The sequence below is a fragment of the Streptomyces sp. NPDC048461 genome (assembly GCF_055587105.1).
On sequence record NZ_JBVJGW010000013.1, the window covers coordinates 1 to 115,343 of the forward strand.

The window sequence follows — 115,343 nt, forward strand, 5'->3', positions numbered from 1 at the left end:
CCAACGACGCCGTCTTCATGCCCAAATTCGGCGACCGCACCGCCGACGACCGAGCCCGCGCCATCCTCCGCGAACACTTCCCCACACGAGACATCGTCCCCGTCCCCATCGATACCATCGCCTCCGGCGGAGGCGGCATCCACTGCTCCACCCACGACCAACCCGGCACACCCGCCCCCTGACCCCCACCCCCCAACACCCGCGCACCACCGGAGACACCGTGTCCCAGCCCAGGCGCTCCTCCCCCACGCGTCGCGTTCCGCTGCTGCCCGGCCTGATCCTGCTCGCCATCGTGGCGGCGGTCGCCGCGGGGGCCTGGCTCCAGTTCGGCGAGCGCCAGGCCCTGGACACGGTGTACACCGCGGGGCGCGCCGATCCCGACCGGGTCGACGTCGAGGCGACCGTCCAGCGCGTCGACGCGGCCGGGCGGGAGATGGTGCTGCGCGTGCTGGTCACGCCCCGGGGCGCCCTGGCCGAGGCCGGCGGTGTCTCCCCCGTGGAGGACCTCACCCTGCAGACCTCGACGGCGACCCGGGGCGACCTGACCTTCAAGGCCCACCAGCGCATCTCCACCCTGGACGTACCGGTGGCGATGACGGGCGGTTCCATCACCGACTACCCGTTCGACTCGTACGAGGCGGCCGTCGAGTTCGGGGCGGTGCTCGGCGGGGAGAAGGTGCCGGTCCGGGTCCTGTTCTCCAACAACGACGTGCTCTTCTCCGCCGCGGTGGACGCCTCGACGGCGGACGGCGCCGCCGTCCTCGACATCGGGCTGGCCCGGTCCAACAGCGTGCTCGTCTTCGCGGTGTTCATGATGATCGCGATGTGGGCGCTCGCCGTGTCCGTCCTGATCGGCGGGTGGTTCCTCGTCACCCGCCGCAAGGGGCTCACCTGGCCCGCCCTCGGCTGGATGGCCGCCACGCTGTTCGCCCTCGCGGCCTTCCGCAACACGGCCCCGGGCACCCCGCCCATCGGCTGTCTGCTCGACTACCTCGCGTTCCTGTGGGCGGAGACGGTCATCGCGTTCTGCCTGATCACCGTGGTCGTCGCGGGCATCCGCGCCGAACCCCGCCGCACCACGGACCCGCCGGTGGGCGCGGAGCCCTGACGCGGCCGGCGACGGAACCCCGACGGCGCCGTCAGTGCTCCCACGACCGCGGGCGGTCCAGCGCCTCCCGCTCCGCGCGGAGCAGGGGCCCGTCGGGCAGCAGCACGGTGAAGTCGTCCCGCTCGTGATCGTCCCTGTCCCGCTCCATGCGCTCGCGCAGGGAGGACAGGGAGCGCGGCCAGAAGCCGACCTCGTACGCGGCCACCGGATCGGACCGCCAGGCGTGCATCAGCTCGGCGTCGTCGGCGTCGGCGTCGAGCGGTGCGAGGCACACCGTCCTGCCGCGCCGGCACGGCACTCGCCCGGTCTCCGCGGCATCGTTCGGCTCGTCATCGATCACGGCGGGATGCTACGGCCCTGACCGTCGGAGCCGCCAACGCTTTCCGCCGCCGCCCGGCGGGAGCGGGAAAACTGCTCCGCAATTGACAGTTGGGGCCTGCGGGTACCGGGGTGCGGTGAATGATGACCCCGACATGACCGGAGTCCGCGCAGCGACGCTCGCGTGTCCGCGGCCCTCACGGCGGAGCGGACCGTGGCTGCGGGCTGTCGTCTTCACCGTGTTCAGCTCGGTGTTGGCCGTCGTGGCCCACCGACTGGCCTCGGGGGAAGCGGTGTTCTGGCAGGGATCGGCGCTCGGAGCGACCGGCGTCTTCGCCTGCGCGTGGCCCGCGGCCCGCACCTCCCGGTCCTGGTGGCAGGTGCTCGCGGCCACCGGGGCCGCCCAACTCCTGCTGCACCGCGCCGTGTCCGTACGGCATCCCGTACGGCACGGGCACCACGACGGGTACAGCGGGGTGCCGGAGACCGCGCACGCGGTGCACCACGGCCCGTGGGCCATTACGGTGGCCCACTGCGCGGCCGCGTGCCTGATGGCACTCCTCATGTACCGCGCGGACCGGGTGCTCAGCCGGCTCCCGGAGACGGTCGGCCGCTGGGCCGGCACGGCGGCCGCCACGGCCCGCGCGGCCTTCGGGGTCGGCTGCCGGTCCCGCGTCCGGCCCCGCCCGCGGGCGGTGTGCGTACCGCCGGACGGCCACGCCCCGCGGCTGTCGGTGACGACGGTGCTCCGGCACGCGGTGGTGCGTCGGGGACCTCCCGTCCGATGGGCGGGAGACGTTCCCCTGATCCCGGCGGGCCGTGCGCCGACACGGCGAGGCCCGCCCCACGCACCGAGAGGGTTCCGCCATCATGACCGGATCAGATACCGGCGCATACACCAGCCCAGACATCGGTTCAGACACCGGAGCGAACACCGGCGCAGAGACCCGTACGCGCCTGCGCAGGCTCGGCGCCGCCGGCCTCGGCGCCCTGGTGGTCCTGGGCCTGGCCGCCGGACCGGCCGCAGCGCACGCCGGGGTGAGCGCCTCCGACCCGCGTGCGCTCGCCGAGAACGTCACGCTGTCCTTCACGTCCGAGGCGGAGTCGGACACCGCCGGCATCGCGGAGCTCCGGGTCGTCCTGCCGAAGGGCATCGCCCCGGACACCGTGACGCTGAAGGACGCTCCCGAAGGATGGAAGCTCGCCGCGACCCCGGACGGGTACGCGATCGGCGGCGCCGCGCTCGCCACCGGCACGGACGCCGAGTACAGCATCACGGTCCGACAGCTGCCGGACGAGAAGTCCCTGGCGTTCAAGACGCTGGAGACCTACGGCGACGGGAAGGTCTCCCGCTGGATCGAGGTGCCCACCGACGGCGAGAAGGTCGACAATCCGGCCCCGGTCCTGCAGCTGAAGGCAGCGGCCCTCGGGGCCAGGGCGATCGCCCCGAGCCCCTCGCCGTCCCCGACCCCGCCCCCGAGCGCCGAGCCGTCCGGCCGGCCGTCCGCGGCGGCCCCCTCTGCCCCCGTCGCCTCGGCGAACCCGCCGGCGGCGGGCGAGGAGGCGGGCAGCAGTACCGGAGCCGTCGTCGGCGTCGTCGCGGCGGTCGTCCTGCTCGCCGCCGCCGGCGCGTTCTGGTGGCTCCGGCGCAGCCGGGCCCGGGCCTGACACCCGGCCCGTACGGCCGTGGGGGGGGGCGGGCGCGGGCCGGGGGGGCGCGCCCGGCGGCGGGGCCGGGGGGGGCGCGCGGGGCGGGGCGGGGGCGAGGGGCGGGCGGCGGGGGGGGGGGGCGCGCGGGGGGGCCCGGCGCCGCCCCCCCCCCGCGCCGGCGGGGGGGGGGGCGCCCCCCGGGCCCGGCCCCCCCCCCCCCCCCCCCCCACGGCCGCGGGGCCGTCACCCGGAGGCCGTCAGCCGAAGACCGTCACCCGGAGGCCGTCATCGCTGCGGGGAGGTGATGCGCACGCTCTCGCGCACGGTGACCTGGTCGATGTCGGTGGTGCGGACCGTCAGGTTCAGGGTCCACTCGCCGGGCATGGGCAGGCGCAGGTCGTAGGCGGCCCAGAACCCCTTCTGGTTCTTCAGCCTGGCGTCGAGCGGGCCGATCTTCAGGTCCTCCTGGGTGAGCGTGAGGCGGAGTTCGGGGACGGTGGCCAGGCCCCCGTCCGCGGTGAACACCACGACCTCCACCGTGTTCTCGCCCACGCGTCCGGGCGCGAGCGTGACCTGCGCCGTACCGCTGCGGCCGGCCGTCCCCATGTCGAACGGGAACGTGACCACCTTCGCCTGCGGCTCCTGCGCCGTGGCCGCCTGGGCGCTCTCGCCGGCCGCGCGGCTGGGCTGGGTCCCGGTGAGCAGGGTGGTGAGCGCGAGGACCACCACGCCGAGCACGGCTTCGGCGGTCACCGTACGGCGCAGGCCGCGCCGGTACCGGTCGTCCGCGGGGGTGCCCGCAGGGTCGGCCTCCGGAACGTCCGCCGGTGGCGGCCCGGCCCCGTCGCCCGACGGGTCGGGGGCGGCGGAGGCGGACCCGGGTGCGGCGGCGGGTGACCCGGCGCCGGTCGGCGCCCCGACCGTCTGCACGACCCTCACCCGCTCCGGCTCGGGCACCTCCCGGGTCCCCGCGACCGGCAGCTCCCCGGGGAGGAGACGGGCGGTCCACCGGCGGGCGAAGGCCGCCGCGCACAGGACCAGCAGCACGGCGGCGATCTTGACGAGCAGGATCCGGCCGTACGACGTGGTGGTCAGCGCCTCCCAGGAGCCGACCTGCCGCCAGGACTGGTAGACCCCGGTGGCGACCAGGACGGCGACGGCGGTGAAGGCCAGGGCCGAGAAGCGGCCGATCGCGGACGCCGGAACGACATCGGCGCTGCCGGGCCCGGCCCCCCGGTGGCGGAGGAGGGCCACCAGCGTGATCAGCCCGCCCAGCCAGACCCCCATGGCCAGCAGGTGCAGGACGGCGACGGGGACGGCCAGCGGCACCTGGATGCCGGCGGAGGCGTGTTCGGCGGCGGCCCAGGTGAGCGCCAGCGCCAGGGCGAGCACCGCAGCGGCCGCGCGGACCCGGGTCCCGGGGAGCGGTGGCGGCGCTCCAGCGCCCTGCCGGTCGAGCCGTGCGGCGGGCCACCGCAGCGCGGCCGCGGCGGCCGCGAGCAGCACGAGTCGTAGGAGCAGCGCGATCCCGGGCCTCCCGGTGAGGGTCCGGGCCAGGTCGGACGGATCGAGCACCGACGTGAGCGGGGCGCCGGTCTCGTACGGGCCGCGCAGCAGCAACAGGGCGGCGGTGGACGCCACCAGCGCGGCCCATCCCGCGACGATCAGCCGGCGCACCGGGCGGGCCGCCCCCGCCTCGGGCCGGCAGCGCAGCACGAACGCCGCGGCGCCGACGAGGAGCGCGAGACCGCTGTACGCGACGTACCGGAAGAAGCCGTACAGGCGGCTGGCCGCGGTGTCGTCCGGCGAACCGGTGGCCACCACGGCGGCGGTCTCCGACAGCCGCCCGACGGAGAAGACGAACGCGCCGGAGATCGGGTGGCCGTCGGCGGAGACGACCCGCCAGGCCACGGTGTACGTGCCCTGCGGGATCCCGTCGGACAGCTCCACCCGGGCGGTGTGCTCCTGGCCGTCCGCGTGGTGCGCCGGGCGCGGGTTCACGCGCTCGTTGTCCGGCGACAGCACGCGCAGGGAGTCGTCCGAGAAGCTGACCGACTCGGTGAAGGTGAGCGTGACCTGACGCGGAGCCGTCTTGAGGACGGTGCCGTCGGCGGGATCGGACCCGCTGAGGGCGGTGTGCGCGGAGGCCGGCCCCGCCGCGCTCAGGACGAGGGCGATCACGGTGAGCAGGGCGGCGAACAGGGTCAGGAGGGTCCGCGGCGTCGTGGAGGTCGGCGATCCAGTGTGCATGGGCGAGGCAGTCTCCGGGGGCGGTCGCCGGAGGCGGCACCGCCGCCCGGGTGCGGTCGTGCACGGCGGGAGTCGGACGGCGGGGCTCCCCCGGGAGCGACGGGTCGGACGCGGGCGGGTCGGGAACTCAGGGCGAGATGTGGACCCTAGTCCCGCCGGCCCGGGGGCGGAGGGGCTTGCGCATCTTCGGCTAAAGCCTGCCCGCGGGACCCGGCCGGGGGCGCTCTCCCTGTACGGTGCGCCCGCTCCGCGCCGGCCCGTCCGCCCGGGATTCCGCCGCGGGCCGCGACCGCTCGCGAGGTTCCTTGAATCAGGCAGGTTTGAAAGCTCCCGCAGAGAACAGACGGTGTTCTGACACAGGCTTTATACGACGAGGTAGGAGACGCATCGTGGGCATCATCGCTTGGATCCTCATCGGTCTGATTGCAGGCTTCATCGCGAAGGCGCTGATGCCGGGCAAGGACCCGGGCGGCATCATCATCACCATCCTCATCGGCGTCGCCGGCGGTCTGCTCGGCGGCTGGCTCGGCAAGGTCATATTCGGCGTCGACTCCATCGACGGCTTCTTCGACCTCTCCACCTGGATCGCCGCCATCATCGGCTCGGTGATCCTCCTGGTCATCTACCGCGTCGTCACCGGCGGCCGTCGCAGCCACGCCTGACACCGCGCCCGCGCGGCGTCACACGTACAGGGGTTCGCCCGTTCACGGGCGAACCCCTGACGCGTTCCCGGCCCGGGGCAACGGCGAACGGCGCGCTCCCCCACCGCTTGTCATCGGTACGGGGGAACGGCGGAACGGCCTCCGCTACGCGAGGGAGGAGCTGGACCTGCCGCTCGGCCCGAAGCGCTCGCAGCATCCCGTACCGGCACGGCGCGACGCGCGGCGCACTCGCGAACTGCCGGTCGCCACCGCCCGGCAGCCCTTCCCCGCCCAGGGCCTGGACGCCCCGCTGGACGAGATCACCCACCGACCCGGAGTCGCCAACGCCGCCCTGCACCGGCACGGTGACCTGGGAGGCGGCGCGGGAGGCGGACGATGCATGGAGCGCCTTGGCCGCGTATCTCGCGACCGTCTTCGCCGTGCTCACCTCCGACCGCTGCCACCTCACCTTCCTCCTGGACAGCCGGCGTACCGCCGCCACTGCCCTCACGCCGGAGCAACTCGCCGACGTCCTAACCGACCTGGGTCCGTACGGCACCCGCGTGGGCTAGCTCGTCCATTGTGGATCACTCTGGGGAGCGGGACGATGGCGACATGGTCGCTGAAGGAATGCCTGCTAGTCCTGCAAATGACACCGAGAACGGCCTCATCGCGTGCCCGTGCTGCTTCCAGCGAACGTTGGAGGAGCGAGCGAATTTTGAGATCTGCCCAGAGTGCGGCTGGCATGGCAGGACGGCGCGGATGCTCACATCGTCCGGGGCGGTCCCAACGGGCGGCTGAGCTTGGCGCAGGCCCGGTTGGACTACCAGGAGGAAGAGAGACGTGATGAGTCGATGACACGTGGCGGTGAGGGGCTGTGGTTGTCGGAAGCACGGCGCCAGATTTCGGACGTCACTGACCTCCAGCATCGCTGGTTCTCTTTGTCCACCCATGCCGTTGACTGATGCGCAGTGGGTGCGGATCGAACCGCTACTTCCGGACCGGACACCGACACGGGGCGTACGGTGGTGAGGTCGCAAGGTGATCCATGAGATCGCCTACACGTTCCAGACAGTCGGTCCGCCTACCGGAAAAGTACGGCAACTGGCGAGGCGTCTATAACCGGCTACGGATGGATGCGGGCACTCGACGGCACCTGGTAGCGGGTATTCATCGCGCTGATGGCGCAAGCCGATGCCGGCAGGGACCCTACCTGGGCCGTATCGGGGGACTCCACGATCGTGCGGGCACACCAGCATGCGGCTGGGGCCCGTAGAAGGGAACGTAGGCCCACGAACCAGCAGACCACGGCATTGGCCGCTGCCGCGGCGGACTAACCATCATGACTCTTCTCGCTGCCCACGGCCCTTTGCCTTCCCCGCCTTCACGGACGTCATGGCGCATCTGCGCGTGCACCGACGGCGCAGACGACCGCGTACTCGACCGGCCGTGGTCCTGGCCGACAACGCCTATTCGTCACGGGCCATCCGCGCGCTCATGCGCATGCGCGAAATCCGTGTGGTGATCCCCGTCTCGGCGGACCAGCAGGGCCACCGGCTCCACCGAGGCAGCCAGGACGGCAGACCACCCGCCTTCGACCGTGAGACCTGCAAGCAGCGCAACACCGTCGAGCGGTGCATCCACCGCCCCAAGTAATGGCGCGGCATCGCCACCCATTACGAGGAGACGTCCACCATCTACCTCGCCGGGCTCCACCTCGAAGGCACCTTCAGTCCGGTGACCCACAGGAGACCGCCTACGCGCCTTCGCCCGCCGATCGCGATGTCGAATGACACATCAGCCCACCCCCCTCTCCCGAGGGAGACAGAGCCCCGGCCAGTCGGCCGGGGCTCTACTCAGAAGGGAATTACGGGCGTGGGCCGATATCTAACGGACGAACGACTCTACCGGCTCGATCACGAATTCCCCGAGAGATAGCATCCGGGCTGCTTCCTGATATCGACCCCACCATGACCGGTCCACCGGGATACCGCTACCCATATGAATTCTCAAAAGAAAGCGAAAAGCAAATTCGGCAGAGATTGATCTAGCACATTCATCCAATGCAATTCGACTTTCTCCGACGGCGGGCTGGCGTTCCGCCCGGAATCCCGCGGGAAAGATCAACGGCGTCCCGGCGATCAGACTCAGCACGCATTCCAGAACCTCGGGAGAGGTTAGATTCGCCTCCGAATTCAGCGAAACTGCTCCGTGGAGTTCCTGCCACTGCACGCAGACGGCATGCACAGCGTTCAGGAAATCTCGCCCCGACTCGTCTGAGCGGAACCCGTAACAACCATCTGTAGCAAGTGTCCACAGCAGCTCGATCTGCCGATCTTCCAGCGGCGACGCCAACATTGCCGCGACATCGAGCCTGAGGGCCTCAGCGGCCTGGCGGCACCGGAGGCCGATCTGGAACCCCTGTCCCGGCGTCAAAAAGTGCAGGACGACCTGCTCTTTCACTCCTCCGTAGCCCCAGTCCTCATTAAGAAACGTCCCCGACAGTTCAGTTAAGCCGAAGTCGGACTCGGTGAACTTCTCCACGCCGCCCCCCATTTGATGTAGATAGCCATGATGAAGAATCCTAGAGAGCCCAGGATCCACCGTAACCGAGCGAAGCAGAACCGCGAAGGAAGAACCCTTGGTGGCCGCCAATCACCTACTGATGGCCGCTTGCCCATCTCGCACGGCCGCATCCGCGACGCGCTGAGATGTCGCATGACCTTCCAGACGCCATTCCGATGACGGGCCTTGGTGGCAGCTATGTCACAGGCCCGCCCATCCGACGGTCTAACGTGATCCTTCGAGGTATGGACCGGCGTCAACCCCGCGTCCCAGCGACCAACTGGCTTGCCTCCCTCCAACCATGTCCGGAGGGGGACCAGAAGGGGTGCCCATGGGTTGCCGAGATCTCCTCCACCCGTTCTCCGTGACCAGGGACAGCTTGTTGACGTGCGAGTCGTGCTCCGCGATGAAAAGCTCGCCACCGGACGCTCGGCGGTTTCTCCAGCGGATCCGTCGCAAGAACCTCGTCGCCCAATCGCGGCGTTCTACCCTCCCAGGCCGTCATCAGCCCGCTTATACCGTACTGAACCCGCGCGGCATGCTTGTTTCTCTGCAACGCCTCCGGCAAGGGTCTGTGGCCCAGCAGGACGCAGAGCCGTCCCGACTGCAACGGCGACGGCTACACCGACGCCGTCGCCATCGACCCCGTCTCAAGATGTGGGTGTACCCCGCACCGCCGGCACGGGCACGAACACCCTCGGGAACCGCTACGGAGCCCGTCGGCATCGCCCGCGAAGGGAACCTCTTCGACTTCGTGTCCAACGAGGCCGTCCTGGTCGGAAACGGCTGGCACTACTACAACGTCATCCTCTGACCTGAAGGCTCTTCGAGGGGCGGGGGGGGGGGGGGGGGGGGGGGGGGGGCCCCCCCCCCCGCCCCCCCCCCCCCCCCGCCCCTTTCGCATGGCCCGGCCCCCCGGTCGTGACTTCTACCGCACCGCGCCGGCCTGCGGGCCCTGGTCCGCCGGGCGGGCGCGGCGGGGCGGGAAGGCGAGGCCGGTGGGGGTGTTGAGGCCGGAGGAGTCCAGAGTGGTCTGGGCGCCGTCGGAGGGGCGGACGCGGACGACGCGGTTGTTGAAGGCGTCGGCCACGAAGAGCATGCCCTGGGCGTCGAGCGCGAGGCCGAGCGGGCTGCTCAGGCCGCTGGTGGGCACGGTGTTCTGGGCGCCGGTGCCACCGGCGATCCGCACCACGCGGTTGTTGCCGCTGTCCGACACGTAGAGGTCCCCGGTCGAGCTCAGCGCGAGGCCGGTGGGCTGGGAGAGGCCGGTGGTGGGGACGGTGGACTGCCCGCCCCCGGCCGCGGCGACCTTCACGATGCGGTCGTTGACGAAATCGGAGATGTACAGGTCCCCGTCGGGCTCCAGGGCCAGGCCCCAGGGGTGCAGCAGTCCCGTGGTGGGAACGGTGGTCTGGCCGCTGCCGTCCGCGGGCACCTTCACCACGCGGTCGTTGAAGCTGTCGGCGATGTAGAGCGTGCCGGCGGTGTCGACGGCGAGGCCCAGGGGGCGCGAGAGGCCCTCGGTGGGAACGGTGACCTGCCCGCTCCCGTCCGGGGAGGACCGCACCACGCGGTTGTTGCCGGTGTCGGCGACGAAGAGGCCGCCCGTACGGTCCCAGGCCAGGCCCGTCGGTCGTACCAGGCCGTCCAGCGGGAGCGTGGTCTGACCGCCGCCGTCGGCGGGCAGGGTGACGACGCGGTTGTTGCCGTAGTCGGAGACGTACAGCGGGGGGTTGAGGGGCGACCGTACGTCGTCCGGCTGGGCGGCGCCCACCGGTCCCGCGGGCAGCGCGCACAGGAGCAGCAGTCCGGCGAGGGCGACCAGGCGGCGGGCCGTCCGGTGCCGGGTCCGGCCCGCGGGTGTCCGGCCCGCGCGGGCCTGGACCGTGTGCGCCCGGGGCTCGGGGGTCCGGGGCTCGGGGGTCCGGGGCTCGTGTGCGTGCGACTCGGCCGTGGTGCGTTCCACGATTCCACCCACCTGTTCCGGAGCGGTCGGCCGTGTGCCGTGCCGGCCTGGTCCCGCCGACCCTAGGCAGCGGCCGGGGGCCGGGCGGGAGCCACGCCCTCCCGCCCGGCGCGGGCCACTCCAATGCGCGCGAGCCGGCGGGACCGTGCCCGGGGTCCGTACCGGGAGCCACGGATGTACACCGAGCCGGGCCGTCGTACGTGGCGCCGGTCCCTCGTACCGTGGGGTGGGCAGGCCGCCCCGTGCCCGGCCGGCGCCGCTCGGACCGCGGGACGGCCCGTTCGCCCCGTCCCCACCCCTCCGCCCGCCGCGGCGGCGCCGGTCGGTCAGCCCGCCGGGTCCGTGCCGACGGACTGCCGGTACGCCACGTGTCCGCCGAGCGCGCCCGTCAGGGCCACCGCGGCCAGGCCGCCCAGCGACCACAGCCGGCCCTTCGCCTGGCGGCCGCCCAGCCGGGCCCCCAGGGACACCGCGTAGCACGTGACGGCGGCCGCGTTCGCGAGCGCGTGGGCCAGGCCGACCCGGGCCTGCTCGGGCGGCAGGTCCGCCCAGTCGACCCAGCCGGCGACCGCGGCCGGCCCCACCCCCGCGAGCCCGACCGCCGTCAGGGTCGCCGCCGCGTTCCGGGACCCCGGTACGGCCGCGTCGAGGACGGAGGCCGAGAGCCAGCAGCCGATCGGCACCTGCACCAGTACGGGGTGGAGGGGGTGGCCCATGGGCCGTACACGCAGCAGGTCCCGGGCCCCGCCGAGGGGAAGGGCGCGGATCCCCCGCTGGAGGGCGCGGACGGCCGGGTCCGCCGCGGTCGTCCGCTCGATGCGGCCCAGCGCGGTGAGCCACCGGACGGATCCCGTGCGGAGCACCGCGCCCGTCCGGCCCGTCCGGGGGGTGTCGGCGGCATGTGTGGGGTTCATGCCCGACGCCTACCCGGCACGGCGGCCCCGGTCGCGTACACGAGGCCGACTGCCTCCGAACGGGTCGGGCGCCCGGCTCACGTTCGGGCGCCCGGCTCACCGCCGGGATGGCGCGGCTCACCGCCGGTCGCCCGGAGGCCCGTCCGAAGGCGCCGATCGCGGGGCCGCCCGGCCCCTGCGCCCGTCCCGGCCCGCGCCCCACGTGGCCCGCACGGCCCCCGGCGTCCGCGCCGTTCGTTGGTTAGGCTGGATGCCGGACATCCGCCTCCGTCGCGACGACTGGAGCGTCCCGTGTCGAACCGCAAGCCGCACCTGCTGCGCACGGCCGCCGCGGCCGCGACCGTGATCACCTTGGCCGGCGTGCCCGCCGGTCCCGCCCTCGCGTTCACCGGCGGCAACCACGAGACCGTCACGCGCGCCGCCCTGTCCTGGGAACCGGTCACCCTGTCCGCCATGGCCGACGCCCGCAAGGGAGCCGTCAACGCCGACGACCACGGCGGGTACTTCCTCATCGGCCCCCTGCACTGCGACAACGCCGACTACCTCGCCCCGCGCCACGTCGAGGACTATCCCCGCAGCCGGGACGAGGCCACCACCGAGCTCCTCGCCTGCGTCCGGACCTCCGTCGCCCACTTCCGCAACGCGGTCCGGGCCGCGGACGGCCTCGTCGACGCCCGCGGCGCGGTCCGGGCCGACCAGAGCGACCTGTCGTCCCCCTGTACCTGGCAGGAGACGCCCGGTCCCGCCAAGTGCGACGTACTGGAGGAGCTCGGCCGCAGCTGGCACCCGGTCCAGGACTTCTACGCCCATTCGAACTGGTCCGACCGCGCCGCGCCGGGTGCGGTCGGCGTCGGGAATCCCCCCGGACTCGCCCGTGACGGGGTCGCCCCCTTCTTCGACGTCCGCCGCTACAGCGGCATGGAGGACGCCGACTGGACCCGCGAGGCCCGGGCGCTCATCCCCGAGGACCTGGCGACCGGTTGCTACTCCGACTTCGATTCCAGCGGCGTCAAGGACGGCGACTGCGCGGGCCGCGTCACCCACAACCGCGACCTGAACAAGGACACCGCCGCGTCCCAGCGTTCGAGGACCGGCGACAACTTCGACCGTGCCGTCGCCGGGGCCACCGCCGAGACGACCCGCCAGTGGAACGACTTCCGGGCCGAGCTCCGGGCCGCCTATCCCGATCACCGGCGCGGCGAGCAGATGATCTGCGTCCTCACGCACGACGACCCCGCCGCGAGCTGCCCCTGACGCGGCGAATGCCCGCCCCGTGTACCCCGTCACGCCGAAACGGCGCCCCGCCCGGGTGATCAGGCCGGCTCCGGGGTACCCACCCGGCATGATCACTGTGGGCGTCGAAGAGGAATACCTGCTGGTCGATCCGCACACGCTCCTGCCCGTTCCGCTCGTGCGGCAGGTACGGGCCACGGCCAGCCTGGCGCCGATCGCGGACGAGCAGGAGGTCCAGGACGAACTGCTCCAGGCGCAGATCGAAGTCGCCACCCCCGTGTGCACGGCCCTGGAGGAGGTCGGGGGTCACCTCCTGCGGCTGCGCCACGCGGTCGCCACCTCGGCCCAGGCGAACGGCTGCCGCATCGCGATCTCCGCGACCGCGCCGGTCAGGGACGTCCTGCCGGTACCCGTCACCGACACGGCGAGGTACCTGGAGATGCGCTCCGAAGCACGGCTGCTGGTCGACGAGCAGCTGATCTGCGGCATGCACGTGCACGTGGGGGTCCCCGACCGGGAGACCGGGGTGGCGGTCCTGAACCGGCTGCGCGTCTGGCTCCCGACCCTCCTGGCGATGTCGGCGAACGGGCCCCTGTGGGACGGCCGGGACACCGGGTTCGCCAGCTGGCGCACGATCGTCTTCGGCCGCTGGCCGGTGAGCGGACCCGCACCGTACTTCGCGGGGCTCGCGGACTACGAGGCGCGGGCCGACGGGCTGGTGGAGTCGGGGCTGGTCCCCGACCGGGGCCAGATGTACTGGCAGGCGCGGCTCTCCGAGCGGTACCCGACCGTCGAGGTGCGCTGCTGTGACGTGCAGCTGGAGGCGGACGACGCGGTGATGCTCGCCGGAATCGTCCGCGGCCTCGTCGCCACCGCCATCGCCGAGGAGAAGGCCGGAGCCGCTCCCCCGCTGTGCCCGCCGGAGGTCCTGCAGGCGGCGACGTGGCACGCGGCCCGGCACGGGGTGACCGGCACCCTCCTGGATCCGGCAGGCGGCCGGCTGCGGCGCGGCGCGGACGTGCTGGGCGCGCTCCTCCAGCACGTCCGGCCCGCCCTGGAGGAGAACGGTGACTACCGCGAGGTGAGGTCCCTCGTCCACCGGCTCCTCCGGCAGGGCACGGCGGCCGACCGGCAGCGGCGGGCACTGGCCGACACCGGTCTGCCGGCCGTGGCGGCCCTGATCACCGCGGGTGCGACCACCGGCTGAGCGGCCCCCGGAGCGGGGCCCGTTCACCCGGGCGGCGCTCCGCCGGCGACGGGATCCGCGTACGGTTCCACCGGGCCGCGAGCCGCCTGGTCCCGGGCCGGACGGCGGAGGCGCGGCGGAGCGTCGGGGGAGCCGGACGGCGGGTGTGCGGGTGCGGGCGGTGCGCGCTCGTGTGTATGTGGTGATGGGTTCCGTGTGGATCCGACCGGCCCCATCCCCTTCGAGGAGTCTCCATGAAGCGTCTTCCCGTGATCGGTCTGCTCTGCGCCACCGCGCTCTTCGGCCTGGCCGCCTGCTCCGACGACAGCAGCTCGCCCTCGGAGGAGGCCACCAAGGCCGCGAGCGAGCTGTGCACCGACCTGAACGCGCTCAAGGCGGACAACGCCAAGCTCAAGGCGCTCGACCCGGCGAACGCGACCAAGGACCAGGTCAAGGACGCCCAGCAGGCCGTCCAGGACGACTGGAACAGCGTCAAGGAGAACACGAGTCAGCTCAAGGAGGCCGAGCGGTCGGCCGTCCAGAGCGCGGCCGAGGGGCTGAAGAAGGCGTACGACGACCTGCCGGGCGACACGACGGGCCAGCAGGCGCTGACCCAGCTCCAGCCGCAGATCCAGCAGCTGGAGCAGGCGACGACCGCCGCGTCCACCGGGCTCAAGTGCTGACGACGGCTGCCGCCTGACGGCCGCGCACGGAGCGCTCGGCGCCCGCCGGGCGGCCTGACTGCCGGCCGGGTGACGGGGCGACCCGGCCGGCGGGCCCGTCCCCGGGCCGGCGGGGCGGAGCCGTGGCGCGGCGGGCCCCGCACGCAGGTGCGATGCTGGGAAGCGGTAGGGGGCCGACGGCCGGCCCGTCGTGCCGGCCCCGTCAGCAAGGGAGAACGACATGCCAGGTCTTCTTCGGGGCGTCGCCCGCACCGCGGTGGTCGCCGGTACGGCGACGGCGGTGTCCAACCGTGTTTCCCGGCGCCAGGCGGGCAGGTGGGCCGGGCAGGAAAGCCAGGCCCAGCAGCAGCCGCAGCAGTACGCCGCACCGGCACCCGCTGCCGCGCCGCCGTCGATGGCGGACGACGTGGGCAACAGGATCGATCAGCTCAAGGAACTCGGAGCGCTGAAGGAGCAGGGCATCCTGACCGAGGCGGAGTTCGCCCAGCAGAAGAGCGTGATCCTCGGCACCTGACCACCCCGCACCGCGTTCGCCGCACCGCGTTCGCCGCCGGCCGGCCACGCGGGGAATCCCGCAGTCGGAGACGCCGTCCCCGACTGCGGGATTCGCCGTGCAAGGGCCGGCCCGGCCGGGTCACTGCGGCGGCAGGGCGCCTTCGTCGGCGTCGAGGGAGGCGAGGAGCGCCTGGACGGGGATGCGGCCGCCCGCCACCATCTGCGCGCCGCTGCGGCGCAGGGCCCGGGCGAAGGGAGCGGCCCACCGGTTCTCGTACACCAGGATCGCGGCCGCGTTGCCCGGCTGGAGGGCGTTGCCGGCTTCGTCGAGGTCGTCCTGGCCCAGCAGTTCGGAGGACGCGCCTTCGAAGACGGACAGGGCGAAGGAGTTCGTGTCGTCGTCGAGGCCCGTGAGTTCCAGGGCCGTGACGGTTCCGTCCGTGTCCTTCCGCACGAAGCGGAGATCGAGGATGTGGATGATGCCCTTCTCCACCAGGTCGATCAGCAGGGGGAACGCCTCGCCCGTCATGCGGTTTCCGGGGAACTCGACGACCAGGTAGTCGACGGGGCCCATGTCTTCGATGTCGTCGCTCATGAGCACTCCTTGCGCGTGGCTCGGCCCGGCGGTCGCTCCGCCGGCGCCCGGCCCGAGCGGGCCGGTGGCCGGTCGGGGGAGCTTCGATGGCCGGGCACGGTTCTGTTCTCATTGCAGCACCCGCCGTGGGGCCCCGCACCTTCGCCCGGCGCCCGCGCCGTCGCCGTCCCCGGCGGGCTGCGGGACGGGCGCCGGGTTCAGCCGGTGAGCTGGTAGAGGCTCCGGCCGACGAGCCACAGCCCCAGCAGGAGGCAGATGACGACGATCGCCGGGTCCTTGTGGTGTTCCAGCCATCCCCGCAGGCCCAGCAGGACGCGTTGGGCCCGCTCGGGCGAGAACACGATGTACAGCTCCATGGCCAGCAGGGTGGAGGTGGCCAGGAGGCAGAAGCCCATGAGGGCCAGGAAGGACTCGGTGTGGGAGAGGTCGGCCTGCACGACGGTGGCAGCGGCCGCGCCGACCAGCCCCCAGGGCTGGAGGAGCACGGCGAGGGCCGCCGCGGACCACCCGGTGGCGTCGTCCATGCGGGAGGTCACGGACGTACCGGCCGGGTCGGTCGGGTCTGCCGGATCTGCCGGGCTCGTCGGCTCCGTCGGGCTCGCCGGGGCCGTCGGCTCGGCCGGGGCCGTCGGCTCGGGCGCGGGGGGACCCTGGGCCGTCTTCGCCCGCCTGCCGCGGCGGCGGCGCCGCTCGCTGTACACCACGAGGCCGATCCCGATGACGAGCGTGGCCGCCAGGGCCGCGATCGACGGGGGCGAGCGGGGCGGAGGCGGTTGACCGCCGGTGAGCAGCAGGACGACCGCCATCACGGCGACCAGGCACGCCAGCCACGCGAGGATGAAGGCCAGGCCGTTGCGCACCCCGCGCGATCCGGACACGACCAGGACGAAGGCCATGACGGGGAGCGGGAACAGCGTCACGGCCAGGCCGATGAGGAGCAGGTCGAGCACCATGGCGGCGGCCACCGCTAGGCGGCGTCCGCGGCGCGGTCGAGCTCAGCGTCGAGGGCGAGTGCCGCGGTGATGAGGGCGAGGTGGGTGAAGGCCTGCGGGAAGTTGCCGAGTTGTTCGCCGGTGAGGCCGATCTCCTCGGCGTAGAGCCCGACGTGGTTGGAGTAGGTGAGCATCTTGTCGAAGGAGTAGCGGGCCTGGTGGAGGCGGCCGGCCCGGGCGAGGGCGTGGACGTGGAGGAAGCTGCACAGGGAGAACGTGCCCTCCGCCCCCTGGAGGCCGTCGGGCGAGGCGGCCGGGTCGTAGCGGTAGACGAGGCTGTCGGAGACGAGTTCGCCGTCCATGGCGTCGAGGGTGGACAGCCAGCGCGGATCCGCGGGGGTGATGAAGCCGACGAGGGGCATGAGTAGCAGCGAGGCGTCCAGGACGGTGCTCTCGTACTCCTGGACGAAGGCGCCGCGTTCCTCGCTCCAGCCGAGGGCCATGATCTGTTCCAGGATCGCGTCCCGCGCCGCGGTCCAGCGGACGAGGTCGGCGGGGCGGGCGGTGGCCGTGGCCTGGCGGATGCCGCGGTCGAGGGCGACCCAGCACATGAGGCGGCTGTAGGTGAAGTCCTTCTGGCCGCCGCGGGTCTCCCAGATGCCCTCGTCGCGGCGGTCCCAGTTCTCGCACAGCCAGTCCAGCAGCGCGGCGCAGCGCTGCCAGTCGTCGAAGCCCACGATGTCGCCGGTCCGGCCGGACTGGGCGAGGGCGTAGACGGCCTCCCCGTAGATGTCCATCTGCAGCTGGTCCGCGGCGCCGTTGCCCGAGCGCACCGGAATCGAACCCCGCCAGCCGTGCAGGTGGTCGAGGACCTCCTCGGTCAGGTACGGGTCGCCGTCCACGCGGTACATGATCTGCAGGGGCTCGCCGTTGGGCGCGCCCCCGTCCGCCAGCCGCCGGAGGAGCCAGCCGCGGAAGGCGTCGGCTTCGGCCGTGAAGCCGAGAGCGCGCATGGCGCGGACCGACAGGGAGGCGTCGCGGACCCAGGTGTAGCGGTAGTCCCAGTTGCGTTCGCCGCCCTCCTGCTCGGGAAGTCCCATGGTGGCGGCGGCGATCGGCGCGCCGGTCGGCGCGTACGTCATCAGCTTGAGGGTGATGGCGGAGCGGTTGACCATCTGCTGCCACCGCCCGCGGTACGTGCAGCGTCCGATCCAGCCGTGCCAGAAGTCGCGCACGGCGTCGAACTCGGCCACCAGGTCGTCCGCGTCCACCGGGGGCGGAGGCGCGCCGTCCGGGTCGCAGACCGTGAGCACGGTGGCCGCGCGCTCGCCCTCGGCGAGGGTCACGGTGGCCCGTACGTCGGTCCCGTCGGCCTCCAGGACCACCCGGTCCGAGGCCTGGAGGTACGCGGTGATGCCCGGTCCGTCGAAGCGGGCGCCCTCGGCGTCGAGCGACAGCTCGTGCGGGCTCCGGCCGTAGTCGAAGCGCGGACGGCATTGAACGGCGAACCGTACGGTTCCCCGGACACCGCGCACCACCCGCACGATCCGGTGCCGGTCGGTGACGGTGTGCGGGTCGCGGACCGGCATGAAGTCGATGACCTCGCCCACGCCTTCGGTGGTGAGGAAGCGGGTGATGAGGACGGCGGTGTCGGCCAGGTAGAGCTGCCGGGTGACGATGTCGGGGGCGGTCGGCGGTTCGCCGTCGGGGCCCGGGGGCTCCTCGGCGGTGACGGCGAAGTAGCCGCCGCGGGTGTCGTCGAGGAGGGAGGCGAAGACGCTGGGCGAGTCGAAGCGGGGGGCGCAGTACCAGTCGAGCACGCCCTCGGACGAGACGAGGGCGCAGGTCTGCAGGTCCCCGATCAGACCGTGTTCGGCGATCGGCGGGTAGGAACGCATCGGCTCTCCACGAGGAGCGGGGCTGCCGGGGCAGCGCGGGTTCTCGGGACCGGGGTCCGGCACGGGGCGTCCCGGACCGCTGCCGGAGCACGGCTTTCCCGCAAGGCCTGCGGGCGCGCCGTCGGACGCCCGGTGCCGTGCCGGAGCCCGGCACCGGTCCCGCCGTTCAGGAAGCGAGGACCTTGGCCTTGGCCTGTTCGTACTCGGCCGCCGTGAGGTCGCCGCGGTTCTTGAGCTCGGCGAGCCGCGCCAGGTCCTCGGCGTGGCTGGTGGTCCCGGCGTTGTCGCGCACGTAGGAGCGGAAGGCCTGCTCCTGCTGCTGGGCCCTTCTGATCTCGCGTTCGCCCATGCCGCGGCCCCGGGCGATGAGATAGACGAACACGCCCAGGTAGGGCACCAGGATGACGAAGACGGTCCAGCCGGCCTTCGCCAGGCCGCTCAGCCCGTCATCGCGGAAGATGTCGCCGATGACGCGGAAGAGCAGCATGAACCACAGCACCCAGAGGAAGCACAGCATCATGGTCCAGAAGGCGTTCAGCAGGGGGTAGTCGAAGTCCTCTGCCAGGTTGAGCAGCGAGTTCTGCATGGCCCGGTCTCCTGTAGGTGGGGCGGGTCCTGACGGACCCGCACAACGGCGCGCGGCCTCGGGGGCTGTCGCGTCACGCGGGTGTCGGGACGAAGTCGTGCAGTTCGTCGCCTCCGGGCTGTACGACGCCGTAGGTGCTCTCCGGTACCTCGTTCCAGGCTCCGGGCAGGTCGCCGAGGGGCTCGGACACGATGAGGCGGGTCTCTTCGGAGACGTCCCGCAGGAACGCGACGTCGGGGTGCAGCCGACGCAGCGCGTCCACCCTGCTGCTGTAGAACAGCGAGCGCGAGGTGTGCCCGGTCGAGTAGCGGAACGCCCAGACGCGTTCGCCGTCGGTGATGGCGAGCGTCATCTGCAGGGGGAACTCCACCCCGTGGTCACGGCCCGCGCGCTCCACGACGCCCGCCATCCTGGCCACGGCGGCGGGCGGGTCCTGGTCGAGGCCGAAGGTCAGGGCGAGGTAGAACATCACCTCGGAGTCCGTGGTCCCCCCGATGTCCGCGTACAGCGCGGGGTCGACGAGCAGGGTGAGGTCCCGGCGCATCAGGTGGAAGCCCGTGATGGCGCCGTTGTGCATGAACATCCAGCGGCCGTGCCGGAACGGGTGGCAGTTCGACTGCTGCACCGCCGTGCCGGTCGACGCCCGGATGTGCGCGAAGAACAGCGGCGAGCGGACGTGGTCCGCGAGCTCCCTGAGGTTGCGGTTGTTCCAGGCGGGACCGATGTCGCGCAGGAGCGCCGGAGTGGTGCTGTCCTCCGCGTACTCCGAGTACCAGCCGACGCCGAAACCGTCGCCGTTCGTGGTCTCCACGCCGAGCTTGGAGTGCAGGCTCTGGTCGATCAGAGAGTGGGCCGGTTTGTACAGGATGGTGTCGAGCAGCATGGGCGTTCCCGAGTACGCGAGCCATCGGCACATGGGTCATCACCTGAGTCCTCTTGCGTGGCGGGACCGAACGGCCTTCCCACGCCCCGGAGCCGGACGGGCGCGTCGAGCGCGCCCGTGGTCTCGTCGCCGGGCGCGCCGCTCGCGGTACGGCGGCGGTCCCTGTCCGGCCCTCCCATTCTCAGCTCACTCCCTGGGGAGCGCCACGTGGGGCGTACGGGGCGGGAGCGCGCGGGCGGCGGCGCGCCGAGTGGCCGACGTGCCGGACCCGCGGTGTTCCGCCATGGTTCTGGGAGGCGGTCGCCGCCGTCGCAGTCCGTCCCCGAGGAGCCCGCCGTGCCCGAACCGGATGCCGGTCCGGGCACGGCTCGCCGTACCCGGCTGGATGCGCAGGCACACCCCACTGCTGGGCCGGCTCCTGGAGCAGCTCGCCGCCGTGCGGATCCTCGACTGCGCGACCCGGCTGGCCGCGCAGGCCTTCCTCGGTGCGCTGCCGGCCGTCTTCGTCATCGCCGCCGTCGCGCCCGACTGGCTCCAGGACCAGCTGGTGTCGTCCATCCGCGCGACGCTGGGGCTCCAGAACGCCGCGCTCGACCAGGTACGGGCCGTGTACGCCTCCACCGATGCCACGGCCGTGGCCGGCACCAGCGGGGTGGGGATCGTGGTGACCCTGCTCTCGGCGACCGCGTGCAGCCGCGCCCTCCAGACGACGTGCGAACGTTCCTGGCACCTGCCCAAGGCGAAGGCCCGGCTGGCCGCGTGGCGGTGGCTGGCCTGGCTCGTCGTCTGGCTGGTCGCGCTGCTGTTCCAGGGGCCGGTTCAGGACGCCTTCGGCGCCGGCCGCGCGGTGGGCTTCCTCGTCGCCGTGGTCACCGGCACCCTGCTGTGGTGGTGGACCCAGCACCTGCTGCTCGGCGGCCGGGTCCCCTGGCTGCCGTTGCTGCCCGGCGCGGTCCTGGCCGGAGTCGGGGGGCAGGTCCTGTCGGTGGGTTCGAAGGTCTACATGCCGCACGCCGTGGAGCGCAGCATGCGGGAGTTCGGCGGCCTCGGCTCGATCTTCGTCCTGCTGTCCTGGCTGATCATGTTCTTCGTCGTCATCACGCTCTCCGTCGCCGTCGGGTACGTGGTGGCCCACGAGCCCCTGCCGGCCCGGCGCCTGCGGACGCCGCCCGCGCCGCCGGCCGCCCCGTCCCCCTGACCGGGGGCCGCACGAGGGGCATCGCGGTCGGCTGCCGGCGCGCGGTGGTGTCGACCTCCGCCCACCCGGTCCCGGCGGCCGGCATGACGGAAGCCTTACGGGTGTGCGTGGGAGACCTCCCGGACGGTGCACCCTGCGTACCGTCCCCGGCATGCGCGTACTCGTCACCGGCGGAGCCGGATTCATCGGCTCCCACATCGTCAACGCCCTGAAGGACCGCGGCCACGAGCCCGTCGTCCTCGACGCCCTGCTGCCCGCGGCGCACCCCGGCACCCCGCCCCTGCCCGACCCCGGGTTCCTCCACGCCGACGTGCGGGACGCCGTCGCGGTGCGGGCGGCCCTGCGCGGAGTGGACGCGGTCTGTCACCAGGCGGCCATGGTCGGCCTCGGACAGGACTTCGCCGACGCCCCCGACTACGTGGGCTGCAACGACCTCGGGACGGCGGTCCTGTTGGCCGCGATGGCCGACACCGGCGTGCGGCGCCTCGTCCTCGCCGGATCGATGGTGGTCTACGGGGAGGGCAGGTACGCGTGCCCGCGCCACGGGGTGGTGCGGCCCGGCCCCCGGCAGCGGGCGGACCTGACGGCCGGCCGGTTCGAACCCCGCTGCCCCGCCTGCGGGGCCGACCTCGCGCCGGGCCTGGTCGGCGAGGACGCGCCGACCGATCCGCGCAACGTGTACGCCACGACCAAGCTGACCCAGGAACACCTGGCCGCGGCGTGGGCGCGGTGCGTCGACGGCCGGGCCGTGTCCCTGCGGTACCACAACGTGTACGGACCGGGCATGCCGCGGGACACGCCGTACGCGGGCGTCGCGTCCTTCTTCCGCTCCTCGCTCGCCCGGGGCGAGGCGCCGCGCGTCTTCGAGGACGGGGCGCAGCGCCGGGACTTCGTGCACGTCGGGGACGTGGCCGCCGCCAACGTCGTGGCACTGGAAGCGGTCGGCGCCCGGCCGGCGGGCGCTCTGACCGCGTACAACACCGGCAGCGGGGAACCGCACACCGTCGGGGAGATGGCGGCGGAGCTCGCCTCGGCACACGGCGGGCCGGCGCCGGTGGTGACGGGCGAGTTCCGGCTCGGTGACGTCCGGCACGTGACCGCCGACTCCGCCCGGCTGCGGGAGGAGCTGGGCTGGCGCCCGGCCGTCGGCTTCGCGGCGGGGATGGCCGAGTTCGCGCGGGCCGGTCAGCGCGCGGCGAGCGGCGCCGCCGGCTGAGCGACCGGGCGGGAACGGGCGGACGGGCGGACGGGCGGACGGGCGGACGGGCGGAACGAGCGGAACGAGCGGAACCTACGGGCGGAACGGGCGGGCGGGGGGACGAGCCGGCGGACGGGCACCGGCTCCGGACCCCGTCCGGGGTACGGGTGCGCCCGGGGCCCCGGGGCGGCCCGGGTACGGCGTCCGCGTTTCGTAAGGTCTACCGGCCCGTTTCTTTGCCGTCGGGTTCCTACGGTGTGGAGGGTGACTTCCTCTGCTTGTCGTCCGCCCCGCGCGGACCTCGTACTGCCGTGCCTCGACGAGGCCGAGGCCCTCCCCTGGGTGCTGGCGCGCGTCCCGGCCGGCTGGCGGCCCATCGTCGTCGACAACGGCTCCACCGACGGCTCGGCGGACATCGCACGCGCGCTCGGCGCCACCGTCGTGCACGAGTCCCGGCGCGGTTTCGGCGCCGCCTGCCACGCCGGACTGCTCGCCGCCCGCGCCGACCTGGTCTGCTTCTGCGACTGCGACGCCTCCATGGACCCCGGCCTGCTCGCGCCGATGGCCGAGCGCGTCGCGGCCGGCGAGGCGGACCTGCTGCTGGGCCGGCGCCGCCCGCGGGAGCGCGGCGCGTGGCCCGCGCACGCCCGCGCCGGGAACCTCGCCCTGGCCCGGATGCTGCGCCGCCGCACCGGACTGCGCCTGCACGACCTCGGACCGATGCGGGTGGCGCGCCGCGAGGCGCTGCTCGGCCTGGAGCTGAGCGACCGGCGCAGCGGCTACCCGCTGCAGATGGTCGTACGGGCCGCCGACGCGGGCTGGCGGGTGGCCGAGACGGACGTCCCGTACCTGGCCCGCTCCGGGAAGTCGAAGGTCACCGGGACCTGGCGCGGCACCTGGCACGCGGTGCGGGACATGCGCCGCGTCCTGGCCGAGCCGCCGGTCGTCTTCGGCGCACCGGCCGAGGGGGCTTCCGCGTGAGTACCCTCCTCGTCATCGCCAAGGCCCCCGTGGCGGGGCGCGTCAAGACCCGGCTGACCGCGCGGTTCACACCTCAGCAGGCCGCCGACCTGGCCCGCGCCGCCCTGCGGGACACCCTGGCTGCGGTCCTGGCCACGCCTGCCCGGCGCCGCGTCCTGGTGCTCGACGGGCAGCCCGGACCGTGGCTCCCGGACGGCATCGAGGTCGTCCCGCAGTGCGGCGGCGGGCTGGACGCCCGGCTGGCCGCCGCCTTCGCACTGGCCGACGGACCGGCCCTGCTCATCGGCATGGACACCCCGCAGGTCACCCCCGGCCTGCTCGCGCCCGGGCTCGACTTCACCGACGCGGACGCCTGGTTCGGCCCGGCCGACGACGGCGGGTTCTGGGCACTGGGTCTGGCCGCCCCCGATCCGGCGCTGCTGCTCGGCGTACCGATGTCCGTGCCCGAGACCGGCGCGGTGCAGCGGCACAGGCTGACCGGTGCGGGGCTGGCCGTACGGGACCTGCCCGAGCTGTGCGACGTGGACACCCCGGCCGACGCGGACCGGGTCGCCCGGGAGGCTCCGCACACCCGTTTCGCCGCCCTGCACTGCGGCCTGTGCGCGGTGCCCCGATGACCGCGCAGCTGACCGGCCCGGCCCCGCGTACCTGGCAGGCCGACCCGTACGCCGACGCGCTGCGGGCCGGGCGTGGCCCGCTCTACCTCCGGCGGCACGACGGGTGGCTGCTCCCGCTGGAGGTGGAGCGCTGGTGCGCCGAACCCGACGCCGCGGACGGCACGGTCCTGAGCCGCTGCGCCGGCCCGGTCCTGGACATCGGCTGCGGGCCGGGCCGCCTGGTCGCGGCCCTGGCCCGGCTCGGGCACGAGGCCCTGGGCGTGGACGTCACCCCCGAGGCGGTGGCCCGTACGGTGCGGGCGGGCGGCAGCGCCCTGTGCGGGTCCGTCTTCGATCCGCTGCCCCGTGAGGGCCGTTGGGGGACGGTCCTGCTCATCGACGGCAACATCGGCATCGGCGGGGACCCCGCCGCCCTGCTGCGGCGTGCCGCCGAGCTGACCTCCCCCGGGGGCTCCCTGCTCGTCGAGGTGGTGGCGGCCGACGTCGACGAACGCGTCGAGGTGTTCGTCGAGGACGGGAACGGCGGCCGGGGAGCATCGTTCCGGTGGGCCCGGCTCGGGTCGCGCGCCCTCGCCGCCGCGGCGGGGGACGCCGGCTGGACGGGGTCCGGCACCTGGCAGGCGGCGGGCCGGCACTTCGTGCGCCTGCGGCGCTGACGGGCGCCGGCCGGGGCTCGCGGGGGCCCGGCCGGCACCGGCCGGCACCGGCCGGCACCAGTCAGGAGCGGCCTGCTCCGGTCAGGAGCGGCGACCGGCGCGGCGCCGTACGGCCCGCGCACCCGTGTACGCGAGCGTGAGGACGGCGATGCCCGCCATCGTCAGCAGCCAGTTGCGGAGGTAGTCCAGCGGCACCACGGTGGGGTTGGCGGCGGCGCCGGGGCGCAGCAGGCCGGGCAGGGCGATCGCCGTCAGGGAGCCCGCGACGACGAGCGCCGCGCGCGGGACCCCGCGCAGGCGCACGCCCATCGCCGCGGTCAGGGCGGCGACCGCGAGCACGAGGGGGGCGACGAGCGCGTCGTGCACCACGACCGCTCCCCCGAGCCACAGGGCGATCCGCCAGGGTTCGGGCTGCCGGACGAGCAGCCATCCGCCCCAGGCCGCGACGAGCACCCCGCACCCGCCCAGTACCCGTCGGAACGTCATCACGCGACCTCCAGTCGGCCGACCCACTTGGTCTGGAGCACGCCGGGCCGGTTCGGGGCGATGATCCGTGCCGGATAGCCGTGGTCCAGGGACAGTTCCTCGCCGTTCAGCCGCAGGGCCAGCAGCGTGAGCGGGTCCTGCGCGTACAGCCGGCCCATGTCCATCACCCGGTAGGCGCCCGCCGCTTCCAGGGACACCACCCGGGCCCGTGCGTCCGGTCCGCCGCCCGCCCGCTCCAGGAGGTCCCGCACGCGGACGCCCGTCCACCGGGCGGACTTGCTCCAGCCCTCGACGCACGCGATGGGCAGGGTGACCTCGTGCTGCGGCAGGGCGCGCAGGTCCTCCAGCGTCAGGCTGTACGGGCGCGGTCCCGCCACGGTCAGCCGCCAGCCGGCCAGCGACGCCGGGGTGACGCGCGCGGCGGCCGCCGTGCGGTTCACGGGCAGGCCCTGGACGCCGTGGGCGGGGCTGCGCGGGGCGAACAGGTCCAGCCGGCCGAGGGCGGTCACCGACTGCCCGACGGTCGTCAGCGTCACCGCCCCCACCGCGGCCGCGACGCCGAGGAGGAGCTGGCGCCGGTTCGGGCCGTCGGCCTCGGGCAGCGCCAGGGTTCCGGGGGACCCCAGGGTGAAGTGGTCCCGGATCTTCGGCCACTGCACGGCGACGTGCAGCAGCAGGGCGCCCGTCACGACCCAGGCGACCGCGTAGTGCACGGGGACGAAGCCGAACGGCCACGGGTACCACTGGAAGGTGTTCAACAACCCCGTGAACAGCTGGAACAGCGCGGCCGCGACCAGCACCGCCACCGACAGCCGCTCCAGCGCGTGCAGCGCCGAGCGCACCGGGGGCCGGACGAACAGCCGCGGGTAGACCGCCCACAGCTTCGCGAGCAGCAGCGGGATCGCCGCGATCCCGGAGGCCACGTGCAGGCCCTGGGTCAGCCGGTAGCCCCAGTACGGGCGGCTCGGCAGCCAGTCGGCCAGCCATCCCGGGGGGTGCTGGAGGAAGTGGCTCAGCACACCGGTCGCGAAGCAGACGGCGAAGGAGAGCCCGAGCCAGCGGCCGATCGCGGTCGCGGTGCGGGCGTCGTGCAGCCGCGCCGTGAAGGTGACCGGCGGGCCGGGGGGCAGTGTGAAGCGCATGCCTCCATCACACCCCCGGCAGGGCTCCCGCGGGTGGGCGCGACACCTTACGAAACACGGACGGCCAGGGCGTCGCGCCCCTCGGGGGCCGCCCCTGCTGGAACGCTTCCGCAGGTGAACCCGCGCAGCGTCCTCGCCCCCACCGTCCTCGCCTCCGCCGCCCTCGCCGCTCTCACGGCCGCCCTCGTCGCCACCGTCCGGTACGACGGCCTCTTCACCGACCCCGGCGGCCTCTTCCGGTGGTACGCCGTGTGCTGGGCCCTGTTCGCGGCGGCATTGGCGGCGCTGCGCGGGGTTCCGGCGCGGTACGTCACGCCGTTGGTGGTGGCCGGCGCCGTCGCCGTCACGGTCACGGGGCTGGTGGCGCCGCCGCGGACGAGCACCGATTCCTACCGCTACGCCTGGGACGGCCGGGTGCAGTCCGCGGGCATCTCCCCGTACGACCACGCCCCGCAGGACCCGGCGCTCGTTCCCCTCCGCGACCCCTGGCTCTTCCCGACGGGCGCCGCCTGCGGCGGCCCGGACCTGGCTCCCGTCCCCCACCCGGGCGGCGCGCCGCACTGCACGCGCATCAACCGGCCCGGCGTCCACACCATCTATCCGCCCGTCGCCGAGGCGTACTTCCTGGCGGTCGACCGTCTCTCCCCCGCAGGCGCCCGGCACAAGCCGCTGCAGACCGGCGCCGCCCTGGTCTCGCTCGGCGTGACCGGCGCGCTCCTGCTGATCCTGCGGCGACGGGGCTCCGATCCGCGCCGGGCGGCGTACTGGGCCTGGTGCCCGGCGGTTCCCGTCGAGGCCGTGAACAACGCCCACGTGGACGTCCTGGGCGTGCTCCTGGCGGTCGCCGGGCTCGGGCTCGTCGCCTCCCGGGCCCTGAGCCGCCGGGCCTCGGGAGGGCTCCTGATCGGCGCCGCCGTCGCCACGAAGCTGATGCCCGCCGTCGTCCTCCCGGGCGCCCTGTCCGGAGTGCGCCGCGTCCGCGACGCCGCCGTCGTGCTGGTGCCCGCCGCGCTCTTCACGGCCCTTGCCTACCTGCCGTACGTCCTCCTCTCCCAGGGGTCGGTCTTCGGCTACCTCGGCGGCTACGTGCAGGAGGAGGGATACGACGACCCCTCGGCCGGGTCCCGTTACGCGCTCCTTCGGCTGCTCCTGCCCGACGCATGGGCGGTCCCGGTGCTGCTCGCCGCCGTCGCGGCCGTGTCCCTGTACGTGATGCGGTGCGGCGACCCGCGGCGGCCCTGGAGCGGCGCCCTGCTGGTCACCGGCTCGGCCTTCCTCCTGCTGACTCCGGGCTACTCCTGGTACGCCCTGCTGCTGGTCGCCCTCGTCGCCCTGGACGGGCGCTGGGAGTGGCTGGGCACCGCCTTCGCGGGCGCGGCCGTCTACGTCCTGGGGGCCGCGGTCCCCCACCGGGCCACGCTGAGCGCCGCCGCGTACGGGGCCGCGGCCGCCCTCGTCCTCGCGGCGTCCCTCGTCCGGCGCCGTACCGGACGCGGCGGGACGGGCCCGGGCGTCACCGCAGGCGCAGCGCCCACGGCGCCGGCGTCGGTGCCGCGCCGTCCGTAGGCACCGTCCCGGGGCGTCCGCGCGGACGGCGAACCCACCCACTTGAGCACTCGCTCACACTGCACTACCTTGCGGTTTGAGCGAACGCTCAAACACGAGAGGGGGGCACGGTGCCGGCCAAGGGGCTGTACGTGGAGACCGTGATCGACGCCGACCTGGACGTCCTCTGGGAGCGGACCCAGGACCCGGCGCAACACCAGTCCTGGGACCTGCGGTTCACCTCGATCTCCTACCTGCCCCGCACGGAGGGACAGCCGCAGCACTTCCGCTACGCGACCCGGCTGCTGCCCTTCCTGTGGATCGCCGGCACCGGCGTCAGCGCGGGCGAGCGCCGGCGGTCCGACGGCACGCGCGTGTCGGCGCTGCGCTTCGCCTCGGGCCACCCGCTCTCCCTGCTCGCCGAGGGCAGCGGCTACTGGCGCTACGTTCCCGGACCCACCGGGATCCGGTTCCTGACGGGCTACGACTACCGTCCGCGCTGGGGCCGTTGCGGGGCCCTCGCCGACCGGCTGGTCTTCCGGCCGCTCATGGGCTGGGCCACCGCCTGGTCCTTCGACCGGCTGCGGCTCTGGTGCGAACGCGGCACCCGCCCGCGCGCCGCCCTGGCCCGCGCCCTCGGGGAGTGCGCACTGCGCCTGGCGCTGGTCCTCACCGCCCTGCTCGCCTCCCCCGTCGCCCCGTTCGCCGTCGCCGCCGGTACCGGCGTCCTGGCCCTGCTGCTGCCCCCGCTGCCCGGCACCCCCGCCGCTCGCCGCTGCCGCCGCACCCCTGCCGGGCGCGCCCGCGCCCCCCGTCTGCTCGCCACCCTGGAGTCCGCGTGACCTCGATCTTCCAGACCCACATGGGCGCCGGCTTCGGCCGCCTGCACCCCGAGATCCGGCGGCGCTTCTCCGTCGGGCTCGACAGCGGCGAGGCCTGCGTCGGGCGCGGGACGATGGACCGGATCCGCCACGGGGCCCCGTTCGTCAAGCCGTTCCTCCGGCTCGGCGGGACGCGCAACATCCTCGTACCGCGCGAGGGGCGGGACGTGCCGTTCGTCATCGAGAACTTCCCGTACGCGGACTCCTTCGGCCGCGAGACCGTCACCTTCGTACGGACCTTCCAGCTGCCCGACGGGCCGCACCGCTTCGACGCCACGATGGTCTTCAGCCCCGAGCGCGACTGCGTCCTGGACTACCTCGGCACCCACCAGCACCTCGCCAGCGACCTGCACATGAGCGCCGAACCCGACGGTTCGCTCCTCATCCGCTCCGGCGAGCACCGCTTCCGCGAGGGTCCCGTCGACGTCCGCGTCCCGTCACTGATCGGCGGCGACGCCGAGGTCCGCGAATCGTTCGACGAGGACACCGGCCGCTTCCGGATCCGGGTACGGGTGACCAACCGGCACTTCGGCTTCCTCTTCGGCTACGAGGGCTCCTTCACCGCCGAGTACGTCGACGCGGACGGGCACGGCCTGCGCGCCGGCCTGCGGCCCGTCCGCGAGGAGGCCCGCGCGTGAGCGGGTCCGGCGGGGCCACCCGCCTCAAGCTCCTCGAAGGGGCCCTGCGCACCGTGGTCGAGCAGGGCATCGCCAAGACGTCGGCGCGTTCGATCGCGGCGACGGCCGGGGTCAACCAGGCGCTGGTCTTCTACCACTTCGGCTCGGTCGACGAGCTCCTCGCCGCCGCCTGCGTGCACGGCGCCGAACAGCGCGTGTCCCGTTACCGGGAGCGGCTCGCCGCCCTGGACTCCCTCACGGAGCTCCTGGCCTTCGCCCGCGCGATGCACGCCGAGGAACGGGCCGCCGGACACGTCGCCCTCCTCGGGCAGCTGCTGGCCGCCGGCCAGACCGCGCCGGCCCTCGCGGCCGCGACCTCCGCCGGGCTCGCGCTGTGGATCGAGGAGCTGGAGGCCGTCCTGACCCGTCTGCTCGCCGCGACCCCCCTGGCCGCCTTCGCCGACCCGGCCGGGCTGGCCCGGGCGGCGGCCGCCTCGTTCGTCGGCATCGAACTGTACGAGGGCGTCGATCCCGGGGGCGCCGCCCGCGCCCTGGACTCGCTGGAACAGCTCGCCGTCCTCGCCCAGGCCCTGGAAGGACTCGGCCCCCTGTCCCAGCGTGCCGTCTCCCACCAGCTGCGGCGCCGCACCCGGAGCTGACCCACCGCGCGGGCCGCCCGGGGGGCCCCGCTACGTGAGGCGGTTCAGGATCTCGGGCGTCCTCTCGACCGCGGTCAGCAGCTCCGAAGCCTCGGCCTCGTGGAACAGGCCTTCCCAGTACGTGCCGCCGATGATCGTGCGGTTGATGACGACGGTGGGGGTCCCCGGCCCGTCCGGCTCGTCCGTGCTCTGCTCGTACGCCTTCTGCGACGCGCTGACGAAGCCGCCGTACCGCAGGGTGGTCACCGCCGCGTCGAAGTCCTCGCTCCGGAGCCCCGGCACCAGGTCGGCCAGGGCCAGCAGGCGCTCGGTGGTGTAACCGCCGGACGCCTCCACCTCCCCCTGCCGCTCCATCAGCACGTCGTGGTACTCGGCGAACTTCTGCGCTTCGAGGGCGGCACGCAGCGCGTTGACCGCCCGCTTGGACCCGTCTCCGCCGAGCGAACCGTCCTTGAACGAGGCGAAGGTGTAGGCCGTCACCGTCCTGCGCTGGAGCGTGTGCGCGCGGACCGCCTTGCCGCCGCTCGCCTCGAAGTCGGCGACGACCGGGCACCTCGGGTCTTCGAAGAGCCTGACGACCGTGGCGGCCTGCGGGTCCCCCACCAGGATCGTCGTACCGTCCTCCATCAGCGACTCGGGCATGGCCCCGGCCCCCGCGTACGCCTCCGGCAACGGCGCCCGCTCGGGCTCCCAGTCCGGGAGCAGCCTGGGCGCGACGACGACCGCCGCCGCGACCACCGCCCCCCACATCAGCGTGTATTTGACCGCATTGCGGCGTCTGACCTGCACGGAGTCCCCCCTAGGAATGCGCACACTCTAGTGGGATGCCGGACCGGACCGGACCGCGCCGCCGTGTCCGGCCCCGGGACCGATCCGAGCGGCGGTGTTCATCGGCGGAGTTCGTCCGGTACGGGTGCCGGGGTGGCGCCGGGTGATCCGGCGGGCGGTGCGGTGAGCTGCCCGCCGACGATCGAGGCGAGGGCGAGGGCGAAGCCGCCGAGCTGGACCGGGCCGAGGGTCTGGCCGAGTACGACGGCCCCCAGGGCGGCGGCGACCAGCGGGGAGCACAGGCCGAGGAGCGCGACCGAGGTGACCGGCAGCGCGGCGACGCCCTGGAACCACAGCACGAAGGTGAGCAGGCCGCCGACCAGGCCCAGCCAGAGATAGCCGAGGGCGGCGTCCACCCCGATCGCGGGAGGCGCTCCTTCGACGAGGAAGGTGAGGGGCGCCAGGAACAGTCCGCCGGCCGTGAGTTGCCAGCCGGTGAAGGCGAGCGGGCCCACACCGGCGGGCCTGCCCCAGCGTTTGGTGAGGGTCACGCCGAGCGCCATCGTGGCCGCCCCGGCGAGACCCGCGACGATCCCGACGGCGTCGGCCGCGGCGGCCGGCCCGATCACCACCAGGCCGACCCCGGCGACGCCCGTCACGCCCCACGCCAGGCGCCGGGGCGAGAGCCGCTCCCGGAGCAGCGTCACGGCCAGCACGGCGACGACGAGCGGCTGGGCGGCCGCCAGGGTGGCGGCGACGCCGCCCGGCAGACGTTCGGCCGAGAGGAACAGCAGCGGGAGGAAGAGGCCGATGTTCAGCACGCCGAGTGCCGCGGCCCTCCCCCACCAGACCCCGCGGGGCAGCTTCCGGGTCAGCGCCAGCGCGATCAGGCCCGCGGGCAGGGCGCGCAGGAAGCCCGCGAACAGCGGGTGTCCCGGCGGCAGCAGCTCGGTGGTGACGATGTAGGTCGTGCCCCAGACGGAGGGGGCGAGTGCGGTCAGGGCGGTCCGGCGGAGCGTCCCGCGACCGGTCGACCCGACACCGCCGGGAGCCCCTCGCAGGGCGCGACTTGTCATGTCCCGAAGTCTCACGGGGCTCGATCGATGAGTCCAACACATGCTTGTCACTCCATCGATCTCGATCCACGATGGATCGATGGAGCTCCAGCAGATGCGGTACGTGGTCGCCGTGGCCGAGACGAACAGCTTCACCCGCGCCGCCGAACGGTGCCTGGTCGTCCAGTCCGCCCTCAGCCACCAGGTCGCCCGCCTGGAACGGGAGCTCGGTGCGCGACTCTTCGAGCGCACCAGCCGCCGGGTGCGGCTCACCCCGGCGGGCGAGGCGTTCCTCCCCGCCGCCCGCCAGTGCCTGGACGCCGCCGAACGCGCGGCCGCGGAGGTCGCCGCGGCGGTCGGGGAGGTGCGCGGGCGGCTCGCGGTGGGCCTGATCCCCACGGTCACCGCGGTCGACATCCCCGGCGCGCTGCGCGACGTCCGGAACCGGTACCCGCACGTGCGCATCAGCCTGCGCGTGGGCGCGAGCGACGACCTCGTCGAGCGGGTGGTGCGGGGGACGCTGGACGTGGCCTTCCTCGGGCTGCCGACCACGGCGCGTCCCCGGGGCGTCGCCGCCCACGAACTCGCCCGCGAGCGGCTCGTCGCGGTGGTCGCGCCGGACCATCCCCTGGCGGGCGAACCGGCCGTCGACCTCCGCCGGCTGTCCGGCGAGGTGTTCGTGGACCTGCCGGCCGGGACGGCCGGCCGCGCCCAGTCCGACCAGGCCTTCTCGGCCGCCGGCCTCGTCCGTGACGTCGCCTTCGAGGTGACCACCGCCGATTACGTCGCCCGGCTGGTCGGGCCGGGCCTCGCGGTGGCCATGCTCCCTTCCGCGTACGCGGCGCAGCTCGCCGGTGTCGTCAGGATCGGCGTGCGCGACGCTCCGGTCCGCGTGGAGTACGCGGTCTGGAGCCGGTCCGGCCGCACGCCGGCGGCGACCGCGTTCCTCGGCATGCTCGGCATCACGCCGGAAGACCGGGCCGGTGCGCGACGCGGCGACCCGGCGACCCCGAATGACAGGTGCAGCTGTCACTGATCCATGCCGACAGTTTTTCTTGTCATTGATGGACTCGACAGGTAGATTTGTCGCATGGAAGAAACAGCGGCAATTCCCACCCCCGACAAGGGCGACGAGGACTTCTGGGCCGCCGTCACGACCCAGGTGCAGCCGGCGTACGAGGAGCCCGCCGAGGACGACGCGTTCACCATGGACGACCAGGTCCTCGACGCCGTACGCGCCCTCGCCGTACGCATCTCGACCCGCGCGCACGCCTACCGGAGCGCCGGCAAGCCCTTCGACACCGCGCTCATGGCCTCGCCGGATGTGCAACTGGCGCTGCTCCGGTCCCTGTACGAGGCCAAGCGGTCCGTCGACCGGCTGGCGGAGAGCGCCGCCACCGTCGCCGGCCGCGGCGGGGCGAGCTACACGCAGCTGGGCGCCGCGTGGGGCGGCATCAAGCGCCAGTCCGCCCGCCTCAAGTGGCCGCACGCCGTGCCCAAGAGGGCTGCCGACGAATCCATCCCGCTGACCTACGCGGGCGGATCCGCCGTCATCCACCACGACCCGGACGCCGGCGCCTGGTGGTACGCGGCGACCGCCGCGAGCCTGCGGGAGGAGGAGTCCGAGGCCCTCTACGCGACCTCCGCCGAGGCCATCGCGCGGGCGACGGAGTTCCTCCTGACGCACACCCAGCCCGGCCGCCCGTGACGACCCGGCGTTCGTGACCCGCCACCCCGTCCGGTCCGGGCTCAGGCACCGGCAGCGTCCGCGCCGGGGTCCCGGGGCTTCGCGTCGCCCCGGCCCGGGGCCGGGGGCTGCGTGGTGACCAGCCGGTAGACGAAGGCGCGCTTGCTGCGGGGAAGCCGGGGGTGTTCGCGCGAGTGGGCCACGGCCGCCTCGACGAGGAGGTGGATCGAGGGGTTCCGCCGGCGGAGCCGGTTCAGCTGGTCCCGCCTGAGCCCGGCAGCCTCCGCGGCGGCGCCGAGGGCGACGCCCCGGGCGAGGGCCTGGAGGAGGATGCGCAGGCCCACTCCGTTGAGCCGGCCCTTCGGAGCCACACCGGCGGTCCGGGCCATCGCGGCCGCGGCGTCCATCGCCCGGTCGAACTCCGCGTCGCGCTGCCGCCAATGGGCGAGCATGACCTCCGTGATGCCCGCCTCCGCCGCGCATCCGGCGGGCCCGAGGCCCATCGCGGCCGCATAGACCGCCCGTCCCCGGCGGAGGTGGGTCTCGGGGGCGAGGCCCTCGGCCCCGTGGGCCACGGAGGTGAGGGTGCGGTCCACGTCGTCGGATGCCTGGAGGTCGGCGAGGACGCCCTCCACCCACTCCTGCGTACGGCTCGGTTCTCCGGGCTGCTCGTCCTTCACCGGCGCACGCCTCCCGCCTGCGTAACTCTGGCCTTCCCGTCATTGTGGGGGCGGATCCGGCCACCCGGCAGGCGCACACCCGGACGGGGAGCGCGTTCCGGGGAGCGGGCGGGCGCGCCGGCCGCCCCGCACCGCCGCGCACGGGCGGGCGAAACGCGGGAGCCCCTGCGCCCAATAGGGTGACGGGACGTCTCGCGGCACCCACCGGGAGCGGGCCCCGGGACCGGAAAGCCGGTCGGGCCGGGCGGGCCGATCGGTCCGGCGGTGAGCGTCCGAATCGTCCCGGTAGGTGACCGGCCCCCTTCATCGCACCGGTCAGCTTAGGTTAGCCTGACCTAAGCAGAACGCGGCCGAAGGGACGTCGTCACGCCCGACCGCCGTTGCTCTACCCCTGACCGGCCGGGCAACCGTCCTTCCGGTCCGGAACCACACGCATGACGCCCCATCAGGATTCCGCCCGGGCGAAGGCCCGGCATCGAGCGAGCGCGAAGAGGGACCAGGGAACATGACGGTACGGGTCGCGGTGGCCGGAGCCAGCGGGTACGCCGGAGGGGAGATCCTGCGTCTCCTCTCCGCGCACCCCGGTGTGGAGATCGGCGCGCTGGCCGCACACAGCAGTGCGGGCCGCCCGCTCGGGGAGGTGCAACCGCACCTGGCCGCGCTCGCCGACCGGGTCCTCGTGGAGACCTCGGCCGAGTCGCTCCGCGGGCACGACGTGGTGTTCCTGGCGCTGCCGCACGGCCAGTCGGCGGCGCTGGCCGCACGGTTGGAGCCGGGCACGCTGATCGTGGACTGCGGCGCGGACTTCCGGCTGCACGACCCCGCGCAGTGGCGCCGGTTCTACGGGTCGGACCACGCCGGCACCTGGCCCTACGGACTGCCCGAACTCCCCGGCGCCCGCGAAGAACTGAAGGGCGCGGACCGGATCGCCGTACCCGGCTGCTACCCGACGGCCGTGACCCTGGCGCTGTACCCCGCCTTCGCCGCGGGCCTGGTCGAACCGGAGGCGGTGGTCGTCGCCGCGAGCGGAACCTCCGGCGCGGGCCGCGCGGCCACGGCACGGCTGCTCGGCTCGGAGGTGATGGGCTCGATGACCCCGTACGGCGTCGGAGGCGGCCACCGGCACACGCCCGAGCTGACCCAGAACCTGTCCCGGGTCGCGGGCGAGCACGTGACCGTGTCGTTCACCCCGACCCTCGCGCCGATGCCCCGCGGCATCCTCGCCACCTGCTCGGCGCCCCTGCGCAAGGGCTCCGCCGCCGGTCCTCACGAGGTGCGGGCCGCGTACCGGGACGCCTACGCCGGCGAACCCTTCGTCCGGCTGCTCCCGGACGGCCGGTGGCCGCAGACCGCCGCCGTGCTGGGGTCCAACAGCGCGCAGGTGCAGGTGGCGGTGGACGAGTACGCCGGCCGCGTGATCGCCGTCAGCGCCATAGACAACCTCACGAAGGGCACCGCCGGTGGCGCGGTGCAGAGCATGAACGTCGCCCTGGGCCTGCCGGAAGGGCTGGGCCTGCCCACGAATGGAGTGGCACCGTGACCGTGACCGCCGCACAGGGATTCCTCGCGAGCGGTGTGGCCGCCGGGATCAAACAGTCCGGTGACCCCGACCTCGCCCTGGTGGTGAACCGCGGGCCGTCGTACGCCGCCGCCGGCGTGTTCACCTCCAACCGGGTCCAGGCCGCGCCCGTCCGCTGGTCCCGGGAGGTGCTCGCGGACGGCCTGATATCCGCCGTCGTCCTCAACTCCGGCGGGGCCAACGCCTGTACCGGCCCTTCGGGCGCCGAGGACACCCGGACGATGGCCGAGCTCACGGCGCTCGCCGTGGGCGCGGACGCCGACGCGGTCGCCGTGTGCTCCACCGGGCTCATCGGGACCTCGCTGCCGATGGACCGGATCAGGGCCGGCATCGCCACCGCCGCCGCCCGGCTGACGCCCGAGGGCGGCGAGGACGCCGCCGTCGCGATCAAGACGACGGACTCCGTACACAAGACCGCGGTGGTCCGCGGGACGGGCTGGACCGTGGGCGGCATGGCCAAGGGCGCCGGCATGCTGGCGCCCGGGCTGGCCACCATGCTCGTCGTCCTCACCACGGACGCGGACGTCCCCGCGAAGGTCCTCGACTCCGTGCTGCGGGACGCGGTCCGCACCACCTTCGACCGGGTGGACTCGGACGGCTGCATGTCCACCAACGACACCGTGCTGCTGCTCGCCTCGGGCGCCTCCGGCGTGACGCCCGAGGAGGAAGGCTTCGCCGAAGCGGTGCGCGGCGTCTGCCAGGACCTGGCCCGGCAGCTGGTCGCGGACGCGGAGGGCGCGTCGAAGGAGATCGAGATCGCGGTCGTCGGCGCGGCCTCGGAAGCGGATGCCGTGGAGGTCGCGCGGTCCGTGGCGCGGAACAACCTGCTCAAGTGCGCCCTGCACGGCGAGGACCCCAACTGGGGCAGGGTGCTGTCGGCGATCGGCACGACGGCCGCGGCCTTCGATCCCGACCTCCTGGACGTGGCGATCAACGGCGTCTGGGTGTGCCGGGACGGCGCGGCCGGCGAGTCCCGCGACGCGGTGGACATGACGGCGCGCGAGATCGTGATCACGGTCGACCTGCGCGCCGGTGACGCGTCCGCGACGGTCTGGACGAACGACCTGACCGCCGAGTACGTCCACGAGAACAGCGCGTACAGCTCATGAGCGGAACGGACACGCGGGAGGAACCGCCCGCCGCAGCGCACGCGCCCGCGACCACGGCCGTCCTGGAACCGCCCCTGCGCGAACGGCTGCGCCTGGAGCACCTCCGGGGCCGGATCGTCGTGATCAAGTTCGGCGGCAACGCCATGGTGGACGAGGACCTGAAGCGGACCTTCGCCCAGGACGTCGTGGACCTGCGGCTCGCGGGCCTGCTCCCGGTCGTGGTGCACGGCGGCGGCCCCCAGATCAGCGCCATGCTCGGACGGCTCGACCTGGAGGTCCGCTTCGAGGCGGGCCTGCGGGTGACGACTCCGGAGGTGATGGACGTGGTCCGGATGGTGCTGACGGGCCGGGTCCAGCGGGAGCTGGTGGGCCTGATCAACGCACACGGGCCGTTCGCCGTGGGGATGTCGGGCGAGGACGCGCACACCATGACCGCCGTCCGGCGGACGGCGTGGGCGGACGGCGAACCGGTGGACATCGGACTGGTCGGCGACATCGTCGACGTGAACGCGGACACCCTCCGCGCGCTCCTGGCACAGGGCCGCATCCCGGTCGTCTCCCCCGTGGCCCGCGGGGCCGACGGGCAGGTCTACAACATCAACGCCGACCTCGCGGCGGCGGCCCTGGCGGTCGCCCTCGAAGCGGAGAAGCTGGTGATGCTCACCGACGTCGAGGGGCTGTACGCGAACTGGCCGCACAGCACCGAGGTGATCGGGCGGATGACGGCCGAGGAGGTCGAGAAGCTGCTGCCGGAACTGGCGAGCGGCATGCTCCCCAAGATGGAGGGCTGCCTGCGGGCCGTCCGGTCGGGGGTGCGCAAGGCGCACGTCCTGGACGGCCGGGTGCCGCACTCGGTGCTGCGCGGGGTCGTCTCCGGAGACACCTCCGGAACCACCGTGGTCCCGGACCTGGAGGAGAGAACGGCATGACCCTCGGACACGGCACGACCCTCGGACACGACGTGATCCGGCAGCCCGCCGCCGACGCGGACCGCGCGGCGCTGGCGGACCGCTGGCGCGCGGTGATGATGGACAACTACGGCACCCCGCCGCTGGCCCTGGTCCGCGGTGAGGGTAGCACCGTGTGGGACGAGGCGGGCCGGCCGTACGCCGACTTCACCGCCGGGATCGCGGTGAACAGCCTCGGGCACGCCCACCCGGCCGTGGTGGCGGCGGTCGGCGCGCAGGTGGCGAAGCTGGGCCACGTGTCCAACCTCTACGTCTCCGAGCCCGCGGTCGCGCTCGCCGAGCGGCTGCTGGGGCTGTCGGGCAGGCCGGGACGGGCGTTCTTCTCCAACTCGGGTGCGGAGGCGGTCGAGGCCGCCTTCAAGATCGCCCGGCGGACAGGGCGGACCGGGATGGTCGCCGCGGAGGGCGGTTTCCACGGGCGCACCATGGGCGCGCTCGCCCTCACCGGCCAGCCCGCCAAGCGCGCCCCCTTCCTGCCGCTGCCGGGCGGGGTGTCCCACGTGCCGTACGGCGACGCGGACGCCCTGCGGGCGGCGGTCACGGAGGACACCGCGGCCGTGTTCCTCGAGCCGGTCCAGGGCGAGGCGGGCGTGATCGTGCCGCCCGAGGGGTACCTGCGCGCGGCACGCGAGATCACCCGGGCCACCGGGACGCTGCTGGTGCTGGACGAGGTGCAGACCGGGATCGGCCGCACCGGGCACTGGTTCGCCCATCAGGCGGCCGACGGCGTCGACCCCGACGTGGTGGTCCTGGCCAAGGGTCTGGGCGGCGGCATGCCGATCGGCGCGACGCTCGCGTTCGGCGCGGCCGCCGACCTGTTGACGCCGGGTCAGCACGGCTCGACCTTCGGCGGCAACCCCGTGGCCTGCGCGGCCGGGCTGGCGGTCCTGGAGACCATCGGGGCCGAGGACCTGCTCGCGCACGTCACCCGGCAGGGCGAGCGGCTCCTGCACGGCATCCGGGCGCTCGGCCATCCCCGGGTGACCGAGGTGCGGGGTGCGGGGCTGCTGCTCGGCATCGGTCTCACCGAACCGGTCGCGGCGCGGGTCCAGCGGGCGGCCCAGGACGCCGGGTTCCTCGTCAACGCGGCCGGCCCCTCGACCGTACGGCTCGCTCCGGCCCTGACCGTCCCCGGGGCGCAGGTCGACGCGCTCCTCGCGGTCCTGCCGGAGGTCCTCGGCGCCTGAGACGGAGCGGGCCGGCTCCCCCGCGGGGGAGCCGGCCCGTACGCGCGTCCGGAGGCCGGTCAGAGGACGCGGGCGAGGATCCGCGAGTTGCGCCGGGGCGAGAGCGAGCCGGCCCAGGCGGCCGGCGCCCGGCCCGCGTCCGCGGGGGCGAAGCCGTGCCGGAGGAACAGGGCGCCGCTCCCGGTCGTCGCGGTGAACAGGGCGCCGAGTCCGAGGGAGTTCGCGCGGAGCAACGCGCCGCGCAGGAGCATGGCACCGATGCCGCGGCCCTGGCTGCGGGGCGCGACGCAGAAGTTGTACAGGACACCGGCGGGCCCGCTGCCGCGCACCGGGTCGGCCGGGTGGACGCCGAGGCCGAGGCAGCCTTCGAGGGTCCCGTCGGAGGTTTCCACGAGCAGGAAGTCGGCGGCGTCCGACAGGTAGAGGGAGAAGGGGCGCGCGCGGAGCGCTCCGGACTGCACGAACGGTCGTGACAGGGCCGAGAGGGCGACGGCGTCGCGGGGTTGCGCGGAGCGCACGGGAAGGACGGCGGGCAGGGGGGTGCGGGCGGACCGGGCGGCGGTCCGCGGAGTGGCCGTGATCAAGGGTTCCCTTTCCTTACGGCTCCAGCACGCGCGGAAGGCGGCAGGATCGCCGCACCGCTGGAACCATCAACTAAGGTTAGCCTTACTTAAGCTGACGGACCAAACTCCGCACCGGTCACGAGCCGGGGCGGCACGGCGCCAGACGCCGCGGGCTCGGCCGACAAGATCCGAAAGAGACGGCCTACGCGCAGGGGCGGCCCGGGTAGTCGGGGCCCTCGGGCACACCGGCCGCGCGCATCCGACGCAGCACCTCGGAGCGGGTCGCGTCGTCGTCGATGTGGACGGGACAGTTGATCTCCCGGTCGAAGACCATGGTCTCCTCGTCCAGGTCCCAGATGACCCAGCGGAGTTCGTCCTCGGGCTCCTGCCACAGGTACGCGAACGCCTCGGCCTCCGCGGCGCTCTCCGTGCGCGTGCTCACAGCGCCTTCGCCCCTTCCGACTCCACGCCGTCCACGTACGTGGCGACCACCTCGATCTCACCGATGCGCGAGGTGCCGACGCGCCGCGGATCGTCCCCCAGCACCACCAGGTCGGCGCGCTTGCCCGGGGCGAGGCTGCCGGCGCTGCCGTCCCAGTGGCAGGCGTACGCCCCGGCGACCGTGTACGCGTACAGGGCCTGGTCCACCGTGATGCCCTCGTCCGGGCCGATGGTGAGGCCCGACGACGAAGCGCGTTCGACCATGAACTGGACGGCCCGCAGCGGCGATCCGTCGGTGACGGGCCGGTCCGAGCTGCCGACCAGGGTGATGCCGTGGTCGAGGAAGCCGCGGCCCCGGTACAGCCAGGGGGCCCGCTCCTCCCCCATGATGGCGGCGTAGTCGTCGCCGAACGAACGCAGGAAGTTCGGCTGGACCACCGCGCTCACCCCGAGGCGCGCGAAGCGCGGCAACTGGTCGGGCCGGATCAGGCCCGCGTGTTCGACGCGGTGCCGGGCGTCCGGGCGCGGCCGCAGGCGCTGCGCGCGTTCGATGGCGTCCAGGGCGAGGTCGGCGGCCCGGTCCCCGATGGCGTGGACGGCGAGCTGCCATCCGGCGAGGTGGCCGTCGACGATGGTGTCGGTGAGGCGCTCCGCGTCGTCCTGGAGCTGACCGGCGTGCTCCGAGCCCTGGTACGGGCTCGTGAGGGCGGCCGTACGGGCCATCATCCCGCCGTCGGTGTAGATCTTGAGCGCACCGAGGGAGAGCCAGTCGTCGCCGAAGCCGGTGCGCATGCCGAGGTCGAGCGCGCGGGGGATGCCGTCGGAGGTCTGCGGTTCGACGGGCCGCAGGGTGTCGGCGGCCGCCATGAGCTGCACGCGCAGCGGCAGCCGGCCCTGGTCGCGCAGGAGTTGGTACGCCCCGAGCTCGACCGTGCTGTGGCCCAGCAGGCCTCCGCCGATGCCGGCCTCGGCGCAGGCGGTGACCCCTTCGGCCAGGCAGGTCCGCGCGGCGCGCTCGACGGCGTCCGCGAGTTCCGCCTGCGCGTACGGCGGGCGCAGCGCGCGGGCGGCGCTCATGGCGCCCTCCGCGAGGAAGCCGTTCTCGTGGGGGACGTCGGCGGGGAGCCGGTCCAGCACGGCGCTGTTGACCACGCAGGCGTGTCCGGAGTCGTGCATCAGGAAGACCGGGTGGCCGTCGCTGACGCGGTCGAGTTCGGCGGCGGTCAGGTGGCGCCCCAGCCCCCGCTGGTCGTACCCGGCCACGTCCACCCAGGCTCCGGGCACGCGCTGCCGGGAGACGGCCTCCGCGACGACCGCCAGGACGTCGTCGATCCGCGTGCACGGCGCGACGCTCGGGGTGCCTGCCTTCAGGCCCGTCCAGGCGAGGTGGACGTGGCTGTCGATGAACCCCGGCAGCACGGTGGCGCCCTGGAGGTCGATCACCTCGCGCGCCGGGAGGGAGGTCACCGCGTCGTCCAGGCCCACGATCCGGCCGTGCCAGATGCCCAGGTCGTGGGCGACCGGGTGGTCCGGGTCCATCGTGAGGATGTTGGCGTTGGTCAGCCGGGTGGTGAGCATGGAGGTCCGTCCCTAGGAGGTGGCGGGTGCGGCGGTCCGCTTGCGGGCGGTGGGCACCATCAGGGGCGTGCCGGTCTCCGGGTCGTCGATGATCCGGCAGGACAGGCCGAACACGTCCTCGATGAGCTCCTCGGTCATGATCGTCGACGGGTCCCCCTCCGCGGCGACGATGCCTCCCGGCTTCATCACCACGAGGTGGGTGGCGTAGCGGCAGGCCTGGTTGAGGTCGTGCAGGACCGCGACGATCGTGTGGCCCTTGTGCTCGTGCAGGTCGGCGCACAGGTCGAGCACCTCGACCTGGTGGGCGATGTCGAGGTAGGTGGTCGGCTCGTCCAGCAGCAGGATGGACGTCTGCTGGGCCAGCACCATGGACAGCCACACGCGTTGCCGCTGGCCGCCCGAGAGGTCGTCGACGGGACGGTCGGCCAGCGGCAGCACGCCGGTCTGGCGCATCGCCTCGGCGACCGCGGCCTCGTCCTCGGCGGACCACTGCTTGAGCAGCTTCTGGTGCGGGTAGCGGCCGCGGGCCACCAGGTCGCCCACGGTGATGCCGCCCGGCGCGGTCGAGGACTGCGGGAGCAGGCCGAGCCGGCGGGCCACCTCGCGGGACCGGTAGGACGCGATGGCCGCTCCGTCGAGGTAGACCTCGCCGGCCTGCGGTTTGATCATTCTGGCCAGCGCCTTGAGCAGGGTGGACTTCCCGCAGGCGTTCGGCCCGATGATCACCGTGAAGGAGTGGTCGGGGATGACCACGTCCAGGGAGGTGGCCACGGTCCGCTGGTCGTAGGAGAGGGTCAGCTCCTCGGCCCTCAGTCGGGCCGTGGGAGGAAGGGTCTCAGTCATGCGCGGCTCTTTCGTGACTCCGTGACCAGCAGCCAGATGAGGTACAGCCCGCCGATGGTGCCGGTCGCCGTGCCCACCGGCAGGAGGGCGGGAGAGAAGATGCGCTGGACGGCGAGGTCGCTCCCCGCCAGCAGGACGGCGCCCGTGGCCGCGGCCGGCACCAGGGCCGGGCCGGACGACCGGGTGAGCTTCCGGGCGATCTGGGGGGCCGCCAGCGCGACGAACCAGATGGGGCCGGTCACCGCGGTGGCGAACGCCGCCAGCGCGACGCTGATGACGAGCAGGGCCGTACGGCTCGCCCCCACGTTGACGCCCAGGGCCTTGGCCGTGTCGTCGCCCATCTCCACCATGGAGAGCCTGCGGGCGAACACCAGGGCGAGCGGCAGCAGTACGGCGACGGCGGTGCCGATCGCGGTGGCGTGGTCCCAGCCCCGGTTGCCGAGGCTGCCGATGAGCCAGGCCTGGGCCTCCAGGGCCTCCTGCCAGCTCGCCCGGGTGATCAGGTAGGAGTTGGCGGCGAGCAGCAGGGCGCTCACGCCGATGCCGATGACCACGAGGCGGAAGCCCTGCACTCCGCCGCCGACGACGAGCAGGTAGATCGCCCCGGCGGTGAGGAGTCCGCCGACGAGGGCCCCGAGGGCGATCTGGGTCATGCTGCCGTGCAGCACGACGATGACGACGAGGGCTCCGGTCGCCGATCCGTTGGTGAAGCCGATGATGTCGGGGCTGCCCAGCGGGTTGGCGGTCAGGCTCTGCAGGATGGCTCCGCTGACGGCCAGGGCCGCGCCGACGCACAGGGCCGTCACGAGCCGGGGCATGCGCAGCGTGTTGACGACGAAGTCGGCCGCGCCGCCGCCGTGGCCGAAGAGCGCCCGGAGCACCTCGCCGACGGACAGGTCGAAGTCGCCCGTCGTCAGGGACACCCCCATGACGGCGACGAGGAGGGCCAGCAGGATCACGGTCACGGCCACCGTGCGGCCCTGCACCCGCAGGGAGTACCGACCGCCCCGGGTGCGCAGGACCGAACCGCTCAGGATGCGGGGCGCGGGGCCCGCGTCCCCGGAGGTCCGGGACGCGGGGACGACGGGGGCGTCGGCGTCGGGTGCGGCACTCACAGCATGACCAACTTTCGGCGGCGGCACAGCGCGATGAACAGCGGTGCGCCGAGGAACGCGGTGACGATGCCGACCTGGACCTCGCCCGGCGCTCCGAGCACCCGGCCCAGTACGTCGGAACCGATCAGCAGGACGGGCGCGATGAGCATCGAGTACGCGAGCACCCAGCGCTGGTCGGGTCCCACCACGAAGCGGGCGACGTGCGGAACGGCCAGGCCCACGAAGCCGATCGGCCCCGCGGCGGCGGTCGCCGCACCGCACAGCAGCATCACGGCGAGGGCGCCCAGCACCCGGGTCCGGTTGACGTTGACCCCGAGGGCGCGGCCGACCTCGTCGCCCATGCCGAGGGCGTTGAGCGAGGGGGCGAGCAGGAGCGCGATGAGCAGGCCCGCGCCGACGAACGGCAGGATCACGTACAGGAAGTCGAGGTCGCGGCCGGAGAGGGAACCCACGGTCCAGAACCTGAACTGGTTGAAGGCCCGCGGATTGAGCATCAGGACCGCCGTGTTGAAGGCGGTCAGCACCGCCGTCACGGCGGCGCCCGCGACGACCAGCCGGTCGGGGGTGGCCAGCGACCGGCCGGACGAACCCAGCAGGTAGACCACGACCGAGGCGATCGCGGCGCCGGCGAACGCGAACCAGACGTAGCCCAGGGCGGCGCCGATCCCGAGGAAGGCGATGGCCGTGACGACGCCGGTGGAGGCGCCGAGGCTCACGCCGAGCAGACCGGGGTCGGCGAGCGGATTGCGGGTCAGGGCCTGCATGAGCGCGCCGGACAGCCCCAGGGCGACGCCCACGGTGAGGCCGAGGAGGGTGCGGGGGATCCGGTACTCGTGGATGATGACCGAGGCCTGCGATCCGTCAGGGTGCCACAGCACGCTCCATGTCGAGGCGAACGGGATCCCCTTGGTGCCGACCCACACGCTGAGCAGCCCGGTCAGGACCAGTGCGGCGAGCCCGACGAGCAGCCCCACCGCGCGGACGGCCGCCACGGACCGGGACGCCGCGGGCGCGACCGGGCAGCCGGCCCCGCTCTCGGCCGCCGCCTGGGTTTCGATCAACAACAGCGACTCTCCCTGGCGGCATCTCGCCGGTGTAAGAACATGACGTACGGATCAAAGACTACTTAGGTGACCCTAACCGCACCTGCCCTACACGGTCAACGCGCTGACACCGGCCACAAGTAGGGCATCCGGGCCCGCGGGCAGAGGCATGGGGCGAGGCTTGCTTAGAGTAGCCTTACCTAACTATCCGACCATCTCACGGAGGCACGCATGCTCGACGGAGGACCGACGGGGAGCCAAGTCCTCCGGAAGGCGGTGGGGGGCCAGCGCCGCCGGGTCGTGACGGCCTCGATGCTCGGCATGGCGCACCAGGGCTGCGAGGCCCTGGTGCCCGTCGTCATCGGAGTCATCATCGACCAGGCCGTCGCGACCGGTTCCACCGGGTCCCTGCTGCGCTGGCTGCTCGTCCTCGCCGCGCTCTTCTTCGCGCTGTCCACGTGCTACCGGATCGCCGCGCGGATCACCGACGGATCCGCGGAGTACGCCTCCCACGGCCTGCGCCTGACCCTGGGCGCCAAGGTGCTCGACCCGCGCGGCGGCGCCGACCGGGGCCGGCTGCCCGGAGCGCTCACCGCCATCGCCACCGGCGACGCGACCCGGGTGGGCGCGACCGCCGCCGCGGTGACGTACGCGCTGTCGGGCGCCGCCGGACTCGTCATCAGCGCGGTGGCGCTGCTGCGCATCTCGGTGCCGCTGGGCCTGCTGATCCTGCTGGGCGTACCGCCCCTGCTGTGGCTGGGCCACCTCATCAGCCGGCCGCTGGAGGAGCGCAGCGAGGTCGAACAGGAGCGCGCCGCGCACGCCTCGGGCGTCGCCGCCGACCTCGTCGCGGGACTGCGGGTGCTCAAGGGCATGGGCGCCGAGGCGGCCGCCGTGTCCCGGTACCGGCGAACGAGCCGGGACTCGCTGGCGGCGGCGCTGCGGGCCGCCCGCAGCCGGGCCTGGCACGACGGCGCGATCCTCGCGCTGACCGGGACGTTCATCGCCGTCATCGGACTGGTCGGCGCGCACCTGGCGATGAGCGGCTCGATCAGCGTGGGCGAACTCGTCGCGGCCGTCGGCCTCGCCCAGTACCTGCTGGGCCCGTTCCAGCTCCTGACCTACGTCAACGGCGAGTTCGCCCAGGGCCGCGCCTCCGCGGAGCGGATCGCCGAGGTGCTCGCCTCGCCGCCCGCCGTCGCGGCCGGGACGGCCGCGCTGCCGGATCCGGTCACCGGCCGGATCCGGCTCCGCGGCGTCTCGTACGGGTCGCTGCGCGGCCTGGACCTCGACGTCGCGCCCGGAAGCCTGATCGGTGTCGTCGCCGGTGACCCGGCCGCAGCCAACGACCTGCTGCTGTGCCTGGGCCGTGAGGCGGACCCCGACGAGGGCGTGATCGAGCTCGACGGCGTACCGCTGACCGAACTGGACCCCGAGACCGCGCGCCGGGCCGTCCTGGTCGCCCATCACGACGCCGACCTGTTCGAAGGCAGCCTGCTCGACAACGTCCGCGCCGCCATGGACACCGACGCGCGGGACGCCGGTCCGGCGCTGGCCGCCGCGGCGGCGGACGACGTCGCACGGGCCCTCCCCCGGGGCGTCGACACGGTCCTCACCGAGCGCGGCCGCTCCCTGTCCGGCGGCCAGCGCCAGCGCGTGGCCCTGGCCCGGGCCCTCGCCGCGGACCCCCCGGTGCTGGTCGTGCACGATCCGACCACCGCCGTCGACACCGTCACGGAGTCGCACATCGCGGCCCGGCTGCGGCGGCTGCGGCCCGACCGCACCACCTTCCTGGTCACCACGAGCCCCGCCCTGCTCGCCGAGACGGACCGGGTCGTCGTCCTCGACGGCGGCGCCGTCAGCGCGCAGGGCCGCCACCAGGACCTCGTCGCCGACGACACGGCCTACCGCGCGGCGGTGCTGGCATGACCGATCCCCACGCGATCAGCGCGCCCGACCCGGGCGCGGGCACCGAAGACGCAGCCGACGAAGGACAGAAGATGAGCGGACCGAGCACCCCGGAGCGCGAACTGCTGCCCACGGCAACCGGGGCGCAGACCGTCGGCGTGCTCGGCTCCCTGCTCCGCGGCCACCGGCTGCTGGCCGTCACCGCGCTGACCGTACTGGTCCTGGGCACGGGCGTCGGTCTGCTGACCGCTCCCCTGCTCGGGCGCATCGTCGACCTGGTCGTCGAACAGCGCGGCTCCGCCTCGCTGACCGTGCCGATGGTCCTCCTGCTCGTGGTGGCGGTGGCCCGCGGTGTCGCCACCGCGATCGGCAGTTCCCTGGTCGCGCGGCTCGGCGAGACGGTCCTGGCCTCTCTGCGCGAGCGGTTCATCGCGCGGGCCCTGCGGCTGCCCCTCGAACGCGTCGAGAAGGCGGGTTCCGGAGACCTCACCTCGCGGGTGACCCAGGACGTGACCGTCATCGCGCGGGCGGTGCGCCAGGCCCTGCCCGAGTTCGCCGGCGCCCTGCTCACCATCGCGCTGACCCTGGTCGGCCTGGCCGTACTGGACTGGCGGTTCCTCGCGGCGGTCCTGCTCGCCGTACCGGTCCACGTCCTGTCCGTCCGCTGGTACATCCCCCGCGCCTCCAAGGTGTACGCCGAGCACCGCGTGGCGACGGGAGCCCTGCAGCACCAGCTCCTCGACAGCATCGGCGGCGTGCGCACCGTACGCGCGTTCCGGCTGGGCGACCGGCACTCCCGGCTCCTGGAACAGCGGTCCCGGGAAGCCGTGGACCTCGCGCTGCGCGGCATCCGGCTCGTGTCCGGGTTCTTCTCGCGGCTCAACCTGGCCGAGTTCATCGGCCTGGCGGCGGTCCTGCTGACGGGGTTCTTCCTCGTCGACGACGGATCGGTGAGCATCGGCACGGCCACCGCGGCCGCGCTCTACTTCCACAGCCTCTTCAACCCCGTCAACGCCGCGCTCTTCCTCATCGACGAGGCGCAGTCGGCCGGCGCGAGCCTCGCCCGCCTGGTGGGCGTCTCCAGCCTGCCGGCCGAGCGGGAGGCCGCGGAGCGGACCGGCCGGATGGCCGGATCGGTCGAGGTCCGCGGCCTGAACCACGCGTACGTCCCGGGGCACCGGGTCCTGCGCGACGTCGACCTGGAGGTCGGCGACGGCGAGCGGGTGGCGCTGGTCGGGGCGAGCGGCGCCGGGAAGACCACGCTGGCGAAGCTCATCGCCGGCGTCCACGACCCGTCGGACGGCTCGATCGTCCTCGGCGGCGTGGACACGCGCGAACTCGGTCCCGGCGGGATCCGGCGGGCCGTGACCCTGATCTCCCAGGAGGTCCACGTGTTCGCCGGACCGCTCTGCGAGGACATGCGGCTGGCCCGGCCGGAGGCCACCGACGAGGAACTGCGCGCGGCGCTCGACCGGGTGGGCGCGCTGGAATGGGCGCTGGCCCTGCCGGAGGGGCTGGACACGGTGGTCGGAGAGGGCGGGCACCGGCTCACGGTGACCCAGGCCCAGCACCTGGCCCTGGCCCGCCTCGTCCTCGCCGACCCACCGATCGCGATCCTCGACGAGGCCACCGCCGACGCCGGCAGTGCGGGCGCCCGCGTACTGGAAACGGCCGCGCTGGCCGCCCTGGAGGGGCGCACCGGCCTGATGGTCGCCCACCGCCTCCCGCAGGCCGCGACCGCCGACCGCATCGTGGTCCTGGACGGGGGGCGGGTCGTGGAGACCGGCACGCACGACGAACTCGTCGCGGCGGGCGGCCGGTACGCCGACCTCTGGGCGGCCTGGTCCGCCAGCCGCACGGACCCGGGCGACGCGACGCTGCCCGGCCCCCGGAAGGCCTCGCCCCCGACGGCGTCGGCCCGCTGATCCGACGCCCGACCGGACGGCGCGGCTGAACCGCCGCCCGTACGACCGCATGCGGCCCGCGCCGTGTGCCGCTCCCCCGGCCCGGCGCCCGCCGGAGCCGGAGGACGGCACACGGCGCTTTCGCGTACCGGCGACCGGTGCCCCCGGACACGGAAGCCGCCCCCGGCGAGGAGGTGTCTCCCCGCCGGGGGCGGCGTCGTGGTGCCGGGCGGGTCAGCCCTGCAGGGCGACCAGGCTCGCGGGACGCAGGTCGGTCCAGCTCGTCTCGATGTACGTCAGGCAGGCCTCACGGGTGTCCTCGCCGAACACGGTCCGCCATCCCGCCGGCGCGTCGACGAAGGACGGCCACAGGGAGTGCTGGTTCTCGTCGTTGGCCAGGACCAGGAAGCGGCCCTGCGGGTCCTCGAACGGGTTGGTGGTCATGCGTTCTCACTCCTCGTGGACATAACGGTGAACAGCTCCGAGAGCGGCTGTCCGGGCTCGGCCACCACATGGCGCAGCAGCCGGTGAAGTTCTCCGGCCAGCCGGCGGGCCTTGGCCGCGCCGAGCAGGTCGGTGGCGTGGATCAGTTCGCAGTGCACCGGACCGTCGCCGCGCGGCTCGTAGAAGCTGAGCGTCAGCTCCGCCTTCGCCGAACCGGTGGGCACCGCGTGGAAGGATCCCACGCCGCCCTCCAACTGGCCGAGGTCCGCCTGCTCGTGGTGGATCACCATCACCTGCGGTCCCCCGGCGGGCAGGGCGGTGGCGCGGACGACCTCGTCGAACGGGACGTCCTGTCGGTCCAGGGCGCTGAGCGTGGTCTCCCGCACCCGGCGCAGCAGTTCGGCGAAAGTGGGGTCCCCCGCCGTGTCGGTGCGCAGCACCACGGTGTTGAAGAAGCAGCCGACCAGGCCGGCGAGCTGCTCCTCGCCGCGGCCGGCGACCATCGTACCGATGGGCAGGTCGGTGCCCGCGCCGTGGGCGGTGAGCAGGGCCGACAGCGCCGAGTGGAGCACCATGAACATGCTGGTGCCGGTGGCCCGGGCGAGCGCGTCCACGTCGGCGTGGAGCTGCTCGTCCAGGACGAAGGAGACGTAGTCGCCGCCCGGGCCGCGGACGTCCGGGGCCTTGGGGCGCGGTCGGTCCGCGGGGAGCGCCAGCTCCTGCGGGACGCCCTGGAGGTTCTGCCGCCACCAGGCGAGCTGGCGGCCGCCGGTGCTGGTGGGCTCGGCGAGGTCGCCGAGGACCTCCCGCGCCCAGGCCGCGTAGTCGGAGTAGCTGACGGGCAGCGGCTCCCAGGCCGGTGCCCGGCCCTGCTCGCGGGCCTCGTAGGCGGCGGTCAGGTCGCGGAACAGGGGGACGACGGACCATTCGTCCACCGCGAGGTAGTGCGCGGTGAGCAGCAGCGCCTGGTCGCCCCGGGCGCCGGTGAGGAGCGTGGCGCGCAAGGGCGCCTCGCGGGTCAGGTCGGGGTGGAGGGCGGCGAGTTCGGCGAGCCGGGCGTCGAGATCGGCGCAGCCCTCCGTCTCCAGCACCGGGTGCCCGGCGGACTGCCGGTGCACGGCGCCGTCCCGCTCGGTGAAGCGGGTGCGCAGCGGCTCGTGGCGGGTCACCACGTCGTCGAGGGCGGCGGCCAGGGCGGTCGCGTCCAGGGCGCCGGGCGACCGGAGCACCAGTCCGTGGTCGAAGCCGTCCCAGCGCCGGTACGCCGACCACTGCCAGCGCTGTACGGGGGCCGCAGCGGCGTCCGCGGGGGCCGGGCCGTCGGCCGGGCGCAGCGCCGGGCGTGCGGCGGCCGCGCCGTCGAGCTTGGCGGCGAGGCCGGCGACGGTCAGGGCGTCGAAGACGTCGCGGATGCTCAGCTCGACGCCGAACTCGGAGCGGATGCGGCCCAGGAGGCGCATCGAGGCCATGGAGTGGCCGCCGAGGGCGAAGAAGTTGTCGTGGACGCCGACTTCGTCGAGCTGGAGGATCTCTCCGAAGAGGTCCGCCAGCTTCGCCTGGGTGGCGCCCACCGGGCGAGCCCCGCCGGACATGCCGGACCAGTCGGGCGCGGGCAGCGCCTTGTGGTCGAGCTTGCCGTTCGGGGTCAGCGGCAGCGGCCCGTCGAGGACGACGACGAGCGCGGGGACCATGTACTCGGGCAGCTGGCCGGCGACGTGCGCCCGCACGTCCTGCGGGTCGAGGGCGCCGTGCTCCGGGACGACGTACCCGACCAGGCGGACGATGTCCCCCGCACGGTCCGGGACGACGGTGGCCTGGCCGACGCCGGGGTATCCGGCGAGCGCCGCCTCGATCTCGCCGAGTTCGATGCGGAAGCCGCGGATCTTCACCTGGGTGTCGACCCGGCCGAGGAAGTCGAGGTTGCCGTCGCGGCGCCAGCGGGCCCGGTCGCCGGTGCGGTACATGCGGCTGCCGGGCGCGCCGAACGGGTCGGCGACGAACCGTTCGGCGGTCAGCCCGAAGCGGCCGAGGTAGCCGCGGGCCAGGCCGCGGCCGGACACGTACAGCTCGCCGACGACGCCGGGCGGGACGGGCTGGAGCCGGTCGTCCAGGACGTAGGCGGTGGTGTTGGGGTCCGGGACGCCGATCGGCACGCGCGCTCCGGGGCGCAGCCGAGCGTCCCGGGACTCCCACAGGGTGGAGTTGACGGTGGCCTCGGTCAGTCCGTACGCGCAGATCAGGTTCGCGTGGGCGCCGAACCGCTCGAAGAGGTCCGGCGGCACGGTCTCGGTGCCGACCAGGACGGTCGAGCCCTCGGGCAGCACGCAGCCGGCGGGCAGCGCGGAGACCAGGGACGGCGGGAGGATCATGTGGCTGATCCGGTGCCGGGCGAGGAAGTCCGTGAGCGCGGGTCCGGCGACCCGGGCCTCGTCCGTGATGAGGACGAGGCGGCCGCCGTGGCAGAGCGCCATCGCGACCTCGAAGACGAACACGTCGAATCCGATGGAGGCGAACTGCAGGACGCTGCTGTCGGTTTCCAGGCCCATCCGGTCGACCGCGGTGGCGACCAGGCTGGCTATGCCCTCGTGGGGGACGACGACGCCCTTGGGGCGGCCGGTGGAGCCCGAGGTGTAGATGACGTACGCGGCCTGGTCGAGGGCCACCTGCGGGGCGGGCACGGCGGTTTCGGGCTGCCGTGCCAGGTCGGCGGCGGTGCCGTTCTCGTCGAGGAGCAGCACCGGGACGCCGGTGGCGGGGATCTTCCCGGCCACGGGCTCGGTGCCGACGACGAGGGTGGCCCGGGAGTCCTCGATCATGTAGCTGAGCCGGTCCGCGGGGTGGACCAGGTCGAGCGGCAGGAAGGCGGCGCCGAGCTTCAGGGCGGCGAGCACGGTGGCGATCATGTCCGCGGAGCGGGGCACGGCCACGCCGACCACGCTCTCCGTACCGACGCCCCGGGCGGCCAGCAGGTGGGCGATCCGGTTGGACCGGGCGTCCAGCGCGGCGTAGTCGAGGCGGGTGTCGCGGTCGACGACGGCGACCGCGCCGGGGCGCTCGGCGACGTGCCGGGCGAACAGGGCGGGCAGGGACAGCTCGTCGACCTCGCGCGGCGCGCCGTTGAAGCCCTCCAGGACCAGCGTCCGCTCGTCGCCCACGAGGAGCGGGGCGGCGGACACGGGCCGGTCGGGGGCGGCGGCGAGGGCGCCGGTGAGGGCCGCGAGGCGCTCGCCGATCAGTTCGGCGGTCTCCTGGTCGAAGAGTTCGGTGGCGAACTCCAGGCGGCAGACCAGGGAACCGCCGTCGCCGTCGGCCGCGGTCTCCTCGGTGAAGCTGAACACCAGGTCGAACTTGGCGGAGCGGATGCGGAAGGGCACGTGCTCCACGCCCAGGCCGGCCAGGTCCAGTTCGCCCTCGGTGCGGGCGTGGTAGCCGACCATCACCTGGAACAGCGGGTTGCGGGCCAGCGAGCGGGTGGGGTTGAGCTTCTCCACGACCGACTCGAAGGGCACGTCGGCGTGCGAGAACGCGGCCAGGTCGGTGTCGCGGACCCGGCCGAGCAGTTCGGTGAACGTGGGGTCGCCGCTGAGGTCGGTGCGCAGCACCAGGGTGTTGACGAAGAAGCCGACGAGGTCGTCGAGGGCCTCGTCGCCGCGGCCGGCGATGGGCGAGCCGAGCGGGATGTCGGTGCCGGCGCCGAGGCGGTGCAGCAGGGTCGCGACGGCGGCGTGGACCACCATGAACATGCTGACGCCGTTGTCCCTGGCGAGCCGCTTCAGGCCCTGGTAGGCCCGGCCGTCGAACGCGACGTCGAGTTCCGCGCCGGTGAAGGCGGGGCGGGCCGGACGCGGCCGGTCGGTCGGCAGTTCCAGTTCCTCGGGGGCGCCGTCCAGGGTGCGGTGCCAGTGGTCGAGCTGGCGGGCGGCCAGGCTCCGGGCGTCGGCCGGATCGCCGAGCAGCTTCTGCTGCCAGAGCGCGTAGTCGGCGTACTGGACCGGGAGCGGCTCCCAGGCGGGGGCGCGGCCGGAGCGGCGGGCGGCGTAGGCGGCGGCCAGGTCGCCGAGGAAGGGGCGGTCGGACCACTCGTCGGTGGTGATGTGGTGCAGGAGGATCACGACGACGTGCTCCTCGGGCGCCACCTCGACGAGGGTGGCGCGCAGCGGCAGCTCGGCGGCGAGGTCGAAGGGGCGGTTGACGGCCGCGTCGACGAGGGCGCCGACCTCCTCCTCGGTGGCGCGCAGGTGCTCGACCGGCGGCTGGGCCCGCCCGGCGGGCAGGACCCGCTGGCAGGCCCGGCCGTCGCGCTCGGCGAAGAGGGTGCGCAGGGCCTCGTGGCGGTCCGTGACGTCCGCGAGGGCGGCCCGCCAGGCGTCCACGTCGAGGTTCCCGCGCAGTCGCATGACCAGCGGGAAGTTGTAGGCGGCGGAGGTGTCCTCGATCTGCTGGATGACCCACAGTCGCTGCTGGGCGTGCGAGAGCGGCAGTTCGTCGGGACGCTCGCCGGCGACCAGGGCGGGGCGGGCGTCGCCCTGCGATCCGGCGGCGCGCTCGACGAGTTCGGCGACGGTCGGGGCCTCGAAGAGGTCGCGGATCGCGAGCTCCGCGGCGAGCGCGGTGCGGGCCCGGGCGATGAGCCGGGTCGCGAGCAGCGAGTGCCCGCCGAGCTCGAAGAAGTTGGCGTCGATGCCGACGCTGCCCTCCGCGAGGCCGAGGACCTCGGCGAACAGCGCGCAGAGGGTCTCCTCCTGCGGCGTCCGCGCGGACCGGCCGGCGCCGGCGCCGGCGAACTCCGGGACGGGCAGGGCCCGGGTGTCGAGCTTGCCGTTGACGGTCAGCGGCAGCGTGTCCACGGCCATCAGGGCGGCCGGGACCATGTAGTCGGGCAGGGTGGCCTTGAGGTGCTCGCGCAGGCTCTGGACGAGGGCCTCGCCGCGTTCGGCGGACTCCTCGGGAACCACGTAGCCGACGAGGCGCTTGCCGGCGGCCTGCTCGTTCACGACGACGGCGGCGTGGGCCACGTCGGGGTGGACGGACAGGGCGGTGGAGATCTCGCCGAGCTCGATGCGGTAGCCGCGGATCTTGACCTGGTCGTCGGTGCGGCCGAGGAAGTCGATCAGGCCGTCGGGGCGCTGGCGCACGAGGTCGCCCGTACGGTACATGCGCTCGCCGGGCGCGCCGAACGGGTCGGCGACGAACCGCTCGGAGGTGAGCCCGGGCCGGTCGTGGTAGCCGCGGGCCAGGCCGGTGCCGGCGATGTAGAGCTCGCCGGGGCAGCCGGGCGGGACCGGGCGCAGCATGGCGTCGAGGACGTAGCCGCGGGTGTTGCGGATGGGGCGGCCCACCGTGGGGGTCGGGCTGTCGGCGGTGGAGCCGCCGAGGGTGTTGATCGTGTACTCGGTGGGGCCGTACAGGTTGTAGCCGTAGGTGTCCTCGGTGTCGGCGAGGCGGGTCCACACGGTGTCGGAGACGGCCTCGCCGCCGAGCAGGACCAGCGCGGGCCGGTGCTTGCCCGCGCTCTCGTCCCGGTCGAGGAGTCCCTCCTCGATCAGCAGCTGGGCGTAGGTGGGGGTGACGTTGACGACGTCGATGCGGTGGTCGTCGCAGTAGGCGACCAGGGCCTCGGCGTCGCGGCGCAGTTCCTCGTCGCAGACGTGGACCTCGTGGCCCTCGACGAGCCAGAGCAGCTCCTCCCACGACATGTCGAAGGCGAAGGAGACGGTGTGCGCGATGCGCAGGCGGCGGCCGCCGGCCGCGGCGATCGCCGGGTCGAACACCTCCACCTGGTGGTTGAGCTGCATGTTCGTCAGACCGCGGTACGGGGTGACGACGCCCTTGGGCTTGCCGGTCGAGCCCGAGGTGTAGATGACGTAGGCGGGGTGCTCCAGGCGGCCCGCGACCGAGTGCGCGAACGCGGGGCGCTCGGCGTCGGTGACCTCGCCACCGGGGTGCGCGGCCAGCTCGGCGGCGACGGCCGGGTCGTCGAGGGCGACCTCGGGGGCGAGCGGTCCGGACGCGGCGTGCAGGGTCGGGGCGACCGCGAGGGTGGTGAGCAGGCACAGCGGCCCGGTGTCCTCGACCATCAGGCGCAGCCGGTCGGCGGGGTGGTCCAGGTCGAGCGGCAGGTAGGCGGCCCCGGTCCGCAGGACCGCGAACAGGGCGACGACCATCTCGATCGAGCGGGGCAGGGCCAGGGCCACGGTCCGCTCGGGGCCGGCGCCGCGGGCCAGCAGCAGCCGGGCCAGCCGGTTGATGCGGGCGTCGAGTTCGGCGTACGTGAGCGAGGTGTCCCCGAAGACGAGGGCGACGGCGTCGGGGGTGCGGGCGACCTGCGCGGCGAGCATGTCGGCGACGGTTTCGTCGGGGACCGGCTGGTTGGCGGCGGCCCAGGCGGCGGTCAGCTCGGCGTGCTCGTCGGGGAGCAGCAGGTCGAGGGTGCCGACCGGGGCGGTGAGGTCGCCGAGGAGGCGCTCCACCAGGGTCCGGTAGCGGTTCAGGGTGGCGGCGGCCCGGTCGTCGTCGACGAGGTCGGGCCGGTACTCCAGCTTGACCTGGACGCGCTCGGCCGGGTTGACGATCAGGGTCATCGGGTAGTGCGTGGAGTCGACGCTGCCGACTCCGGTGATGCCGTGGCGGTCGGTGAGCTCGCGGAAGGCGCCCTCGTCGGCGAAGTTCTGGAGCACGTACAGGGTGTCGAAGAGGACCGGGTGGCCGCCGGCCCGCTGGAGCTCGGCGAGGCCCAGGTACTCGTGGTCCATCAGCGCCATGCGCTCGGACTGGACGCGCCGCAGCAGGTCCGCGACCGTCTCCTCGGGGCGCAGGGCGATGCGCAGCGGGACGGTGTTGAGGAACATGCCGATGGTCGACTCGGCGCCGGGCACCTCGGCGGGGCGGCCGGCGACGGTCGCGCCGAACACCACGTCGCTGCGGCCGACGGCGGCGGAGAGCACCAGGGCCCAGGCCGCCGACAGCACCGCGTTGATGGTGAGGCCGTGGGCGCGGGCACGGCCGCGGAGCCGGTCGCTGAGGTCGGCGCCGAGGTCGAGGGAGTGACGGCGGGGGATCGTCGGCTCGCCGCCGCGGTCCTTGGCGACGAGGGTGGGCTCGTCGAGGCCGGCGAGCGCGGTGCTCCAGGTGGCGCGGGCCGCGTCGAAGTCCTGGTCGGCGAGCCAGCTCAGGTAGTCGCGGTAGCTGCCGGGGGCGGCGAGGCCGGTGTCGTCTCCGGCCGCCGCGTAGAGGGCCAGCAGCTCGTCGAGGAACAGGGACTGGGACCAGCCGTCCCAGGCCACCAGGTGGTGGCTGAGCATCAGGCGGTCGGTGTTCTCGGTGAGCCGGATGAGCTGGAGCCGGAACAGCGGGGGCGCGGCCAGGTCGAAGCGGCGCAGCCGGTCGGCGTCGGCGATCTCGGTGAGGCGGGCCTGTCGCTGCTCCTCGGTGAGGCCGGTCAGGTCGGTCTCGGTGAGCGGGACGGGGACCTCGCCGGCCGGGCCGACGAACTGCACGGGCGCGGGGAGCCCCTCGGAGGTGATGCCGGCGCGCAGGCCGGAGTGCCGGGCGAGCAGGGCGGCGCAGGCGGTGCGCAGCCGCTCCAGGTCCAGGCGGTGGCCGAAGTCGAAGCAGTCCTGGGCGGTGTAGACGTCCAGGCCGTCGGTGTCGTAGCTGGCGTGGAAGTGGATGCCCTCCTGCAGCGGGGACAGCGGCCAGATGTCGGCGACGGGGACCGGGCTGGTCTGCTGGACCCGGTCGATCTCGCCCTGGGTGAGCCGGACCAGGGGCAGGTCGGAGGGGGTCAGCGCGCCGGTGGCGGAGCCGGAGCCGGCGGCCTGGGCGATGAGCTCGCGCAGGGCCTCTGCCCAGGCCAGGCCGAGGGCGCGGACGTCGTCCTCGCCGAGGGTCCGGTCCGCCGGCCAGGTCCAGGTGGCCCGCAGCTCGGGACCGTGCGGGGTCTCCGCGCAGACCGCGTTGACCTGGAGCGGGTACGGCATGGCGAGGTCGGCGTCCGCTTCCACGGACAGGGCGTCGGACTCGGCGGCGGGCGCCCAGTCGACGGCCTGGTCGGCGGGCAGCCGGCCGAAGTAGTTGAACAGCACCTGGGCGGTGGACAGCTGGGCGAAGACCGGGGCGAGCTGCGGGTTGAGGTAGCGCAGCATGCCGTATCCGGCGCCGGAGTCGGGGGCCGAGCGGACGGCCTCCTTGACCGCCTTCAGGGTGCCGAGGGCGCCGTCGGCGGCGGGCAGCCGGACCGGGTGCAGGCCGGTGAACCAGCCCACGGTGCGGGACAGGTCCAGGGCGGTGCCGTCGCGGCCGTGGCGTTCGAGGTCGACGAGCAGGTCGCCCGCCGCGTCGCCGCCGCGGCCGGACTGCCAGCGGGACACCGCGAGGCGCAGGGCGGCGAGGAGCACCTCGGTGACGTCGGCTCCGGCGCCGGCGGGGACGGCCGTCAGCAGGGCGCGGGTCTCGTCGGTGGTGAGGGTGACGGTGTGGTCCCGGGCGGAGCCGGCGGTGCCGGACCGGTCGGCGCCGGGGACCAGCTCGGCGCCGGGGGCCAGGGTCTTGGCCCAGTAAGGGAGTTCGGCCTGCCGCTGCGGGGAGGTGGCCTGTTCGGCGACCTCCCGGGCGAAGCGGCGCAGGGAGGTCGGTACGGGCTCCAGCTCGGGGCGCTGCCCCTGGAGCACGGCGTCCCAGGCGGCGGCGAGGTCGCCGAGCAGGACGCGCCAGGACACGCCGTCGACGACCAGGTGGTGGACGACGAGCAGCAGCCGGCCGGACAGGCCGGCGCCGGCGTCGAACCAGACGGCCTGGAGCATCACGCCGGTGTCGGGGTCCAGGCGGCCGGCGGCCGCGTCCGACTCGCGGGTGATCAGGGCGCGCAGGGCGGTGTCGTCGAGTCCGGTGGCGTCGGCGCGGCGCAGTACGGCGGCGGCGTCGACGCTGCCGGCGGGGCTGGTGGCGGCGGACCACAGGGCCGGGATGGCGGGGCCGAGGTCCATGCGGGTCAGGGAGGTCCGCAGGCCGTCGTGGTGGTCCAGTACGGCCTGCAGGACGCGGGTCAGCCGGTCGGTGTCGGCGTCCGCGGGTGCCTGGAGCAGCATAGACAGGTTGAAGCGGCCGATGGGTCCGCCGTCCTCGCGGAGCTGGTGGACGATCGGCAGCAGGGTGATGTCGCCGACGCCGTCGGTGTCGGCGGCGGGAGCGGCGGCGGCGTCCGCGCCGCCGGTGGCGGCGGCGAGGGCGGCCGGCGTGCGGTGCTCGAAGACCTCGCGGGGGCTGACCGACAGGCCGGCCTTGCGGGCGCGGCTGGAGACGGACATGGAGAGGATGCTGTCGCCGCCGAGCATGAAGAAGTCCTCGTCGGCGTCGACCGCGTCGAGGCCGAGCACCTCGGCGAAGATCGTGCAGAGCTGCTGCTCGCGGCCCTCTCGCGAGGAGCCGCGGGCGGTGCTGCGGCGGACCGCCGGGGCGGGCAGGGCCTTCAGGTCGGTCTTGCCGCCCGGGGTGAGCGGGAGCGCGTCGAGGGCGACGAAGTGGCTGGGCACCATGGGCGCGGGGAGCGTTCCCGTCAGGGCGGTCCGCACGGCCTCGGTGTCGAACGCGTCGGCCGCGCCTGCCCGGGCCGGGACGAGGTAGGCGACGAGCTGCTTGACGCCGCGCTCGTCGTCGCGGGCGACGACCACCGCGTCGGCGACGAGTCGCTGGTCCCGCAGGCGGGCTTCGATTTCCCCGAGTTCCACTCGGTTTCCCCTGATCTTGACCTGGTGGTCGGTGCGCCCGAGGTAGGTGAGCACTCCGTCCGCGCTGAACTGGACCATGTCTCCGGTGCGGTACATCCGCGCGCCGGGAGTGCCGAACGGGTCGGCGACGAAGCGTTCCGCGGTGAGCGCGGTGCGTCCGTGGTAGCCGCGGGCGAGCTGGTCGCCGGCGAGGTAGAGCTCGCCCGGTTCGCCCGGGGCCACCGGCCGCAGGTACCGGTCGAGGACGTGCAGCCGGGTGTTCCAGACGGGCCGGCCGATCGGCACGGTGGCCGCTCCGGCGCTCTCGCCGCCCGCCCGCCAGCTGGTGACCTGGATGACGGCCTCGGTGGGCCCGTACACGTTGTGCAGGGGGACGCCGGTGCGGTCCTGCCAGCGGCGGGCGAGCGGGACGGGCAGGGCCTCGCCGCCGCTGAAGGCGCGGCGCAGGGTCGTCCACCAGGGGGCGCCGTCCGCGTCCTCGGCGAGCAGGGCGGTGTACAGGGACGGCACGAGGTCGACGTTGGTGACCCGCTCGGTGCGGATCAGCTCGGCGAGGTAGGCGGGGTCGCGGTGCCCGTCGGGCCGGGCGACGACCACGGTGCCGCCGGTGAGCAGGGGGACGAAGATCTCCTGGACGGAGGGGTCGAAGCTGGTCGAGTACTGGTGCAGCACCCGCTCGCCGGGGCCGAAGCCGAACTCCTCGGCGGTCCAGGCCAGCTGGCCGACGACGGCCCGGTGCGGGACGACGACGCCCTTGGGCAGGCCGGTGGAGCCGGAGGTGTACATCACGTACGCGGCGCCGTCGGGGTCGACGGGGGCGAGCGCGCCCGTCGCGGGGGCGGCCACGGCCGCTTCGGGGCCGTCGAGGAGGACGGGGGCGACCCCGTCGAGGGCGGGCAGCTTCGCCAGGGAGCGCGCGGTGGCGACGACGGTGCGGGCACCGGAGTCGGACAGCATGTGGCGGACCCGGTCGGCCGGGTAGTCGACGTCGACGGGCAGGTAGGCGGCGCCGGCCTTCATGACGCCCAGCAGGGCGACGAGGGTCTCGGCGGACCGGGGCACGGCGACGGCGACCACGGATTCGGCGGTGACGCCGCGGGCGGCGAGCCGGTGCGCGAGCGCCTCGGCGCGGGCGTCGAGTTCGGCGTACGAGGTGTGGCCGTCCTCGTGGACGAGCGCGACGGCGTCGGGGGTGCGGCGCGCCTGCTCGGCGAAGGCGCCGTGCACGGTGCCCGCGGTCAGCTGCCGCTCGGCTCCGGCGAGGGCGGCGAGGGTGCTGCGCTGCTCCTGCGCGGACTGCGCGGCGAGCCGGCCGACCGGCAGGTGCGGGTCGGCCGTGACCTGTTCCAGCACGGCGAGCAGCCGGTCGGCGAAGCGGGCGGCGGCGCGGGCGTCGAGACGGGCCGGGTCGTGGTCCAGCTGGAGCCGCAGCGCCGTGCCGGGCAGCACGGTGAGGGCGAGCGGGTAGTGCACCGCGTCGCGGATCTCGGATCCGAGGATGCGGATGAGGCCCCGCGGGTCGGCGGCGGCGCCGGCCTCGGGGAGGTTCTCGACGACGACGAGGGCGTCGAAGAGGTCGCCCCGGCCGACGGCCCGCTGGATCTCGGCGAGTCCGAGGTGCTGGTGGTCCAGCAGGTCGGCCTGGCCGTCCTGGAAGGCGGTGAGGACCTCGGCCAGGGTCTGCTCGGGGCGCCAGCCGAGCCGGGCGGGCACGGTGTTGATGAGCAGGCCGACCAGGTTCTCGATGTCCTGTACGGGGGCCTGGCGGCCGGAGACGGTGGTGCCGAGGACGAGGTCCTGGGCGCCGACGACGTCGCCGAGCACGAGGCCGAACGCGCCCTGCACGACGGCGGCGAGGGTCAGCCCGAGGCGGCGGGTCGCGGCGGTGAGCGCGGCGGTCCGGTCGGCGGACAGCTCCACGGTGACCCGGCCGGAGGCGGCGCCCGGGGTCTCGCCGGCGCGGAAGGGGAGACCGTCGGTCGCGTCGAGGCCGGCCAGGGCGTCGCGCCAGGCCGCGCGGGCCGCGTCCCGGTCGAGGCCGGCCAGCCAGCCGGTGTACGCCCGGTAGGCGGGGTCCGCCGCGGTCGCCCCGGCGGGGGCGCCGGGGCGGTAGCCGTCGAGCAGTTCCCGCATGACCAGGGAGACGGACCAGCCGTCGACGACGATGTGGTGCATGGTCAGGATCAGGACGGAGCGCTGCGCGCCGAACCGGACCAGGGCCGCGCGCATCAGCGGCGGGGCGCCGAGGTCGAAGCCGCGGGCGCGTTCGGCGGAGGCGGCCTCCAGGGCGGCGGCCGCCTGCCGGGCCGGGTCCTGGCCGGTCAGGTCGGTGAACCGCCAGGGCAGGGCGACGTCGGCGCCGATGACCTGGACGACGGGGCCGTCGGGGTGCTGGCGGAAGGCGGCGCGCAGCAGCGGGTGGCGGTCCAGGAGCCGCTGGACGGAGGCCCGGAGGGCCTCGGGGTCGACGTCCCCGCCGAGCTCGACGGCGTCCTGGACGGCGTAGCCGTCGGCGCCGCCCCGGTCCATGGCCGCGTGGAAGTAGAACCCCTCCTGGAGCGGGGTGGCCGGGACCACGTCCAGCAGGTCGCCGATGCCCTCGGCGAACGCGGCGCGGTCCCCGTCGGCGAGCGGGACCAGGGAGAACGGTTCGGGCAGCGGGGCGGCGGTCCGCGGCGCGTCCGGGGCGGCCGCGGCCGCGCGGGCCAGGGCCGCGACGGTGCGGAGCCGGAACACCTCGCGGGGGCTGATCGCGAGGCCGGCCGCCCGGGCGCGGGTGACGAGCTGGATGGCGACGATGCTGTCCCCGCCGAGCTCGAAGAAGCTGTCGTGGACGCCGACCGACGGCAGTCCGAGGACCTCGGCGAAGAGCGCGGCGAGGGCGGTCTCGGCCGGGGTCGTGGGGGCCGCGTCGCCGGTCAGGGCGGTCCACTGCGGGTCGGGCAGGGCGCGGGCGTCGAGCTTGCCGTTGGGCGTGAGCGGCAGCGGGCCGTCCATGCGGACCACGGCCGAGGGGACCATGTGGTCGGGCAGGCCCTGGGCGACTTCGGCGCGGGCCGCGGTGACGGCGGCCTCGGCTCCGGCGGTGTCCAGGGAGGCGTCCGCGACGAGGTAGGCGACGAGCCGCTTGGCGGCGCGCTGGTCCTCGCGGACGAGGACGGCGGCCTGGGCGATGCCCGGGCAGGCCATGAAGGCGCTCTCGATCTCGCCCGGTTCGATGCGGTGGCCGCGGATCTTGATCTGGCCGTCGGCGCGGCCGAGGAAGTCGAGGTTGCCCTCGGCGGTCCAGCGGACCCGGTCGCCGGTGCGGTACATGCGGGTGCCGGGCTCACCGAAGGGGTCGGCGACGAAGCGCTCGGAGGTCAGGCCGAAGCGGCCGAGGTAGCCGCGGGCCAGGCCGCGGCCGGCGACGTACAGCTCGCCCTCGACGCCGACGGGCACGGGCCGCAGCGCGGAGTCCAGCACGTACGCCCGGGTGTTGGGGTCGGGTTCGCCGATCGGGACGGGTCCCTGCCAGTCGGGGCGGGCGAGCCAGAGGGTGGAGTTGACGCTCGCCTCGGTGAGGCCGTAGGCGACGACGATCTGCAGGCGGTGCGACCAGCGGGCGATCAGCTCGCTCGGGACGGCTTCGGTGCCGACGACGAGCACGCAGCCCTCGGGCAGTTCGCAGTCCTGCGGCAGCGCCGACACCAGCGACGGCGGCAGGATCATGTGGGTGGCGCGGTGGGCCGCGATGTAGTCGGTGAGGGCGGGGCCCGCGACGCGGCGCTCGGTGGGCACGACGATGATCCGGCCGCCGACGCACAGCGACATGACCAGGTCCCAGACCGTCACGTCGAAGCCGACGGAGGCGAACTGGACGACCCGGCTGTCCGGGCCGATGCCTATGCGCTCGGTGGCGGTGGCGATCAGGCTGCCGATGCCGTCGTGGGGGACGACGACGCCCTTGGGGCGGCCCGTGGAGCCGGAGGTGTAGATGACGTACGCGGCCCGGTCGAGCGGGATGTCCAGGCCGAGGGCTGCCGGTTCCTGCGCGGCGAGGGCGGCGGCGGTCCGCGGGTCGTCGAGCCGGAGCAGTTCCAGGCCGGGGAGCTCCGGCAGGCCCTCGGCCTGCTCCCGGGCGGTGACGACGGTACGGGCGCCGGCGTCCCGGAGCATGTACGCGAGGCGGTCCTGCGGGTGGTCGGAGTCCAGCGGCAGGTAGGCGGCGCCGGTCTTCATCACGGCGAGCAGGGCGGTGACGAGCTCGGGCGAGCGCGGCAGGGCCACGCCGACGACGTCCTCGGCGCCCACGCCGCGGGCGGCGAGGAGGCGGGCGAGCCGGTTGGCGGCGGCGTCGAGCTCCGCGTAGGTCAGCTCGGTGTCCTCGCAGACCAGGGCGACGGCCCCGGGGTTGCGGTCCACTTGTGCCTCGAAGGCGGCCGGCCAGGACAGTTCGGGGGAATCGCTCGGGGAGGTGCCGAAGTCCACCAGCAGCCGCTCGCGTTCCTCGGCGGTGGTGAGTTCGAGCCGGCCCACGGGCCGGCCGGGGTCCTCGGCGAAGGCGTCGAGGAGGATGCCGAAGCGCTCCTGGTGGGCGACGAGCGCGTCCTCGGTGCACTGGTCGGCGTCCGCGTCGAAGAGGACGCGGACGGCGCCGCGCACGGATTCGCCGACGCTGACGGCCAGGTCGCTGACCGCGCCCATCCACTGGGGGCGCAGGTCGGACTGGTGGTCGCGGAAGTGCAGCCAGTCGGTGCCGGGGAGGATGTTGACAGTGGGGCCGACGAGCTCGGCCACGCCCTCGACCAGGCCGAGTTCCTTGGCCAGGTCCTCGGCGCGGTAGCGGCCGTGGGTGACGGCCTCGGCGATCCGCGCGTGGGTCTGGGCGAGCAGCTCGGCGACGGTCGTGCCGGGGCGCACGGTCAGCCGCAGCGGCACGATGTTGGAGACCATGCCGGGGACGCCGAGGATGGCGCGGTCCCGGCGGGTGGTGACGGGCAGGCCCAGGACCAGGTCCTGTTCGCCGGTGGTGCGGTGCAGGTACGCGGCCACGGCGGCGACCAGCAGGGCGGACAGCCGGACCCCGGACGCCTGGGCGGCGGCCCTGAGCCGGTCGGTGCCGGCCGCGCTGAGTTCGGTGGTGCGCCGGTAGCGGCGCGTGATGATCTTGTTGCCGGGCTCGACCAGGCGGACCGGCTGCGGCCGGTCGGCGAGGCGTTCCAGCCAGTACGCGCGGTCCTCGGCGTACGTCTCGGAGGCGCGGTAGGCCGCCTCGGAGGCGACGAGCCGAGTCACGTCCCAGTCGACGGGGGCGAGCTCCGGGGTACCGGTGTAGAGCTCGCCGGCCCGCCGGGAGAGCAGGCCGATGCTCTGGCCGTCGATGACGAGGTGGTGGTAGCACTGGTACCAGAGCACCCGGTCGTCGGCGAGCCGGATCAGGGTGTGGGAGAACAAGGGGCCGTCCGCGAGGGCCAGGGGGCGGGCCCGGTGGGCGCCCATCCATTCCCAGGCCGCGCCCTCGGGGTCGGCTTCGGCGCGCAGGTCGACGACGGGGACGTCGACGGGCATGCGGCGGGGGTACTGGCGGGGGCTGCCGTCCCCGGTGGTCGCGAAGACGACGTGGAGGCAGTCCGCCTCCTCGACCACCTGCCGCACGGCGGCGGTCAGGCGGTCGAGGTCGACGTCACCGCGCAGTTCCAGGGTGAACGAGACGTTGAAGGCCGAACTGTCCGGCTCGATCTGCTGGGCGAGCCAGATTCCGGATTGTCCACCGGTGACGGGTGTCCCGGCGGCAGCGGTCCGGTCCGAGTCGGTGTCCATCATCGTTCAGTAGGCCTTTCCCTGGTCCTGCGCGTCGTTGACTGGTCGTTACTTGATGGCTTCGAGCTTCGGGACGACCTGGTCGATGGCGTACGGGATGCTCAGCACGGTGTTGAAGGAGAGCGCGGCGCCGATGTCCGGGGTCTCGTACGGCAGGAACAGGTCGCGCTTCTCCTGGTTGACCTTGGTCTTCGCGTACAGCGGGTCGGCCTTCATCGCCGCTTCGGTGTCCGGGGTGCCCAGCCACACCGTGCGGTCGGCCTCCATCACGTCGAACCGCTCGGAGCTCAGGTCGGCGATGTTGTCCTTGCCCAGCGCCGTGCGGTACGTCTCGGAGGTCGTGAAGCCCATCTCGCTCAGGAAGATGACCTTCGGGTCCTTCGGCGAGAACGCGGAGAACTTGCCGGGCTCGACGGGCTCGCCCACCGCGACCGTCTTGTCCTTCCACTCCGGGTGCTTGTCCCGGACCGCCTTGAACTTCTCGTCGATGCCCGCGATCAGCTTCTGCGTCTCGGCGTCCTTGCCCAGCGACTTGCCGATCTGCTGCGTCATCACCTGCCACGTCGCCTGGTAGTCCTCGGCGCCCTTGGGCTGCGCGACGACCTTGGCGATCTTGGAGAGCGTGTCGTACTGCTCCTTCTTCATCCCCGAGTACTGGGCGATGATCAGGTCCGGCTTCAGCGCCGCGATCTTCTCCATGTTGTACTCGTCGCGCTCACCGACGACCTGCGGCGGCGTGGAGCCCCACAGGTCCTTCGACCACTGCCACTTGCCGTACGGGGTCTCCTTGAACCAGTCCACCGCGCCGACCGGCTTCACGCCGAGGGCGAGGACCGCGTCCTGGTCGGACAGACCGAGCGTGACGACCTTCTTCGGCTCGGCGTCGATCGTCGTCGACCCGTACTTGTGCTCCACGGTGACCGGGAAGGCCGCCGAGGACTTGTTGCCCGCGTCGGCGGACGGCTTGGACTCGGACTTCTCCTCGCCGCCACCGCACGCGCTCAGAACGAGTGCGGCGGCGGCCGCGACGGCCACGCGGGGAAGGTTTCTGACGATCCTCGTCAGCGCGGGGCGGGAACCAACGGACACGGGTGTTCCTTTCACGGGGTGTGCACAGTGCATGCCTCACGCCCGGCAGGACGGCGCTGCCAGGCAGGAGGAGGGGGCGGGGCGGGAGACTAGTTGGAGGTGCCGATCCCGTCGGCGACGAGCTGGGCTTCGCCGACGGCCGGCTTCGGAGTCCGGTCGATGACCGACTCCAGGATCTCGCCGACCCGGATCGCGGTGTTGGACAGCAGGGAGGAGGTGATGCCGTGCGTGTGCTCGGTACCGCCCTGGAGGTAGATGCCGCAGCGCAGCGCCGGGTCCGTCGTGATGCGGTAGTCGCGCTCCACGCGGACGCGGCCCTCGTCGTCGCGGTGGCAGAACCCCTCGACCTCACCGAGGAGGCCGAGGGAGTCCGCCGGCCGGTACCCCGTGGCGTAGACCACGATGTCGGCGTCGAGGGGAGTCTCCTCGCCGGAGACCAGGGACTCGACGGTCACCTTGACGCCGTCGGGCGTCTCGACGACGTCGGAGAGGCGGGAGACGTTGAGGAAGCGCAGCCGCTCCTCGCCGAGGACCTTCTCCTGGTACGACTGGCGGTACAGGTCGTCGATCAGGTCGATGTCCACCACGGAGTAGTTGGTGTTGCCGTGGTAGTCCATCAGCCTGTTCTTGACCTCGCCGGGGGCCGTGTAGTACTCGTCCACGGCGGCGGGGTCGAAGATCCGGTTGGCGAACTTGCTGTCGTCCGCAGGGCTGTAGCCGTAGCGGGCGAACACCGCGCAGACCTCGGCCTCGGGGAAGCGGCGGTGCAGGAACGCCACGTTCTCCGCGGCGCTCTGGCCGGCGCCGACGACGACGAACCGGGACGGGTCGGTGCCGTCCAGGTCGTCCACCCGGCGCAGCAGGTCGGAGTTGTGCCACACGCGCTCGGTGCGCTCGACGCCCTCGGGCATGTACGGGCGCAGGCCGGTGCCGATGACGAGGTTGCGGGCCCGGTGGGTGACCAGTTCCTCGCCGGAGCGGGCGGTGACGTCCACGTACTCGATGACGCCGTCGCGCACGACGGGCCGCACGGCGACCACTTCGTGTCCGTAGGACACCATGTCGTCGACCTTGGCCGCGGCCCACTCGAAGTAGTCGTGGAACTCCACGCGCAGCGGGAAGAGGTTCTTGTGGTTGACGAAGTCGATCAGCCGTCCCTTGCTCTGCAGGTAGCAGAGGAAGCTGTACTCGCTCGACGGGTTCCGCAGCGTCACCAGGTCCTTCAGGAACGACACCTGCATGGTCGCGTCCTCGAACAGCATGCCGCGGTGCCAGCCGAAGCGCGGCTGCTGCTCGAAGAAGTGGGCCGTCACCGCCTCTTGCCTGTCGACGCGAGCATTGTGCTCGGTGAGCGCGATCGCCATGGCCACATTGGACGGCCCGAAGCCGATGCCTATGAGGTCGTGGATCACCGGTGCGTCAGCAGGAAGAGCCTGTGACATGTCACTCCGATCATGCGAGACAGCCGCCTGGGAGGCGCGAGGAGAATCTTGGGCAGGGCATGCCGACGAGCAGCAGGCCGAGCGAACTTAGGTAAAGCTAACCTGATCACGCCACCCTGTCGACCAGGCAAACCAGGCAAAGCGGCCATTATGACTGCAAACAGAGCCTAGAATCCGGCACGTTGCATCCTTAGGTAAGGCTTGCTTTACTTTCTGGTGATCTATTGCTCTCCAGAGGAGGAACCCCATGCGGGTCGTCATGTTCGGTTATCAGACCTGGGGCCACCGCACCCTGCAAGCGCTCCTGGACTCCGAGCACGACGTGGTGACGGTCGTCACCCACCCCAAGAGCGAGCACGCCTACGAGAAGATCTGGAGCGACTCGGTCGCGGACCTGGCCGAAGCGCACGGCGTCCCCGTGATCATCCGCAACCGCCCCGACGACGAGGAGCTGTTCACGCTCCTCAAGGAGGCGGACCCGGACATCATCGTGGCGAACAACTGGCGCACCTACATTCCGTCGCGCATCTTCGACCTCCCGCGCCACGGCACCCTCAACGTCCACGACTCGCTCCTGCCGAAGTACGCCGGCTTCTCCCCGCTGATCTGGGCCCTCATCAACGGCGAGTCCGAAGTCGGCGTGACCGCGCACATGATGGACGACGAGCTCGACGCCGGTGACATCGTCCTCCAGCAGGCGGTCACCGTCGGCCCGGCCGACACCGCGACCGACCTCTTCCACAAGACGGTCGACCTGATCGCCCCGGTCACCGTCGGCGCGCTGGCCCGCATCGCCGCCGGCGAGACGGAGTTCACCAAGCAGGACCGCTCACAGGCCAGCTTCTTCCACAAGCGCGCCGAGGACGACATCCGCATCGACTGGAACTGGCCGGCGGACGTCCTGGAGCGCCTCGTGCGCGCCCAGTCCGCCCCGTACCCCAGCGCGTTCACCTACCACAAGGGCAAGCGGCTGGAGATCGTGACCGCCGTGGTGTCCGAGGGCCGCTACGGCGGCACGCCCGGCCGCATCTTCTACCGCGAGGGCGAGGGCGTGGCGATCGTCGCCGGAGCCGACGCCCGCACCGGCCGCAACCACGGCCTGGCCATCACGCGCGTGCGCACCGAGGAGGGCCGGGAGATGCCCGCCCTCGAATACTTCACCTCCATGGGCGGCTACCTCACCACCCGCCCCTGACCCACGGCGCCACCGGACCCGCAGCCGCGCCGCGCTCCCCCCGCCCGCCCGCCGGTACGACACCGGCCGGCGGGCCGTCAGCCGCAGCGCAGCGCGGCGTACAGGTCGACCTTGTGGTCGAGGCGGGTGAGGTCGCGGCCCGTGAGGACCTCGACCCGGTCGATCCGGTAGTGGACGGTGTTCACGTGCAGGTGCAGGGCTTCCGCCGTGCGCGTCCACGAGCAGTTGTGGGCGAGGAAGACCTCCAGGGTCTCGCGCAGCATCCCCTCCCCCAGCGCCCCCAGGATCCGGGCGGCGAACACCGTGCGCACCTCGGCCGGCACTCCGGCCAGCAGTTCCGAGAGGGTGTCCAACTGCTCGGCCCCGCGCACCGGAACGGATGGGTCCGCCGCCGCCAGCGCGTACCGGGCCTGGCTCAGGGACACCCGCAGCCCCTCGGCTCCGGGGGCCGGCGCGCCGACGCCCAGGCGCAGGTCGGCCTCCGCCTCCCCGCACGCCTGGAGCAGCGGCCACACCGGGCGGAGCCGGGCCGCCGTGTCTGCTTCCGCGCCCGGGGGCTCGTACAGCACCGCGGTCGTCCCGCCCACGGCGTACGGGATCCCCTCCAGGTGGGCCAGCGCCTCGGCCAGGGCGTCGCCCGAGGTGGCCGCCAGCACGCGGTACGGGCCGCCCGGCGGCAGTCCGGCGGCGGCGAGGGCCTCCTCCAGCACCCCGGGGTCGGCCGGACCCTCCCCGTCCAGCAGCGCGAGGAGCTCCTCGCCCGCGGCCCGGACGGCGGCGGCCCGGCGGGCCTGCTCCTCCCGATGCCGGGCGAGGACCTCGGCGATCTCGTGCAGTACCCGCGGAGGGGCCGCGTCCGGGTCGGGCAGGTGCAGGTGCCAGGCGTCGTACGGACTGCTCTCGGTCTCGACGCGCAGCCGGACCCCGCCCCGCGCGGGTGCCGACGCCGCCCGACCGGCGGGCAGCGCGGGGGCGGACGGGGTGCGGGCCACCGTACGGCCGCTCGCGGTCAGCAGGTAGCCGCTCACCCGGCCGAGGTGGGCGCAGGCCCGGTCGAGGAGTTCGGCGGGACCGGCCCCGCTCTCCAGCAGTCGGCTCAGCTCGGCGCGCACGTTCTCGGGCAGGGCGAACGTCCGGTTGGGGCGGCGGCTCAGGTCGCCCCACTGACGCAGGTACACGGCCTCGGTCACGGCCCGGAAGCTGGTGGTCGCGGGCACGGCCGCGACGGGCATCCGGTGGGCGCGGCAGGCGGCGACGAGCTCGTCGGGGACCCTGCCGTGGGTCTCCTCGCCGGCCAGCAGGGCGGTGGCCCCGGCCTCCGCGAGGGCGGCCACGAAGCGGTCCGCCTTCGCCGGATCGCCCGGCGACCACCACACGAGCCCGCTGAGGACGAGCTCTCCGGGGCCGAGGAAGCGGCCCGGGTCCTCCAGGTCGGTGGCGGTGACCCCGCTGATGTCCTGGCCGAGAAGGGCTTCCTCGCCCCAGAGCAGGGTGAGGCCGAGATTCTCGGACTGCAGCAGGTCGAGGACGTGCATGGCGGGACTCCTTGCGGTGGGCCGTACCCCACATTCGCGAGGTGAATACGAGGATGGCCATCGTAAATGCAAGTTCAAGTGCCTGTATGACCTCTTGGTTGATCGTCCAGGATCGGCGGCCGGGAGGCGCCGGGATTCCGTGGCGGGGACCAGTCGTTTCGGCCCCGCCGCGTTGCTTCACTGGCGGGAACCCGCGGTTCCCCTCCGTCGGGCGGGAAAGGCCGGTGGCTGGCATTGGATCTCAACACGGTGCTCGACGTGCGCGACGCCCGGCGCCGCGAACCGTGGCGTCCCGGCGACGCCTGGCTCGGCGGCGGCACTTACCTGTTCTCCGAGCCCCAGCCGCACGTCCGGCGCCTCGTCGACCTCTCCCGGATGGGCTGGCCCCCGCTGTCCTGGCAGCGCGACGGCTCCCTCGACATCGCCGCCACCTGCACCATCACCGAGCTGTCGCGGTTCGCCCGGAGCCTGCCGGCGGCCGCGGCCCCGCTCTTCGAGCAGTGCTGCCGCGCCTTCCTGGCCAGCTTCAAGATCTGGAACATGGCGACCGTCGGCGGCAACCTGTGCAACGGCCTCCCCGCCGGTCCGATGATCTCCCTGGCCGCCGGCCTCGACGGCACCGCCCTCCTCCAGGCCCAGGACGGCGCCACCCGGCGCCTCCCGGTCGCCGCGTTCGTCCTCGGCGCCGGCGTGAAGGACCTGAACGACGGCGAACTGCTGCGCTCGGTACGGCTGCCCGCCCGCGCGCTGGCCTCCCGTACGGCCTTCCGGCAGGCCTCGCTCTACGGGCTCGGGCGCTCCGGGGCCCTGGTGACCGGCGCGTCCGACCCTGCGGACGGCTCCCTGACCGTCACGGTGACGGCCGCCACCACCCGCCCGCTCTCCTTCTGGTTCGCGCTGCCGCCGACCGCCGCCGAACTGCGGGCCGCGATCGACGACGGCGTCCGGCCCGAGGAGTGGTTCGACGACATCCACGGGCTTCCCGACTGGCGGCGGCACATGGCCCTGCGCCTGGCGGAGGAGATCCGCCGCGAACTGACGTCCCCGGACCCTTCGGAGGTATCCCGGTGAGCTACGAGATCGAGATCAACGCGCAGCGGTTCGAGGAGGAGCCCCGGGCCGGCCAGTGCCTGCGCACGTACCTGCGCGAGCGCGGCTGGTTCGGCGTGAAGAAGGGCTGCGACCAGGGCGACTGCGGCGCCTGCACCGTGCACGTCGACGGCCGGCCGGTGCACAGCTGCCTCTACCCGGCCGTCCGCGCCGAGGGCCGCTCCGTCACCACCGTCGAGGGACTCTGCTCCCCCGGCGGCGAACTCCATCCGGTGCAGCAGCAGTTCCTGGACGCCCAGGGGTTCCAGTGCGGCTTCTGCACCGCCGGCTTCCTCATGACCACGGCCGCCCTCCAGTCCGAGCAGGGGACCGCGCACGACGACGGGAAACTGGAGGACCTGCCGCGCGCCTTCAAGGGCAACATCTGCCGCTGTACGGGCTACCGGGCCATCGAGGACGCGGTGCGCGGGGTCAGGCACACCGAGACCCCCGGGGCGGGCCGGGCCGTCGGCAGCTCGCCGGGCGCTCCCGCCGGGCCGCAGGTGGTCACGGGCACGGCCCGGTACACCTTCGACATCGAGGTCCCCGGCCTGCTCCACATGAAGCTGCTGCGCTCCCCGCACCCGCACGCCCGCATCGTCGACATCGACACCCGGGACGCCCTCCGGGTCCCCGGCGTCCACGCCGTCCTCACCCATCACGACGCCCCCGACCGGCTGTACTCGTCCGCCCGTCACGAGCACCCGACCGAGGACCCGATGGACACCCGCGTCCTCGACGACGTGGTCCGCTTCGTCGGCCAGCGCGTGGCGGCCGTCGTCGCGACGAGCGAGCAGGCGGCCGAGGAGGGCTGCCGGCGCGTGGTGGTCACGTACGAGGAACTCCCCTACGTCGTCGATCCGGAGGAGGCCATGCTGCCGGGCGCGCCCGTCCTGCACCCCAAGGGCCCCGAGTCGGGGATCTTCCGCGCCGAGAACAACGTGTGCGGCGAGGTCCACCACACGATCGGCGACATGGAGCGGGGCTACGCGGAGGCGGACGTGGTCCACGAGGAGACGTTCCGGACCCAGCGGGTGCAGCACGCCAGCCTGGAGACGCACGGCAGCGTCGCCTACTTCGAGCCCAAGGAGGAGGGCGACGGCGAGCGCATCACCGTCCGTTCCTCCACCCAGGCGCCGTTCCTGACCCGGCGGGCGCTGTGCGCCCTCTACGACCTGGGCGAGGACGAGGTCCGGGTCGTCGCCGGCCGCGTGGGCGGCGGGTTCGGCGGCAAGCAGGAGATGCTCACCGAGGACATCGTGGTCCTCGCCGCCCTGAAGCTCCGGCGCCCGGTGAAACTCGAATTCACCCGGGCCGAGCAGTTCTACGGGGCCACCACCCGCCACCCCTTCACGATCACCGTCAAGATCGGCGCCAAGGCCGACGGCACCCTGACCGCGCTCCGCATCCGCGCGCTCGCCAACACGGGCGCCTACGGCAACCACGGCCCGGCGGTCATGTTCCACAGCGTCGGCGAGTCCTTCGCCATGTACAAGGCGCCGAACAAGGAGGTCGAGGCGTACTCGGTCTACACCAACGGCGTTCCCGCGGGCGCCTTCCGCGGCTACGGCCTGGGCCAGACCCTCTTCGCCGTCGAATCGGTGATGGACGAGCTGGCCGTCCGGCTCGGCATGGATCCGCTCGTGCTGCGCGAGCGGAACGTCATCGGGCCCGGCGACCCCATGGTGACCCCGATCGGCCACGAGGAGGACCTGTTCATCGCCTCGTACGGAATGAAGCAGTGCATGGACGTCGTGCGCGGGGCCATCGCCGAGGACCGCAGCCACGAGGACGTCCCCGAGGGCTGGCTGACCGGTACGGGCACGGCGGTCGCGATGATCGCGACCGGCCCGCCGGGCGGCCACTTCGCCGATGCCCGCGTCAGCCTGCTGCCCGACGGCACGTACGACATCGCGGTCGGCACGGCCGAGTTCGGCAACGGCACGACCACCGTCCACCAGCAGATCACCGCGGGCGCGCTGAACACCACGGTGGACCGGATCGCGGTCCGCCAGTCCGACACGGACGTCGTCCGCCACGACACCGGCGCGTTCGGCTCGGCCGGCACCGTGGTGGCGGGCAAGGCCGTGATGCTGGCCGCCCACTCGCTCGCGGAGCGCCTCCTGACCTTCGCGGCCCGGCACACGGGGGTGGCCAGGCACCTGTGCGGGCTGGGATCCGAGGCCGTCGACTGCGCGGGCCGGGCCGTCACGCTGAAGGAGCTGTACGAGGCCGCGCACGCCACGGGCGAGGAGGCGGAACTGGCCGCGGACGGCCACTGGGGCGGGTCCCCCCGCTCGGTCGCCTTCAACGCCCAGTGGTTCCGGCTGGCGGTGGATCCGGGCACCGGCGAGATGAGGATCCTGCGCAGCGTCCACGCGGCCGACGCCGGGAAGGTGATGAACCCGATGCAGTGCCGCGGCCAGGTCGAGGGCGGGGTCGCCCAGGCGCTGGGCGCGACGCTGTTCGAGACGGTACGGGTGGACGAGCGCGGGGAGGTCACCACGGCCGCCTTCCGCCGCTACCGCCTGCCCCAGTACGCGGACGTGCCGCGCACGGAGGTGCACTTCATGGAGACCCTCGACGCGATCGGCCCGCTCGGTGCCAAGTCCATGAGCGAGAGCCCCTTCAACCCGGTGGCCCCGGCCTTCGCCAACGCCCTGCGGGACGCGACCGGGATCCGTTTCACGCAGACGCCCCTGACGCGCGACGTCGTCTGGCAGCGGATCCACCAGAAAATGCAAGGGAGGAATGCATGAATGCACGGCATCAGCAAGCTGTATCAAGCCATGAAACTTGCATATGAGGTTCTCCGACGTGCGGCCCAGGGCATCACTTCCCCATGGCTGATCTCACGCTGCACGGCGACCTGGACCACCCGGCGACGCTGAGCGTCGCGGACCTGCGGGGATGGGCGCAGCACCGGGCCGCGGTCACCTTCGACTGCGCGACGGGCGGCCCGCAGCACCACGTCTTCGAGGGGGCCCTGCTGCGGGACGTGGTCGCGGACGCCGGCCCGGCCTTCGACGCCCGGCGGCGCAAGGACCGCAGCCGCTTCCTGCTCGCGATCAGCGGCGGGGACGGCCACCACACCGTCGTGTCCTGGGCGGAGCTGGACGCCGACTTCGCCGACAGCCCGGTCCTGCTGGCCGTACGCCTCGACGGGGAGGAGCTCGACGGGGCGGGCGCGCAGCTGGTGGTGCCTTCGGACCGGTGCGGGGCGCGCTACGTCAGCGCGGTCACGCAGGTGTGGTTCGGCGCGCTGGACCACGCACGGCCACCGGGAAAGAACATGATGATCTGACCGTCTCATCCATTGCGGCAATTCCGCGGAGCGACGGAAAGGACGGACGGCTCAGGCGTCCGTTCCGTATTCCGACTGCCGGTGATGGGGGGCGCCCCGCGTGTTCTCGCGGCCTTGGGCTCTCCGGTGCGCGACCATACGGACGCGCCGACACGCTCCCGGTCGTCGGCGCCGTTCAGGCGGCGCCGGGGGCGGGCGGTCGGCATCGGGACCACCGATACAGGAAAGAAGGACGGACGTGTCCGGAAGCGACAGCGAGAACCCGGTAATCCCTGCCCCCACCCCCGAGCCGACGCGCCCCCGCTCGAACCGGGACTGGTGGCCGGATCAGCTGGATCTTCAGGTGCTCCACCAGCACTCGCCTCTGGCCGATCCGATGGCTGCGGACTTCGACTACGCGCAGGAGTTCGCGACGCTGGACCTCGATGCCCTCAAGCAGGACGTGTTCGAGGTGATGACGGCGTCGCAGGAATGGTGGCCCGCCGATTACGGCCACTACGGGCCGCTCTTCATCCGGATGAGCTGGCATTCCGCGGGCACGTACCGCATCGCCGACGGCCGGGGCGGTGGCGGAGCCGGCGCACAGCGTTTCGCACCTCTCAACAGCTGGCCGGACAATGCGAGCCTCGACAAGGCGCGCCGTCTGCTGTGGCCGGTCAAGCAGAAGTACGGCCGGAAGATCTCCTGGGCCGACCTGCTGGTATTCGCCGGCAATTGCGCCATGGAATCGATGGGGTTCAAGACGTTCGGCTTCGCTTTCGGACGGCAGGACATCTGGGAGCCCGAGGAGATCTTCTGGGGGCCCGAGGACACGTGGCTCGGAGACGCCCGCTACAGCGGCGACAGGGAGCTCACCGGTCCTTTCGGGGCCGTGCAGATGGGCTTGATCTACGTCAACCCGGAAGGCCCCAACGGGAACCCGGATCCGCTCGCCGCCGCCCGGGACATCCGCGAGACGTTCGGGCGCATGGCGATGAACGACGAGGAGACGGCCGCGCTCATCATCGGCGGCCACACCTTCGGCAAGTGCCACGGCGCGGTCGGCGCCGAGTACATCGGCCCTGAGCCCGAGGCGTGCCCCGTCGAGCAGCAGGGCCTCGGCTGGCGGAACACGTACGGGAGCGGCAAGGGCGCCGACGCGCTCACCAGCGGTCTCGAGGGCGCGTGGACCTCGGCGCCGACGACCTGGGACAACGGATACCTGGACAACCTGTTCCGGTACGAGTGGGAGCTGACGACGAGCCCGGCCGGCGCGAAGCAGTGGACCCCCACGGACGCCTCGGCCCGGGACACGGTGCCCGATGCCCACGACCCGTCGAAGCGGCACGCGCCCATGATGCTGACGACGGACCTCGCCCTGCGGGTGGATCCGGTCTACGGCCCGATCGCCAAGCGCTTCCACGAGAACCCGGATCAGCTCGCGGAGGCGTTCGGCAAGGCGTGGTACAAGCTGCTGCACCGCGACATGGGACCCCTGTCCCGGTACCTCGGCCCGTGGGTGCCGGAGCCTCAGCTGTGGCAGGACCCGGTGCCCGCGGTCGACCACGAGCTGGTCGCGGACGCGGACGTCGCCGCCCTCAAGGGCCGGATCCTCTCGTCGGGACTGTCCGTCCCCCAGCTGGTCACCACCGCCTGGGCCTCGGCGGCGAGCTTCCGCGGCACCGACAAGCGCGGCGGGGCCAACGGGGCCCGCATCCGGCTCGCGCCGCAGAAGGACTGGGAGGTCAACGACCTGCCCGAGGTGGCCGAGTCGCTGCGGACCCTGGAGCGGATCCGGGAGGACTTCAACCGCGAGCAGACCGGCGGGACGAAGATCTCGCTCGCGGACCTGATCGTCCTGGGCGGGTGCGCGGCGGTCGAGCGGGCGGCGAAGGACGCCGGGCACGAGATCACGGTGCCGTTCGCACCGGGGCGTACGGACGCCTCGCAGGAGCAGACCGACGTGGAGACCTTCGCCGTCCTCGAACCCGAGGCGGACGGGTTCCGCAACTACGTGCGGGCCGGCGTGAAGCTGTCGCCGGAGACCCTGCTCCTGGACCGTGCCTCCATGCTGACCCTGACGGCGCCGGAGATGACGGTGCTGATCGGCGGCATGCGGGCCCTGGACAGCGGCTTCCGGCGCTCGCGCCACGGCGTCCTCACCGACCGGCCGGGGGCGCTGACGAACGACTTCTTCGTCAACCTGCTCGACATGGGCACGCAGTGGAAGGCCTCGGACGCGGACGAGAACGTCTTCGAGGGCCGGGACGCCGTCACGGGCGAGACCAAGTGGACCGCGACCTCCGTCGACCTCGTCTTCGGCTCGCACGCGCAGCTGCGGGCCCTGTCGGAGGTCTACGGCTCCAGGGACGCCGGGGAGAAGTTCGTGCGCGACTTCGCCGCCGCCTGGGACAAGGTGATGCGGCTCGACCGCTTCGACCTCGCCTGAGTCCGGAGTGCCGGCCGGCCGTCCCCCGGCCGGCCGGTGCACCGGACCCCCGGCATCGACCGGCGCGGCGAAGCAGAGCAGACTGCGGTGCAGTACGTCCGACCGGATCGGAGGCGCGCCATGGGGATCACCCTGCTCTGCATCGCCCTGGTGGTGGCCGCCCTCGTCATCAGGACGGCCGTCGCCGAGATCCGCCGGCCGGGCAGCGGGCGGGGACAGTGGGCGTTCCTCACCAGTCCCCGGGCCATGGCCACCGGGGCCCTCGCCGGGCTGCTGCTCGGGCTCCTCGCCTGGATCACCGCGGGGCCCTCGGCGGCCGCCTGGGCGGTCTTCGCCGGCGCGCTCGTGGCGTACGTGGTGGGAACGGGCGAGGGCAAGGACTGAAGCGCGACGGTTCAGCGGGCCCAGGACGGGAACCGCTTCTCGCAGAACGCGCGGGCGCCCTCCGCCGCCGATTCCGTGGCGAAGACGGGCGCGGTCAACGGCTCCTGGACGGCGAACGCCGGGTGTCACCGGATCGGGTGAGGCTCCCATCCGCCGGACGGGCCGCTCCGAATGGCGGGGTGTGAGCACCTCGCCACCCGGCGCGTCCGTGGGGCGGGGAGCCCGCGACCCGTCCGGAAGTCCCGTCCGTTCCCATGGAGCCTTCGATGCACGCCCTTCGTTTCCGCCGCACCGCCGTTGCCGTCGCCGCCGCGGCCGTCCTGCCCTTCGCCCTCGCCGCCTGCTCCGACAGCGGCAAGAGCGCCGACACGGGGGCGAGCGCCGACAACGGGAAGCCGGAGCAGTCCGAGGACGCCGCCGGCGACGCGTCGACGGTCGCGGACAAGCCGTTCGGTCCGGCCTGCGCCGGCGTACCGGCCGACGGCGCGGGCTCCTTCGACGGCATGGCCAAGGACCCGGTCGCCACCGCGGCCTCCAACAACCCGGCCCTGTCCACGCTGGTGGCGGCCGTCAAGCAGGCCGGCCTGGTCGACACCCTCAACAACGCCAAGGACATCACCGTCTTCGCCCCGACGAACGACGCGTTCGCCAAGATCCCGAAGGCCGACCTGGACAAGGTCCTCGCCGACAAGGCCATGCTCACCAAGATCCTGACCTACCACGTGGTCGGCGAGAAGCTCACCCCGAAGCAGCTGGAGAGCGGCTCCTTCGACACCCTGCAGAAGGGCAAGGTGACCACCACGGGTTCCGGCGAGGCCTACACGGTCAACGACAGCTCCGCCGTGGTCTGCGGCAACGTCAAGACCGCCAACGCCCACGTCTACATCGTCGACACCGTCCTGATGCCGAAGTAGCCGGGCCGGGACACCGCAGAGCGGCCGCGGGGGGCGACGTCATCGGGGCGACGCCCCCCGCGGCGTGCGACCGTTGACCGCCGGCTCGGTTCGGCCCTGCCGGATCGGCCCTGCCCGATCGGACCTGCCGGTTCCCGCGGCAAAGCGAAAGAGGTGCACGACGTGCGTGTCCATCGCATCACCACCAACCTGCCCGTGGCCGACATCGACTCGGCGAAGGCCTTCTACACGGGGTACCTGGGGCTGAGCACCGAGGAGTTCAACCTGGGGTGGGTGGCGCGCTACACCTCCCCCGACAACGGCGAGCACGTTCAGCTGGTCACGCGGGACGAGACGGCCCCCGAGGACTCGGTCGTCTCCGTGCACACCCCCGACGTGGACGGCGCGTACGCGGAGGCGCTGGCCCTGGGGTTCGAGATCGTGCACCCGCTGACGACCGAGCCCTGGGGGGTGCGCCGGTTCTTCGTACGGGCTCCGGACGGCAACGTCCTCAACATCGTGCAGCACCGGGACTGACCGGCCGCGCCGGGTGCGGGACGGCGCCCGGCGCGCACGTCCCGCCCTGGGCAGCGCACGCGTACCGTGCCCGTACCGCTCCTCAGCGGACGACCTCGAACACGTTCTTCTGCAGGCCGTTGGGGTACGCCTCGTGCTCGACGAGCTTCAGCTTCTGGGTGTCCTTGTCCGTGGCGCTGAACAGCCGCTTGCCCGCGCCGAGCAGGAGCGGAAACACGAGCAGGTGGTAGCGGTCGATCAGGCCGGCGTCGGAGAGGCCCCGGTTCAGGGCCGCGCTTCCGTGGACGATGATCGGGCCGCCCTCGGTCTCCTTCAGCGCGGCGACGTCGTCGAGCGAACGCAGGATCGTCGTCTCTCCCCAGTTCGCCACCAGGTCGTCCTCGGTGAGGGTGGTGGAGACGACGTACTTGGGCATCACCTTGTAGTCGGCGAAGTCCGCCATGTCGGGCCACACCGGGCTGAACGCCTCGTAGCTGGTCCGTCCCAGCAGCATGGCCGCGGCTTCCTCCTGCTCACGGCCCTTGATCTCGAACGCCTCGGGCAGGAACTCCACGTCCTTGAAGGTCCACCCGGAGTTCCGGTATCCGGGCTCCCCGCCCGGGGCCTCCACGACGCCGTCGAGGGAGATGAAGGCGGTGCTGATCAGGGTACGCATCTGGGTTCCTCGGTGTCTCGTGTCCGGTGCTCGGCAGCTTCGGCCGGTGCGCGATCGGACCGCACGCTCGGCCGCCGCACACCCACCATGCTCTATCGACTGCGCATGACGCAGGAACTCATCGGTCGCCGGTCGGTCAGTCGGCGGCAGGTCGGTCGGGGGGCGCTCGGGTGGCGATCGGGAAGCGGAAGAACGGAGGAGTTCGCCGCTCCGACGTTTGACTGAAAATCCAGTCAGTGTCACAGTGGCGCCAAGAGGCCGCCTCGACTTCCGTACCGAGCGGCCGTTCGCGGCGCGGAGCGTGCGCGATGTCCGCGGTAGCCGCCGTGCCGGGCCCGCGTGACACTCCCGCGCTCCGCCCCGGCCGGACGGGACCCGTCCGGCCGGCCCACGATCGGAGCCCCCTGTGCCCTTCCAGCCCCCCACCCGCAGGACCGTCCTAGGCAGCCTCGCCGGGATCGGCGCCCTCGTCGCAGGCGCCTCGGCCTACGGCACCTCCGCGTTCGGAGTCCAGACCGGCGCGGTCTCCGCGCCCGCCAAGCCCGCCGCGGCCGGCGGCAAGCGCCGCTTGGGCGCCGAGTGGGAGAGCCACACCCGTACGTTCATGTCCTGGCCCGCGCTGAGCGCGGTCTGGAAGGGCGACCTGCGCTACGTGCGCGAGGACATCGCGCGCATCGCCCGGGCGATCGGCGAGTACGAGGCCGTCGTGATGATGGCCCGCCCCGACCAGATCGACGCGGCCCAGCGCGCCTGTGGCTCCCAGGTCGAGGTGATACCGCTGGCCGTCGACGATCTGTGGGCGCGCGACACCGTCCCCGTCTTCGTGGAGGAGGGCGGCAAGGTCGTCGGCGTCGACTTCAACTTCAACGGCTGGGGCAACAAGCAGAAGCAGCACACCAACGACGCTGCCGTCGCAGGCCAGTTGCTGCAGAAGTACAAGCTAGCCCGCGTCCAGGCTCCCCTGGTCTCCGAGGGCGGTTCGTTCGAGCCGGACGGCGAGGGCACCCTCCTCATCACCGAAAGCTCGATCGTCAACGACAACCGCAACCGCGGCAAGAACCGCGACACCATCGAAAAAGAACTCAAACAAACCCTCGGCATCGAAAAGGTCATCTGGCTCGCCGGCGTCCGCGGCGAAGACATCACCGACGCCCACGTCGACAGCCTCGTACGCTTCACCGCCCCCGGCACCGTCCTCCTCGACCGCGCCCACCCCACCACACCCCCCGACTCCTGGTCACGCTCCGCCGACCAGGCCAAATCCGTCCTCACCCAAACCACCGACGCCCGAGGCCGACGCTTCCAGGTCATCGACCTCCCCCAACCCGACCTCAGCAAAATCACCGGCCAAGGAGACGACTTCGTCTCCACCTACGCCAACTTCTACATCGCCAACGACGCCGTCTTCATGCCCAAATTCGGCGACCGCACCGCCGACGACCGAGCCCGCGCCATCCTCCGCGAACACTTCCCCACACGAGACATCATCCCCGTCCCCATCGACACCATCGCCTCCGGCGGAGGCGGCATCCACTGCTCCACCCACGACCAACCCGGCACACCCGCCCCCTGACCCCCACCCCCCAACACCCGCGCGGGAGCCCCGTACACCCTTGGGGGCCGCCCCCGGTGAGCCCGCCTCACGGCCGGCCCACCGGGGGCGGGAACGCGCGCCGCACGCCCGCGGTGGCGGCGACGACTCGCGGCGGGTTGCGGCGGGTTGCGGCGGGCTCAGCCCACGCGCTCGATGCGGGCCCGGCGGATCAGGTTCTTGCCCGGCTCCCGCACGGTGTCGAACGCCGCGTTGTTCAACAGCACACAGCTCCCCGACGGCCCGTTCACCGTCACCGTCGTCGCCTGACCGTTGTCCAGGTTCGTCACCTTCAGCTTCGTACCCACCGGGAACGTCCCACTGCTCGCCGCCGGCGCACCCCCCTCACCCGACAAGGTCACCGTCGACCCCTGGCACACCACCTCGCCGGCCGCCGGAGGCACCCGCACACCCGCCGCACCGGACGGCGCTCCGGCCGCCGCACCCGGAGTACCGGACGGGGCGGACGGGGCGGCACCGCCGCCGCCACCGCCCACGCGCTCGATGCGGGCCCGGCGGATCAGGTTCTTGCCCGGCTCCCGCACGGTGTCGAACGCCGCGTTGTTCAACAGCACACAGCTCCCCGACGGCCCGTTCACCGTCACCGTCGTCGCCTGACCGTTGTCCAGGTTCGTCACCTTCAGCTTCGTACCCACCGGGAACGTCCCACTGCTCGCCGCCGGCGCACCCCCCTCACCCGACAAGGTCACCGTCGACCCCTGGCACACCACGTCGGGAACGGCCGCGTTGCCGGTCGCCATCGTGACGACGACCCCTCCTGCCACCAGCGTTCCCGCCACGGCGGAGAGAACGAGCTTCTTCGTGCGACTCATGGTCCGTTTCCGGGACATGGCAACTCCTCGATCGATGGACACTGTTCCCCCGATCCGCATACGACCGCCACCGCACCCGAGTTCACTCTTGTCACGAACGGACAAAGTCAGAGCTTCGTGGGCCCCGTCCCCGTCTACGGGGTCAACTCGCGCGCGTCCAGCGGCATCCGCCAGACGTTGCGGCGGCGCACCTCCTCGAAGGCCGCCTGGAGGGGCGACGGCGGGACGGCCAGCACCGGGCAGGTCGCGTGCGCCAGGCAGTAGCGCACCACCGACGGGCGGACGAGGCGGCGCAGCGGGCCGCGGGAGCCGGTGCCCACCACCAAGAGGTCGCCGGAGCCGCGGGCGGTGTCGACGAGCGCCGCACCCGGGGTCGCCCGTACGGTGAGGCCGGCGAGGGTGACGCCCGGTCCGGCGGCGCCGAAGGCTCCGTCCAGCACCTCCCGCAGCCGTTCCACGACGGCGGCGCGGCAGTCCCCCGGCACCGGTACGGTGCAGGAACCACGGCTCGCGAGTGCGCCGCCGGGAGGCTGCCAGGCCAGGACCACCCACAGTTCGGCCTCCCGCACCCGGGCTTCCGCCGCCGCCCGGTGAAGCGCGGACAGGCTTCCCGGGGTACCGCTCACGCCGACCACGACTCTGCGCACGACCGCGTTCCTCTCGTCCGGTTCCGTGCGTACGTACGCACCGTTCCCACGACGTCATGAAAGGGCCGGTGCGGCCCGTACGGCGGGACGCTGATGCCCTCCTGACGCGGCGGAGCCGATTCCTGACGCGCTCCTGACGCGGCCTGACGCTGCCCGCCGGGCCCCCCGCGTCAGCGATCCGTAGGGAACGGAGGCGCCGGCGTCAACGTCCCGTCATGGGGTGACCACGGGGCGCGCTCGCGGGGATAGCTTCGGCGGCGGCTTCCGGAGCGGTCGGCGCCCCGGCGCTCCGAACGACCGAAACCGCTGCCCGGCACGCCTGAAGGGAATCGCACCATGACGATCACCGCCCTCCCCGAGGTCCCGCCCCGTACCGAGGACCTGTCGATATGGCCCGCGTCCACGACCCGGCTCCCGCACGGCGGTCTCGCCGTCGGCGGGGTGTCCCTGGCCGAGCTGGCCGAGCGGTTCGACACACCCGCGTACGTCCTGGACGAGGGCGAGGTCCGGACGCGCTGCCGCACCTACCGCGATGCCTTCCCCGAGGCCGAAGTGCTGTACGCGGCCAAGGCGTTCCTCTCCCGCGCGATGGTGCGCTGGGTCCGGGAGGAGGGCTTGGGCCTGGACGTGTGCTCGGCCGGGGAGCTGGAACTCGCCGTGACCGCCGGGTTCCCGCCCGAGCGGATCGTGCTGCACGGCAACGCCAAGTCACCCCGGGACATCGCGACCGCGCTGCGGCTCGGGGTGGGACGGATCGTGATCGACGGTGCGTCCGAGATCGCGCGGATCGCGGCCGCCGTCGGCGCGCACGGGCACCAGAAGGTGATGGTGCGCGTCGTCCCGGGTGTCTCGGCCGGCGGCCACGACAAGATCCGCACCGGCACGGACGACCAGAAGTTCGGTCTGTCCCCCACCGACGGCTCGGCGCAGCACGCCGTCGCCAGGATCCTGGACCAGCCGCAGCTCGAACTCACCGGCCTGCACTGCCACATCGGTTCCCAGATCACGACGGTGGAGCCGTACCTCGTGGCGCTGCGCCGCATGGTGGAGCTGATGGCCCGTGTGCGCGACGACCACGGAGTGGTCCTGCCCGAGCTGGACATGGGCGGCGGTCACGGCGTGGCCTACCTGCCCGGCGAGGCGGCCCTCGACCTCGGCGCGCTCGCCCGGCAGCTCCGCGCCGAGCTGACCGGGAGCTGCGCCGCCGCCGGGCTGGACGTGCCGCGGCTCGCCGTCGAGCCGGGGCGGGCGGTGTCCGGCCCGGCGGGTGTGGCGCTGTACCGGGTGCTCGCCGTCAAGCGCACCGGCGGCAAGGTGTTCGTGGCCGTGGACGGCGGGATGAGCGACAACCCCCGTCCCGCCCTGTACGGGGTCCGGTACGCCCCCCGGCTGATCGGCCGCCGCTCCGCGGTCGCCCCCTGCCGCACGACGGTCGTCGGGCGGCACTGCGAGGCGGGTGACGTCCTCGCCACCGACGTGGAACTGCCGGGGGACGTCCACCCGGGCGACCTGCTCGCCGTACCGGTGGCGGGGGCGTACCAGCTGTCCATGGCGTCCGGGTACAACATGGTCGGCCGCCCCCCGGTCATCGCCGTCCACGAGGGCACGGCCCGCGTCCTGCTCCGCCGCGAGACCCTGGACGACTTCCGCAGCCGCGACATCGGCCTGTAGAACGCCCCGCCCGGACCACGCCGCGCCGCGCCGACCCGCGCCGGACCGCGCCGGACCGGACAGGACGGACGGCCCCGTGTGAGAGATCACCCGGGGGAGCGCTCGGTACCCGGCTTGCATACTGGTCCGATGAGTCCGCCCTCCCCACACCGTCGGTTCCGGGACCCACGCACCACCACATACGACGTCCTCGAGACCGTCCTCGTGCGCTGCCCCGGCTGTGCAGGGGTCGCGCACGTCGGGACGGCACCACGCGTGGCCGGACTGCACGACCAGGGCCAGGGCCCCTTCGCGCCGAGGCGTCTCGTCTGTCGGAACTGCGGCATGGCGAAGGACTGGAACCGTGGACGTGTGGCTTTGCACCGGGACCCGTACGAGCCCGCCACGGACCCGTACTTCGGCGTCCGTCTGTGGCTGCAGACCGAGGCCCGGCACGGGTGGGTGTGGGCCTACAACCTGGAACACCTGGATCTGATCGGACGATTCGTCCGGGCTTCACTGCGCGAGGGGATTCCCTGGCACGACCACGGCCGAAAGATGACCGTGGTGGCCCGCCTGCCCGCATGGATGCAGAAGGCCAAGAACCGCGACGAGGTGCTGCGGGCCGTCGACCGCATCCACGCCTCACTGCTCCGCACCTGATCCCGGACTCCCCTTCGTGGCCGCGACCGCGATGTTGAACGCCGCACCGCTGTTCCTGTACGCCCGCCCCCCCCGCCTTCCAGCGGGCCACCGGGACCATCGCGGCGGTGCGAGCTGACGCCGTCCAAACCGCACGTGAACGTGGTGGCCGTCCGGCCTATGCCGGACGGCCACCACGCGTCGTCGACCGACGATCAGACGGTCGCCGGGACCTGCCTAGTTGCCGATCCCGGAGCTGCCGATGCCGGAGTTCCCGATGCCGGCGCTGCCGAGGCCAGTGTTGGCGATGCCCGCGTTGCCGACGCCTCCGTTGAGCACGCCGGCGTTGCCGATGCCCCAGTTGGCGATGCCCGCGTTGCCCACGCCCGAGTTCCCGATGCCGTGGTTGCCGACGCCGTCGGCGGTCGCCGCCGACGCCCCGCCCAGAGCCACGATCGCAACGGTGCCGGCGACAGCCGCCATGCGGAGAAGTTGTGCACGCATCACTACATACCTCCTGTTTGTGCTGCTTATCCCATGAGGTGTCTAGCATGCTGCCGTATCGAACAACCGGTGCGACGCCCGCCACGCACCCGTATGGCGTACGTCAGGCCGACGGCACCTGACCTGCGGCTGTACGGGTGTTGCACACCCCCCGGCGCGGCCACGGCGACCGGCGATTTCGAACACGGCCGGCCCGCGTCACGCAGACGGCTCCGCCTCGCCCCGGACGGCTTCCGGCACGGCCGAGGGTCCCGCGGTCCTGGGGGGCTCGTCGGCGAGGGTGAAGGTGATGCGGGCGCCGTCGCGGTGGGCGGGGTCGACGGCGATGGCGCCGCCGTGGAACTCGACGATCTTCTTGCACATGGCCAGCCCGATGCCGCTGCCCTGGTACGCGTCCTTGGTGTGGAGGCGCTGGAAGATCACGAACACCTTCTCCGCGTACTCCGGCGCGATGCCGATCCCGTTGTCGGTGACCGCGAACCGCCACAGGCCGCCCTCCCGCGCGGCGGAGACGTGGATCTTCGGGGCCCGGCCGGGACGGTGGAACTTGACCGCGTTGCCGATGAGGTTCTGCCAGAGCATGCCCATCTGGGTGGAATCGGCGACCAGGGACGGCAGGGGGTCGTGCGTGATCTCCGCTCCGGCCTCCTCGACGGCCACGCTCAGGGAGGACACCGTCCGCTTGAGCACCGCTTCGAGCTCGATGCTCTGGAGTTCGTGGTGGACGCGGCCCACCCGGGAGAAGTCGAGGAGGTCGTTGATGAGGGTCTGCATGCGGTTCGCGCCGTCGACCGCGTAGTCGATGTACTGGTCGGCCTTGGCGTCGAGCTGTCCCCCGTACCGGCGCTGGAGGAGCTGGGTGAAGCTGGAGACCTTGCGCAGCGGCTCCTGCAGGTCGTGGGAGGCGACGTACGCGAACTGCTCCAGCTCGGAGTTGGACCGCTGGAGGTCGGCGGCCTGCGCGTCCAGCCGCAGGCGGGCCTCCTCGGCGAAGGCCAGCTCGCGCACGAGGCGGCGCCGCATGAAGTCGATCTCGGCGCTGAGGCGGCGCAGGTCGGCGGGGCCGGTGGAGGTGATGGGGTGCTCGAAGTTCCGCCGGCGATGGTGCGGGCGTCCGCCCCGAGCTGTTCCAGGGGGCGGTTGATGCCGCGGCGCAGTCCTTCGAAGACCAGCACGGTGAGGGCGGCGATGACCAGCGCGATCGCGGTGAACACCCAGTTCCGCAGGACCATCGTGTCCGAGAGGTCCTCCACCGCCCGGACCCGGTCGGCGCGCAGCCGTTCCTGCTGGCCGGCCAGGGCGACGCGGAGCGCGTCGAAGGCCACCTTGCCCTCCGCGGCGCGCTCGGTGACCAGGGGCGAGGGCGCTCCGGCGGGCGAGGAGGCGATCGGGCGGGCTATCGCCTCCTGCCACTTCGAGATCGCCTCCCGGACGTCCGCCAGATCGCCGAGGGCGGGGGCATCGCCGTGCAGCAGCTCGGTGAGCCGGGCGGTGTGGGTCCGCTGCTCGGCCAGGCCCTGCTCGTAGGGCAGGAGGAACTCCGTGCTGCCGGTGAGGCCGTAGCCCCGGATCCCGGTCTCCTGGTTCAGGAGCGCCGATTCCAGCCGGAACGACGTGCTGAGGGCAGGGGACTTGGTGTTGACGAGGTTGTCGCTGATCGACCCCGTCCGCCCCAGCACCCACGCTCCGGCCACGCCGAGCAGGGTGAGGACCGTCAGCGAGGCCGCCACTCCGACGCGCAGCCACCGCCGGGTCGTCCAGGTGGAAAACCGTCGCCGCCGGGGTCGCGTGCTCCCGCTCATGCCGTATGCCTCCGCTGTGATCGCAGCCCGTACCGGAAGGGCCGCAGTCACTGTAGAGGGTGTTCGACAACAGCAGTTGTCGAGGGGTCGGATCTGGGCCTATGGTGCGGGGTGTGCCCGGCAAGAGCCTCGCTCCGCGGACCGCCCCCGAGGAGACCCGGCGCGGGCCCCGTACCCTGCCGCACGTGCCGGACCGGCTCCGGCGGGCCCGGAGCGCACGGCGCCGCCGGCCGGTGCCGTTCCACCCATCCGACGAAGTACCCATGGAGCATCCGATGATGACCACCCCCGCCCGTCCCTTCGACGTGCTCCTCGTCGAGGACGACATGGCCGACGCCATGCTCATCGAGGAAGCCCTCTCCGAGCGCGGCGCCCGCAACCTGATCCAGGTCACCGACGGAGTCGCCGCCCTCGAACACCTCCGCAACCCGGAGAACGCGCGCCCCGACCTGATCGTCCTGGACCTGAACATGCCCCGCATGAACGGCCGGGACCTCCTGAAGGTCCTCAAGACCGACGAGGCCCTCCAGACGATCCCCGTGGTCGTCCTCACCACGTCCACCGCGCCCGACGACGTGGCGGGTGCCTACAGCAGCCACGCCAACGCCTACGTGGCCAAGCCCGTCAACCTCGAGGAGTTCGAGCAGGCCGTGCAGAGCATCGACGCCTTCTACCTCGACACCGCCGCGCACCCGCCCCGCACCTGACCGGTCCCCGCTCCCGCCACGGGACGCGCGGACGGGGGCGCAGGCGGGAGCGGGAGCGGCCCGGGCCTCCCTAGCCGAGCCCCTCCGGGGTGTCCTCCCCGGCGGTCCACCAGACGCCGAGGCGCTGGCGGGCCAGCAGCCAGCCGCCCCCGGGAGCCCGGCGGAACTCCCAGTCGTACGGACCGCCCGTGGAGTAGGGGGAAGAGCTCCGGCCGCTCCCCGTGACGGCGACGAACCACATGTAGCCGACGCCCGTCGCCCGGTCCCCCTCCACGTGGAAGTCCATGTTCAGGATGTGGTGCTGCATGCTCGGGAAGTGCGCCTCCGCCTCCTCCACCCTCGTCCGCACCGCCTCCCGCCCGCGGATCTCTCCCCACGGGCCGAACTCCAGCACCGCGTCCTCGGCCCAGCACTCGATCCACGCGGCCCAGTCCTTGCGGTCCAGTGCCCGCCAGCCGCGGATCATGAGCCGCCGCAGCGCTTCCCGGTCTTCCAGGACCCGCAGCCGGCCGGCCAGTTCCCCGTACGTCCCGGCGCTCACCGGGCGCTCGCGGCAGGACGTACGACGATCTCGTTGACGTCGACCCCGGCCGGCTGGGCGACGGCGTAGGCGATGGCCTCGGCGATGGCGGACGCCGGGAGCGCCACGGCGCGGTACGCCTTCATCGCCTCCCGCGCGGCGGGGTCGGAGATCCCGTCGGCCAGCTCGGACTCGGTCACGCCCGGCGAGACCAGGGTGACCCGGACGGAGCCGTCCGACTCCTGGCGCAACCCCTCGGACAGAGCGCGGACCGCGAACTTGGTGGCGCAGTAGACGGCCGCGGTGGGCGACACCTCGTACGCACCGACCGAGGCGACGTTCACGAACTGCCCGCCGCCCTGGGCGCGCATCACGGGCAGGGCGGCGGCGATCCCGTGCAGCACGCCCCGCACGTTCACGTCGATCATCCGGTCCCACTCGTCGACCTTCAGCGCGTCCAGCGGGGAGAGCGGCATCACCCCCGCGTTGTTGACCATCACGTCCACCCGTCCGTACCGCTCCCGGGCCGCGGCCACGAAGGCCCGTACGTCGGCGGCGTCGGTGACGTCCAGCCGCCGGAAGGCCGCGGTGCCACCCGCCTCCTCGATCTCCCGGCGCAGCGCGTCGAGCCGGTCGGTGCGCCGCGCGCCCAGGAACAGCCGGTGGCCGTCGGCGACGAGCCGCCGTGCCGTCGCCTCCCCGATCCCGCTGCTGGCTCCGGTCACGGCCACGACCTTGGCTTCGTTCCTCATGTCTGTCCCACTCCTCGTTCGCGACGGATGACTCCGCCCGACCGATTCTGGGCAAGCGCCGGCAGGCCAACCAGGACGCGCCGCACCCCGGCAGCGGACCTCCCGGCGCCCGGCCCGGGGCCGTGAACGGCGCGGACCGGGGCACTACCCGGTGACGCTGCCGAGCCAGAGCAGGTCGCGGGCCCGGGTCATCGCCACGAAGAGCCGGCTGCGCCGCAGTTCCTCGCGCTCCCGGGCCGTCTCCGTCGTTTCCGTACCGCCCGCCGGGCCGGTCTGCGTCCCGTGCGGCAGCGCCGCGTCGTGCCGGGGCAGGAAGACGTTCTTGAACTCCAGCCCCTTGGCCCGGCGATAGGTGCCCAGCTTCACCGCGTCCACGGCACGGCCGTCGTAGTGCTCCAACTGGCAGACGGCGATGCCCGCTTGGGTGAGCAGCCGCTGGTAGTGGCCGATGGCGCGCAGGGACGGGCACAGCACGGCGGTGTCGGCGAGCGCGCCGTCGGGCAGGGAGCGCAGGGCGTCGAGGAGGTCCCGGTCGTGGGCGTCCGCCGTGGGCCTGGTGACGCGTACGACGTCCCCCTCGTGGTAGGTGAGGTCGACGTCGCGGCGGCCCGGCGTGCGCACGCCGTCGAGGTCCTCGAAGGCGTCGTCGGCCACGACGGTCAGGGCCGCGTCGAGGATCTGCTTGCTGTTGCGGTAGTTGGTCCGCAGTACCTGCCCGCGGTCGCCGCGGATGTCGATGTCGGCGTCGGTGAGGCGGAAGCCGCCCGGGTACACGGTCTGCTGGCCGTCGCCGACGAGCAGCAGGCCGTTGGGGGCGTCACCGACGAGCGCGTGCAGGAGGCGCACGCCGACGAGCGTGAGGTCCTGGACCTCGTCGACGATGACGGCCGCGAACGGGGGCGGCCCGGGCCGGCGTGAGGCTTCGGCAAGGGCGAGGGAGAGCACGTCGTTGAAGTCGTGGACGCCGCGCTCGCCGCGCAGCGATTCGTACGCCTCGTACAGCTCCCACACCGACTGCCGGTGCGTGCGGTGGAGCCGCGCCTTCCTGCGCCGCCTGGGGACGGTCGCGTAGTCCTCGAAGCGGGTGAGTCCCCGCCCCTTGATGACGTAGTCGATCTCCTCGTGCCAGTACGTGGGGACCGGGTCGAGTTCGGCGAGCGGGCTCGCGCGGCCGACGTGGGTCCAGGCGAGGCTGAAGGCGGTCTCGGCCTTCTCCCGGTGCAGCCGCACCGGTATGCCGCGCTCCTGAAGGAACTCCTGCGCCCAGGCGTGGAGGCTGCGGAAGTCCACGCGGTCGGCGGCGGCCGGGGCCATGGCCCTGAGGAAGGTGCTCTGCACCCGGGGCAGGTTGTTGGCGAAGGTGACGTACAGGATGCGGCCGGTCGTCCGCCGGGCCAGGTAGGCCGCACGGTGCAGGGCGACGACCGTCTTGCCGGTCCCCGCCGGGCCGCTGATGCGTGCCGGGCCCGACCAGTTGCGGCGCACCAGGGCCACCTGGTCGGGGTGGAGGAAGGTCATCCACTGCTCGATCGGCGCCTCCCTCGCGCCGTGCAGGGCCGCGGCGCTCAGGCCTTCGAGGTCGAACAGCCCGTCCGGGGCGCCGGGACGGTCGTGTTCCGAGGCCGGCGGCGGCTGCTGCTGCTGCTGGTCGAGCGCCACCCCCGCGTGGTCCGGGAAGACCCGCTCCAGATGGTCGGCGATCGCCCGGACCGACTCCACCCGCAGCCTGTGGCGCTGCGCCAGCAGTTCGGGGCCCAGCTCGTGCTCGCGCAGGAGCCGGATCCGCCCGAGGTCTCCGTCGACGCGCTGCCCGGCGCACACCAGGAGCGGCTGGACCGCGACCGGTGACATGCCCAGGGATGCCACCGCGCTCTCGGCGGCCTTCGTGGCGGCGAGCAACTCGGCCGCGCGCCCGCCGCCCGGCTCGCCACCCCCCGGCTCGCCGCCGCCGGCCGTGACGGCGACCACGAAGACGCCGCCGGGACCGACCAGCAGCATGTCCGCGCGAGCGGTCCGTCGCCCGGGCCACGGCCGGTCGACCAGCAACCGCCAGCCGCGCGCCGTCAGCACCAGCAGTTGGGTGAGGACGCTCTGCTCGGCCTCCCCGGCCGCCTCCCACCGCCGGGCCTGCCGGCGGGCGCTCTGCCAGTGCTCCCGGAGTAACCGCTCCTGCCGCCGAGCGTCCTGCGCCCGCTGCGATGCCGCCCCGCCTGCCCCCATAGCCAGCCCCCTCATACGCGGAGTAGCGATCATAGGACGCAACGCCACCGGAGCGGCAGGGCGCGTACCGGCGCGGCGAGGGCCCCGGCGGAGGGGGTCCCGCGGTCGGTCTCAGTCCCGGCGCCTGGCCTCCGTCAGGGCGTCCTTGACCTGCCGCACCACCCGGGCGGCGTCCTCGGTGCTGTTCACCACGTCGGTGTGGTTCATGTCGACCACGAGGACCTCACTGGCCGAGTAGTGCTCGTGCACCCACTCGTCGTAGCCGGACCACAGCGTCCGGTAGTACGCGACGAGGCTCTCGTCCTGCTCGAAGTCGCGGCCGCGCAGTCCGATGCGGTGCAGCACCGTCTCGAAGTCCGCCTTGAGGTAGACCATGAGATCCGGCGCCTTGCGGTAGGGCAGGCCGTCGATCTCTCGCATCATCTCGTGGAGCAGCCCCTCGTACACCCGCATCTCGAGGGAGCTGATCCGCCCCAGGTCGTGGTTGACCTTGGCGAAGTACCAGTCCTCGTAGATGGACCGGTCCAGGACGTTGTCGCCCTGCTTGTACGCCTCCTTGATCGAGGCGAACCGGGTCTGCAGGAAGTACAGCTGGAGGAGGAAGGGGTAGCGCTTGGCCTGGATCTCCTCGGGGCTCGCCGTGTAGAAGAGCGGGAGGATCGGGTTGTCTTCCACGCTCTCGTAGAAGACCTCGCTGCCGAGCTCCTTGGCGAGCAGCTCGGCCACGCTCGTCTTGCCGATCCCGATCATGCCTCCGACGCAGATCACCGGCATACCTCGCTTCTCCCTGGGGGTCTTCTGTCTACGGGTGGGTGGGGGCTGTACACCCCACACCATGGAGACGCGCCCCGCCGGCCACCCGATTCCCCAAGATCATCTCGATCAGCGTCCTCCGGTCCCCGTCCGGACCGAGATCCTGACGCACGCCGCGCTCCTCGGCGACCGGCCGGACGAACCGTGCCGCAGGTGCCGTGTACCGCGACGAGCGATCGCTCCGCGGCCGGATTGAAGCATAAATCACGACGCGCCCCCCGCAGGCCAGGGCGCCGGCGCCCGGAGCGGACATGCCGGACCCGGGCCCGGTGCCGGATGCCGGGCATCCGGTGCCGGGTGCGTCCCCCGTGAGCGGGGGCCGCACCCGGACGGGGATCAGACGCCCCAGCGCAGGGCGATGGTGTCGCCCACGTTGATCACCTTGTTGCGGACGGCGCCGGCGAAGGAGGAGCCGTCGACGCTGACCTTCCAGGTGTTGGAGCCGCTGTTGGCCTTGCCGTTGACGTGGGTGATGGTGCCGGTCCCCGACGACGGGGTCACGCTCGTGACACAGCCCGACGGCGTGGCGCCGCCCGTCGCGGCGTTGAGGACGTCACCGAGGGTGATGGTGGTACCGGTGGGCGTGAAGGCCACCGAGCAGACCTTCAGGTTCCCGGCGCCGTCGTCGACGGTGAGGGCCAGCTTGGTCGCGGTGCCGGCGGTGAAGGTGGACTGGGCGACCCACTGCGGGGCCCCGGGGGTGACCGGGACCGGCGGCGCCGTCGTGAAGCCGCCGCCGACGACGCCGCGCAGGGCGTCGATGGAGGAGTAGGCGGAGGGGGTCGTGTCGGCCGGCTGGTACTTGAAGCCGCCCGCCGGGTTGTACTGGTTGGCGATCATGAAGTCGACGGGGGTCTTGCCGCTGGTGGTGAGGAAGTCACCGGTCTGCGGATTGATGCCGCAGGCGTTCAGGCCCGCGACGCCCCATCCGTTGGAACTGGTGTTGACCCCGTACAGGGAGTTGAAGGCACCGGTGCCGGCGATCAGCTTGCCCTTGAGGAAGTTCTTCGCCTGCACCACGTCCGCGTCGGTGTTCGGCACGCCGGAGACGCACAGGGCGGCCATCGCGGAGCCGGTCATGTCGACGTCGCTGGGGGCGTTCAGGGCCGTGGGGTTGCCCTCGGCCTTGCTGTAGGTCCAGCCGCCGTCGACGTGCTGGTTGGCGCGGATGCGCGTGACCATCGAGTCGGTGAGCGCCTGCGGGACGCGCGTGGCGCCGCCCTGCGTCTTGGCGCCGCCCAGCGCGAGGGCCGCGAATACGGTCCCGTTGAAGTTGCCGGACGGGCCGAAGTATCCGGCCTCGGCGGTCTGCCAGTACGCGTAGATGTGCGCGACGAGGTTCCGGGAGGCCGACACGCGCGCCGGGTCGATGCCGGCGGCGTACGCGTTCAGCGCGCCGCGCTCGTAGTCGGTGACCACCGGGGCGCCCGACGGCCAGCCCGCCGTGGACAGCAGGTTCCGGTAGACGGTGCGGGCGTTCTTCGTGGTGTCGCCGCCGGGGTAGACGTCGACGACGGCGGTGCCGGCCGCGGCGAAGGTGCTGAACGCCCATTCGTTGGACAGGCCCGAGCCGGCGTACGAACCGTCCGCCGCCTGAAGGGACTTGAGATAGGCCACACCGTTGGTCTTGGACGTGGCGATCTGCGCGGGAGACGAGGTGGCGGAGGCGGGCAGCGCGGTGAGCGCGAACGCGCCCAGGGCCGCGGGCAGGACGAGCGCGAGGCGGCGGGAGGTACGGGGACGGGACATGGCCTGCTCCTGGAATCGGCGGACCCCGACCGCTCCCGCACAGGCCGCGTCCCACCGCGGCGCAGCACGGCGCGGCACGGATCGAGCCTGGTCGCAGGGCCGTTGTCCGAACGCGTGATACGGCTTCCTGTACTGCATCGCCGTGTGGGCATTCGGGCTCGGAACGGCCCCCGCCGTCCCCTACCGTTGCGCGTCAGCTCCGGCTTCTCACCGGATTCCCCCATGTGGCAGCCCAGGACGCTACCCGAGTGACCGGGTGTCCGCCAGCCACCCCGACCGGGACTCGACCGCACCCCATAGGGGCCCGGCCGGCTGAGACTTGTGCCACCTTGACGCGTCGGCGGGATCCGTGTTGCACTCCGGCTGACAACTGCTCAGCACCAGGGGAAGCCGGTCGAATTCCGGCGCTGACCCGCAACCGTGGACCCGGATCCGTTCCGGGTGAGCCGGAATGCCTGGGGCCGAGCCACAGTACGAAGAGCGCCGTCGCGGATTGCGGTGCGGTCGTCCCAGCCTCCCCACGGCGAAGCAAGCCGTGCGGGGCACATCGACACGCACCCGGCCGCCCGGCAGAGACGGGGGCCTCGGTGGGGACCGAACAACGGGCGAATCGGCAGTCGGGGACGAGACGGCGGTTCCTCTCCCTCGTGACCGCGTCCTTCCTGACGCTCGGTACGGGCGTGGTCTCCTTCACGGTCCCCGTCTCCGCGAGCGCGGACCCGGTCGAGCAGTGCACCCCCACCACCGGCGCCGTCGTCGCCGTGGACTTCGGCCCGTTCGGCGGCAAGGTCGAGCGGGGCTGCGACACCACCCCCACCACCGGGTACGAGCTGCTGCACACGGGCGGGTTCACCACGACGGGCACCGTCCACGACGGACCCGCCTTCGTCTGCCGCATCGGCAAGGACTCCGGTACGCAGTACCCCACGCCGGACAAGGAGGACTGCGTCCTCACGCCGCAGGCCACCGCGTACTGGTCGTACTGGATCGCCTCGCCCGGTCAGCGGAAGTGGACGTACAGCCCGCTGGGCGCCATGGCGCGCACCCCGAAGCCCGGTGACGTGGACGCCTGGGTCTTCGGCGGGACCGACGTCGGCGGCAGCAAGGGCAAGCCCTCCTTCACGCCCGACGACATCCGCGGCATCACCACGCCCGACCCGACGGTCCCCACCACCCCGCCCGCGGTCCCCGCGGGCACGGTCGACGTGCCCGCCGCCACGCGCTGGATCGCCGGGAACCTGACGGACGGCGAGCGCGTCGTCGACGAGGGCTCCACCTCGGCGAACCACTTCCTCACCACCGAGGCCGTGTTCGCCCTGGCCGCCGCCGACCGCAAGAGCCCGGCTGCGAAGAAGGCCGCGCAGTTCCTCGCCGCGCCCGCGCAGACCGATGCGTACGCCTACCCCTCCGGCAAGGACGCGATACCCGACGCCACCGCCGCCGCGCGCCTCGCCCTCGTCGCCGAGGCCACCGGGCTGGACCCGCGCGCGTTCGGCGGCCACGACCTCCTCGGCGACCTGGTGAAGTACGTCTGCCCGCGTGACATCGGCGACGGGGAGACCGTCGACGGCTGCCTGACCAAGGGTGATTTCCGCACCACCGGTCAGGCCGACACCCAGGCCATGGCCGTCATCGCCCTGGTCAACGGCGGTGTCACGCCGCCCGCCCACTCCGTGAGCCGGCTGACCGGCCTGCAGTGCGAGGACGGCGGCTTCACGAGCATCCTGATCCGGTCCCCCGAAAAGTGCGAGAGCGAGGCCTCCGCCACCGCTCTGACCGCCCTGGCCCTGGCCGTCGCCGGCGGCCACGAGGACGCCGTCCAGAAGGCCCGCGCCCAGCTGAAGAAGACCCAGCTGCCCACCGGCGCCTGGCCCGCCACCGGCTACGACACGACCGGCAGCCCGGCCGCCACCGCCTGGGCGGCGCAGGCACTGCGCGCCCTCGGCGACGAGGCGTTCGCCGACGCCGGCATCTCCTGGCTCTCCAGGCACCAGCTCCCGACCGGCGGATTCGGCTTCGGCGAGGACGACACGGATCCGCGCCTGTTCCCGACCGCCACGGCCGCGATCGCAGCCGCGGGCAGCGATGTCGTCGCGCTGACCGCCAAGCCGGTCGTTCCGCCGACCACGCCCCCGACGACCCCGCCCACCTCCGAGCCGCCGACCGCTCCCCCGGCCGGTGCGGGGCCCGACCTGAAGAAGGGCGTGGCGTACCTCACCCACCCCGGCCGTCTGGTCCAGGGCCGCTACTACGAGGCCGGCGCGGGCACCGGGCACGCCGACTACGGCATGACCATCGACGGCGCCTACTCCCTCGCCGCCACCGGCACGGACAACGCCACCCTGCGCAACATCGTCGACTTCTTCGACAAGGGCGGCAAGGACGGGAAGGGCCGGGGCATCAACGACTGGACGCTCGTCGGCACCAAGTACGCGAGCGGCGGCTCCCTCGGCAAGGCGGCCCTCCTCGCGCAGGCCGTGGGCCGGGACCCCCGCGACTTCGGCGGCCAGGACCTGATCGCCGCCCTCGCCAAGGGCACCTGCGCCGCCAAGACCGCGACGCGCCAGGAGTGCGCGGCGAAGGGCAACTACACGTACGCGACCTCGGTGTTCTCCCAGTCCCTCGGCGTCATGGCACAGATCCGGGCCGGCGAGACGGCCGCCGCGGCCGAGCCGGTCTCCTACCTCAAGAGCCTCCAGGCCCCCTCGGGCGCCTGGGTCAGCCTGATCGGCGAGCCCAGCGACGCCGAGGTCGACTCCACGGCCATGGCCGCGATGGCCGTCGACCTGCTGCCCGACGCGGCCTCCCAGGCGGCGGTGGACAAGGCGCTCGCCTGGCTGGCGACCCAGCAGAAGGCGGACGGCGGGTTCCCCGGCGCCTCCGGAAACTCCGTCAACTCCGCCGCCCTCGCCGTCCAGGGGCTCTCCCTGGACGCTCCCCGGTACGGCGCCCAGATCGCCAGGGCCCGCGCGTTCCTGGCGAGCCAGCAGAATGCCGACGGCGGGTTCAACATCGCCAAGGACGGCCAGCCCGGTTCCGACGTACGGGCCTCCGCCCAGGCGGTCGGCGGGGCGACCGGCGTCTCCTTCGGTACCCTGACCCGCGACCTGGCCGGCACCACCCCGGAGCCCGTCCCCAGCACGTCCGGTTCGGCCGCCGGCGGCACCGGTTCGCCCGTCATCGTCACCCCCGGTGGGGAAGCGGGTGGCGCCGGGTCCTCCGGCGGCAGCAGCACCCCGGGCGGCGGCCTCGCCTCCACCGGCGCCCAGGTCTGCGGTCTCGCCGCCGCGGCCCTGGCGCTGACGCTCGGCGGCTGGGGCCTCACCCGTGCCGCCAGGCGCCGCCGCGAGCACACCGGGAGCGGGGCATGAGCCGCACGCGCGGGCGGGTCCCGGCCCGGGCCGCCGCCGCACTGGGGCTGACGGTGGCGGCGTTCGCCGCCACCGCGGCCCCGGCCGGGGCGGCCCCGCAGCCGATGGGCCGGTGCACCACCTCCGCGGGGGTCGTGCTCGCCGTCGACTTCAGCCGCTGGGGCGGTCCGCTCTACCGCTCCTGCGGCTCGACGCCCACCACGGGGTACGAGCTCCTCAACCAGGGCGGCTGGGCCACCACGGGCACCGGCCACGACGGCCCCGCCTTCATCTGCCGCATCGGCTACAGCGGCCACCAGGGCGGGAAGCAGTACCCCACGGCGCAGCAGGACGACTGCGTCCTGACCCCGCCGGCCTCCGCGTACTGGTCGTACTGGCACGCGAACCCGGGCCAGAACACGTGGGAGTACAGCCAGCTGGGCGCCATGCTCTACAAGCCCAGGCCCGGCAGCGTCGACCTGTGGATCTTCGGCGGCACGAACATCGAGGGGACCGAGGGCAAGCCCACCGTCACCCCCGACCAGCTGCGCGCCAAGAACACCGAGCCGACCGGTGGCCCCGCGCCCCAGGACACCCGTACGGCGGCTCCCCTGCCGCCCGGCGTCAACACCGGCCCCCGGCCCGAGAACCCGCCGCCCGCCGCGACGCCCCCGGCCGCGACGACGCCACCGCCCGCCCCGACCGCGCCGGAGAGCCCCGCCCCCTCGGCGAGCCCGTCCGAGAGCGCCTCGCCTTCGCCCGCCGCGCCCCCGCCGTCCAGCGCACCGGCGGTGGCCGCTCCGGGCCCCCAGGTCGTCGACGCGGCTCCCGCCGCCGACGCGCAGCACGACGCGGGCTCGTACCTGCCCGCCGTCGCCACCGGGGCGCTGGTGCTCCTCATCGGCGCCGCCGCCGTGTACGCGGCCAAGCGCCGCCGCCGTACGGAGTAGCCGCGTGTCACGCACCACTGCCGCGGCGCCGGCCCGGTCGCCCGCGTCCGGCCCCGCGCCGGACGCGGGCGGCCGCCGTCTGCCCCGCACCCTGCACCCGGTGGCCTGGTGGGTCTGGGCCCTCGCCCTGGCCACCGCCGTGAGCCGCACCAACAACCCGCTGCTGCTGTTCCTGGTCCTCGCGGTCCTCGGCTACGTCATCACCATGCGCCGCACCGAGGCCCCGTGGGCCCGCGGCTTCAAGTACTACCTCTACCTGGCGCTGACCGTGGTGGCGATCCGGGTGCTGTTCCGCGCGGTCTTCGCGACCGGCATCACCCCCCGCGACCACTTCCTCTTCTCCCTGCCCCACATTCCCACCCCCGACTGGTACGCGGGCATCCAGCTCGGCGGCCCGGTCTCGCTGGAGGCGCTGCTCTCGGCGGCCACCGACGGGCTGCGGCTGGCCTGCATGCTGTGCTGCATCGGCGCGGCCAACACCCTCGCCAACCCCAAGCGGGCCCTGCGGATCCTGCCCGGCGCGCTGTACGAACTGGGCGTCGCGGTCACCGTGTCCATCAGCGTCGCCCCGCAACTCGTCCAGAGCGTCCAGCGCGTGCACCGGGCCAAGCGGCTGCGGGCCGGACGCGCCAAGGGGCTGCGCGCCCTGCGCGGGATCATCGTCCCCGTCCTCGAGGACGCCCTGGAACGCTCCCTGCGGCTCGCGGCCGCCATGGACTCGCGCGGCTACGGCCGGGCCGGCACCGCGACCCGCCGCTCCCGGCGGGCCACCGGCGCCCTCATGCTGCTCGGCATGTGCGGCCTGTGCGCCGGGGCGTACGGGCTCCTCGACGCCACCGCGCCGAAGCTGCTCGGCCTGCCCGCCATGGGCGCGGGCGCCCTGCTGTGCTTCGCGGGTCTGCGCCTCGGCGGGCGCCGGATCACCCGGACCACCTACCGTCCCGACCCCTGGCGCTTCGCCGAGTGGGCCGTCGCCGGCTGCGGGGTCCTGTCCGCCGTCCTGCTCTTCACCAACGCGGGGTTCAACGCCGCCGAGCTCAACCCCTCCATCTACCCGCTGAGCTGGCCCACGCTGCCGCTCGTCCCCGCCGCCGCGATCCTGCTCGCCGGGACCGCCGGATTCCTGGCTCCGCCCCCTGCCCCGCCCGCCCGGCCGGCCGTCCCCGTACAGCGCACCGAGGAACCCAAGTGATCACTTTCGACCAGGTCACCGTCCAGTACGACGACGCGGCCGAACCCGTGCTGCGGGACGTGGACCTGACCGTCGAGGAGGGCGAGCTCTGCCTGGTCGTCGGTCACACCGGCGTCGGCAAGTCCACGCTGCTCGGCGCCGTCAACGGCCTCGTCCCGCACTTCACCGGCGGCACCCTCTTCGGACGGGTCCTGGTGGACGGCCGGGACACCGCCGACCATCCTCCGCGCGAACTCGCCGACGTGGTCGGCGTGGTGGGCCAGGATCCGCTCGACGGGTTCGTCACCGACACCGTGGAGGAGGAACTCGCCTACGCGATGGAGCAGTTGGCGGTCCCTCCGGCGACCATGCGCAAGCGCGTCGAGGAGACCCTCGACCTCCTCGGCCTCGCCGACCTGCGCCACCGCGCGCTGCACGAGCTCTCCGGCGGGCAGCAGCAGCGCGTGGCCATCGGTTCCGTCCTCACCGCGCACCCCCGCGTGCTCGTGCTGGACGAGCCCACCTCCGCGCTGGACCCGACGGCCGCGGAGGAGGTCCTCGCGGCCGTCACCCGCCTCGTCCACGACCTCGGCGTCACGGTGCTCCTGGCCGAACACCGCCTGGAGCGCGTGGTCCAGTACGCCGACCGCGTCATCCACCTTCCGGGTGACGGCCTCGTCGTGTCGGGCGCCCCCGCCGATATCTTCCGTACCTCGTCCATCGCCCCGCCCATCGTGGAACTGGGCCGCGCCGCGGGCTGGTCCCCCCTCCCGCTCTCGATCCGTGACGCCCGGCGGGCGGCCGCGCCGCTGCGCGCCCGTCTCGCGGACACCGCTCCCCCGCCGGTACGGCCCGCCCGGGCCGCCGCCCGACCGGAACTCCTCACGGCCCGCGGCATCACCGTCACCTATCACGGCGTACCGGCCGTCCGCGAGGTCGACCTCGCCCTGCGGGGTGGCGAGGTCACCGCACTCATGGGCCGCAACGGATCCGGCAAGTCCTCCCTCCTCTGGGCCCTGCAGGGCTCCGGACCCCGCAAGGCCGGCACCGTGTCGGTCGACTCCGGCGGCTCCGGCGGCTCCAGTGGCTCCAGTGGCTCGAAGCCGAAGGATCCGCAGAAGCTTTCCGCGGCGGACGCCCGGCAGCTGGTCGGCCTGGTCCCGCAGACCCCGACCGACCTCCTCTACCTGGAGTCCGTGCGGCAGGAACTCGATCAGGCGGACACCGAGTCGGGCGTCGCGGCGGACGGGATCCGGGCGCGCTCCATCCTGGACCGGCTGACGCCGGACATCCCCGACACCACGCACCCGCGCGACCTCTCCGAGGGGCAGAAGCTGGCGCTGGTCCTGGCGATCCAGCTGGCCGCCGCCCCCCGCGTCCTGCTCCTCGACGAACCGACCCGAGGCCTCGACTACCGGGCGAAGAGCGAACTGATCCGCATCGTCGACGACCTCGCGGCGGAGGGCCGCACCGTCGTGATCTCCACCCACGACGTCGAGTTCGTCGCCCGGGCCGCCGACCGGGTCGTCGTCATGGCCGAAGGAGACGTCGTCGCCGACGGCCCGACCGCCGAAGTCATCGTCGCCTCGCCCGTCTTCGCCCCCCAGACGGCCAAGATCCTGGCCCCGCTGCCCTTCCTGACGGTCGCCCAGGTGGCCGCCGTCCTCCCCGACGACGAGACGGACCCGGACTCATGACCGCACGCGCCGCCGCCATCCGGATCAACGTGCGGGCCGGCATCGTCATCGCCATGGCCGCCTTCCTCGGCGTCGTCGCGTTCTTCTGGCCCTTCCTCGTCGCACCCGGGAAGTTCGGCTCGCACTACGCACCACCGCTGATCTTCGGCGTCCTGCTCGTCATCGTGCTCTGCGTGGTCATCTCCGAGATCGCCGAAGGGGGCATCAACTCCAAGGCCCTGGCCATGCTGGGCGTCCTGTCCGCCGTCAACGCCGCCGTCCGCCCCCTGGGCGCGGGCACGGCGGGCATCGAGACGGTGTTCTTCATCCTCGTCCTCGCCGGGCGGGTCTACGGCCCGGGGTTCGGCTTCACCCTCGGCTGCACCTCGCTCTTCGCCTCCGCCCTGATCACCGGCGGGGTCGGGCCGTGGATGCCGTACCAGATGTTCGGCTGCGCCTTCGTCGGCATGCTCGCGGGATTCCTCCCCCGGGCCACCGGCCGCCGGGAGGTGGCCCTGCTCGCCGTGTACGGCTCGGTCTCGGGCTACCTCTTCGGATTCCTCCTGAACCTCTCCTTCTGGCCGTTCTCCCTCGACCCCAACAGCTCCATCGCCTACCTCCCCGGCCTCCCCTTCACCGAGCAGTTCCAGCGCTACCTCGCCTTCGACCTGGCCACCTCGCTGGGCTGGGACACCGGCCGGGCCGTCACCAACTTCGTCTGCATCTGCCTGGCCGGCCCGGCCGTGCTGACGGTCTTCCGCCGCGCGGCCCGCAAGGCCCGCTTCCAGGCCCCGATCCGCTTCGCACCCGCCACACCCCCGACGGCACCCGAACCTGCGCCTGAACCCGCGCCTGCGCCTGCGCCTGCGAAGCCGCGGGCGCGCTAGCGCGCCCGGGGCGACCGGCCCCGGGCCACCTTGACGGCGATGCTCGTGCAAACGCCCACGGCCCGGGCGCCATCGGGGAGGGATGCGGCACGGGCGGGCACGCTCCGCTCGGGGCGCGGGCTGCCGGGGCGTTCCGGCCCGGCGGACGCGGGTCCTCGCCGCGGTCCGTCCCCTGCCCGTGCCCCGGAGCCGCCGCGCGGCTGGTCGGCGGCTGTGACGCGGCTTCCCGACCCGATCCCGAACCTCCGGGCGCGGCACTCTCCAAGGGCATTGGCGCTGCCCCCGCACAGGGCGCGCGATTGGCTTGTTTGCAGCAGCTGACGCTCTCGGCGCGCCGCACCCTCCTCCGCGTGCCCCGCCCGCACCCCGACCCTCCTGGACGCGATCTGCCTTTGACGGTGCGGATCTTGACGAATCGTCAGAGTTGACCGGGCCTCCGACCCTCCGTAGGGAGGTCCGTTCGGCCCGACGTGTACATGACGGTTGATTCCGGGCCGCGGACGGGCCTTGACGGTGTGTGGGTGTTGTGCGAATCTCTCGACAGGTCTGGACCAATTGTCTTCACATCGGGCGGGGGCCGGAGCTACCGGACGCCTCGGGGACCCCGATGTGTCCGGCGGTCCTGACCGCTCACGGCCGTCGGCCGGTCCTCCGGGGGGTGGACCGGACCCCACACGGTGGCCGAAACCGTCACCGATTCCGCTTGCCGCAGCCCGCCGTTGGCGACCCACGCTCCGACGCTCGGCGGCAGCCCCGCGCCCCATGCCGCGTCCGCACGTTCACCGTGCCGCTCCTCCACTCTGCTCCGACGTCCTAAGTGAGCTGCAGATGTCCGAAGTCCTCCCCCGATCCGACCGCACCACGGCCTCGCCGGCCCAGCAGGGCGTCTGGCTCACCGATCGACTGGGGCTGGCCCGCGAGGCGTTCCACATGCCGGTGCGGATCTCCTTCGACCGGATCGACACGGCGGCCCTGGCCCGCGCGGTGGCCGCGGTGACCGGGCGTCATCCGGCCCTCGCCGCACGGCTGGTGGAACGCGACGGGCAGGTCTGGCAGGAGCCCGCGGACCAGCGGCCCGAACTGGTGCAGCTCGAAGCACCTTCGGACGAGGCCGACGTGGAGAAGCGGCTGGAGGAGGAGGCGGCCCGTCCCTTCGTCCTGGCGACCGGCCCGCTCAGCCGCTTCACCCTGCTCAGGCGGGCCGACGGCAGCGCCGAGCTGCTGGTCACCGCCCACCACTCGGTCTTCGACGGCAATTCCAAGGACGTCCTGGTCCGGGACCTCGCAGCCGCGTACGGCTCGGCGCCCCAGCCCGCGACCGCCGCTCAGGCCGCTCAGGCCGCTCAGGTTGCACCGCCCGCTCAGGCCGCACCGAGCGCGGAACCGGGTGCCGCGCGGAGGGCTGCCGAGTGGTACGGGCCGCGTTGGGCCGCCGCCACCGAGCCGGTACTGCCGGGCGCACCCCGGACCAGGACCGTCGCCGGGGCCGGGGAGGCGGTCGAGTGGCGCCTCGACGGTTCCGGGGTCACCAAGTTGGCCGCCGCGGCCGCTCTCACCGGCACCACCGTCTTCGAGTTCCTGCTCGCGGCCCTGCACGGGTTGCTGCGCCGCTACGGCGGTGAAGCGGTGCCGGTGTCCGTCCCGCTCTCCACCCGTACGCCCGAACTCCGCCAGGAGGTGGGGCTGTTCGTCAACGAGCTGCCCGTCTCCGCGCCTGCGGCCGACGCGTCGCGGACCTTCGCCGCCTTCGCGGCCGCCGTCCGGACGGAGCTGCGGGCCGGATACCCGTTCCGCGGCGTGCCCTTCGGCACCGCCGTCCCCGGACTGGGCCCCCGTGTCGGCCTGACCGCCGTGTCGCTCGGCTACCGCCGGCGCGGCCCGGACCCGGAGTTCACCGGTACCGGCGCCCGGATCGCCTGGGCCGTGTACAACCGCACCGCCCGCAACACCCTCCACCTCCAGATCGTCGAAGCCCCCGACACGCCCGACGCGCCGGGCGGCGGCATCGACTTCAGCCTCCAGTACGACCCGGCCGTCATCGCCCCGGACGTCGCCCGCCGGATCGCCGGCCACTACGGCACCCTGCTGGCGGGCGCGGTCGCCACGCCCGGCACCCCGCTGGTGGACCTGCCGCTGCTGGACGCCGCCGAACTCCGTGCCGTCACCACCGCGCCCAACGCGACCGACAGGCCCTATCCGGCCGACCGGACCGTGCTCGACCTGTTCCGCGCCCAGGCCGCCGCCTCCCCCGAGGCCATCGCGGTCAGCGCGGCCGGCCGCCACCTGCGGTACCGCGAACTGCTGACCCGCGTCAATCAGTTGGCCGCGGCGCTGCGCGCCGGCGGGGTCCGGCCCGGCGATCTCGTCGCCCTCCACCTCGACCGCACCGCCGACCTGCCCGCCGCGCTGCTCGCCGTCCTCGCCACCGGTGCGGCGTACCTGCCGCTGGACCCCGGATACCCGGCCGAGCGCCTCGCCCTCGTCCTGCGCGACTCCGGAGCCGTCCTGGTGCTCGCCGACCGCGAGCCCTCGCCCGCGGTCGCCGCCGCCGCCCCCGCGGTCCTGCGGCTGCCGGCGCCGTCGGCACAGGCTCCGGCCGCCGCCGCCGTCTCCGGCGCCGCCCCCGGTCCGGAGGACGTGGCGTACGTCCTGTACACCTCCGGCTCCACGGGCCGCCCCAAGGGCGTCACGGTCGGCCACCGGGCGCTGGTCAACCTGCTCAGCTCCTTCGCCGACCGGCTCGGCTCCGGGCCCCGGCACGCCTGGCTCGGCCTGACCTCGCTCTCGTTCGACATCTCCGCGCTGGAGCTGTACCTGCCGCTGATCACCGGCGGCCGTCTGGTCCTGGCTCCGGACGGCCTCGCCGTCGACGGCCCCGGCCTGCTCGCCCTGATCGGCGCCGAGGGCGTCACGCACGTCCAGGCCACCCCGTCCGGGTGGCGCGTGATGCTCACGGCAGGGACCGGCTCCGACGCCCTCAGCTCCGTGACCGGCCTGGCCGGCGGCGAGGCGCTCCCGCTGCCGCTCGCCCGCGCACTGCGCGCGCGCACCGCCCGGCTGTTCAATGTGTACGGGCCCACCGAGACCACCATCTGGTCCACCTGCAGCGAACTCACCGCCGAACCCACCCAGGTCAGGATCGGCCGCCCGATCGCCAACACCCGAACCTACGTCGTCGACGAGCAGCTGAACCCCACCCCGCTCGGCATTCCCGGAGAGCTGCTGATCGGCGGGGACGGCGTCGCCCACGGCTACCTCGGCCGGCCCGAACTCACCGCCGAGCGCTTCGTACCGAACCCGTTCGGCCCGCCCGACACCCGGCTCTACCGCACCGGCGACCGCGCCGTCTGGACGGCCGACGGCGAACTCGACTTCCTCGGCCGGATCGACGACCAGGTCAAGATCCGCGGGCACCGGATCGAACTCGGCGAGATCGAGTCCGTCCTGCTGGACCACCCGGCCCTCGCCGAGGCCGCCGTCGCCGTCCGCACAGGGGAGGACGGAGAGCCCTTCCTGGCCGGCTACCTCGTCCCGGCCGCCGGCGCGCGCCCACCCGCTCCCGGCGACCTGCGCGACCACCTGATGCGCACGCTGCCGGCCGCGATGGTGCCGCAGCGCTGGCTCTCCGTGGAGCGCCTGCCCCTCACCCCCAACGGCAAGCTGGATCGGCGGGCCCTGCCGGTACCGCCCCGCGAGGCTCCGGCTCCGCAGGTCGCCGACACCCACACCGGCTCCGAATCAGCGTCCGGCTCCGGCTCCGGCGACGAGACGACCGCGACGATCCGCCGGATCTGGGCCGAGGTGCTGAACCTGCCCGACGTCGGCCCCGAGGACGACCTGTTCGACCTCGGCGGCCACTCGCTCACGGTGATCCAGATCGCTGCCCGGATCCGCGACGCGCTGGGCGTGGAGCTGGACTTCGACCTCTTCTTCGACGTACCGACCCCGGCCGGCATCGGCGCCGCCGTCCGCGAGCGCCACTAGGGGGTGTCGTCAAAGTCGTTTCTGCCGTGCGGCGCCCGGCACGCACGCTCGCCGCGTTGTCGGGATCGCCCGTGTACATCCGGTACACGGGCGACCCTCCGCCTCGCGAGCGCACGCACCGGACACCGCACGGCCCGCCCTCCGGGCGTACGAAACGACTCCGACGACACCCCCTAGGCCCCGCCCGGCGCGCCGGGGCGCGGGCCACTCGCCCGCGCCCGGCCCCGCCGCGTCCGCACCCCCCGTTTCCCCCGCCGAACGCCCGAACAGGAACCCGATGACGGATACCCAGGACCTGCCCGCCGGTTGGTCCGCAGCCAAGCGTGCCCTGCTCAGCCAGCGGCTGCGCGGCGCCGCCGCCCCCGCCCGGGTGGTGGACCCCCGCCCGGCGGACACCGCACCGCCGCTCTCCAGCGGCCAGGAACGGCTCTGGTTCATGGACCAGCTCGCTCCCGGCTCCACGGCCTACACGCTGGCGCCGGCCCGCCGGCTCCGCGGCCCCTTCGACCGCGCCGCGCTGGACGCCGCGCTGACCGACCTGGTGGCCCGGCACGAGAGCCTGCGGATGACCTTCCGCACCACCGAGGCCGGCACCGCCGAGGTCCAGGTCGCCGCACCCGCACCGTTCGCCGCCCGGCACCTGGACGCCAGTGCGGACCCGGATCCGCAGGCGCGCGCCGCCGCCGAACTCGGCGCGCTGATCGCCGTACCCTTCGACCTGCAGGCCGGCCCGCTCCTTCGCGCCCTGGTGGTGCGGATCGCCGAGGACGATCACGTCCTCGCCCTGGTGATGCACCACATCGTCTGCGACGGCTGGTCGATCGACCTCCTCAACCGCGAGCTCGACCTCCGCTACGCCCACCACGCACACGGCGCCCCCGGTGAACTTCCGCCGCTGGAGGTCCAGTTCGGGGACTACGCGGTCTGGCAGCGGGACCGCCTGGAGAACGGACAGCTCGCCGCCTCGCGGGAGCACTGGCGCGGCGAACTCGACGGCGTGCCGGCCCTGGAGCTGCCCACCGACCGCCCCCGCCCGCCGCTGTTCACCTTCGACGGGGCCGCGACCGAGTTCCGCTGGAGCCCCGAGCTCTCCCGCCGGATCGGCGAGACGGCGCAGGCCTACGGCGCCTCCACGTACATGGTGCTGATGGCCGCGTTCCAGGCCCTGCTGAGCCGGCACACCGGCCAGCGGGACTTCGCCGTCGGCTCCGCTGTCGCCGGCCGCCTCCACCGCGAACTCGAAGGCGTCGTCGGCGCGTTCGTGAACATGCTGCCGATCCGCGCCCGGCTCTCCGCCGACCTCGGATTCGGCCGGCTGATCAGCCGGGTCCGCGAGACGACGCTCGACGCGTACGCGCACCAGGAGGTGCCGTTCGAGCAGATGGTCAGCGATCTCGCCGTGGAGCGCGACGTCAGCCGCGCCGCCGTGTTCCAGACCACCTTCGCCTTCCAGAACTACGGCGACCCCGCAGCCACCCCCACCGCGGGCCTCGACTCCGAGGGCTTCGGCTACGAGGCGACCACCACCCACGCCGACCTCGCCCTCTACATGCGCGAGGAGCCGGACGGCGGCCTCTACGGACTGCTCACCTACCGCACCGACCTCTTCGACGCCGCCACCGTAGAGGGCCTCGCCGAGCGGTTCCGGCTGCTGACCGCGGCCGGCGTCGCCGACCCCGAGCTGCCGGTCGACCGGCTCCCGCTGCTCGGCGCGGCCGAGCGGACGGCCGTACTGAAGACCTGGGCCACCGGTCCCGCGCTGCCGGAAGGGGGTCCCGCCACGCTCACCCGGGCGCTGGCCCTGACGGCGGCCCGGACGCCCGGGGCGCCGGCGCTGGTCTTCCAGGACCGCACGCTGTCGTACGGCGAACTCGACCGGCGCGCCAACGCCATGGCCCGGCGCCTGCGGGCGCTGGGCGTGGGTGCGGACGACCGGGTGGCCGTCTGCCTGGAACAGTCCGCCGAGCTGGCGGTCGCGCTGGTCGCCGTGCTCAAGGCCGGCGGCGGCTACCTGCCGCTCGACCCCGAGCAGCCCCCGGCCCGGCTCGCCCACCTGGTCGCCGACGCCGGGGCCAAGGTCCTGATCACCGACACCGTGCTGCGACCGCGATTCGGCGACCACCCGGCGGCCGACCTGCTGACCGGCGACGGCGACGGCGACGACGACGACGCGGCCGAGGGGAACGGGACACCGCTGGAAGAGGTCTCCGGCGCGGACCACCTGGCGTACGTGATCTACACCTCGGGCTCCACCGGTACCCCCAAGGGCGTCGCGGTGCAGCACCGCCAGGTCCTCAACTACCTCGCGGGCGCCCGCGAGCGGCTGCGGATCGAGCCCGGGGCCTCCTTCGGGCTGTTGCAGTCGCTCTCCTTCGACTTCAGCATCACCATGCTCTACCTGGCGCTGACGACCGGCGGCCGGGTCCACCTGCTGCCGCGCCGGATCGCGGGCGTGGAACTGGCCGCGGAGATCGAGCGGGCCGGCATCGACTACCTGAAGATGACGCCCTCCCACCTGGCCGCGCTGACCGCCGACGCCCCGGTCGAGCAACTGCTGCCGCGCCGAGCGCTGGTCCTCGGCGGCGAGGCCAGCAGCTGGTCCTGGGCGGCGGGCATCGCCGCGCTGGGCCGGTGCGCGGTGTTCAACCACTACGGGCCGACCGAGGCCACGGTGGGGATCACCGTCCACGAGGTCACCGCCGACGGCGTGGACGCGCCGGGCAACACCCCGATCGGCAGTCCGCTGGCCGGCGGGCGCTGCTACGTCCTCGACGAGGCCCGCAACCCCGTGCCGCCGGGCGTCACCGGGGAGTTGTACGTGGGCGGGGACCGGCTGGCCCGCGGCTACCTCGGGCGGCCGGACCTCACCACCGAACGGTTCCTGCCCGACCCGTACGCCGACCCGGCCGGCGCGGAGTCGTCCCCGGCCGACGCGGAGTCGTCCCCGGCCGACACGGAGGCCTCCGCGGCCGGCCCGGCCGGCGCCGGCCCGGGGGCCCCGGGGGCCGGCGGCCCGCGGATGTACCGCACCGGCGACCTGGCGCGCTGGCGCGCCGACGGAGCCCTGGAGTACCTCGGCCGCGGCGACGACCAGATCAAGGTCCGCGGCTACCGGGTCGAGCCCGGCGAGATCGAGGCCGCCCTGACCGCCCTGCCCGGCGTCACCCAGGCGGTGGTCCTCGCCCGCGGCGAGGGCGTCCGGCAGAACCTCGTCGCCTACCTGGAACGCCCCGCCGGCGGCGAACCGCCCGCCGCCGCCGACCTGCGCGCCGCCCTGGGCGAGATCCTGCCGGACTACATGGTCCCGGCCCGCTACGTGGTGCTGGAGCGGATGCCGCTGCTCGCCCACGGCAAGGTCGACCGCAAGGCGCTGCCCGCGCCCGAGGACGGCCCGGCCGCCGGCGCCCACGTCGAGCCGGAGGACGGCACCGAGCAGGTGATCGCCGCCATGTGGGCAGACCTCCTGGACCTCCCCCGGGTCGGCGCCCTGGACGACTTCTTCGAGCTCGGCGGTCATTCCCTGCTCGCCACCCAGGTGGTCGCCCGGATGCGCCGGGCCTTCCCCGACCTGGCCACCCCGGTCGGCGTGATGGACCTCTTCAAGTACCCGACGGTCCGCCGGCTCGCCGCGCTGGTGGCCACTCCCGAGGCCGACCGCGGCCCGCGCCGGCTGCTGCACCGGCTCACGCCCGAGCGCCGCACGGTGGCCGCCAGCGTGGTCTGCGCCCCCTACGGCGGCGGCAGCGCGCTGATCTACAAGCCGCTCGCCGACGCCATGCCGGCGGACTGGGCCCTGCACTCCATCGCCGTCCCGGGCCACGAGCTGGGCGAGGAGGCGATGGACATCGACGAGGTCGCCCGGCTCTGCGCCGAGGAGATCGTCGCCCACGTCGCCGGACCGCTGGTGCTGTACGGGCACTGCGGGGTCGGAGTCCGGCTGACCGTGGAGATCGCCCGCCGGGTGGAGGCGGCCGGCCGGAAGATCGACGCCGTCCACCTCGGAGGCATCTTCCCGTTCGCCCGGCCGAAGGGCCGCGGCGCCGCGCTGGCCGAGCGCTTCGCCGAGCTGGCAGCCCGCCTGCGCAGCGACCAGGGCATGATCAACGCCCTGGCCGCGGCGGGCCTGGACGTGGACGAGGTCGACGAGGACCAGCTGCGGCTCATCGTGCACAACCGCCGGGTCGGCACCAAGGGCGCCGAGCGCTACTTCGGCGAGCTGTACGAGAGCGAGGGCGGCGCCATCACGGCGCCGGTGATCGCCGTCTGCGGCGACCGCGACCCGGCGACCGAGTTCTACGAGGAGCGGTTCCGCGAGTGGCACCGGATCACCGGGACCGCCGCCGTGGTGGTCCTGGACGAGGCCGGGCACTTCTACCTCAAGTACCGCGCCGCGGAGCTGGCCGACATCCTGACCGGGGTGCACCGTTCGATCGCCGCCGGCGAGGAGGCGCGCCACGAACGCACCGCCGACGCCACCTGGTGGCTGGCCGGCCTGTCCCGCGACGCCGCCGGCCCGGAGCCGGCCGCAGGGCCGCGGCCCGAGACCGGCCACGGGCCGGAATCCGGGCAGCCGGAGGAGCCGGAGCGGGCCGGGGCGCCGGGGAAGTCCCGGAAGGCCCGCGGGCGCGGCCCCGTCCGCCCGACGATGGGCCGTTTCCTGGCCGTCGCCACCGGCCAGCAGCTCTCGATGATCGGCTCGGCGCTCACCGAATTCGCCCTGCCGATCTGGGTCTACCTGCAGACCGGCTCGCTGTTCCAACTCGGCCTGCTCGCCGCCTTCGGCCTCGTACCCGGCATCGTGGTCGCCCCGCTGGCCGGCGCCATCGTCGACCGCGGCGACCGACGCCGGGTGATGCTGTGGGGCGACGTCGCGGCCGGCCTGACCCAGGCGGCCCTGCTGGTGCTCTACCTCAGCGGCTCGCTGGAGACCTGGCACTGCTACGTGATGATCTCCCTGCTCTCCGCCGCGCTCGCCTTCCAGCGCGTCGCCTGGGGTTCGGCGGTGCCGCAGCTGGTGCCCAAGCGCTACCTCGGCCGTGCCAACGGCGTGGTCCAGATGGCGTTCGGCCTCGCCCAGTTCCTCGTCCCGCTGATCGCGGTCGGCATCCTGCACGTGATCGGCCTCGGCGGCATCCTGGTCTTCGACGTCGTCAGCTACCTGCTCGCCACCGGCGTCACCCTGGCCGTGCGTTTCCCCGACGCGATGGCCGCCACGCGCCGCGAGAGCGTCGCCGCCGAGATCCGGGCCGGTTTCCGACGGGCGCTCGGCAGCCGCCACTTCAGGGCCATGCTGTTCTGGTTCGCGGTGCTGAACATCTTCCTCTCCCCGCTCTTCCTGCTCGTCACCCCGCTGGTGCTCTCCTTCTCCTCGACCGCGGCGGCCGGCTGGGTCTCCACCGCGGCCGGTCTCGGCGCCGTCCTCGGCGGACTCACCCTGCTGGTGTGGGGAGGCCCGCGCCGGATGCGCCTGCGCGGCGTCCTGTTCGCCACCCTCGGCCTCGCCGCCGCCTGCGTCGTCACCGGCCTGCGGCCCTCGGTGACCGTGGTCGCCGTCGGCGCGTTCGGCATGACCTACGGGCTGGCCCTGCTCAACGGCATCTACGCGACGGTCGTCCAGACCAAGGTGCCGATGCGCTTCCACGGCCGGGTGATCGCGGTGAACACCATGGTCGCCTGGTCCACCCTGCCGATCGGCTTCGCCCTGGTCGCCCCGCTCGGCCCCCAACTGCTCCAGCCCCTGATGGACGAGGGCGGCGCGCTGGCCTCCAGCGTCGGAGCGCTGATCGGCACCGGCGACGGCCGCGGCATCGGCCTGCTCTACCTGGTGTTCGGCCTCGCCATGGCCGCACTGGTCCTGATCAGCCTCTGCATTCCCGTCCTGGCCCGCTTCGACCGGGACGTCCCGGACGCCGAGTCCGACGACCTGATCGGCCTGGAGACCCTGCAGGCCCGCGCGAAAAGCGAGATGAGCACATGACCTCCCCGACCTCGATCGCCCGCCATCCGCTGACCGACGAGCAGCGCCGCCTCTGGTTCCTCCAGCAACTGAACCCCGAGGACAGCGGGTTCAACATGTACCTGAACCGGCGCTGGAGCGGTCCGATCGACCCGCGGGCCCTGAGCGCGGCCCTGACCCGGCTCACCGCGCGCCACCGGGTCCTGCGCACCCGGTTCGCCCTGGAAGGCGAGCAGCCCGTCCAGCTCGTCGAGCCCGTACGGGACGTCGAACTCGTCCTGGTCGCGATACCGGACGCCGCGGAGGAGTCCTTCACCGCGGCCTGCGCCCCCTACGTCAACGCCCCCTTCGACCTGGGCGAGCGCCCGCCGTTGCGGGCCGTCCTGGTCAGCGCCGGCGAGCACGAGCACGCCCTGGGCGTGGTGGTGCACCACATCGTCTCCGACGGCTGGTCGTTCACCGTGCTCTGGCGCGAGCTGCTCGCGCTGTACCGCGAGGAGACCGGCGAGGCCCCGGCCGAACTGCCGGAGCTGAAGCTCCAGTTCGGTGACTTCGCGCTCGCCGAACGGGCCCGGCTGGACGGCGGCGCCGCCGAGGAGGCGGTCCGGTACTGGACCGGCCGGCTGACCGGGATCAGCCCCCTGCGGATGCCGCTGGACCACCCCAGGCCCGCCGAGCCCGTCCATCCGGCCGGCTTCGCCGACCTCCCCCTCGGCCCCGACCTCGTCGCCGGACTGGACGGGCTGGCCCGCGAGCAGCGCTGCACCCCGTTCATGGTGCTGCTCGCCGCCTATCAGAGCGTGCTGTCCCGCTGGAGCGGCAGCCGGGACTTCGCGGTCGGCACCCCGCTGGCCGGCCGCAACGAGACCGCCCACGAGGACCTGCTCGGCTACTTCTCCCGCACCGGGGTCATCCGTGCGGACCTCACCGGCGAGCCCGACTTCCGCACCGTGCTGCGCCGGGTGCGCTCGGCCACGATGGCCGCGCTGAGCCATCAGGACGTCCCGGTCGAGCGGGTGGCCGCCGCGCTGGGCCTGCCCGTGCTGCCCGGCGTCGGCCCGCTCTACCAGGCGGTGTTCGTCCACCAGAGCCAGTACGACCTGGCCGGCGGGGACGAGCGGGACGCGCTGCCCGCAGGCGTCCGGACGGCGAGCATGGACTCCGGTTTCGACCGGGCCAAGACCGATCTGCTGCTCGACAGCTGGCGCACCCCGGACGGCGGGATGACGCTCTCGTTCTGCTTCGACCGGGAGCTCTTCGAGCGCGCCACGGTCGAGGCCCTGGCGCGCCGGATCCGCGACCTGCTCGCCCGGGCCGTCGCGGACGTGGAGGTCCCCCTGCACGGTGACTGGCTGCTGTCCGGCGAGGAGCACGCCGCGCTGCTCGCCCTGGGCGCCGGACCCGTCGCCGAGGACGTCCGTCCGATCCTGCGCGGCTTCGCCGACCAGGTCGCCGCCCGTCCCGACGCACCCGCCGTCGAATGCGCGGGCAGCATCCTCACCTACGCCGAACTCGACCTGGCGTCGGACGAACTGGCCCGTCGGCTGGGTCCGGTCGCCGGCCGCACGGTGGGCGTCCGGATCGAGCCGTCCGTCGAGCTGGTCACGGCCCTGCTGGCGATCTGGAAGGCCGGCGCCGGCTACCTGCCCCTCGACCCCGCGCACCCGGCCGAACGCCGGCGGCTGATGCTCGACGAATCGGACGCCGTGCTGCTGCTCACCGGAGGCGAACGTCCGGACCTGGGGGTCCCGGTGCTGGCCGTAGGCGATCCGGGCACCGGGGCCGGGCGGGCCGGAGCCGCGGGCATCGCGTCCGGGACCCCGGATCCCGCGGGGGCCCCGCTGCCCGGTACCGACCCGGGCGGCCTGGCGTACGTCCTCTACACCTCGGGTTCCACCGGCACTCCCAAGGGCGTCGCCGTCGAACACGCCGCCCTGGCCGAGCGCGTCGGGTGGATGGCCGGTCCGCAGGGCTACGGGCTCCGGCCGGGCGACCGGATCGTCCAGTTCGCCTCCCTCGGCTTCGACACCCACGCCGAGGAGATCTGGCCCGCCCTCACCGCGGGCGCCTGCGTCGTGCTGCTGCCCGGCGGCGGCCGGATGCTGCCCGACCTGCTGCGCACCGACGCCGGGCGGTCCGTCACCGTGCTCGACCTGCCGACCGCGTACTGGCAGGAACTGGTCTCGCTCGGGGACCGGACCCCGTGGCCGCCGGCGCTGCGCCTGGTGGTCCTCGGCGGTTCCGAGGCGCGGGCCGACTCCCTCGCCCGGTGGCGGGAGCGGCACGGCGACACCGTCCGGCTGGTCAACACCTACGGCCCGACCGAGGCCACCGTCATCGTCACCGCGGGCGAGCTCGCCGGCGGGACCGCGGGCCGCACCGCCGGAGGGCCCGCGGCCGGGCAGCGCCCGCCGCTCGGCCGTCCGCTGCCCGGGGTGCGGCTCTACCTCCTGGACGAGCGCGGCAGCCTGCTGCCCGCAGGCTCCGAGGGGGAGCTGTACATCGGCGGCGCCGGCCTGGCGCGGGGCTACCTGGCCCGGCCCGAGCTCACGGCGGAGGCCTTCCTCCCGGATCCGTTCGCCGACACCCCGGACGGCCGGATGTACCGCACCGGCGACCGCGCCCGGTGGCGCGCCGACGGGCAGCTGGAGTTCCTCGGCCGCGCCGACGACCAGGTGAAGATCCGCGGATACCGGATCGATCCCGCCGAGATCGAGGCTGCCCTGACCGCCCACCCCGCGGTCGGCCGGGCGGCCGTGCAGGTCCGCGACGGCCGCCGGCTGATCGCCTACGCCGTCCTGCGGCCGGCCGCGGAAGCGCAGTCCGCCGCCGCCCCGCCGCAGGCGGGCGAGCTGCGCGAGCACCTCGCCCGCCTGCTGCCGGCGTTCATGGTGCCGGACGCCGTGGTGCTGCTCGACACCCTCCCCCTCACCGTGAACGGCAAGCTCGACACCGCGGCTCTGCCGGACCCGGACCCGGCGGGCGCCGCCACCGGGTACCTGGCGCCCCGTACCGATGCCGAGGCGCTGGTGGTCGACCTCTGGCAGGAGGTCCTCGGCGTACCGAGGGTCGGCGTCCTGGACGACTTCCTCGCCCTCGGCGGGGACTCGCTCCTGGTCACCCGGGTCGCCGCCCGCATCCGGGCCGGTGTCGGCCTCGACGTGTCGATCCGCGACGTCTTCGAGAGCCCCACGCCCGCAGCCCTGGCGGCGCGGATCGAGGCACTGCTGATCGCCGAGATCGATGCCCTCAGCGAGGAGCAGGCGGCCGACCGGCTGGACTGACCCCGCGTCCGGCTCGGGGCGGTCCCGCCGCCGCCGAGGAGTCCGAGCCGCCGTGCCCGGACTCCTCGGCGGAGCGGGGCGCCCCGTCCCGGCCTCCACCTCCGACGTCCGACCGCCCACCTCATCTCACGGAGAACGCCATCGCCACCACCGTGCCGCCCGCCGCGACGACCGTCCCGGAGCTCCTCGACGCGCGGGCCACCGAACACCCCGACCACCTGGCGCTGCAGGTCGTCGGCGGCGGGGAACTCACGTACCGCCGTTGGCGCGAGGAGGCGCTGCGCGCCGCCGTCGGGCTGGCCGCCGCCGGGGTCGGACCGGGCGACCGGGTGGTGCTGCGGTTCACAGGCGCGCGCTGGGAGCGGTACGCCGTCGGCTTCCTCGCCGTCCAGTACGCGGGCGGGGTGCCCGTCCCGGTCCGCGAGGACCTGTCCGAGAACGATGCCGCCGCCCTGGCCGCGCTGGCCGAGGCCGGAGCGGTCCTGCGGGAGGGCGAACCTCCCGCCGTCCCGGGACTGACCGACCTGCGCCTGGACGTCCTGCTCGCGGCGCACCCCGAGGTGCCGGCCGGCCCGCCCCACCGCGTCGGCCCGGCCGACCCGGCCCAGGTGATCGGCACCTCCGGCACCACCGGCGCGCCCAAGGGCGTGCTCGCCGCGCACGGAAACCTGACCGCCGGCCTGACCGCCCACCCGCGCCGCCGCGCCTACGCGCACTCGCGGCACGCCCTGCACGCCTTCCCGATCGGGACCAATGCGGGCCAGGTGATGCTGCTGGGCGCACTGACCGCCTCGCCCACCACGCTCAGCCTGCCGCGCTTCG

General features: G+C 73.7%; 84 protein-coding genes, 2 pseudogenes and 1 riboswitch (1 of these 87 running past the window's edge). Of the genes and pseudogenes, 50 read left to right on the top strand and 36 right to left on the bottom strand.

Annotation, left to right across the window (positions count from 1 at the left end; all coding sequences use genetic code 11):
* Together ACZ6S8_RS22590 and ACZ6S8_RS22595 are read left to right on the top strand one after the other, a co-directional pair.
* A partial coding sequence (locus tag ACZ6S8_RS22590) for an agmatine deiminase family protein (protein WP_469458399.1) occupies positions 1–182 on the top strand: 182 nt, incomplete at its 5' end.
* A gap of 38 nt (positions 183–220) precedes the next feature.
* On the top strand, positions 221–1,108 hold the full coding sequence (locus ACZ6S8_RS22595; RefSeq protein WP_469458400.1) for a DUF4436 domain-containing protein: 888 nt from the start codon (positions 221–223) through the stop codon (positions 1,106–1,108).
* 31 nt (positions 1,109–1,139) lie between these two features.
* On the opposite strand, the gene ACZ6S8_RS22600 is transcribed toward ACZ6S8_RS22595, so the two are convergent.
* The gene (locus ACZ6S8_RS22600; RefSeq protein WP_469458401.1) at positions 1,140–1,448 is read right to left on the bottom strand and encodes a hypothetical protein; all 309 of its coding nucleotides are present in this window, start codon (positions 1,446–1,448) and stop codon (positions 1,140–1,142) included.
* Between the two features lie 848 nt (positions 1,449–2,296).
* Here ACZ6S8_RS22600 and ACZ6S8_RS22605 point away from each other — a divergent pair.
* Positions 2,297–3,094 (top strand): DUF1775 domain-containing protein, encoded by a 798-nt coding sequence (locus ACZ6S8_RS22605; RefSeq protein ID WP_469458403.1) that lies wholly within the window; start codon positions 2,297–2,299, stop codon positions 3,092–3,094.
* A gap of 267 nt (positions 3,095–3,361) precedes the next feature.
* Here the strand turns inward: ACZ6S8_RS22605 and ACZ6S8_RS22610 are convergent, their stop codons facing one another.
* The gene (locus tag ACZ6S8_RS22610) at positions 3,362–5,326 is read right to left on the bottom strand and encodes a copper resistance CopC/CopD family protein (RefSeq protein WP_469458405.1); all 1,965 of its coding nucleotides are present in this window, start codon (positions 5,324–5,326) and stop codon (positions 3,362–3,364) included.
* Positions 5,327–5,715: 389 nt separating this feature from the next.
* On the opposite strand from ACZ6S8_RS22610, the gene ACZ6S8_RS22615 reads away from it, so the two are divergent.
* The 4 genes and pseudogenes from ACZ6S8_RS22615 to ACZ6S8_RS22630 all read left to right on the top strand — a co-directional run.
* Complete coding sequence (locus ACZ6S8_RS22615) at positions 5,716–5,988, top strand: GlsB/YeaQ/YmgE family stress response membrane protein (RefSeq protein WP_469458406.1); 273 nt, start codon at positions 5,716–5,718, stop codon at positions 5,986–5,988.
* Between the two features lie 389 nt (positions 5,989–6,377).
* Entirely contained in the window at positions 6,378–6,539 is a 162-nt protein-coding gene (locus ACZ6S8_RS22620) for a hypothetical protein (RefSeq protein WP_469458408.1), read from the top strand.
* A 58-nt stretch (positions 6,540–6,597) separates the two neighbouring features.
* Positions 6,598–6,768 (top strand): CPCC family cysteine-rich protein, encoded by a 171-nt coding sequence (locus ACZ6S8_RS22625; protein WP_469458727.1) that lies wholly within the window; start codon positions 6,598–6,600, stop codon positions 6,766–6,768.
* Between the two features lie 150 nt (positions 6,769–6,918).
* Positions 6,919–7,686, top strand: a pseudogene (locus tag ACZ6S8_RS22630) (IS5 family transposase); the annotation flags it as partial.
* Between the two features lie 168 nt (positions 7,687–7,854).
* On the opposite strand, the gene ACZ6S8_RS22635 reads toward ACZ6S8_RS22630, so the two are convergent.
* Positions 7,855–8,511: a hypothetical protein gene (locus tag ACZ6S8_RS22635; RefSeq protein WP_469458409.1), complete on the bottom strand. Its 657-nt coding sequence runs from the start codon at positions 8,509–8,511 to the stop codon at positions 7,855–7,857.
* Between the two features lie 682 nt (positions 8,512–9,193).
* On the opposite strand from ACZ6S8_RS22635, the gene ACZ6S8_RS22640 reads away from it, so the two are divergent.
* Positions 9,194–9,346 (top strand): hypothetical protein, encoded by a 153-nt coding sequence (locus ACZ6S8_RS22640; protein WP_469458411.1) that lies wholly within the window; start codon positions 9,194–9,196, stop codon positions 9,344–9,346.
* A 114-nt stretch (positions 9,347–9,460) separates the two neighbouring features.
* Here the strand turns inward: ACZ6S8_RS22640 and ACZ6S8_RS22645 are convergent, their stop codons facing one another.
* Together ACZ6S8_RS22645 and ACZ6S8_RS22650 are read right to left on the bottom strand one after the other, a co-directional pair.
* Positions 9,461–10,498, bottom strand: a complete 1,038-nt coding sequence (locus ACZ6S8_RS22645; protein WP_469458412.1) for a virginiamycin B lyase family protein — start codon at positions 10,496–10,498, stop codon at positions 9,461–9,463.
* A gap of 326 nt (positions 10,499–10,824) precedes the next feature.
* Positions 10,825–11,412 carry a DUF2231 domain-containing protein gene (locus ACZ6S8_RS22650; RefSeq protein WP_469458414.1) on the bottom strand — a complete coding sequence of 196 codons (588 nt, stop codon included), beginning with the start codon at positions 11,410–11,412 and terminating at the stop codon, positions 10,825–10,827.
* A 291-nt stretch (positions 11,413–11,703) separates the two neighbouring features.
* Between ACZ6S8_RS22650 and ACZ6S8_RS22655 the strand changes: the two genes are divergently transcribed.
* The 4 genes from ACZ6S8_RS22655 to ACZ6S8_RS22670 all read left to right on the top strand — a co-directional run bounded on the left by ACZ6S8_RS22655 (position 11,704) and on the right by ACZ6S8_RS22670 (position 15,028).
* Positions 11,704–12,666, top strand: coding sequence for a hypothetical protein (locus ACZ6S8_RS22655; protein WP_469458415.1), 963 nt, complete (start codon positions 11,704–11,706; stop codon positions 12,664–12,666).
* A gap of 88 nt (positions 12,667–12,754) precedes the next feature.
* Positions 12,755–13,852 (top strand): carboxylate-amine ligase, encoded by a 1,098-nt coding sequence (locus tag ACZ6S8_RS22660; protein ID WP_469458417.1) that lies wholly within the window; start codon positions 12,755–12,757, stop codon positions 13,850–13,852.
* Positions 13,853–14,085: 233 nt separating this feature from the next.
* Positions 14,086–14,514: a hypothetical protein gene (locus ACZ6S8_RS22665; RefSeq protein ID WP_469458418.1), complete on the top strand. Its 429-nt coding sequence runs from the start codon at positions 14,086–14,088 to the stop codon at positions 14,512–14,514.
* A 220-nt stretch (positions 14,515–14,734) separates the two neighbouring features.
* Positions 14,735–15,028, top strand: a complete 294-nt coding sequence (locus ACZ6S8_RS22670) for an SHOCT domain-containing protein (RefSeq protein ID WP_469458420.1) — start codon at positions 14,735–14,737, stop codon at positions 15,026–15,028.
* Between the two features lie 120 nt (positions 15,029–15,148).
* Here ACZ6S8_RS22670 and ACZ6S8_RS22675 read toward each other — a convergent pair whose 3' ends face one another.
* From ACZ6S8_RS22675 to ACZ6S8_RS22695, 5 genes are all read right to left on the bottom strand, one after another.
* Complete coding sequence (locus ACZ6S8_RS22675) at positions 15,149–15,604, bottom strand: DUF6325 family protein (protein ID WP_469458421.1); 456 nt, start codon at positions 15,602–15,604, stop codon at positions 15,149–15,151.
* 197 nt (positions 15,605–15,801) lie between these two features.
* On the bottom strand, positions 15,802–16,557 hold the full coding sequence (locus tag ACZ6S8_RS22680) for a GAP family protein (RefSeq protein ID WP_469458729.1): 756 nt from the start codon (positions 16,555–16,557) through the stop codon (positions 15,802–15,804).
* A gap of 14 nt (positions 16,558–16,571) precedes the next feature.
* A complete protein-coding gene (locus ACZ6S8_RS22685; RefSeq protein WP_469458423.1) occupies positions 16,572–18,434 on the bottom strand; it encodes a glycoside hydrolase family 15 protein in 1,863 nt (620 codons plus the stop codon).
* Positions 18,435–18,600: 166 nt separating this feature from the next.
* Positions 18,601–19,020 carry an SHOCT domain-containing protein gene (locus ACZ6S8_RS22690; RefSeq protein ID WP_469458424.1) on the bottom strand — a complete coding sequence of 140 codons (420 nt, stop codon included), beginning with the start codon at positions 19,018–19,020 and terminating at the stop codon, positions 18,601–18,603.
* 73 nt (positions 19,021–19,093) lie between these two features.
* A complete protein-coding gene (locus ACZ6S8_RS22695; RefSeq protein ID WP_469458426.1) occupies positions 19,094–19,936 on the bottom strand; it encodes a class II glutamine amidotransferase in 843 nt (280 codons plus the stop codon).
* A 352-nt stretch (positions 19,937–20,288) separates the two neighbouring features.
* On the opposite strand from ACZ6S8_RS22695, the gene ACZ6S8_RS22700 reads away from it, so the two are divergent.
* The 5 genes from ACZ6S8_RS22700 to ACZ6S8_RS22720 all read left to right on the top strand — a co-directional run bounded on the left by ACZ6S8_RS22700 (position 20,289) and on the right by ACZ6S8_RS22720 (position 24,553).
* Complete coding sequence (locus ACZ6S8_RS22700) at positions 20,289–21,101, top strand: YhjD/YihY/BrkB family envelope integrity protein (RefSeq protein ID WP_469458427.1); 813 nt, start codon at positions 20,289–20,291, stop codon at positions 21,099–21,101.
* 151 nt (positions 21,102–21,252) lie between these two features.
* A complete protein-coding gene (locus ACZ6S8_RS22705; RefSeq protein WP_469458429.1) occupies positions 21,253–22,317 on the top strand; it encodes an NAD-dependent epimerase/dehydratase family protein in 1,065 nt (354 codons plus the stop codon).
* A gap of 246 nt (positions 22,318–22,563) precedes the next feature.
* Entirely contained in the window at positions 22,564–23,280 is a 717-nt protein-coding gene (locus tag ACZ6S8_RS22710) for a glycosyltransferase family 2 protein (RefSeq protein ID WP_469458430.1), read from the top strand.
* Positions 23,277–23,897 (top strand): TIGR04282 family arsenosugar biosynthesis glycosyltransferase, encoded by a 621-nt coding sequence (locus ACZ6S8_RS22715; protein ID WP_469458431.1) that lies wholly within the window; start codon positions 23,277–23,279, stop codon positions 23,895–23,897. Before ACZ6S8_RS22710 ends, ACZ6S8_RS22715 begins: the two co-directional genes overlap by 4 nt.
* Positions 23,894–24,553 carry a class I SAM-dependent methyltransferase gene (locus ACZ6S8_RS22720; RefSeq protein ID WP_469458433.1) on the top strand — a complete coding sequence of 220 codons (660 nt, stop codon included), beginning with the start codon at positions 23,894–23,896 and terminating at the stop codon, positions 24,551–24,553. The genes ACZ6S8_RS22715 and ACZ6S8_RS22720 overlap by 4 nt, the downstream gene beginning before the upstream one ends.
* Before the next feature lie 81 nt (positions 24,554–24,634).
* On the opposite strand, the gene ACZ6S8_RS22725 is transcribed toward ACZ6S8_RS22720, so the two are convergent.
* On the bottom strand, positions 24,635–25,039 hold the full coding sequence (locus tag ACZ6S8_RS22725; protein WP_469458435.1) for a hypothetical protein: 405 nt from the start codon (positions 25,037–25,039) through the stop codon (positions 24,635–24,637).
* Positions 25,039–26,181, bottom strand: coding sequence for a molybdopterin-dependent oxidoreductase (locus ACZ6S8_RS22730; protein ID WP_469458436.1), 1,143 nt, complete (start codon positions 26,179–26,181; stop codon positions 25,039–25,041). Before ACZ6S8_RS22730 ends, ACZ6S8_RS22725 begins: the two co-directional genes overlap by 1 nt.
* Before the next feature lie 114 nt (positions 26,182–26,295).
* Between ACZ6S8_RS22730 and ACZ6S8_RS22735 the strand changes: the two genes are divergently transcribed.
* The 4 genes from ACZ6S8_RS22735 to ACZ6S8_RS22750 all read left to right on the top strand — a co-directional run bounded on the left by ACZ6S8_RS22735 (position 26,296) and on the right by ACZ6S8_RS22750 (position 29,883).
* A complete protein-coding gene (locus ACZ6S8_RS22735) occupies positions 26,296–27,747 on the top strand; it encodes a glycosyltransferase 87 family protein (protein ID WP_469458438.1) in 1,452 nt (483 codons plus the stop codon).
* Positions 27,748–27,857: 110 nt separating this feature from the next.
* Entirely contained in the window at positions 27,858–28,568 is a 711-nt protein-coding gene (locus ACZ6S8_RS22740) for a hypothetical protein (protein ID WP_469458440.1), read from the top strand.
* Complete coding sequence (locus ACZ6S8_RS22745; RefSeq protein WP_469458442.1) at positions 28,565–29,245, top strand: DUF4166 domain-containing protein; 681 nt, start codon at positions 28,565–28,567, stop codon at positions 29,243–29,245. The genes ACZ6S8_RS22740 and ACZ6S8_RS22745 overlap by 4 nt, the downstream gene beginning before the upstream one ends.
* A complete protein-coding gene (locus tag ACZ6S8_RS22750; protein ID WP_469458444.1) occupies positions 29,242–29,883 on the top strand; it encodes a TetR/AcrR family transcriptional regulator in 642 nt (213 codons plus the stop codon). The genes ACZ6S8_RS22745 and ACZ6S8_RS22750 overlap by 4 nt, the downstream gene beginning before the upstream one ends.
* A 30-nt stretch (positions 29,884–29,913) precedes the next feature.
* Here the strand turns inward: ACZ6S8_RS22750 and ACZ6S8_RS22755 are convergent, their stop codons facing one another.
* Positions 29,914–30,672 carry a DsbA family protein gene (locus ACZ6S8_RS22755; RefSeq protein ID WP_469458446.1) on the bottom strand — a complete coding sequence of 253 codons (759 nt, stop codon included), beginning with the start codon at positions 30,670–30,672 and terminating at the stop codon, positions 29,914–29,916.
* Between the two features lie 98 nt (positions 30,673–30,770).
* On the bottom strand, positions 30,771–31,727 hold the full coding sequence (locus tag ACZ6S8_RS22760) for an EamA family transporter (protein ID WP_469458448.1): 957 nt from the start codon (positions 31,725–31,727) through the stop codon (positions 30,771–30,773).
* Between the two features lie 79 nt (positions 31,728–31,806).
* On the opposite strand from ACZ6S8_RS22760, the gene ACZ6S8_RS22765 reads away from it, so the two are divergent.
* Both ACZ6S8_RS22765 and ACZ6S8_RS22770 read left to right on the top strand, forming a co-directional pair.
* Positions 31,807–32,742, top strand: coding sequence for a LysR family transcriptional regulator (locus ACZ6S8_RS22765; RefSeq protein WP_469458730.1), 936 nt, complete (start codon positions 31,807–31,809; stop codon positions 32,740–32,742).
* Between the two features lie 54 nt (positions 32,743–32,796).
* Positions 32,797–33,414, top strand: coding sequence for a hypothetical protein (locus ACZ6S8_RS22770; protein WP_469458450.1), 618 nt, complete (start codon positions 32,797–32,799; stop codon positions 33,412–33,414).
* Between the two features lie 41 nt (positions 33,415–33,455).
* Here ACZ6S8_RS22770 and ACZ6S8_RS22775 read toward each other — a convergent pair whose 3' ends face one another.
* Complete coding sequence (locus ACZ6S8_RS22775) at positions 33,456–34,073, bottom strand: hypothetical protein (RefSeq protein ID WP_469458452.1); 618 nt, start codon at positions 34,071–34,073, stop codon at positions 33,456–33,458.
* Positions 34,074–34,578: 505 nt separating this feature from the next.
* Between ACZ6S8_RS22775 and argC the strand changes: the two genes are divergently transcribed.
* The 4 genes from argC to ACZ6S8_RS22795 all read left to right on the top strand — a co-directional run bounded on the left by argC (position 34,579) and on the right by ACZ6S8_RS22795 (position 38,916).
* Positions 34,579–35,613, top strand: coding sequence for an N-acetyl-gamma-glutamyl-phosphate reductase (gene argC, locus ACZ6S8_RS22780; protein ID WP_469458454.1), 1,035 nt, complete (start codon positions 34,579–34,581; stop codon positions 35,611–35,613).
* On the top strand, positions 35,610–36,761 hold the full coding sequence (argJ, locus tag ACZ6S8_RS22785; protein WP_469458456.1) for a bifunctional glutamate N-acetyltransferase/amino-acid acetyltransferase ArgJ: 1,152 nt from the start codon (positions 35,610–35,612) through the stop codon (positions 36,759–36,761). The genes argC and argJ overlap by 4 nt, the downstream gene beginning before the upstream one ends.
* Before the next feature lie 143 nt (positions 36,762–36,904).
* Positions 36,905–37,690, top strand: coding sequence for an acetylglutamate kinase (argB, locus tag ACZ6S8_RS22790; RefSeq protein WP_469458732.1), 786 nt, complete (start codon positions 36,905–36,907; stop codon positions 37,688–37,690).
* A complete protein-coding gene (locus ACZ6S8_RS22795; protein WP_469458458.1) occupies positions 37,687–38,916 on the top strand; it encodes an acetylornithine transaminase in 1,230 nt (409 codons plus the stop codon). Before argB ends, ACZ6S8_RS22795 begins: the two co-directional genes overlap by 4 nt.
* Before the next feature lie 59 nt (positions 38,917–38,975).
* On the opposite strand, the gene ACZ6S8_RS22800 is transcribed toward ACZ6S8_RS22795, so the two are convergent.
* The 6 genes from ACZ6S8_RS22800 to ACZ6S8_RS22825 all read right to left on the bottom strand — a co-directional run bounded on the left by ACZ6S8_RS22800 (position 38,976) and on the right by ACZ6S8_RS22825 (position 44,520).
* Positions 38,976–39,500: a GNAT family N-acetyltransferase gene (locus tag ACZ6S8_RS22800; protein ID WP_469458460.1), complete on the bottom strand. Its 525-nt coding sequence runs from the start codon at positions 39,498–39,500 to the stop codon at positions 38,976–38,978.
* Positions 39,501–39,681: 181 nt separating this feature from the next.
* Entirely contained in the window at positions 39,682–39,921 is a 240-nt protein-coding gene (locus tag ACZ6S8_RS22805) for a hypothetical protein (RefSeq protein WP_386530816.1), read from the bottom strand.
* A complete protein-coding gene (locus tag ACZ6S8_RS22810; RefSeq protein ID WP_469458462.1) occupies positions 39,918–41,498 on the bottom strand; it encodes an amidohydrolase in 1,581 nt (526 codons plus the stop codon). Before ACZ6S8_RS22810 ends, ACZ6S8_RS22805 begins: the two co-directional genes overlap by 4 nt.
* Positions 41,499–41,510: 12 nt before the next feature.
* The gene (locus tag ACZ6S8_RS22815) at positions 41,511–42,341 is read right to left on the bottom strand and encodes an ABC transporter ATP-binding protein (protein ID WP_469458464.1); all 831 of its coding nucleotides are present in this window, start codon (positions 42,339–42,341) and stop codon (positions 41,511–41,513) included.
* Positions 42,338–43,456 carry a FecCD family ABC transporter permease gene (locus ACZ6S8_RS22820; protein WP_469458466.1) on the bottom strand — a complete coding sequence of 373 codons (1,119 nt, stop codon included), beginning with the start codon at positions 43,454–43,456 and terminating at the stop codon, positions 42,338–42,340. Before ACZ6S8_RS22820 ends, ACZ6S8_RS22815 begins: the two co-directional genes overlap by 4 nt.
* Positions 43,453–44,520, bottom strand: coding sequence for a FecCD family ABC transporter permease (locus tag ACZ6S8_RS22825; protein ID WP_469458467.1), 1,068 nt, complete (start codon positions 44,518–44,520; stop codon positions 43,453–43,455). Before ACZ6S8_RS22825 ends, ACZ6S8_RS22820 begins: the two co-directional genes overlap by 4 nt.
* Before the next feature lie 210 nt (positions 44,521–44,730).
* Between ACZ6S8_RS22825 and ACZ6S8_RS22830 the strand changes: the two genes are divergently transcribed.
* Positions 44,731–46,428, top strand: coding sequence for an ABC transporter ATP-binding protein (locus ACZ6S8_RS22830; RefSeq protein WP_469458469.1), 1,698 nt, complete (start codon positions 44,731–44,733; stop codon positions 46,426–46,428).
* Positions 46,425–48,332 carry an ABC transporter ATP-binding protein gene (locus tag ACZ6S8_RS22835; RefSeq protein WP_469458471.1) on the top strand — a complete coding sequence of 636 codons (1,908 nt, stop codon included), beginning with the start codon at positions 46,425–46,427 and terminating at the stop codon, positions 48,330–48,332. Before ACZ6S8_RS22830 ends, ACZ6S8_RS22835 begins: the two co-directional genes overlap by 4 nt.
* 213 nt (positions 48,333–48,545) lie before the next feature.
* On the opposite strand, the gene ACZ6S8_RS22840 is transcribed toward ACZ6S8_RS22835, so the two are convergent.
* From ACZ6S8_RS22840 to ACZ6S8_RS22855, 4 genes are all read right to left on the bottom strand, one after another.
* On the bottom strand, positions 48,546–48,755 hold the full coding sequence (locus ACZ6S8_RS22840; RefSeq protein WP_351270607.1) for an MbtH family protein: 210 nt from the start codon (positions 48,753–48,755) through the stop codon (positions 48,546–48,548).
* A complete protein-coding gene (locus tag ACZ6S8_RS22845) occupies positions 48,752–64,285 on the bottom strand; it encodes an amino acid adenylation domain-containing protein (RefSeq protein WP_469458473.1) in 15,534 nt (5,177 codons plus the stop codon). Before ACZ6S8_RS22845 ends, ACZ6S8_RS22840 begins: the two co-directional genes overlap by 4 nt.
* Before the next feature lie 45 nt (positions 64,286–64,330).
* Positions 64,331–65,371 (bottom strand): iron-siderophore ABC transporter substrate-binding protein, encoded by a 1,041-nt coding sequence (locus ACZ6S8_RS22850; protein ID WP_469458475.1) that lies wholly within the window; start codon positions 65,369–65,371, stop codon positions 64,331–64,333.
* Between the two features lie 89 nt (positions 65,372–65,460).
* Complete coding sequence (locus tag ACZ6S8_RS22855) at positions 65,461–66,813, bottom strand: lysine N(6)-hydroxylase/L-ornithine N(5)-oxygenase family protein (RefSeq protein ID WP_469458477.1); 1,353 nt, start codon at positions 66,811–66,813, stop codon at positions 65,461–65,463.
* 247 nt (positions 66,814–67,060) lie between these two features.
* Here ACZ6S8_RS22855 and ACZ6S8_RS22860 point away from each other — a divergent pair, with 247 nt between their 5' ends.
* Positions 67,061–68,008: a methionyl-tRNA formyltransferase gene (locus ACZ6S8_RS22860; protein ID WP_469458479.1), complete on the top strand. Its 948-nt coding sequence runs from the start codon at positions 67,061–67,063 to the stop codon at positions 68,006–68,008.
* A 77-nt stretch (positions 68,009–68,085) separates the two neighbouring features.
* On the opposite strand, the gene ACZ6S8_RS22865 is transcribed toward ACZ6S8_RS22860, so the two are convergent.
* Positions 68,086–69,543: a helix-turn-helix domain-containing protein gene (locus ACZ6S8_RS22865; RefSeq protein WP_469458481.1), complete on the bottom strand. Its 1,458-nt coding sequence runs from the start codon at positions 69,541–69,543 to the stop codon at positions 68,086–68,088.
* Positions 69,544–69,777: 234 nt separating this feature from the next.
* On the opposite strand from ACZ6S8_RS22865, the gene ACZ6S8_RS22870 reads away from it, so the two are divergent.
* From ACZ6S8_RS22870 to ACZ6S8_RS22900, 7 genes are all read left to right on the top strand, one after another.
* On the top strand, positions 69,778–70,614 hold the full coding sequence (locus ACZ6S8_RS22870; protein WP_469458483.1) for an FAD binding domain-containing protein: 837 nt from the start codon (positions 69,778–69,780) through the stop codon (positions 70,612–70,614).
* The gene (locus tag ACZ6S8_RS22875) at positions 70,611–73,391 is read left to right on the top strand and encodes a molybdopterin-dependent oxidoreductase (protein WP_469458485.1); all 2,781 of its coding nucleotides are present in this window, start codon (positions 70,611–70,613) and stop codon (positions 73,389–73,391) included. Before ACZ6S8_RS22870 ends, ACZ6S8_RS22875 begins: the two co-directional genes overlap by 4 nt.
* Positions 73,392–73,474: 83 nt before the next feature.
* Positions 73,475–73,936, top strand: a complete 462-nt coding sequence (locus ACZ6S8_RS22880) for a molybdopterin-dependent oxidoreductase (RefSeq protein ID WP_469458487.1) — start codon at positions 73,475–73,477, stop codon at positions 73,934–73,936.
* Between the two features lie 238 nt (positions 73,937–74,174).
* Positions 74,175–76,364, top strand: a complete 2,190-nt coding sequence (gene katG, locus ACZ6S8_RS22885) for a catalase/peroxidase HPI (RefSeq protein WP_469458489.1) — start codon at positions 74,175–74,177, stop codon at positions 76,362–76,364.
* Positions 76,365–76,484: 120 nt separating this feature from the next.
* A complete protein-coding gene (locus tag ACZ6S8_RS22890) occupies positions 76,485–76,748 on the top strand; it encodes a hypothetical protein (RefSeq protein ID WP_469458491.1) in 264 nt (87 codons plus the stop codon).
* Positions 76,749–77,014: 266 nt separating this feature from the next.
* Positions 77,015–77,662, top strand: coding sequence for a fasciclin domain-containing protein (locus ACZ6S8_RS22895; RefSeq protein ID WP_469458492.1), 648 nt, complete (start codon positions 77,015–77,017; stop codon positions 77,660–77,662).
* A gap of 162 nt (positions 77,663–77,824) precedes the next feature.
* Positions 77,825–78,178, top strand: coding sequence for a VOC family protein (locus ACZ6S8_RS22900; protein WP_469458494.1), 354 nt, complete (start codon positions 77,825–77,827; stop codon positions 78,176–78,178).
* 82 nt (positions 78,179–78,260) lie between these two features.
* Here the strand turns inward: ACZ6S8_RS22900 and ACZ6S8_RS22905 are convergent, their stop codons facing one another.
* Positions 78,261–78,833 (bottom strand): dihydrofolate reductase family protein, encoded by a 573-nt coding sequence (locus ACZ6S8_RS22905; protein WP_469458496.1) that lies wholly within the window; start codon positions 78,831–78,833, stop codon positions 78,261–78,263.
* A gap of 406 nt (positions 78,834–79,239) precedes the next feature.
* On the opposite strand from ACZ6S8_RS22905, the gene ACZ6S8_RS22910 reads away from it, so the two are divergent.
* The gene (locus ACZ6S8_RS22910) at positions 79,240–80,406 is read left to right on the top strand and encodes an agmatine deiminase family protein (RefSeq protein ID WP_469458498.1); all 1,167 of its coding nucleotides are present in this window, start codon (positions 79,240–79,242) and stop codon (positions 80,404–80,406) included.
* A gap of 158 nt (positions 80,407–80,564) precedes the next feature.
* Here the strand turns inward: ACZ6S8_RS22910 and ACZ6S8_RS22915 are convergent, their stop codons facing one another.
* Together ACZ6S8_RS22915 and ACZ6S8_RS22920 are read right to left on the bottom strand one after the other, a co-directional pair.
* Positions 80,565–81,257, bottom strand: a complete 693-nt coding sequence (locus ACZ6S8_RS22915; protein WP_469458499.1) for an RlpA-like double-psi beta-barrel domain-containing protein — start codon at positions 81,255–81,257, stop codon at positions 80,565–80,567.
* 134 nt (positions 81,258–81,391) lie between these two features.
* Entirely contained in the window at positions 81,392–81,904 is a 513-nt protein-coding gene (locus ACZ6S8_RS22920; protein WP_469458501.1) for a universal stress protein, read from the bottom strand.
* Positions 81,905–82,240: 336 nt separating this feature from the next.
* Between ACZ6S8_RS22920 and lysA the strand changes: the two genes are divergently transcribed.
* On the top strand, positions 82,241–83,575 hold the full coding sequence (gene lysA / locus ACZ6S8_RS22925) for a diaminopimelate decarboxylase (protein ID WP_469458503.1): 1,335 nt from the start codon (positions 82,241–82,243) through the stop codon (positions 83,573–83,575).
* Positions 83,576–83,926: 351 nt separating this feature from the next.
* The gene (locus ACZ6S8_RS22930) at positions 83,927–84,217 is read left to right on the top strand and encodes a hypothetical protein (RefSeq protein ID WP_469458505.1); all 291 of its coding nucleotides are present in this window, start codon (positions 83,927–83,929) and stop codon (positions 84,215–84,217) included.
* 216 nt (positions 84,218–84,433) lie between these two features.
* Here ACZ6S8_RS22930 and ACZ6S8_RS22935 read toward each other — a convergent pair whose 3' ends face one another.
* Both ACZ6S8_RS22935 and ACZ6S8_RS22940 read right to left on the bottom strand, forming a co-directional pair.
* Positions 84,434–84,679 carry a hypothetical protein gene (locus ACZ6S8_RS22935; protein WP_469458507.1) on the bottom strand — a complete coding sequence of 82 codons (246 nt, stop codon included), beginning with the start codon at positions 84,677–84,679 and terminating at the stop codon, positions 84,434–84,436.
* Between the two features lie 219 nt (positions 84,680–84,898).
* A pseudogene (locus ACZ6S8_RS22940) lies at positions 84,899–86,502 on the bottom strand (sensor histidine kinase).
* Between the two features lie 275 nt (positions 86,503–86,777).
* Here ACZ6S8_RS22940 and ACZ6S8_RS22945 point away from each other — a divergent pair.
* Positions 86,778–87,209 carry a response regulator gene (locus ACZ6S8_RS22945; protein ID WP_469458509.1) on the top strand — a complete coding sequence of 144 codons (432 nt, stop codon included), beginning with the start codon at positions 86,778–86,780 and terminating at the stop codon, positions 87,207–87,209.
* Positions 87,210–87,279: 70 nt separating this feature from the next.
* Here the strand turns inward: ACZ6S8_RS22945 and ACZ6S8_RS22950 are convergent, their stop codons facing one another.
* The 5 genes from ACZ6S8_RS22950 to ACZ6S8_RS22970 form a co-directional block, all read right to left on the bottom strand.
* Complete coding sequence (locus ACZ6S8_RS22950) at positions 87,280–87,750, bottom strand: nuclear transport factor 2 family protein (RefSeq protein ID WP_469458510.1); 471 nt, start codon at positions 87,748–87,750, stop codon at positions 87,280–87,282.
* Positions 87,747–88,481 carry an SDR family oxidoreductase gene (locus tag ACZ6S8_RS22955; protein WP_469458512.1) on the bottom strand — a complete coding sequence of 245 codons (735 nt, stop codon included), beginning with the start codon at positions 88,479–88,481 and terminating at the stop codon, positions 87,747–87,749. Before ACZ6S8_RS22955 ends, ACZ6S8_RS22950 begins: the two co-directional genes overlap by 4 nt.
* Before the next feature lie 144 nt (positions 88,482–88,625).
* Positions 88,626–90,716 carry a UvrD-helicase domain-containing protein gene (locus ACZ6S8_RS22960; protein ID WP_469458514.1) on the bottom strand — a complete coding sequence of 697 codons (2,091 nt, stop codon included), beginning with the start codon at positions 90,714–90,716 and terminating at the stop codon, positions 88,626–88,628.
* A 96-nt stretch (positions 90,717–90,812) separates the two neighbouring features.
* Positions 90,813–91,475: a deoxynucleoside kinase gene (locus ACZ6S8_RS22965; protein WP_469458516.1), complete on the bottom strand. Its 663-nt coding sequence runs from the start codon at positions 91,473–91,475 to the stop codon at positions 90,813–90,815.
* A gap of 375 nt (positions 91,476–91,850) precedes the next feature.
* The gene (locus ACZ6S8_RS22970; RefSeq protein WP_469458518.1) at positions 91,851–93,263 is read right to left on the bottom strand and encodes a prenyltransferase/squalene oxidase repeat-containing protein; all 1,413 of its coding nucleotides are present in this window, start codon (positions 93,261–93,263) and stop codon (positions 91,851–91,853) included.
* 126 nt (positions 93,264–93,389) lie between these two features.
* A riboswitch (cobalamin riboswitch) is annotated at positions 93,390–93,516 on the bottom strand.
* Between the two features lie 334 nt (positions 93,517–93,850).
* On the opposite strand from ACZ6S8_RS22970, the gene ACZ6S8_RS22975 reads away from it, so the two are divergent.
* The 9 genes from ACZ6S8_RS22975 to ACZ6S8_RS23015 form a co-directional block, all read left to right on the top strand.
* The gene (locus ACZ6S8_RS22975) at positions 93,851–96,634 is read left to right on the top strand and encodes a prenyltransferase/squalene oxidase repeat-containing protein (RefSeq protein ID WP_469458520.1); all 2,784 of its coding nucleotides are present in this window, start codon (positions 93,851–93,853) and stop codon (positions 96,632–96,634) included.
* Positions 96,631–97,563 carry a hypothetical protein gene (locus ACZ6S8_RS22980; RefSeq protein ID WP_469458522.1) on the top strand — a complete coding sequence of 311 codons (933 nt, stop codon included), beginning with the start codon at positions 96,631–96,633 and terminating at the stop codon, positions 97,561–97,563. Before ACZ6S8_RS22975 ends, ACZ6S8_RS22980 begins: the two co-directional genes overlap by 4 nt.
* A gap of 4 nt (positions 97,564–97,567) precedes the next feature.
* Complete coding sequence (locus ACZ6S8_RS22985; protein WP_469458524.1) at positions 97,568–98,755, top strand: energy-coupling factor transporter transmembrane component T; 1,188 nt, start codon at positions 97,568–97,570, stop codon at positions 98,753–98,755.
* A complete protein-coding gene (locus ACZ6S8_RS22990) occupies positions 98,752–100,431 on the top strand; it encodes an ABC transporter ATP-binding protein (RefSeq protein WP_469458526.1) in 1,680 nt (559 codons plus the stop codon). The genes ACZ6S8_RS22985 and ACZ6S8_RS22990 overlap by 4 nt, the downstream gene beginning before the upstream one ends.
* Positions 100,428–101,297, top strand: a complete 870-nt coding sequence (locus ACZ6S8_RS22995; protein ID WP_469458529.1) for an ECF transporter S component — start codon at positions 100,428–100,430, stop codon at positions 101,295–101,297. Before ACZ6S8_RS22990 ends, ACZ6S8_RS22995 begins: the two co-directional genes overlap by 4 nt.
* Before the next feature lie 828 nt (positions 101,298–102,125).
* A complete protein-coding gene (locus ACZ6S8_RS23000; protein ID WP_469458530.1) occupies positions 102,126–105,281 on the top strand; it encodes a non-ribosomal peptide synthetase in 3,156 nt (1,051 codons plus the stop codon).
* A 277-nt stretch (positions 105,282–105,558) separates the two neighbouring features.
* On the top strand, positions 105,559–111,258 hold the full coding sequence (locus ACZ6S8_RS23005) for an amino acid adenylation domain-containing protein (RefSeq protein ID WP_469458532.1): 5,700 nt from the start codon (positions 105,559–105,561) through the stop codon (positions 111,256–111,258).
* Positions 111,255–114,521 (top strand): amino acid adenylation domain-containing protein, encoded by a 3,267-nt coding sequence (locus ACZ6S8_RS23010; protein WP_469458534.1) that lies wholly within the window; start codon positions 111,255–111,257, stop codon positions 114,519–114,521. Before ACZ6S8_RS23005 ends, ACZ6S8_RS23010 begins: the two co-directional genes overlap by 4 nt.
* 152 nt (positions 114,522–114,673) lie before the next feature.
* Positions 114,674–115,343, top strand: partial view of a class I adenylate-forming enzyme family protein gene (locus ACZ6S8_RS23015; protein WP_469458536.1) — the beginning only. Its footprint extends 2,390 nt past the window's final position; only the first 670 of its 3,060 coding nucleotides appear in the window; its start codon is at positions 114,674–114,676; the stop codon falls past the right edge of the window.

Bases quoted from the DNA above. Each gene is read 5' to 3' on its own strand.
- ACZ6S8_RS22765 (WP_469458730.1), top strand. From the start codon at position 31,807: ATGGAGCTCCAGCAGATGCGGTACGTGGTCGCCGTGGCCGAGACGAAC.
- ACZ6S8_RS22935 (WP_469458507.1), bottom strand. From the start codon at position 84,679: ATGGCGGCTGTCGCCGGCACCGTTGCGATCGTGGCTCTGGGCGGGGCG.
- ACZ6S8_RS22835 (WP_469458471.1), top strand. From the start codon at position 46,425: ATGACCGATCCCCACGCGATCAGCGCGCCCGACCCGGGCGCGGGCACC.
- ACZ6S8_RS22970 (WP_469458518.1), bottom strand. From the start codon at position 93,263: ATGTCCCGTCCCCGTACCTCCCGCCGCCTCGCGCTCGTCCTGCCCGCG.
- ACZ6S8_RS22610 (WP_469458405.1), bottom strand. From the start codon at position 5,326: ATGCACACTGGATCGCCGACCTCCACGACGCCGCGGACCCTCCTGACC.
- ACZ6S8_RS22845 (WP_469458473.1), bottom strand. From the start codon at position 64,285: ATGATGGACACCGACTCGGACCGGACCGCTGCCGCCGGGACACCCGTC.
- ACZ6S8_RS22665 (WP_469458418.1), top strand. From the start codon at position 14,086: ATGAAGCGTCTTCCCGTGATCGGTCTGCTCTGCGCCACCGCGCTCTTC.
- ACZ6S8_RS22810 (WP_469458462.1), bottom strand. From the start codon at position 41,498: ATGCTCACCACCCGGCTGACCAACGCCAACATCCTCACGATGGACCCG.
- ACZ6S8_RS22965 (WP_469458516.1), bottom strand. From the start codon at position 91,475: ATGCCGGTGATCTGCGTCGGAGGCATGATCGGGATCGGCAAGACGAGC.
- ACZ6S8_RS22865 (WP_469458481.1), bottom strand. From the start codon at position 69,543: ATGCACGTCCTCGACCTGCTGCAGTCCGAGAATCTCGGCCTCACCCTG.
- ACZ6S8_RS22705 (WP_469458429.1), top strand. From the start codon at position 21,253: ATGCGCGTACTCGTCACCGGCGGAGCCGGATTCATCGGCTCCCACATC.
- ACZ6S8_RS22880 (WP_469458487.1), top strand. From the start codon at position 73,475: ATGGCTGATCTCACGCTGCACGGCGACCTGGACCACCCGGCGACGCTG.
- ACZ6S8_RS22795 (WP_469458458.1), top strand. From the start codon at position 37,687: ATGACCCTCGGACACGGCACGACCCTCGGACACGACGTGATCCGGCAG.
- ACZ6S8_RS22685 (WP_469458423.1), bottom strand. From the start codon at position 18,434: ATGCGTTCCTACCCGCCGATCGCCGAACACGGTCTGATCGGGGACCTG.
- argB (WP_469458732.1), top strand. From the start codon at position 36,905: ATGGTGGACGAGGACCTGAAGCGGACCTTCGCCCAGGACGTCGTGGAC.
- ACZ6S8_RS22730 (WP_469458436.1), bottom strand. From the start codon at position 26,181: ATGCGCTTCACACTGCCCCCCGGCCCGCCGGTCACCTTCACGGCGCGG.
- ACZ6S8_RS22725 (WP_469458435.1), bottom strand. From the start codon at position 25,039: ATGACGTTCCGACGGGTACTGGGCGGGTGCGGGGTGCTCGTCGCGGCC.
- ACZ6S8_RS22960 (WP_469458514.1), bottom strand. From the start codon at position 90,716: ATGAGGGGGCTGGCTATGGGGGCAGGCGGGGCGGCATCGCAGCGGGCG.
- ACZ6S8_RS22980 (WP_469458522.1), top strand. From the start codon at position 96,631: ATGAGCCGCACGCGCGGGCGGGTCCCGGCCCGGGCCGCCGCCGCACTG.
- ACZ6S8_RS23000 (WP_469458530.1), top strand. From the start codon at position 102,126: ATGTCCGAAGTCCTCCCCCGATCCGACCGCACCACGGCCTCGCCGGCC.
- ACZ6S8_RS23005 (WP_469458532.1), top strand. From the start codon at position 105,559: ATGACGGATACCCAGGACCTGCCCGCCGGTTGGTCCGCAGCCAAGCGT.
- ACZ6S8_RS22830 (WP_469458469.1), top strand. From the start codon at position 44,731: ATGCTCGACGGAGGACCGACGGGGAGCCAAGTCCTCCGGAAGGCGGTG.
- ACZ6S8_RS22675 (WP_469458421.1), bottom strand. From the start codon at position 15,604: ATGAGCGACGACATCGAAGACATGGGCCCCGTCGACTACCTGGTCGTC.
- ACZ6S8_RS22955 (WP_469458512.1), bottom strand. From the start codon at position 88,481: ATGAGGAACGAAGCCAAGGTCGTGGCCGTGACCGGAGCCAGCAGCGGG.
- ACZ6S8_RS22815 (WP_469458464.1), bottom strand. From the start codon at position 42,341: ATGACTGAGACCCTTCCTCCCACGGCCCGACTGAGGGCCGAGGAGCTG.
- argC (WP_469458454.1), top strand. From the start codon at position 34,579: ATGACGGTACGGGTCGCGGTGGCCGGAGCCAGCGGGTACGCCGGAGGG.
- ACZ6S8_RS22720 (WP_469458433.1), top strand. From the start codon at position 23,894: ATGACCGCGCAGCTGACCGGCCCGGCCCCGCGTACCTGGCAGGCCGAC.
- ACZ6S8_RS22895 (WP_469458492.1), top strand. From the start codon at position 77,015: ATGCACGCCCTTCGTTTCCGCCGCACCGCCGTTGCCGTCGCCGCCGCG.
- ACZ6S8_RS22770 (WP_469458450.1), top strand. From the start codon at position 32,797: ATGGAAGAAACAGCGGCAATTCCCACCCCCGACAAGGGCGACGAGGAC.
- ACZ6S8_RS22915 (WP_469458499.1), bottom strand. From the start codon at position 81,257: ATGAGTCGCACGAAGAAGCTCGTTCTCTCCGCCGTGGCGGGAACGCTG.
- ACZ6S8_RS23010 (WP_469458534.1), top strand. From the start codon at position 111,255: ATGACCTCCCCGACCTCGATCGCCCGCCATCCGCTGACCGACGAGCAG.
- ACZ6S8_RS22660 (WP_469458417.1), top strand. From the start codon at position 12,755: ATGATCACTGTGGGCGTCGAAGAGGAATACCTGCTGGTCGATCCGCAC.
- ACZ6S8_RS22905 (WP_469458496.1), bottom strand. From the start codon at position 78,833: ATGCGTACCCTGATCAGCACCGCCTTCATCTCCCTCGACGGCGTCGTG.
- ACZ6S8_RS22700 (WP_469458427.1), top strand. From the start codon at position 20,289: ATGCGCAGGCACACCCCACTGCTGGGCCGGCTCCTGGAGCAGCTCGCC.
- ACZ6S8_RS22670 (WP_469458420.1), top strand. From the start codon at position 14,735: ATGCCAGGTCTTCTTCGGGGCGTCGCCCGCACCGCGGTGGTCGCCGGT.
- ACZ6S8_RS22995 (WP_469458529.1), top strand. From the start codon at position 100,428: ATGACCGCACGCGCCGCCGCCATCCGGATCAACGTGCGGGCCGGCATC.
- lysA (WP_469458503.1), top strand. From the start codon at position 82,241: ATGACGATCACCGCCCTCCCCGAGGTCCCGCCCCGTACCGAGGACCTG.
- ACZ6S8_RS22650 (WP_469458414.1), bottom strand. From the start codon at position 11,412: ATGAACCCCACACATGCCGCCGACACCCCCCGGACGGGCCGGACGGGC.
- ACZ6S8_RS22945 (WP_469458509.1), top strand. From the start codon at position 86,778: ATGATGACCACCCCCGCCCGTCCCTTCGACGTGCTCCTCGTCGAGGAC.
- ACZ6S8_RS22840 (WP_351270607.1), bottom strand. From the start codon at position 48,755: ATGACCACCAACCCGTTCGAGGACCCGCAGGGCCGCTTCCTGGTCCTG.
- ACZ6S8_RS22860 (WP_469458479.1), top strand. From the start codon at position 67,061: ATGCGGGTCGTCATGTTCGGTTATCAGACCTGGGGCCACCGCACCCTG.
- ACZ6S8_RS22625 (WP_469458727.1), top strand. From the start codon at position 6,598: ATGCCTGCTAGTCCTGCAAATGACACCGAGAACGGCCTCATCGCGTGC.
- ACZ6S8_RS22680 (WP_469458729.1), bottom strand. From the start codon at position 16,557: ATGGTGCTCGACCTGCTCCTCATCGGCCTGGCCGTGACGCTGTTCCCG.
- ACZ6S8_RS22855 (WP_469458477.1), bottom strand. From the start codon at position 66,813: ATGTCACAGGCTCTTCCTGCTGACGCACCGGTGATCCACGACCTCATA.
- ACZ6S8_RS22760 (WP_469458448.1), bottom strand. From the start codon at position 31,727: ATGACAAGTCGCGCCCTGCGAGGGGCTCCCGGCGGTGTCGGGTCGACC.
- ACZ6S8_RS22690 (WP_469458424.1), bottom strand. From the start codon at position 19,020: ATGCAGAACTCGCTGCTCAACCTGGCAGAGGACTTCGACTACCCCCTG.
- ACZ6S8_RS22695 (WP_469458426.1), bottom strand. From the start codon at position 19,936: ATGTGCCGATGGCTCGCGTACTCGGGAACGCCCATGCTGCTCGACACC.
- ACZ6S8_RS22890 (WP_469458491.1), top strand. From the start codon at position 76,485: ATGGGGATCACCCTGCTCTGCATCGCCCTGGTGGTGGCCGCCCTCGTC.
- ACZ6S8_RS22605 (WP_469458403.1), top strand. From the start codon at position 2,297: ATGACCGGATCAGATACCGGCGCATACACCAGCCCAGACATCGGTTCA.